This is a genomic window from Pseudomonas sp. HMSC067G02 (assembly GCF_001813485.1).
GTDB classification, from domain to species: Bacteria; Pseudomonadota; Gammaproteobacteria; order Pseudomonadales; family Pseudomonadaceae; genus Pseudomonas; species Pseudomonas aeruginosa.
On the sequence record NZ_KV812717.1, the window covers coordinates 1 to 90340 of the forward strand.

The 90340-nt window shown below is 65.1% G+C and carries 78 protein-coding genes; 42 read left to right on the top strand and 36 right to left on the bottom strand.

Going from position 1 to position 90340, the window contains the following annotated elements:
• From HMPREF2914_RS32460 to HMPREF2914_RS32470, 3 genes are all read right to left on the bottom strand, one after another.
• Positions 1 to 95, bottom strand: a 95-nt coding sequence (locus HMPREF2914_RS32460) for an IS3 family transposase (RefSeq protein WP_070656343.1), incomplete at its 3' end; no start/stop codon positions are given.
• 49 nt (positions 96 to 144) lie between these two features.
• A complete protein-coding gene (locus tag HMPREF2914_RS32465; RefSeq protein ID WP_124128750.1) occupies positions 145 to 444 on the bottom strand; it encodes a hypothetical protein in 300 nt (99 codons plus the stop codon).
• Positions 429 to 971 (bottom strand): hypothetical protein, encoded by a 543-nt coding sequence (locus HMPREF2914_RS32470; RefSeq protein ID WP_124128749.1) that lies wholly within the window; start codon positions 969 to 971, stop codon positions 429 to 431. The genes HMPREF2914_RS32465 and HMPREF2914_RS32470 overlap by 16 nt, the downstream gene beginning before the upstream one ends.
• Before the next feature lie 494 nt (positions 972 to 1465).
• Here HMPREF2914_RS32470 and HMPREF2914_RS24575 point away from each other — a divergent pair, with 494 nt between their 5' ends.
• Positions 1466 to 1996 carry an antirestriction protein ArdA gene (locus HMPREF2914_RS24575; protein WP_023091555.1) on the top strand — a complete coding sequence of 177 codons (531 nt, stop codon included), beginning with the start codon at positions 1466 to 1468 and terminating at the stop codon, positions 1994 to 1996.
• Between the two features lie 31 nt (positions 1997 to 2027).
• Here the strand turns inward: HMPREF2914_RS24575 and HMPREF2914_RS32475 are convergent, their stop codons facing one another.
• On the bottom strand, positions 2028 to 3230 hold the full coding sequence (locus HMPREF2914_RS32475; protein ID WP_023091556.1) for a hypothetical protein: 1203 nt from the start codon (positions 3228 to 3230) through the stop codon (positions 2028 to 2030).
• A gap of 209 nt (positions 3231 to 3439) precedes the next feature.
• Between HMPREF2914_RS32475 and HMPREF2914_RS32480 the strand changes: the two genes are divergently transcribed.
• The 4 genes from HMPREF2914_RS32480 to HMPREF2914_RS32485 all read left to right on the top strand — a co-directional run bounded on the left by HMPREF2914_RS32480 (position 3440) and on the right by HMPREF2914_RS32485 (position 4868).
• A complete protein-coding gene (locus HMPREF2914_RS32480; RefSeq protein WP_124128748.1) occupies positions 3440 to 3763 on the top strand; it encodes a hypothetical protein in 324 nt (107 codons plus the stop codon).
• Between the two features lie 73 nt (positions 3764 to 3836).
• Positions 3837 to 4316 carry a hypothetical protein gene (locus HMPREF2914_RS24580; RefSeq protein WP_023091557.1) on the top strand — a complete coding sequence of 160 codons (480 nt, stop codon included), beginning with the start codon at positions 3837 to 3839 and terminating at the stop codon, positions 4314 to 4316.
• Positions 4317 to 4332: 16 nt separating this feature from the next.
• Entirely contained in the window at positions 4333 to 4590 is a 258-nt protein-coding gene (locus HMPREF2914_RS24585) for a hypothetical protein (RefSeq protein WP_023981129.1), read from the top strand.
• Between the two features lie 29 nt (positions 4591 to 4619).
• Positions 4620 to 4868: a hypothetical protein gene (locus tag HMPREF2914_RS32485; protein ID WP_023091558.1), complete on the top strand. Its 249-nt coding sequence runs from the start codon at positions 4620 to 4622 to the stop codon at positions 4866 to 4868.
• A gap of 25 nt (positions 4869 to 4893) precedes the next feature.
• Here HMPREF2914_RS32485 and HMPREF2914_RS24590 read toward each other — a convergent pair whose 3' ends face one another.
• The gene (locus tag HMPREF2914_RS24590; RefSeq protein WP_023091559.1) at positions 4894 to 5211 is read right to left on the bottom strand and encodes a helix-turn-helix domain-containing protein; all 318 of its coding nucleotides are present in this window, start codon (positions 5209 to 5211) and stop codon (positions 4894 to 4896) included.
• The gene (locus HMPREF2914_RS24595; protein WP_031278580.1) at positions 5208 to 5561 is read right to left on the bottom strand and encodes a type II toxin-antitoxin system RelE/ParE family toxin; all 354 of its coding nucleotides are present in this window, start codon (positions 5559 to 5561) and stop codon (positions 5208 to 5210) included. The genes HMPREF2914_RS24590 and HMPREF2914_RS24595 overlap by 4 nt, the downstream gene beginning before the upstream one ends.
• A 246-nt stretch (positions 5562 to 5807) precedes the next feature.
• Here HMPREF2914_RS24595 and HMPREF2914_RS31965 point away from each other — a divergent pair, with 246 nt between their 5' ends.
• From HMPREF2914_RS31965 to HMPREF2914_RS24600, 4 genes are all read left to right on the top strand, one after another.
• The gene (locus HMPREF2914_RS31965) at positions 5808 to 6689 is read left to right on the top strand and encodes a hypothetical protein (RefSeq protein ID WP_023091561.1); all 882 of its coding nucleotides are present in this window, start codon (positions 5808 to 5810) and stop codon (positions 6687 to 6689) included.
• A gap of 66 nt (positions 6690 to 6755) precedes the next feature.
• Complete coding sequence (locus HMPREF2914_RS32490) at positions 6756 to 7268, top strand: hypothetical protein (protein ID WP_124128747.1); 513 nt, start codon at positions 6756 to 6758, stop codon at positions 7266 to 7268.
• A 225-nt stretch (positions 7269 to 7493) separates the two neighbouring features.
• Positions 7494 to 7703 carry a hypothetical protein gene (locus tag HMPREF2914_RS32495; RefSeq protein WP_023091562.1) on the top strand — a complete coding sequence of 70 codons (210 nt, stop codon included), beginning with the start codon at positions 7494 to 7496 and terminating at the stop codon, positions 7701 to 7703.
• Positions 7704 to 8137: 434 nt separating this feature from the next.
• Positions 8138 to 8839, top strand: coding sequence for an abortive infection family protein (locus HMPREF2914_RS24600; protein WP_023091563.1), 702 nt, complete (start codon positions 8138 to 8140; stop codon positions 8837 to 8839).
• Between the two features lie 19 nt (positions 8840 to 8858).
• On the opposite strand, the gene HMPREF2914_RS32500 is transcribed toward HMPREF2914_RS24600, so the two are convergent.
• The 6 genes from HMPREF2914_RS32500 to HMPREF2914_RS24620 form a co-directional block, all read right to left on the bottom strand.
• Positions 8859 to 9425: a hypothetical protein gene (locus tag HMPREF2914_RS32500; RefSeq protein ID WP_124128746.1), complete on the bottom strand. Its 567-nt coding sequence runs from the start codon at positions 9423 to 9425 to the stop codon at positions 8859 to 8861.
• Positions 9426 to 9527: 102 nt separating this feature from the next.
• Positions 9528 to 10841, bottom strand: a complete 1314-nt coding sequence (locus HMPREF2914_RS24605; protein WP_023091564.1) for a relaxase/mobilization nuclease domain-containing protein — start codon at positions 10839 to 10841, stop codon at positions 9528 to 9530.
• A complete protein-coding gene (locus HMPREF2914_RS24610; protein ID WP_023091565.1) occupies positions 10838 to 11290 on the bottom strand; it encodes a hypothetical protein in 453 nt (150 codons plus the stop codon). Before HMPREF2914_RS24610 ends, HMPREF2914_RS24605 begins: the two co-directional genes overlap by 4 nt.
• Positions 11291 to 11311: 21 nt before the next feature.
• Positions 11312 to 11626 carry a hypothetical protein gene (locus HMPREF2914_RS32695; RefSeq protein WP_153514923.1) on the bottom strand — a complete coding sequence of 105 codons (315 nt, stop codon included), beginning with the start codon at positions 11624 to 11626 and terminating at the stop codon, positions 11312 to 11314.
• 51 nt (positions 11627 to 11677) lie between these two features.
• Positions 11678 to 12715 (bottom strand): AraC family transcriptional regulator, encoded by a 1038-nt coding sequence (locus HMPREF2914_RS24615; RefSeq protein ID WP_003091367.1) that lies wholly within the window; start codon positions 12713 to 12715, stop codon positions 11678 to 11680.
• On the bottom strand, positions 12712 to 13830 hold the full coding sequence (locus HMPREF2914_RS24620) for a carbon-nitrogen hydrolase family protein (protein ID WP_003138526.1): 1119 nt from the start codon (positions 13828 to 13830) through the stop codon (positions 12712 to 12714). Before HMPREF2914_RS24620 ends, HMPREF2914_RS24615 begins: the two co-directional genes overlap by 4 nt.
• Before the next feature lie 214 nt (positions 13831 to 14044).
• Between HMPREF2914_RS24620 and HMPREF2914_RS24625 the strand changes: the two genes are divergently transcribed.
• From HMPREF2914_RS24625 to HMPREF2914_RS24635, 3 genes are all read left to right on the top strand, one after another.
• On the top strand, positions 14045 to 16084 hold the full coding sequence (locus HMPREF2914_RS24625) for an NADPH-dependent 2,4-dienoyl-CoA reductase (RefSeq protein WP_003091351.1): 2040 nt from the start codon (positions 14045 to 14047) through the stop codon (positions 16082 to 16084).
• A 336-nt stretch (positions 16085 to 16420) separates the two neighbouring features.
• Positions 16421 to 17860, top strand: coding sequence for a hypothetical protein (locus HMPREF2914_RS24630; RefSeq protein ID WP_003138529.1), 1440 nt, complete (start codon positions 16421 to 16423; stop codon positions 17858 to 17860).
• A gap of 37 nt (positions 17861 to 17897) precedes the next feature.
• Positions 17898 to 18797 carry a 1-aminocyclopropane-1-carboxylate deaminase/D-cysteine desulfhydrase gene (locus HMPREF2914_RS24635; RefSeq protein WP_023091566.1) on the top strand — a complete coding sequence of 300 codons (900 nt, stop codon included), beginning with the start codon at positions 17898 to 17900 and terminating at the stop codon, positions 18795 to 18797.
• Here HMPREF2914_RS24635 and HMPREF2914_RS24640 read toward each other — a convergent pair whose 3' ends face one another.
• A complete protein-coding gene (locus HMPREF2914_RS24640) occupies positions 18798 to 19763 on the bottom strand; it encodes a DUF1853 family protein (RefSeq protein ID WP_003091344.1) in 966 nt (321 codons plus the stop codon).
• A gap of 124 nt (positions 19764 to 19887) precedes the next feature.
• Between HMPREF2914_RS24640 and HMPREF2914_RS24645 the strand changes: the two genes are divergently transcribed.
• From HMPREF2914_RS24645 to HMPREF2914_RS24690, 10 genes are all read left to right on the top strand, one after another.
• Positions 19888 to 20775, top strand: coding sequence for an NAD(+) kinase (locus tag HMPREF2914_RS24645; protein WP_003091343.1), 888 nt, complete (start codon positions 19888 to 19890; stop codon positions 20773 to 20775).
• The gene (locus tag HMPREF2914_RS24650; RefSeq protein WP_003091336.1) at positions 20775 to 21755 is read left to right on the top strand and encodes a metallophosphoesterase; all 981 of its coding nucleotides are present in this window, start codon (positions 20775 to 20777) and stop codon (positions 21753 to 21755) included. Before HMPREF2914_RS24645 ends, HMPREF2914_RS24650 begins: the two co-directional genes overlap by 1 nt.
• Positions 21752 to 22612 (top strand): rhomboid family intramembrane serine protease, encoded by an 861-nt coding sequence (locus tag HMPREF2914_RS24655; protein ID WP_003104987.1) that lies wholly within the window; start codon positions 21752 to 21754, stop codon positions 22610 to 22612. The genes HMPREF2914_RS24650 and HMPREF2914_RS24655 overlap by 4 nt, the downstream gene beginning before the upstream one ends.
• Before the next feature lie 83 nt (positions 22613 to 22695).
• Complete coding sequence (locus tag HMPREF2914_RS24660; protein ID WP_003104989.1) at positions 22696 to 22959, top strand: YeaC family protein; 264 nt, start codon at positions 22696 to 22698, stop codon at positions 22957 to 22959.
• Positions 22959 to 23792: a DUF2797 domain-containing protein gene (locus tag HMPREF2914_RS24665; protein WP_003091329.1), complete on the top strand. Its 834-nt coding sequence runs from the start codon at positions 22959 to 22961 to the stop codon at positions 23790 to 23792. Before HMPREF2914_RS24660 ends, HMPREF2914_RS24665 begins: the two co-directional genes overlap by 1 nt.
• 18 nt (positions 23793 to 23810) lie before the next feature.
• Entirely contained in the window at positions 23811 to 26468 is a 2658-nt protein-coding gene (gene pepN / locus HMPREF2914_RS24670) for an aminopeptidase N (protein ID WP_022580539.1), read from the top strand.
• A gap of 446 nt (positions 26469 to 26914) precedes the next feature.
• Positions 26915 to 28879, top strand: coding sequence for a DUF1302 domain-containing protein (locus tag HMPREF2914_RS24675; RefSeq protein ID WP_003110074.1), 1965 nt, complete (start codon positions 26915 to 26917; stop codon positions 28877 to 28879).
• A 58-nt stretch (positions 28880 to 28937) separates the two neighbouring features.
• Entirely contained in the window at positions 28938 to 30305 is a 1368-nt protein-coding gene (locus HMPREF2914_RS24680) for a DUF1329 domain-containing protein (RefSeq protein WP_003091320.1), read from the top strand.
• A gap of 179 nt (positions 30306 to 30484) precedes the next feature.
• Positions 30485 to 31582 carry a WD40/YVTN/BNR-like repeat-containing protein gene (locus HMPREF2914_RS24685; RefSeq protein ID WP_023091567.1) on the top strand — a complete coding sequence of 366 codons (1098 nt, stop codon included), beginning with the start codon at positions 30485 to 30487 and terminating at the stop codon, positions 31580 to 31582.
• Positions 31583 to 31593: 11 nt separating this feature from the next.
• A complete protein-coding gene (locus HMPREF2914_RS24690; RefSeq protein WP_023091568.1) occupies positions 31594 to 33975 on the top strand; it encodes an efflux RND transporter permease subunit in 2382 nt (793 codons plus the stop codon).
• Between the two features lie 71 nt (positions 33976 to 34046).
• Here HMPREF2914_RS24690 and cprS read toward each other — a convergent pair whose 3' ends face one another.
• Positions 34047 to 35342: a cationic peptide sensor histidine kinase CprS gene (cprS, locus tag HMPREF2914_RS24695; RefSeq protein ID WP_003110077.1), complete on the bottom strand. Its 1296-nt coding sequence runs from the start codon at positions 35340 to 35342 to the stop codon at positions 34047 to 34049.
• Positions 35339 to 36010 carry a cationic peptide response regulator transcription factor CprR gene (gene cprR, locus HMPREF2914_RS24700; protein WP_003091311.1) on the bottom strand — a complete coding sequence of 224 codons (672 nt, stop codon included), beginning with the start codon at positions 36008 to 36010 and terminating at the stop codon, positions 35339 to 35341. The genes cprS and cprR overlap by 4 nt, the downstream gene beginning before the upstream one ends.
• 377 nt (positions 36011 to 36387) lie before the next feature.
• On the opposite strand from cprR, the gene HMPREF2914_RS24705 reads away from it, so the two are divergent.
• Complete coding sequence (locus HMPREF2914_RS24705) at positions 36388 to 39258, top strand: S8 family serine peptidase (protein ID WP_223820177.1); 2871 nt, start codon at positions 36388 to 36390, stop codon at positions 39256 to 39258.
• Positions 39259 to 39264: 6 nt separating this feature from the next.
• On the opposite strand, the gene HMPREF2914_RS24710 is transcribed toward HMPREF2914_RS24705, so the two are convergent.
• The 7 genes from HMPREF2914_RS24710 to HMPREF2914_RS24740 are packed head-to-tail and all read right to left on the bottom strand — an operon-like array spanning position 39265 to position 47218.
• Entirely contained in the window at positions 39265 to 40344 is a 1080-nt protein-coding gene (locus HMPREF2914_RS24710) for an alpha/beta hydrolase fold domain-containing protein (protein ID WP_023091570.1), read from the bottom strand.
• A 53-nt stretch (positions 40345 to 40397) separates the two neighbouring features.
• Entirely contained in the window at positions 40398 to 42029 is a 1632-nt protein-coding gene (locus tag HMPREF2914_RS24715) for a BatD family protein (RefSeq protein ID WP_003113945.1), read from the bottom strand.
• Positions 42026 to 43786, bottom strand: a complete 1761-nt coding sequence (locus HMPREF2914_RS24720; RefSeq protein ID WP_003138538.1) for a VWA domain-containing protein — start codon at positions 43784 to 43786, stop codon at positions 42026 to 42028. Before HMPREF2914_RS24720 ends, HMPREF2914_RS24715 begins: the two co-directional genes overlap by 4 nt.
• Entirely contained in the window at positions 43783 to 44805 is a 1023-nt protein-coding gene (locus HMPREF2914_RS24725) for a vWA domain-containing protein (RefSeq protein WP_003091297.1), read from the bottom strand. The genes HMPREF2914_RS24720 and HMPREF2914_RS24725 overlap by 4 nt, the downstream gene beginning before the upstream one ends.
• The gene (locus HMPREF2914_RS24730) at positions 44798 to 45292 is read right to left on the bottom strand and encodes a DUF4381 domain-containing protein (RefSeq protein ID WP_023091571.1); all 495 of its coding nucleotides are present in this window, start codon (positions 45290 to 45292) and stop codon (positions 44798 to 44800) included. The genes HMPREF2914_RS24725 and HMPREF2914_RS24730 overlap by 8 nt, the downstream gene beginning before the upstream one ends.
• A complete protein-coding gene (locus HMPREF2914_RS24735) occupies positions 45289 to 46227 on the bottom strand; it encodes a DUF58 domain-containing protein (RefSeq protein ID WP_003091295.1) in 939 nt (312 codons plus the stop codon). Before HMPREF2914_RS24735 ends, HMPREF2914_RS24730 begins: the two co-directional genes overlap by 4 nt.
• 10 nt (positions 46228 to 46237) lie before the next feature.
• Positions 46238 to 47218: an AAA family ATPase gene (locus tag HMPREF2914_RS24740; protein WP_003091294.1), complete on the bottom strand. Its 981-nt coding sequence runs from the start codon at positions 47216 to 47218 to the stop codon at positions 46238 to 46240.
• A 339-nt stretch (positions 47219 to 47557) separates the two neighbouring features.
• On the opposite strand from HMPREF2914_RS24740, the gene HMPREF2914_RS24745 reads away from it, so the two are divergent.
• From HMPREF2914_RS24745 to pelG, 9 genes are all read left to right on the top strand, one after another.
• Complete coding sequence (locus HMPREF2914_RS24745) at positions 47558 to 48328, top strand: hypothetical protein (RefSeq protein WP_003116459.1); 771 nt, start codon at positions 47558 to 47560, stop codon at positions 48326 to 48328.
• Positions 48329 to 48600: 272 nt separating this feature from the next.
• A complete protein-coding gene (gdhB, locus tag HMPREF2914_RS24750) occupies positions 48601 to 53463 on the top strand; it encodes an NAD-glutamate dehydrogenase GdhB (RefSeq protein ID WP_003109600.1) in 4863 nt (1620 codons plus the stop codon).
• Between the two features lie 561 nt (positions 53464 to 54024).
• Positions 54025 to 56871, top strand: coding sequence for a bifunctional glycoside hydrolase/polysaccharide deacetylase family protein (locus HMPREF2914_RS24755; protein WP_023091572.1), 2847 nt, complete (start codon positions 54025 to 54027; stop codon positions 56869 to 56871).
• Positions 56849 to 60430 carry a tetratricopeptide repeat protein gene (locus HMPREF2914_RS24760; protein ID WP_023091573.1) on the top strand — a complete coding sequence of 1194 codons (3582 nt, stop codon included), beginning with the start codon at positions 56849 to 56851 and terminating at the stop codon, positions 60428 to 60430. Before HMPREF2914_RS24755 ends, HMPREF2914_RS24760 begins: the two co-directional genes overlap by 23 nt.
• A 39-nt stretch (positions 60431 to 60469) precedes the next feature.
• Positions 60470 to 60988, top strand: a complete 519-nt coding sequence (locus HMPREF2914_RS24765; RefSeq protein WP_003091288.1) for a pellicle/biofilm biosynthesis outer membrane protein PelC — start codon at positions 60470 to 60472, stop codon at positions 60986 to 60988.
• A 5-nt stretch (positions 60989 to 60993) separates the two neighbouring features.
• Positions 60994 to 62361 carry a pellicle/biofilm biosynthesis GGDEF protein PelD gene (locus tag HMPREF2914_RS24770; protein ID WP_023091574.1) on the top strand — a complete coding sequence of 456 codons (1368 nt, stop codon included), beginning with the start codon at positions 60994 to 60996 and terminating at the stop codon, positions 62359 to 62361.
• Positions 62339 to 63328, top strand: coding sequence for a tetratricopeptide repeat protein (locus tag HMPREF2914_RS24775; protein WP_003143628.1), 990 nt, complete (start codon positions 62339 to 62341; stop codon positions 63326 to 63328). Before HMPREF2914_RS24770 ends, HMPREF2914_RS24775 begins: the two co-directional genes overlap by 23 nt.
• Positions 63325 to 64848, top strand: a complete 1524-nt coding sequence (gene pelF / locus HMPREF2914_RS24780) for a GT4 family glycosyltransferase PelF (protein ID WP_003103472.1) — start codon at positions 63325 to 63327, stop codon at positions 64846 to 64848. The genes HMPREF2914_RS24775 and pelF overlap by 4 nt, the downstream gene beginning before the upstream one ends.
• 1 nt (position 64849) lies before the next feature.
• On the top strand, positions 64850 to 66220 hold the full coding sequence (gene pelG / locus HMPREF2914_RS24785) for an exopolysaccharide Pel transporter PelG (RefSeq protein ID WP_003091283.1): 1371 nt from the start codon (positions 64850 to 64852) through the stop codon (positions 66218 to 66220).
• Positions 66221 to 66260: 40 nt separating this feature from the next.
• On the opposite strand, the gene HMPREF2914_RS24790 is transcribed toward pelG, so the two are convergent.
• Positions 66261 to 66491, bottom strand: coding sequence for a hypothetical protein (locus tag HMPREF2914_RS24790; protein ID WP_003091282.1), 231 nt, complete (start codon positions 66489 to 66491; stop codon positions 66261 to 66263).
• Positions 66492 to 66616: 125 nt separating this feature from the next.
• Between HMPREF2914_RS24790 and HMPREF2914_RS24795 the strand changes: the two genes are divergently transcribed.
• Entirely contained in the window at positions 66617 to 67093 is a 477-nt protein-coding gene (locus tag HMPREF2914_RS24795; protein ID WP_009313801.1) for a helix-turn-helix domain-containing protein, read from the top strand.
• Positions 67094 to 67130: 37 nt separating this feature from the next.
• Complete coding sequence (locus tag HMPREF2914_RS24800; RefSeq protein ID WP_003130642.1) at positions 67131 to 67607, top strand: helix-turn-helix domain-containing protein; 477 nt, start codon at positions 67131 to 67133, stop codon at positions 67605 to 67607.
• A gap of 116 nt (positions 67608 to 67723) precedes the next feature.
• Here the strand turns inward: HMPREF2914_RS24800 and HMPREF2914_RS24805 are convergent, their stop codons facing one another.
• The 3 genes from HMPREF2914_RS24805 to HMPREF2914_RS24815 all read right to left on the bottom strand — a co-directional run bounded on the left by HMPREF2914_RS24805 (position 67724) and on the right by HMPREF2914_RS24815 (position 71750).
• Positions 67724 to 69628: a M14 family metallopeptidase gene (locus HMPREF2914_RS24805; protein ID WP_023091575.1), complete on the bottom strand. Its 1905-nt coding sequence runs from the start codon at positions 69626 to 69628 to the stop codon at positions 67724 to 67726.
• Between the two features lie 167 nt (positions 69629 to 69795).
• Positions 69796 to 70797 (bottom strand): alpha/beta fold hydrolase, encoded by a 1002-nt coding sequence (locus tag HMPREF2914_RS24810; RefSeq protein ID WP_023091576.1) that lies wholly within the window; start codon positions 70795 to 70797, stop codon positions 69796 to 69798.
• A gap of 71 nt (positions 70798 to 70868) precedes the next feature.
• A complete protein-coding gene (locus HMPREF2914_RS24815; RefSeq protein WP_003109612.1) occupies positions 70869 to 71750 on the bottom strand; it encodes a DUF6685 family protein in 882 nt (293 codons plus the stop codon).
• A 152-nt stretch (positions 71751 to 71902) separates the two neighbouring features.
• Here HMPREF2914_RS24815 and HMPREF2914_RS24820 point away from each other — a divergent pair, with 152 nt between their 5' ends.
• Positions 71903 to 72124 carry a DUF2835 domain-containing protein gene (locus tag HMPREF2914_RS24820; RefSeq protein ID WP_003103227.1) on the top strand — a complete coding sequence of 74 codons (222 nt, stop codon included), beginning with the start codon at positions 71903 to 71905 and terminating at the stop codon, positions 72122 to 72124.
• 56 nt (positions 72125 to 72180) lie between these two features.
• On the top strand, positions 72181 to 73209 hold the full coding sequence (locus HMPREF2914_RS24825; RefSeq protein WP_023091577.1) for a quinone-dependent dihydroorotate dehydrogenase: 1029 nt from the start codon (positions 72181 to 72183) through the stop codon (positions 73207 to 73209).
• An 87-nt stretch (positions 73210 to 73296) separates the two neighbouring features.
• On the opposite strand, the gene rmf is transcribed toward HMPREF2914_RS24825, so the two are convergent.
• Positions 73297 to 73509: a ribosome modulation factor gene (rmf, locus tag HMPREF2914_RS24830; protein WP_003103238.1), complete on the bottom strand. Its 213-nt coding sequence runs from the start codon at positions 73507 to 73509 to the stop codon at positions 73297 to 73299.
• A gap of 460 nt (positions 73510 to 73969) precedes the next feature.
• Here rmf and rlmKL point away from each other — a divergent pair, with 460 nt between their 5' ends.
• Positions 73970 to 76147 carry a bifunctional 23S rRNA (guanine(2069)-N(7))-methyltransferase RlmK/23S rRNA (guanine(2445)-N(2))-methyltransferase RlmL gene (rlmKL, locus tag HMPREF2914_RS24835; protein ID WP_003116467.1) on the top strand — a complete coding sequence of 726 codons (2178 nt, stop codon included), beginning with the start codon at positions 73970 to 73972 and terminating at the stop codon, positions 76145 to 76147.
• A 69-nt stretch (positions 76148 to 76216) separates the two neighbouring features.
• Here rlmKL and dacB read toward each other — a convergent pair whose 3' ends face one another.
• Entirely contained in the window at positions 76217 to 77647 is a 1431-nt protein-coding gene (gene dacB, locus HMPREF2914_RS24840; protein WP_003091272.1) for a D-alanyl-D-alanine carboxypeptidase/D-alanyl-D-alanine endopeptidase, read from the bottom strand.
• A gap of 310 nt (positions 77648 to 77957) precedes the next feature.
• On the opposite strand from dacB, the gene HMPREF2914_RS24845 reads away from it, so the two are divergent.
• The 3 genes from HMPREF2914_RS24845 to HMPREF2914_RS24855 all read left to right on the top strand — a co-directional run bounded on the left by HMPREF2914_RS24845 (position 77958) and on the right by HMPREF2914_RS24855 (position 81591).
• Positions 77958 to 78302, top strand: a complete 345-nt coding sequence (locus HMPREF2914_RS24845) for a YggL 50S ribosome-binding family protein (RefSeq protein WP_023091578.1) — start codon at positions 77958 to 77960, stop codon at positions 78300 to 78302.
• Between the two features lie 426 nt (positions 78303 to 78728).
• A complete protein-coding gene (locus tag HMPREF2914_RS24850) occupies positions 78729 to 79352 on the top strand; it encodes a response regulator transcription factor (protein ID WP_003091268.1) in 624 nt (207 codons plus the stop codon).
• A 13-nt stretch (positions 79353 to 79365) separates the two neighbouring features.
• Entirely contained in the window at positions 79366 to 81591 is a 2226-nt protein-coding gene (locus HMPREF2914_RS24855; protein ID WP_023091579.1) for an ATP-binding protein, read from the top strand.
• Between the two features lie 10 nt (positions 81592 to 81601).
• Here HMPREF2914_RS24855 and HMPREF2914_RS24860 read toward each other — a convergent pair whose 3' ends face one another.
• The 4 genes from HMPREF2914_RS24860 to HMPREF2914_RS24875 all read right to left on the bottom strand — a co-directional run bounded on the left by HMPREF2914_RS24860 (position 81602) and on the right by HMPREF2914_RS24875 (position 84100).
• A complete protein-coding gene (locus tag HMPREF2914_RS24860) occupies positions 81602 to 82933 on the bottom strand; it encodes a deoxyguanosinetriphosphate triphosphohydrolase (RefSeq protein WP_003091265.1) in 1332 nt (443 codons plus the stop codon).
• Between the two features lie 116 nt (positions 82934 to 83049).
• Entirely contained in the window at positions 83050 to 83373 is a 324-nt protein-coding gene (locus HMPREF2914_RS24865) for a hypothetical protein (protein WP_003130654.1), read from the bottom strand.
• Between the two features lie 13 nt (positions 83374 to 83386).
• Positions 83387 to 83767 carry a phage holin family protein gene (locus HMPREF2914_RS24870; protein ID WP_003091263.1) on the bottom strand — a complete coding sequence of 127 codons (381 nt, stop codon included), beginning with the start codon at positions 83765 to 83767 and terminating at the stop codon, positions 83387 to 83389.
• 3 nt (positions 83768 to 83770) lie between these two features.
• A complete protein-coding gene (locus HMPREF2914_RS24875; protein ID WP_003091262.1) occupies positions 83771 to 84100 on the bottom strand; it encodes an ElaB/YgaM/YqjD family protein in 330 nt (109 codons plus the stop codon).
• Positions 84101 to 84569: 469 nt separating this feature from the next.
• Between HMPREF2914_RS24875 and HMPREF2914_RS24880 the strand changes: the two genes are divergently transcribed.
• Positions 84570 to 85778 (top strand): ammonium transporter, encoded by a 1209-nt coding sequence (locus tag HMPREF2914_RS24880; protein WP_023091580.1) that lies wholly within the window; start codon positions 84570 to 84572, stop codon positions 85776 to 85778.
• A 184-nt stretch (positions 85779 to 85962) separates the two neighbouring features.
• Here HMPREF2914_RS24880 and opdQ read toward each other — a convergent pair whose 3' ends face one another.
• The 4 genes from opdQ to HMPREF2914_RS24900 all read right to left on the bottom strand — a co-directional run bounded on the left by opdQ (position 85963) and on the right by HMPREF2914_RS24900 (position 89808).
• Entirely contained in the window at positions 85963 to 87228 is a 1266-nt protein-coding gene (gene opdQ / locus HMPREF2914_RS24885) for a porin OpdQ (RefSeq protein WP_023091581.1), read from the bottom strand.
• A gap of 168 nt (positions 87229 to 87396) precedes the next feature.
• The gene (locus HMPREF2914_RS24890; RefSeq protein WP_003109616.1) at positions 87397 to 88263 is read right to left on the bottom strand and encodes an MBL fold metallo-hydrolase; all 867 of its coding nucleotides are present in this window, start codon (positions 88261 to 88263) and stop codon (positions 87397 to 87399) included.
• Positions 88263 to 89195, bottom strand: coding sequence for a pyridoxamine 5'-phosphate oxidase family protein (locus HMPREF2914_RS24895; protein ID WP_016263268.1), 933 nt, complete (start codon positions 89193 to 89195; stop codon positions 88263 to 88265). The genes HMPREF2914_RS24890 and HMPREF2914_RS24895 overlap by 1 nt, the downstream gene beginning before the upstream one ends.
• Before the next feature lie 16 nt (positions 89196 to 89211).
• Positions 89212 to 89808, bottom strand: a complete 597-nt coding sequence (locus tag HMPREF2914_RS24900) for a glutathione S-transferase family protein (protein WP_023091582.1) — start codon at positions 89806 to 89808, stop codon at positions 89212 to 89214.
• Between the two features lie 165 nt (positions 89809 to 89973).
• Here HMPREF2914_RS24900 and HMPREF2914_RS24905 point away from each other — a divergent pair.
• Positions 89974 to 90340, top strand: a 367-nt coding sequence (locus tag HMPREF2914_RS24905; protein ID WP_070702867.1) for a TetR/AcrR family transcriptional regulator, incomplete at its 3' end; no start/stop codon positions are given.

Genomic DNA, 90340 nt, shown 5'->3' on the forward strand with positions numbered 1-90340 from the left:
CGGCAGGCGTCGATATGGCTGTAGCCTTGGTCCAGCACCAAGGCGGCAGCCTCTCGTTTAAACTCGGCGGAAAACGTACGTCGTTGCTTGCTCATCAGACACCTCTCTCACGGCGAGGATTTTCGCCTAAATCGGTGTCCGGGATCAGTAGACCACTACACTTTGTAATCCGGCACGAATCCCGCCAATAACCTTTTGAAGGGTGATTCGCCCTTGCTTTCCGTCTTTGCTTATTTCGCGACCATTGAAATAAACATCCTCTTGGGCACGGACGGTGAACGTTAACTCCGGCTGACACCAATTAGGCGTATTTGGAATCTCCGCTGAGATTTCTCCTCCCTTTGTACGAACAAAGACCCGCCCTTCACCCTGCCCCAGAGTTACCGTTGGAATGATGGTTAATATGATTCCAAGAATCGCAGGGCAGATCATGAGATAACCCATGTCTCCCCCTGCCTGCATGCGTTGATGGTGTCCTCATAGCGTTGGTTATCATTCGTGATAATAGTCTGCTTGACCTCCCGGCAATCATCCTTGGATGCCGTGGCAGGCGGGTTCTTTTCTTGTTGTTCTGAGGGTGTTGTCTTAGGAGCAGGAGATTTAACTACTGACGTTATTTGGTCTTTAGCCGGAGCCGCCACAACCTCTGTTTTGATGGTCGCGCCACTTTCAGTTTTGACGACTTGCGATTCCCCAGTATTCAGCGTGGTGTGCGTAGCGGTTTGGAGCTGATCTTTTTCTCTTTCTGTCAGGTACTTTGTGAGCGTATCCGCTATAAGATACCCACCTGCTGCACATAGCGCCGTCACCGTCGCTATTTTTTTACCTTTATAGATTTGATTACAAATTGCTCCTCCAATAGCCGTTCCCGCTATGGCAGGAACGTAATCTTGGGTTTTACATCCCGAAATAGCAAAAACAATCAACCCGAGCAGAATTGTTTTTCTGTATACAGAATACTCATACTGCATCTCTGACCTCCATGTGAGAGTGTAATCAGGAAAGGCTTCGGAAATAGAAAATAATTATTCCCGACTGCCTCCGCGTTAACGTTATTCTGATAAGACAAACCAATCCGCTGAAACCAGCAGATGAGAAGGGATAGTTTTGATCCGATACATGAATTGGCGAATTGCCATTATCTCGATTCTAGCCTCTCGACAGACGGTCGCCTGACGCGGCGAATCCGCCTGCTTCGCAGTCGGCACGGGCTCTATGCGCTTCCGCGCACCGGGCCAGTCGCTACGGCCTGCCCCGGCCATTCGGTAACGATCCCTTTCGGGGAAGAGCAGAGGGGTTCTTGGCCCCTCAAAATCAAGAAAAATAGACGGTATCCACCCGGACGCTTCGCTGGGCGGAGCCTCCGCGATTTTTCTTGATTTTTTCACGCCGGCCTTAGCCGCCCTAGTCGGCAGGGGTTCAGCGCACGCAATGCGCAAAACCCCAAAGCCGAAAGGAAAAGACCATGAGCCACGAAATCCGAATCTACGTTGCCGACCTTGCCGCCTATAACGCGGGCTATCTGCATGGCGTCTGGATTGACGCCACACAGGACATCGATGACATCCAAGACCAGATCACCGCCATGCTGGCGGAATCTCCAGTTGATGACGCAGAGGAATACGCCATCCACGACTATGAAGGCTTCGATGGCTACCATCTCAGCGAATACGCGGGCATTCATTCCGCCCACGACATCGCCTGTTTCATCGCGGACTATCCAGACTTCGGCGGGGCTCTACTCGCCAATCTCCACGACCTTGACGAGGCCCGCTGCATGGCCGAAGAGCACTATGTGGGCTGCCATGCCTCACTGGCCGACTACGCCCAGGAACTCACCGAACAAACGACCACCATGCCCCAGCACCTGGCCTATTACATCGACTATCAATCCATGGCCCGTGACATGGAGCTGGGCGGCGACGTGTTCACCCTCGAAACCGCCCCCGGCACGGTGCATGTCTTCCTTCGATCCGTACATGATTGTCGGATATAGTCAGAGCACACCGAATATGTTTTGTTTTTACTCACATAATTTCTTTGGCTACGCTATATATTCCAGTGCCTCTACCGATTTCTTTTGCTTCTTCCTTGAGATCATTTATTTCATTTCTTGCTTCTTCTTTTTTATCCGCGCTAGCATTGCTCTGTAAGATCGCTTGCGCCTGCTCAGTCTTGCGCTTTATGTCCTTCATTAGATAGTCCTTTGCCTCAGCTTGAGTGTCCATTACCTTAAGGCACCAGTCTGAGAATTTTTTCTGTCCTTCATTAGGGGTCGGCAGCAAAAGAGCAGACATACACAATTGCTTTTCATCGTCCGCAAGAACGATGTTGTTTACAATGCCTTCTACAGTCTTTGCTATTTCTTGAAGATGGGCCTCTGACCTTTGAGTTACCATGCCAGTTGTTTCTATTCTTACCCTTGTTTCTCCATCAGCAAGAACACCCTTTGTTTCAGCTATAGCCTTATCTATCACATCTCGATCACTTTTTAAGTCTGCAATTTTTTCGGCAAGGTCAGAAACTAGCTGATCCATTTCTGATGTATTAGCCTTAGCATCTGCTTTCTTAGCATCACTGACTTTCTTTTCTAGGGCCTTTTTCTCTGTTTCGAGCGCGGAAACTCTATCGTTGACTTTCTCTCTTTCAGTTCGTTGCTCAGAAAGTGACTTTGTAGCCTCAGCCCTTCCAGTTGTAGTCAAAGCTATTGGAGGCGATTTTATTGTTCCGGTGAGCTGCTCAATAGCCAACAAAGCTACTGTGTTTTTTTGGAACCGCCTCATGAGGAGATCATATTGAGGTGCACTTATAGCCCCAGACATGTAGCTCTCACACAACCGATATCCGAAATCCCGCAGTAATTGGATGCTTTGAGTGCGAACCCCCGTAAATGCCGCACCATCTTGCATAGCTAGTGCTAACTCCCCACTGGCCTTACCTGGATATCCACCTTTTGCCGCCAATTCGTAAGCAAATGAGGCCATTGCATCTGGACTAGGCTCTGCACACACAAAAACCCCATTATTTTTGTATTCTTTCTCGACTAATTTTCCCTCGGCATTGTATCTCTCTATTGTATTTTCGTCTGGTGCTACCAATATTGCCCTTTGTCGAATATCGACCATGGCACCCTCTCCACCAGCAACATCGAATGTTCGATAGATGCTGTTTAAATTAGCGCATCCACTAACAAGTATGGTTGAAATTAAAGAGACGAAAGCTCCCCTCATGGCACATAGCTCCTTTGCGTGTCTGTGATGGCATTTTGGTATAGCTCATGAGGCCGCAGCCCGCGACTAGGCCAAGAAAAATAATTTCTGTCTTAACCCTTAGGTGCAGGAACTCGGCAGGGTAGGTAGCCGCATCGCCTATCTCAGGGGCTACACATACGATGATCACTGTGTTTTCATACATCCTCAAACCAGTCCGGGAGCCTTACATGGCCGATGAAAAGCAGTTGATCGTGATCGCAACAGAAGCTGTGAACGTTTTTTCCAAGCTATTTGATGGGGCTGTCGTATCGTGCGGTAGTAATACCGCTTCTGTGAGAGCAAGCGGGACTGCCGCAGATTCAGTCGTTATAGACTGCCATCAGACAAACAAACGTATAGCGCTGCTCACCATGGATCAGTATCCCGATGAGTTTGCTATCGCCGTTTGTGACAAGAATAATCCTGATGACGTGAAATCTACCCGCTTGCCAATATCCGAATTGCTTACCAAAACAGTGATTGAACACATGGAAGCCAATTTTGCCAAATAGAAATACTGTCTGATTAGTTTTTCCACTTGCTCGCAGCGCTCTGCGCCACGAGCAAGTGGAAAAAGGAGGGAGAATGCCCAAGCCTAAATGGCGTTCATACGAAGAACTGGCCCAGCACATCATTAAGGAATTGGCCGCAGAATTTGGCCTTGATGATGTTGAGGGCAAACAAACCCTTCCCGGGGCGTCCGGAACAAACTGGGAAATTGACGCCAAAGGGATCAGAAGCGGGGACTCTGGCGTTATCCTGATCGAGTGCAGGTGCTATCCCAAAAGCCGCATCAAGCAAGAGCAGATGGCCGCAATCGCGTACCGGATCGGCGATATTGGTGCCGCAGGCGGAATCACGGTCAGTCCGCTTGAACCGCAGGAGGGAGCCAGAATCCTCGCGGAACATGAGAACATCACACACACGGTTCTTGACCCCGAGAGCACACCAGAAAACTACTTCGTCAAATTCCTGAACAAGGCTTTTGCAAAAGTCACCGAGACTATCGCCATCGGCGACTTTTACGAACTGGAAATCTGGAAAGACGGTAAACGTATCGATTGAGAGAATAGGTATTTCAATGAAGATCAAAGAACTTCAGCAGACGTTGGAGTGCTGGACATTCCGGCCCACCTGGTACACGTCGCACGCGATAGACACAGAGGCCATGGATGAAGCCATATCAAATATCCAGGCACTGGATTTCACCCCAAGCCGGGATGAACTGGCCGAAGCCATATACGAAAACGTAAAAAACATTCCGGCCATTCTGGATACGCCCACCGATCTCCGGAAAGCTGCTCGGGACTTCGCTGCAAAAATTTACTTACAGTTATAGCGATCATTTCAAGGCCAGGGAGAAACATTATGGCAACCAAAATGTATGCAGAGGAACATCTCTACCCTGTCGGCAAGGATGGTAAAGCTGACAAGTCACAAAACCCAACGACATTCGAGGTTTATGTCAGTAACTACCACGGTGACGATCAAATTTATCTGAAATTGGTCGATGACAGTGGTGAAGAAAAATATTTCCACTTGACCAAGGCACAAGCCAGCGAGCTATCGGAAGGACTGGATGGTGCAAATCATTATATCGGCTATGACAATAGTTGATGATTAACTGTCTCTGCCGCTCTAGTCATGGGCGCATACTCGGCGGTGTCTCTGGTTTCACACGAACACGGACATCCACACGCGCCCCTAGGGCGTTGAGAACGCCCATGAGCCGATCAATGCTGAATCGGTCGAGTTTGGCTTTGCGGATACGGGAAAAATCGGCGGCGTTGAACCCGGTCTGTTCCTGGGCCTGCCGGACGCTCAGACCTTGCTTGTCCAGTACCTTGATGATCTCTGCGCCCAGAATGGCTTTAAGCTGCCGCGCATCGGAATCGGCATAGCCCATATCCCGGTACACGTTGCCACTACCGCGCACAATCTCAATCGGTTCCTTGCTCATCGCAACATCTCCTTCAGTTGCTTCAAGCGCTTCCTGGCAAGATCAACCTCATGTTTCGGGGTCTTGATCCCGGAGGTCGATTTCTTCTGGAACGCATGAAGCACCCATATATCTTCGCCAATCTGCACCGCGTAAATAACGCGGTAGGCATTGCCGCGATAGGGCAGGGCGAGTTCAAAAACACCACTACCAAAGCCGACCATCGGCTTGGCAATGTCCGCCTTGCCGCCTTCGGCGGCCATGGTCAACGCATCCAGCAAGATTTCCCGACTCGCGTCCGGAAACCCCATAAACGCCTTCCGCGCCGCACTCACCCAGGATATGGGGCGTGTAACCCTAATAACACTCATCCTTAAGCCTTACTTAGTGTTGGCATATTTACCAACGCAGGTCAATAATTATCTCGTCCTCCGGTTCAGGGCAGATGCCATAACAAATCTGGCCTCAGTAAATCCATAAGTTTTCATCGGGAACACAGTGGTATGACCGGAAACAGCGTAAAGGCTTATCGCAGATGTGGAAAAACTTTACTCGCCAAACTAAAATCCTGCCCGAACACATAAGAGCGGCGCATTCATTTAACACAGAGAGAAATTATGATTCTCAGTCCTAAGTCACTAGAAAAGTTAAGGTTTCTGATAAATGAAGAGACTGAGTACCGATCAGGTCCCCAGCTTGTGCGATTCTTTAATGCGCTCGGGTTCAGTGACGCCTATGGGCAAGGCTTTCCTTCTCGCTGGATGTACACTGATGAGAGGCTTGCACTAATCAACGGTTCGCCTGAAATTGATAAGTGCATTAAAAGCGTTTTGAACCCGGAAAATTTTATTGATAAACTTTCTGAGCTTGACCAGCACATTGATTCATTTAATAAATTTCTAGTCTTTGATAAATGGAAGGTTGTCCGCCAGGGTGCAGATATAACCTTCAAGAAACTTGGTAAGGTAGAAGTTGAGGAACCGGTCAGCCAGAAGGGCGTAGAGACAGAGGATCAATTTCTTAAGCGAGAATTCTCCGACATATCAATCGTGAAAATCGGCTTGGATGGTTATATCTCGGAGGTGCTTGGTCAGCGGATTAAAGAGATAGAAAAGTGTTTTTCCGCAGGAGCTTATCTGTCTGTCATTCTCATTGCAGGAAGCACCTTGGAGGGCATTTTGCTCGGACTGGCAACTCAGTATCCGAGGCATTTCAACTCTGCAAACTCTTCGCCCAAGGATGGAGCCGGAAAGGTGCGGCAGTTTCATGATTGGACTCTCAGCGCGTTTATTGACGTAGCATACGAGCTGAAACTGGTTCAGCATGATATTCAACGATTTAGCCATACATTGCGTGATTTTCGGAATTACATACATCCATTTCAGCAGATGAGTTCAGGGTTTAACCCTCGTGAACATACTGCAAAAATCTGTTTGCAGGTTTTGAAGGCGGCAATTCATGAAATAAGTGAGAACATTTCGAACCTCAAGGCATCGTGAAATGCGGTTATAGGCGCACAGCCTTTTCATTTATGGTGGATCAATTTTCCTTAGGTGAGCGTATAGATGAGAAAGCTGAAATCCGAGCGACACCACTGGTGGCCAAGATGCGTTTCCAAGCACTGGGCGGATGCCGAGGGCTTTACACATTGGATTACGCCGGACGGTACATACAAGCGTGTGCCGCCCGCAAAGCTCGGAATGATCGGAAATGGGCACCATATCAAGCTCAGTCAGAATTCGGCAGATAGCTCGCCTTGGGATATGAGTTTTGAGCGCGAATTTGACGTGGCGGACGGTAATTTTCCAGCGCTCATAGAATGGCTGAATGCGCTTACAAGGCAGGAATTGTTTGACCGTGATTTACGAGATCGTTTTGTGTCCCAGCCATGCACTGACGATCAACTGAAGATTTTTACAGAGTGCGTGGTCTCCCTGGCTGTTCGTAGCCCTAAAAATAGAGAGGCGGCTGTTTCTGTAGCGGAGCAACTCAGGGGAGAACTCCCGACACCAGAAAGAAATGCGCTTATTGGTCTGAATTTGCGGCAGTCACAGCGAATGATCGCGGATAGTATCTGAGGACACGCCAAATTTGCCGTTCTCTTTTCATCCGGTAAAGAGTTCATATATGGCGACGGCTTTTTTAATAACGTCACGGGTGTCGGGAACCCTCCACATAGCCCCAAGATGATTGTTCCAATCATCCCCAAATGGCCGTGATAATCAGCAGGCCCACCTCTTTTATGGTGGAACCTCGGCTTTCTACTATCGTTTTATCGGATGATGAGATTGAGGCCTGTAACCATGCTGTTCATGGTTTACTCAAAAGGGGCGCTGTTCTACAGATCGGAGCGCCCCAACCTCATTGAGGCGTTCACCAGCGGTACGCATCTGGTCTACGAACATCCAGATAATCCAATGGACAACCTCATCAGAAGCATTCCGGGCATTCCCCCAAGAGACCGTTCATTGGACTTCCTGCTAGAACGCAAATGGGGAAAAACCTCCCAGTGAACCTCTGTTGTACTACAGCGTTTTCCAGCCTTAACCCGTAACCGCAAGATGTGTGTTGTAGTACAACACCCTATCTTGCCAAAGGGGGCGTACCGCCCCCTGTTGGATACCCCCTGCATACGGGCGCATTCAGGCATGAATGCCATCTGCGCCCGTGTAACGTCTGGCCGTTGCATCACCAGTCAGGGCGCTTTCAGGCTCCCCGACACCCCATGACCAAGGTGGAGATGTCCGCTCTCCCCTTGGAACCCCATCGACCAACCCTGCGCGGATTGGATGCGCGCCAACCTCATCGCGGTTGGATTGCGACCGGGGAGACTGCGCTCTCCCCGGAGCCCCATCGCTTTACAAGCCAAGTGCTATAGTGGGATTGCCTCTCACGGCATTTATGATGTTTAAATTATTGAATTATGATCCGTCATTGAGAGTTGGATATGGATAAGTTGTTGCATGCGATTTTGCGAGAAATTAAGACTGGCGTTACATCATTTGATTCCAGCAGCGCTGGCGGTGATATTAAAAAATTCCAAGACATAGCCAAAGCAGTGGTTTACGCCCATGACCAAGGGTATGTTTCTAGGGTTATTCCTCACATGGAGTCTATGAGCGGGCAGCTACGTTATGACTGCATATTAGTGAGCGGCGGACTGACATATCTGGGCGAGCAAACCCTCATTGAGCTCTCTGGCCAGCCGACACCAATTGATGAGGCGTTCTCTGACATTCTTAACCGCATTCCAAGCTACAACATCCGGGAGAAATGGGATAAAGCCCTTCATCGCCGTATAACAGACCCCAGCGGCGCAATTACCGCCGCCAGAAGCCTGCTTGAGGCCACGTTGAAATGGATCATTGAACAACGGGGTGGCAAGCCAACCGAAAACAACAAAGAATTGTTTAATCGGGCAATTGATGCGCTTGGGATTGAGATAAAGGGAAAGCCGATTGAGAAAACCACTAATGGTCTCAACACAATCATCTGGGGCATAGGTGAGATGAGGAATAACCATGGCGATGCGCACGGAGCGGCATCAAACAGTACGCCGCCGACTGTCAGTGAAGCGGGATTTTGCGTCAACCTGGCCGGAGCGGCGGCTTTATTTCTGTTGGAGGAGTTTGAGAACGGGGAGGCTTAGCCTCCCCGGAAACGATTTATCATTTTTCGTGAAACCACTGCCTGAAAGCATGCGAAAAGTAAATTTTTGTTGCATCTATGGTGGACTTCGTAGAGCAACTACCGTGGTTGGTCTTGACCTCGAACTTATACTCATTTCGGTCGATAAATCCAGGAAATAGAACGTATATGTCACGATGAGAGTCGACGTAAAGGCTACGGTATTCGTCTGCAAGATATTTTTGCTCTTTACAGTTGGGATCGCTCACTGGCCACCATGTGGCCTCCCGAACTTTTCGCCATTCGGTAATTCCAAAGGCTCGGAGCAAGAAGAATCTTGATTCACATTTCCTGTATAGCGTCAGTGACCGAATTACCGTAGCAACCGAGCCCGGACTGAACAAAACCAGTTTGAGAAGCACGTTCTCATCCAATTGTTCACTTGCTACATAGTCCAAGACAACAATACTACTCCTGTATGTTTCTCTGGATAGGAAATAAGCCCTGAGCTGGGTCTTCCTGTTTTTCAGATGGATTAACAATAGCGCCAGAGATATTACGAGGCTTGCCGAGCTCATCACCACATTCAAAACTTGATTATCGCCCATACACTATCCTGACATGGTTTCGGCTCTTGAGATTACAGGCCTGTTTGACTGGCTGTCACCACGCCAAAGTCAAAAGCCACCCCAAATGAGGTGGCTTTTGTTCTATCGGCCCAATTCCATTCCCCGGTCTGGACGCTCTCGGCCATTATCGTTTACCGGGCTATGCCCGCGCCCGAAATGCCTCTTCAAGTCCAGGGAGTGAGAGGCGGGACGTTCAAGGTAATCCGCAATGTCCCGGTGAAGCTCGGCAACCTGCTGGGTGTGCTCCTGCTTCATCTGGCGGATTTCCGCGTGCAGTAGCCGCCGATCCTCAATTTGCTTGAAGATCAGGCGTTCCCGCTCGGCCCGATCCCGTTGCCAGTTGAGCAGGGCTTCTTGCTCATTCTGGCGGCGGATACGGGCGTGCTTGCCCGTCATCCAATCCCACATGCCCCGAATCCCGGTGGAGAAACGCCGGGCGCGTTGCTGAGCCTCGTGCTCCCGGCGAGCCTTGTGCGCTTTCTCCAGCTCCGCCCGTTGTTCGCGCTGGCGCTGGACAGTCTCTTTGCGGCGTTGCTGGAGCGTGCTGGCTTGCCGTTTGTGAAAGGCTTCAAGCATCTGGATATGCTCGCGGAGCATGACCGTCATCCGCTCTGCATGGGCCTGTTTGGCCTGATCTACCGACATCAGGTCGGCGGCATCCCCAAGGCGGGCTTTCACCTCCTTGGCCCGGACACCGACATACTTGGCGATGGCGTAAACCTCACCGCGAAAGTCCACGGCCACATGCCCGCGGCGGTCACCACGGGCCAGCGTATAACCGCGCTCTTTCAGAGCCTTGGTGAACGTCTGGCGAGAATCGGCAATAGCCCAGCATTCCTGAAACATCCGTTTCAGAGCTTTGGGGTCATGACCGCCACGCTTGGCCTGTTGCCATTCGTTCAGGGTGAAGTTCGACGGGTCGCGCTCCCGGCTGTCCATGAACCCCCGTGGCATCTGCCAGCCGTTTTCAAGATAAAGCTGTTTGGATAAATCCCGGAGCTTCAGCTTGTAGTGCGGGAGGTTGATGGCCTTCATCTGTTCGGTGTCGATACGTGACCAGACAACATGCGCATGGCGGCGGCCTTCCTTTTCGTGGAAGACTACCGCGCGGGGCTGGCCGTCCAGCCCCAGCTTTTGTTCCACGGCCTCGATAGCCATCTCAAAGATGTGCGTGGGAACATTTTCCTGTAGCGGTGGGTTCATGCTCAGCGAGAACAGGAATTGCCGGGCACGGGTGCCACGGCTGACCGCGTAGGCTTCCTGAAAGGCTGATTCCAGGTCATCGGCTATGAATCCCCGGATGTCATGCGCATGGACATGCTCATTCTCTGCGGTATTGAGCAGGTGGCGGGCGAGCTGTTTGGCTCCCCCGCGTTGGCTTCCTTTGAGGATCATGGCGCATCCTCCCCGCGCAGGCCGAGGGCACTCATAAGATCGTTACGGATTGCCCGGACGGTCTCGCAGGCCCCCAGCAATTCCGCCTCGATTTCCTTGGCGACAGGCAATGCCCCGGTATGCGTAGCCTTGGCCAGTTGATTCAGGTTGCTGGAGAGCTGGGAACGGCCCAACTCCCCCAGTACCTTGGCCAAAGCCTGCTGATCCTTCACGGGCCTGTTTTTCCGCCGCCGAGGAGGCGGGGATGAGCCGTTAAACAACCGCTCCCGGATATAGGCCCCGAGGGGCATACATCTGGCTTCCTCTTCCAATTGCGCCCGTTCCTCCCAGCTCAGGCGCAGGGAGAACGGAGGCGGTGTTTTACGCTTGCTCAGGGCCGGATCAGGCCCGACCGCATCCTTGAAAAACCCGGAAATCGTAGGGGCCGACACATCATCAAAATGATTCATGGCGGCACCTATGGAGCAGGGCTATTGCGCTTCAAAAGCGCGTTCCATTCTTCCAAGGTATCGAAAAGGCGGTTCGACGTTTCTTCGTCGAGGTTCGCCATACATCTTCACCACGCCGAGGCGGGGTGAGCCACGAAGAAAGCGGCCAATGGCCGCTTTTTTCGTTTCCGTCGTCCCCTGCGTCTTCCGTTTTCTCCTTGTTTGCCGGATTTCCTGCTCCGTCGGTCCGCGCGCGGTAATCCCGCTGTCATCTTCCTCGTCTACAGCTGAAAGACACAGACGAACGAAAGGTGATCCGCGATGGACGACTACCAGGAAGAACTGCTGGAGCAGCATGCCGCCGAATGCGACCTGCCGGAGCCGGCGGACGACGCCACCGAGATGTGATCAGGCGCTCTGTCGCTGGGCGCGGCGGAATTCGCCGGGCGTCTGTCCGCTCCAGCGCTTGAAGGCGCGCTGGAAGGCTTCCGCCGAGGCGAAGCCGAGCAGGTAGGCGATTTCGCCGAAAGCCAGGTCGGTCTCGCGGATGTAGACCATCGCCAGGTCGCGGCGGGTGTCGTTGAGGATGCTGCGGAACTGGGTGCCTTCCTCGGCCAGCTTGCGCCGCAGGGTCCAGGTCGGCAACTTGAGGCGCGCGGCGACTTCCTCGAGGTCCGGCTCGCGGCCATTGAGCATCGGCCCCAGCAGGCGGCTGACGCGCTCGCGCCAACTGCGGGTGCGGGTCAACTGCTCCAGTTCGCGGTTGCAGAGTTCCAGCATCTGGCTCCAGGTGCTCGGACAGTGCTCGGCATTCGCCAGGGCCAGGCTGGCCTGGCTCAGGCGCAACTGGTTGGTCGGCGCGCCGAATTCCACCGGGCAGCCGAAGAATGCCTCGTAGCGCTCGGCCCAAGGCGGCGCTGGATATTCGATCTCCACCCGCTCCGCTTTCAACGGCTGCCTTGCCAGGGCGCCGAGATGGCTGATCCAGCCTGCCAGCACCGAATCGACGACGAAGCGGTTATAGGCGTTGTAAGGACTGATCGAATAGAAGCGCAGCCAGGCGCCGCCGGCGTCTTCCACCAGGCTCGACTGGCCCCGGTAGTTCTGCGCGTAAAGCGGTTCCAGGTGGATCATTGCCCGCGCGGCGGCGCGCAGGTTGGGCGCCTGGGCGACGCTGACGCCGGCCAGGCCCATCTGTCCGAGACGGCTCAGGCGGCCCATCTGCAGGCCGAGGGCGGGGTCGCCGCTGAGCTGTATGGCGGCATGGCCGAGGCGCATGTAGCGAGGGATCGACAGGCGCGCCCCGGGTTCGGCCAGGCGCCGCTGGTCGAGGCCGTACTGCTCGAGCAGTGGTGCGGGCTCGACGCCGGCGGCGAGCAGGGCGTCGGCCAGCGCCTGGACGAAGCCGACCGAGAGGTCGCCGAGGCGAACCCGGGGCGCGCTCATAGCCAGAGATTGACCAGTTGCGCACCGCCGCCGGGATTGGCCTGGCGCATGCCCTGCGACGAACCGAGCAGGCTTTGGCCGTCTTCGGTGACGTTCCACAGGCGGCTATGGGCGAAGGCCACGGCGGCGCCGCGCGCACCGCTGGCCAGCAGGCGCTCGCCGACCGCCAGGCGCTGCCAGGCCTCGGCGTTGCTCAGGCTGTTCGGCGCCAGGCGCACGTCGCCGGGAACCAGCTCGGCATCGAAGCCGGGCCAGGGTTGCTGCCAGCGACCGCTCTGGTTCAGGGCGGCGGGGATCGCCAGCAGTTCGACGCGCTGTTCGACCAGGGTGGCGTAGGTGTCCGGGTACCAGCTGTCGGTGCCGATCAGCACGCCCAGGCGTCCTGCCGGCGTATCCAGCACCTGCAGGCGCTCGCCGCGACCGTTGTTGAGGTAGCTCAGTTCGTGGCGGGTCGGGAACACCTTGCGTTGCGGCTGGCCGAGCGGCCGGCCATCGGGACCGAAGGTCAGGCTGACGTTGTACAACTGGCCGGTGCCGGGACGCAGCTCGCCGTCCTCGACCTCGGGGTCGGGCAGGACGATGGAGCCGGCGACCACCGTCACCTTGAAATCATGGGCGAGCCCGCCGAACAGGGTTTGGTAGTCGTGGGCCATGTCCACCGCCTTCATCCGGAACAGGGTGTCGGTGAGACGCTGTTCGCCGCGCGCGGTGATCCAGCCGCGCGCCACCTTCAGCGGGTTGCTCGCGGCCATCCAGTCCATCGCCGTGGGCCAGTCGGCGGCGGCATAGACCTCGGGCTTCTCGCCGCTGGCCACCAGCCAGGTGCCGACATGCTCGGGGAACACCACCACCGTGCGCTCGTTGAGCAGGCCCTGGCGGCGGGCATTTTCCAGGTAGGCGTGGAATTTCAGCTGCAACCGTTCGGCGCTCTGGTAGTCCGGCGTGAACAGTTCCGGCTGGACCGCCAGCAGGTTGCCGCGCTCGCCGGGCTGGCCCTGGACCACGCTGACCTGGCTGCGCAGGTCGGACAGGTAGTGGCCTACCGGGCGGCGTTCGGCCCAGCCGGCGTAGGCGGCGAAGAGGGTGATGAGGATCAGGAAGATCAGCTTGCGCATGCGGGTCTCCAAGGCAGCCCACAGGGTAGGGGAGTGGCGTCGGCTTGCCAAGCATCCCTGTGCATTCCGATCAGTAACTTGTCATTTAGGATCATTGAGCGCTCCGGTGGCGCTCCTTAGAGTCGTCGCCATACCGACCGCTGCCCGTGCCGCGCATTGCGCCCGAGGCCGCGGCATATCCGTGAACGCGTTTCGCCCGATGTGGAGACCCCCGATGACCGCCGCCGTTCCCTATCCGCACCTGCTCGCCCCGCTGGACCTCGGCTTCACCACCCTGCGCAACCGCACCCTGATGGGGTCCATGCACACTGGCCTGGAAGAGAAGCCGCAGGGCTTCGAGCGCATGGCGGCGTATTTCGCCGAACGCGCCCGTGGCGGCGTCGGCCTGATGGTCACCGGCGGCATCGGCCCGAACGAAGAGGGCGGCGTGTATTCCGGCGCGGCCAAGCTGAGCACGCCGGAAGAGGCGGAGAAGCACAGGATCGTGACCCAGGCGGTGCACGAGGCGGGCGGCAAGATCTGCATGCAGATCCTGCATGCCGGCCGCTACGCCTACAGCCCGAAGCAGGTGGCGCCGAGCGCGATCCAGGCGCCGATCAATCCGTTCAAGCCCAAGGAACTCGACGAGGAAGGCATCGAGAAGCAGATCGCCGACTTCGTCAACTGCGCCAGCCTGGCCCAGGTCGCCGGCTACGATGGCGTCGAGATCATGGGGTCGGAAGGCTACTTCATCAACCAGTTCCTCGTGCAGCACACCAACCAGCGCACCGACCGCTGGGGCGGCAGCTACGAGAACCGCATGCGCCTGCCGGTGGAGATCGTCCGCCGGGTGCGCGAGGCGGTGGGGCCGAACTTCATCATCATCTATCGCCTGTCCATGCTCGACCTGGTCGAGGGCGGCAGCAGTTGGGACGAGATCGTGCTGCTGGCCAAGGCCGTCGAGAAGGCCGGCGCGACCCTGATCAACACCGGTATCGGCTGGCACGAGGCGCGCATCCCGACCATCGCCACCAAGGTACCGCGCGCGGCCTTCACCAAGGTCACCGCCAAGTTGCGCGGCGAGGTCGGCATCCCGCTGATCACCACCAACCGCATCAACACCCCCGAGGTGGCGGAGAAGGTCCTGGCCGAGGGCGATGCCGACATGGTCTCCATGGCCCGGCCGTTCCTCGCCGACCCGGATTTCGTCAACAAGGCCGCCGCCGGCCACGCCGAACGGATCAACACCTGCATCGGCTGCAACCAGGCCTGCCTCGACCACACCTTCGGCGGCAAGCTGACCAGTTGCCTGGTCAACCCGCGCGCCTGCCACGAAACAGAGCTGAACTACATTCCCACCGCCAGGCCGAAGAAGATCGCCGTGGTCGGCGCCGGCCCGGCCGGCCTGGCCGCCGCCACCGTGGCCGCCGAGCGTGGGCACCGGGTCAGCCTGTTCGACGCCGCCGGCGAGATCGGCGGGCAGTTCAACGTGGCCAAGCGGGTTCCCGGCAAGGAAGAGTTCCACGAGACCCTGCGCTACTTCCGCAACAAGCTGGAGAGCACCGGCGTCGAGCTGCACCTGAACCGCCGGGTCGGCGTGGACGATCTGGTCGCGGGCGGCTACGACGAGATCGTCCTCGCCACCGGCATCGTCCCGCGCACGCCGGCGATCCCCGGCATCGAGCATCCGAAGGTGATCAGCTACCTGGATGCGATCCTCGAGCGCAAGCCGGTGGGCGGCAAGGTGGCGGTGATCGGCGCCGGCGGCATCGGCTTCGACGTCTCCGAATTCATCACCCATGCCGGTCCGTCCACCAGCCTGGAGCGCGAAGCGTTCTGGAAGCAGTGGGGGATCGATACCCGCCTGGAGGCCCGCGGCGGCATCGCCGGGGTCAAGGCCGAGGTGCATCCGGCAGCGCGCCAGGTGTTCCTCCTGCAACGCAAGAAGAGCAAGGTCGGCGACGGCCTCGGCAAGACCACCGGCTGGATCCATCGCGCCGGCCTGAAGAACAAGCAGGTGCAGATGGTGAATGCCGTGGAGTATCTCGGGATCGACGACGCCGGCCTGCATATCCGCGTTGCCGAGGGCGAGCCGCAGGTGCTGCCGGTGGATACCGTGATCGTCTGCGCCGGCCAGGACCCACTGCGCGAGTTGCAGGACGGCCTGCTGGCGGCCGGCCGGAGCGTGCACCTGATCGGCGGCGCCGATGTCGCCGCCGAGCTGGATGCCAAGCGCGCCATCAACCAGGGTTCGCGCCTGGCTGCCGAACTCTGAGAACCTGTCCGCGATCTGTTGCGTAGCGGAGAAACTGCGTTGAAAACGGCTTTTCTCCAGCTCGCACAGGTTCTGCGTATCGTCCCTGTCCGCGCTCGTCGGCGCGGCGGGGCGCTGCGCACCGGTTTGGTGAACGGTGGCGCTCTGCCACGGTGATCTCCGTCCGCTCAAAACCCGACCGCTTCACAATTTCCCCTACCGCTCGGCGGGCCGTCCGGCATCGCCCGGGTGTCTGCCAACCCAGTCACATTGCCCGCGACATTTTTTCCCCTAGACTTGCCCGAACAACGAGATAGCGCCTGTTTTTCAGGTGACATGCCAGATGGGTACTGCCGGATGCGGGCCGCCTCGCCAGGCGTTCGAGGGTTAGCGATGAGCATGCAGAAAAAGCCACAGATGGCGGAGGCCGTGCTGTTCTTCAACGACAGCGGCGTCTGCAAGGAAATGCTGTATCCCGAATTCGAGGCGCTGCTCGATGGCCTGGTGCGCATGCCGGAATACGCCGACCGGCAGATGCACCTGGCCTATGTGTTGATCAATCCGCGCCTGCAGGCGCGGGCGGCGGTGTTCTTCTATCTCGATTTCGACGAGCAGGGCGGCGCCGACACCGGCTGGAACCTGCCTCTGCGCAACCTCGCCGAGCGCGCCGGACGCGGCCCCGACATGGGCGGCGGGCCGATCCGCCTGGCCTGTCGCAGCCAGTGCCCGGTGTCCTGGCACCAGATGCACCTGTGGGACCCGGAGAGCAGCGCCGGACGCAACCATTTCGTACTCATCCGCGACGCGCTCAGGCGCAACCAGCTCGGCCTGCTGGTGGACGAGGAGCCTGCCGCGGTGGAGCCGCAGCGGCTGCAGATGGCCGCCGAAGAACAATGGTACGCCGCCGGTCCCGCCGCCCCGAAGGCAGCGCCCGCGGAGCCTCCGCGCAAGCAGGAGGACGAGCAGGCGGCGCGCCTGGCGCAACTGGTCAAGCAGCAGCGGCAACAGCTCGCCGCCCTGGCCCGGCAGCACGAGCAGCGCCTGGCCGGGCTCGCCCGGCAGCACGAAGAGGAACTGGCCAGGCGCGAACAGGACGCCCGCGGGCAACTGGACATCCTGCGCAGCGAAGTGCTCAGCCTGCAACAGGCCCTGGAACGGCAGGCGCGGGAGAACGCCGAGTTGCAGCAGCGTCTGCTGGAGCAGGGCGAGCAGTTCCAGCGCAACCGCGAGGAACTGACCCGGCAACTGCGTTTCATCGAGAACCAGGGGCGCAACGAGACCGACCTGCTGCGCTCGGAGTTCGCCGACGAACTGGAGGCTCGGGTGGCGGTGGCGGTGGCCGGCTACAAGGAGCAGGTCTCGATCCGCGACGTCGAACTGGCCTACCGCAACGAGCTGGACCAGCAACTGGAGCAGGAACTGGCCGAGCTGCGCGCCGAGCGCGACCGTCTGGCCGCCCAGGGGCCGGAGCAACTGCTGGAGCGTCTATCCGGCCAGGGCGTGGTATTCGTCGCCTACCATCCCGGCGCCGGGCACCTGACCATCCCCTTGCAGGACATCCCGCGTTACCAGGACAATCCGCTGGCCTACGCGGCGGCCAAGTGCTTCGTCTCCGAGAGCCAGTACCGCCAGTGGCTGGACCACTTCCAGCAGCCGCGCTGCGAGGCGCTGCTGCCCGGCGGCGAACGCTGCAACCTGCCGCTCGACCGGGTCGACAACCCGGCGCGCTTCGTCGCCGGCGACACCAACTGCTGCGCCCGGCACAAGACCACGGGGCGCCTGCGCACCGTGAGCTGACTCCTTGCCGTTTCCCCACTGGTCACCGCATACACCCTTGCAGCGTCTCGAACTCGACTGGCTGCAACGGGCCGGGGTCGAACTGGCGCTGCTGCGCCTGGACCAGGCCGATCCGTTGATCTCCGGCAACAAGGGGTTCAAGCTCGCGCCACACCTGGCGCTGGCCCGCGAGCAGGGGCTGGACGGCCTGATCAGCCTCGGCGGCGCCCACTCCAACCACCTGCACGCGCTGGCCGGCGCCGGCGCGCGTTTCGATTTCCGTTGCGTCGGCCTGTTGCGCGGACACGAAGTCGATACGCCGACGGTGCGCGACCTGCGCAGTCTCGGCATGGAACTGCACTGGCTCGGCTACGGTGGCTATCGCCAGCGGCATGCCGCCGGCTTCTGGCTTCCCTGGCGGGAACGTTACCCAGGTTTGCTGCCGGTCGCCGAGGGCGGTGGCGGGCTGCTGGGCGCGCGCGGTTGCATCGGACTGGTGGAGCGCATAGCGACCCAGTTGCCGACGCTCGGCTGGGACGATTACGACGCGATCTGGGTGGCCGCCGGTACCGGTACGACACTGGCCGGCCTGGTGCTCGGCGAGGCCGGGCGGCATCCCGTGGTGGGCGCGCTGGCGGTGCCGGAGGACCATGGCGTCGCCGCCCAGGTCGCGGCGACCCTTGCCGAGGCGGGCTGGGCCGATGCCGGCTATCGCCTGCTGGAAGCCAGCCGTGGTGGTTTCGCCCGCCTCGATGGGCGATTGGCGCGGTTCATCGTCGAGTTCGAGACGGCCAGCGGCGTCGCCCTCGAACCGCTGTACACCGGCAAGCTGCTGCTCGCCCTGCGCGAGGCCGTGGAGAGCGGCGCGGTGGCTCGCGGCAGCCGTTTGGTGGCGCTGCACAGCGGAGGCCTGCAGGGCCGCCGGGCATTGCAGGAGCGTTTGCTGGCGTTGCTCTGATCAGGCATCCGCGGCCTGGCGCGCGCTACCCCACAGGCTGAGCCCCGGGGGCCAGTCGTCGCTGGCCAGGAACAGGCGCTCGGCCTCTACCCAGTAGCCGTCGCGCGGCACCACCCTTACCAGCATTTGCGGACGTGCCTCGTCGGCGAAGGCGATGTTCCAGCAGGCGCCGTCGCGCGGTGGGTCGAGCGGGTCCTGCCGCCGCATGGCCGGCGCCAGCCAGTGCTCGCGCGACAGATGCAGCCAATGCTGCCCGGCCTGCGGTCCGGCCAGGCTGGCCAGGTACGCCGGCCAGTCGCGCTGGCGGAGCCAGCGGCCACGCAGATGCCGTGGCTCGATGTCGGCGGGCAGGCTGCCCGGCCCGGGCCAGGGATGGAACAGGTAGCCGCTCAGCCACAATGCGGAAACGGCCGATTCGGCGCCATGGGCGGCCAGCACCTGGCGACCCTCGCGGGTCGCCGCCAGCGGCAACTGGTGTCGGCAGAGGTGTTCCAGCTTGCGTGACAGGCGGTCCTGGCCGCCGGGCCCGAGCCAGTCGCCGGGGCCGGACTGGGGCCCCAGGTAGAGTTTGATCGCCAGTTCCAGGTGGTGGATGCCGTCGTCGTCCCGCAGCAGCAGGTCGAGTTCGCCAAGGGTATGCCCGCCGTCGCGCACCGGCAGGTTGGCGGCGATCAGGCGCACGTCCGGGGCTTGTTCCAGGGCGAATTGCCAGAGATGTTCGTAGTACAGGCCGAGACGCTGCCGTGGCCACTGCGCGAGCCAGGCGGCGAGGTGCTGCGGCTGTCGCTCCTGTTCGCGCAACCAGGCGGCCAGGCGCTCCGGCTCCTGGCGCCAGCGGCTGGCGGCGAGCGGATGGCGCTGCGGCTCCGGGGTCCGGCGCAGCAACGGCGGGGCGAGCAGGGTCCAGGCCAGGTCGCGGACGGCCGGGTGGCGCAATTCGTCGAGCAGTTCGGTCAGCAGCGTCATACCCAGAGGTTAGCCGGGTTGCGCCACTCGCGGCGATTTCCCGTACATGCGCGGGTTTGCCGCTGTCCGCGGCTTTCGCCCATAATCCGCTCTATCCCGCCCGCCAGCTTTTCGCAGGAACCGCATGGAACCCTTTCGCAATATCGGCATCATCGGCCGCCTCGGCAGCACCCAGGTGCTGGATACCATCCGCCGGCTGAAGAAATTCCTGATCGATCGCCACCTGCATGTGATCCTCGAGGACACCATCGCCGAAGTCCTGCCCGGACACGGCCTGCAGACCTGCTCGCGGAAGATCATGGGCGAAATCTGCGACCTGGTGGTGGTGGTCGGCGGCGATGGCAGCATGCTCGGCGCGGCCCGCGCGCTGGCCCGGCACAAGGTGCCGGTGCTGGGGATCAACCGCGGTAGCCTGGGCTTCCTCACCGACATCCGCCCGGATGAACTGGAGGCCAAGGTCGGCGAGGTGCTGGACGGCCAGTACATCGTCGAGAGCCGCTTCCTCCTCGATGCCCAGGTGCGTCGCGGTATCGACTCGATGGGGCAGGGCGATGCGCTCAACGACGTGGTCCTGCACCCGGGCAAGTCGACCCGGATGATCGAGTTCGAGCTGTATATCGACGGCCAGTTCGTCTGCAGCCAGAAGGCCGACGGCCTGATCGTCGCCACGCCCACCGGTTCCACCGCCTACGCGCTGTCCGCCGGCGGTCCGATCATGCATCCGAAGCTGGATGCCATCGTCATCGTGCCGATGTACCCGCACATGCTTTCCAGCCGCCCGATCGTGGTGGACGGCAACAGCGAGCTGAAGATCGTCGTGTCGCCGAACATGCAGATCTACCCGCAGGTCTCCTGCGACGGGCAGAACCATTTCACCTGCGCCCCCGGCGATACCGTGACGATCAGCAAGAAGCCGCAGAAGCTGCGCCTGATCCACCCCATCGACCACAACTACTACGAGATCTGCCGGACCAAGCTCGGCTGGGGCAGCCGCCTGGGCGGAGGCGACTGATGCAACTCGACCCCGGACGTGGCTACGACCTGATCGGCGATGTCCACGGCTGCGCGCATACCCTGGACCGCCTCCTCGACCTGCTCGGCTACCGCCTGCAGGGCGGCGTCTGGCGCCATCCGCGGCGCCAGGCGTTGTTCCTCGGCGACATCGTCGACCGCGGCCCGCGCATCCGCGAGGCCCTGCACAGGGTGCACGCGATGGTCGACGCCGGCGAGGCGCTGTGCATCATGGGCAACCACGAATTCAACGCGCTCGGCTGGAGCACCCCGGCGGCGCCCGGCAGCGGCCGCCAGTACGTCCGCGAGCATACGCCGCGGCATGCCCGGCTGATCAAGGAGACCCTCGAGCAGTTCGAGGGCCACGACGCCGACTGGCGCGACTTCCTCGGCTGGTTCCAGCAACTGCCGCTGTTCCTCGATGCCGGGCGCTTCCGCATGGTCCATGCCTGCTGGGACGGCGAACTGATCGCGACCCTGCGCCGGCAGTTCCCCGACGGGCGGATCAGCGAAGCCTTCCTGCAGGAGTCGGCGGAGCCCGGCAGCTTCGCCGACCTGGCCTGCAACCGCCTGCTGCGCGGTACCGACATGCGCCTGCCGCACGGTGCCACGCTGACCAGCAGCGATGGCTATACGCGCGCCTTCTTCCGCACCAAGTTCTGGGTCGAGGACGAGGCGCCGCGCACCTACGGCGATATCGTCTTCCAGCCCGACGCGTTGCCCGAAGCGATCGCCCGCGAGCCGCTCAGCGAGGAGCAGAAGTCCAGCCTGCTGACCTACGGCGCCGACGAACCGCTGTTGTTCGTCGGCCACTACTGGCGACGCGGCACGCCGGCGCCGATCCGGCCGAACCTGGCCTGCCTGGACTACAGCGCGGTGATGTACGGCAAGCTGGCGGCCTACCGCCTGGATGAGGAAACCCGCCTGGACCGGCACAAGTTCGTCTGGGTCGAAGTGAAGCGGCCGGAGGCTGACGAGTGAGCGCGGTGCAGGTCCTGAAGTTTCCCCTGTCGGTCGACCTGGCCGGCTTCGTCGGCCTGCTGCGGCGTCTGAACGTGCCGCACCGGGTCAGCGAGGAATCCGGCCAGCAGGTCCTCTGGGTGCCCGACGAGCGGCTCGCCGAGCAGGTCCGCGAGTTGTACCGGCGTTATCCCGAAGGCGATCCGCAGGCGACCCTGGAGGCCGCGCCGCGACCGGCGGGGCAGGGTTTCGTCCGGCAACTGCGGATGAGCCCGATGACCGCCGCGGTGTTGCTGCTGACCTTCGTCGTCGCCGCCGTCACCTACCTTGGCGACAACTTCGCGACGATGCGCTGGCTGACCTTCCAGGACTTCCGTATCCAGGGCCAGTACGCGCTGTTCACGCCGTTGGCCGAGAGCCTGGCGGCGGGTCAATGGTGGCGGCTGTTCACGCCGATGCTGATCCACTTCGGCTGGCTGCACCTGGCGATGAACGCCATGTGGTTCTGGGAGCTGGGCCGGCGCATCGAATTCCGCCAGGGCCGTCCGATGCTGCTCGGCCTGACCCTGTTGTTCGGCCTGGTGTCCAACGTGGTGCAGTACGCGGTGAGCGGCGCCAGCCTGTTCGGCGGGTTGTCCGGGGTGCTCTATGGCCTGCTCGGGCACTGCTGGATCTTCCAGTACCTGGCGCCGAACCAGGCCTATCGCCTGCCCAGGGGCGTCGTGGCGATGATGCTGATCTGGCTGCTGGTGTGCCTGTCCGGGGTGATCGACCTGCTCGGCTTCGGCTCCATCGCCAACGGCGCGCACGTTGGCGGGCTGCTGGTCGGTTGCCTCAGCGGTTTGCTGGGCGGCCTGCTGGCGCGGCGTCGCCGTTGAGCGAGGGGCTGCGGCAGCTTCGATGTGCGCCGCCGGCCCCGGCCCGGTAGAATGGCCGGTACGCCTTTTCACCGGAGCCGGCCATGTCGTCCTTCAATCAAGCGATCGAGAACATCACTCCTGAGATCTACCAGAACCTCAAGCTGGCCATCGAGATCGGCAAGTGGCCGGACGGCCGCAAGCTGACCCAGGAGCAGAAGGAACTCTGCCTGCAGGCGGTGATCGCCTGGGAGCTGCAGAACCTCCCCGAGGAGGAGCGCACCGGCTACATGGGCCCGCAGCACTGCTCCTCGCATTCCGACGAGCCGATCCCGAACATCCTGTTCAAGTCGGACTCCGTGCACTGATGGAAGAAATCGCCCGCGGCGCGCTGAGCAAGATGACGGCGCGCCTGGAAAGCAATGCTCCCGTGCAATACGCCTTCCGCCTCGACGACCGCGAAGTCGCGGTGAACCCGCTGATCGGCCGGCCGCTGCGCCTGGAGTACCTCGGCAGCATCTTCTGCACCCATTGCGGCCGCAAGACGAAGAAGAGTTTCAGCCAGGGCTATTGCTATCCCTGCTTCACCCGGCTGGCGCAGTGCGACAGTTGCATCGTCAGCCCGGAGAAGTGCCACTACGAGCAGGGCACCTGCCGCGAACCGGAGTGGGGCGAGCGGTTCTGCATGACCGACCACGTGGTGTACCTGGCCAACTCCTCCGGGGTGAAGGTCGGCATCACCCGCGCCAGCCAGATTCCCACCCGCTGGATCGACCAGGGCGCGCGCCAGGCGCTGCCGATCCTGCGCGTGGCCACCCGCCAGCAGTCCGGCCTGGTGGAAGACCTGCTGCGCAGCCAGGTCGCCGACCGCACCAATTGGCGGGCCATGCTCAAGGGCGAGGCCGAGCCGGTCGATCTGGCGGCAGTCCGCGAGCAGTTGTTCGACCAGTGCGCCGACGGCCTGCGCGAATTGCAGCAACGTTTCGGCCTGCAGGCGATCCAACCGGTTATCGACCTCGATCCGCTCGAGATCGCCTACCCGGTCGAGGCCTACCCGAGCAAGGTCGCCAGCCTCGACCTGGAAAAAACGCCTATCGTCGAAGGCACGCTTCGCGGTATCAAGGGCCAGTACCTGATCCTCGACACCGGGGTGATCAACATTCGCAAATACACGGCCTACCAGATCGCCGTGCATCACTGAGCAGAAGGGCCACAAGCCATGCGCACCGAGCAACCGAAAGTCATCCACCTCAAGGACTATCAGGCGCCGGACTACCTGATCGACGAGACCCACCTGAAGTTCGAACTGTTCGAAGACCACAGCCTGGTACACGCCGAGCTGAAGCTGCGGCGCAACCCCGAGCGCGGCGCCGGCCTGCCGCCGCTGTTGCTGCATGGCCAGCAACTGGAGCTGCTGGCGCTCGAACTGGACGGCCAGGCGCTCGGCGCGGACGACTACCAGCTGGACGACGAGCAGCTCGGGGTGCAACCGCGGCAGGCCGAGTTCGTCCTCAGGAGCACGGTGCGTATCCATCCGGAGAGCAACACCGCGCTGGAAGGCCTGTACAAGTCCGGCAAGATGTTCTGCACCCAGTGCGAGGCCGAGGGTTTCCGCAAGATCACCTATTACCTCGACCGTCCCGACGTGATGAGTCGCTTCACCACCACCGTCAGTGCCGAACAGCAGCGCTACCCGGTGCTGCTCTCCAACGGCAACCCGGTGGCCAGCGGTTCCGAAGGCAACGGCCGGCACTGGGCGACCTGGGAAGACCCGTTCAAGAAGCCGGCCTACCTGTTCGCCCTGGTCGCCGGCGACCTCTGGTGCGTCGAGGACAGCTTCCGCACCATGAGCCAGCGCGACGTGGCGCTGCGCATCTACGTCGAGCCGGAGAACATCGACAAGGTCCAGCACGCCATGGACAGCCTGAAGAAGTCGATGCGCTGGGACGAGGAGGTCTACGGCCGCGAGTACGACCTGGACATCTTCATGATCGTCGCGGTCAACGACTTCAACATGGGCGCGATGGAGAACAAGGGCCTCAACATCTTCAACTCCAGTTGCGTCCTGGCCCGCGCCGAAACCGCCACCGATGCCGCCCACCAGCGGGTCGAGGGCGTGGTGGCGCATGAGTATTTCCACAACTGGTCGGGCAACCGGGTGACCTGCCGCGACTGGTTCCAGCTGTCGCTCAAGGAAGGCTTCACCGTATTCCGCGACTCGGAATTCTCCGCCGACATGAACTCGCGCACGGTCAAGCGCGTCGAGGACGTCGCCTTCCTGCGCACCAACCAGTTCGCCGAGGACGCCGGGCCGATGGCGCATCCGGTGCGCCCCGACTCGTTCATCGAGATTTCCAACTTCTACACCCTGACCGTCTACGAGAAGGGCTCGGAAGTGGTGCGGATGATCCACACCCTGCTCGGCGCCGAAGGCTTCCGCAAGGGCTCGGACCTGTACTTCCAGCGCCACGACGGCCAGGCGGTGACCTGCGACGATTTCGTCAAGGCCATGGAAGACGCCAATGGCGTCGACCTGACCCAGTTCAAGCGCTGGTACAGCCAGTCCGGCACTCCGCGCCTGGCGGTGGAAGGCGAGTACGACGCCGCCGCCCGCCGCTACACCCTGACGGTGCGCCAGAGCTGCCCGCCGACTCCCGGCCAGCCGAGCAAGGAACCCTTCGTCATCCCGCTGGAGCTGGGCCTGCTCGACGGCCAGGGCCACGAACTTCCGCTGCGCCTGGAAGGCGAGGCCGCGGCCCAGGGCGGCAACCGTGTGCTGGCGGTGACCGAGGCCGAGCAGCGCTTCGTCTTCGTCGAGGTGCCGGAGCAGCCGCTGCCATCGCTGCTGCGCGGCTTCTCCGCGCCGGTGAAACTGAGCTTCCCCTACAGCCGCGACCAGTTGCTGTTCCTCATGCAGCACGACAGCGACGGCTTCAACCGCTGGGAGGCCGGCCAACAGCTTTCGGTGCAGGTCCTGCAGGAGCTGATCGGCCAGCACCAGCGCGGCGCGCAACTGGTACTCGACCCGCGCCTGATCGAGGCCTACCGCACCCTCCTGGCGGACGAGGCGCTGGACCAGGCGATGGTCGCCGAGATGCTCTCGCTGCCCAGCGAGGCCTATCTCACCGAGATCAGCGAAGTCGCCGATGTCGACGCGATCCATGCCGCCCGCGAATTCGCCCGCCAGCGTATCGGCGAAGCGCTGTTCGAGCCGCTGTGGCAGCGTTACCAGGCCAACCGCAAGATTTCCCGCGACACCGCCTACCTCGCCGAGGCCTCGCACATCGCCCGGCGCAGCCTGCAGAATATCGCGCTGTCCTACCTGTCGCTGTCGGGCCGGGAGGAAATCCTCGCCGCCTGCCTGGAGCAGTACGAAGGCTGCGACAACATGACCGAGCGCCTGACCGCCCTGGCGGTGCTGGTCAACTCCGGCTTCGAGGCGGAGAAGGGCAAGGCCCTGGCCATGTTCGCCGACTACTTCAAGGACGACCCGCTGGTGATGGACCAGTGGTTCAGCGTGCAGGCCGGCTCGCCGCTGCCGGGCGGGCTGGAGCGGGTCCAGGCGCTGATGCAGCACCCGGCCTTCACCCTGAAGAACCCGAACAAGGTGCGCGCGCTGATCGGCGCGTTCGCCAACCAGAACCTGGTCAACTTCCATCGTCCTGACGGCGCCGGCTATCGCTTCCTCGCCGACCAGGTGATCGTGCTCAACGCACTCAACCCGCAGATCGCCTCGCGCCTGCTGGTGCCGCTGACCCGCTGGCGCAAGTACGACGAGGCGCGGCAAGCGCTGATGCGCGGCGAGCTGGAACGCATCCTGGCCTCCGGCGAGCTGTCCAGCGACGTCTACGAAGTGGTGAGCAAGAGCCTGGCCTGATCCGCCAGCTTCTCCCGGAAGAGGGTGTTACTGGCCACTGGCTGGTAACGCCCTTTGTTACTTCTGGGAATCGCTTCACTGTTTTCCATTGATGGAGCCCGCTTAATCGTGTTTCGCGAACCACCCTGCGCAGGCTCTGCGAAGGGACTTTTCGCGCCATTGGCGGAATTCGCCTGGCGCGTTTTGTCGGACACTTCCTGTTTTCTGGTCAGTGAATGAACAGTCATCTGGCAGGAAGTCCTGTTTTTGTCGCAATCCATTGAATTCCCTGGAGGATTCCGCTGAATTGGCATCCCGGTTGCACTGCCTCGTCGCGCGGTTCCCTTTCGTCGACGCGAGGCCGGTGACGCCGCGACCACCCATAACAAGGCCGCAGAGAAACGGCCGAACGGCGAACCGCCCGCAGTGGCGGCGCCCAACGCATGACCACATGGAGTGAGTTCCCGATGTACATCCCCAACCGCCAGCCCCGGCTGCGCTCCGCGCCGGCCCGGGCCGGCTTCGCCTTCGCCGGGCTGCTGCCGCTGCTGGGCGGCCAGGCCCAGGCCGTCGAATTCAGCTTCCTCGACAACGAGGTGTCCGGTTCGCTCGATACCACCCTGTCCTACGGCACCCTGTGGCGGGTGCAGGGGCAGGACAAGAGCAACAACGACATCAACACCAACGACGGCAACCGCAACTTCGATACCGGCCTGGTTTCCGAGGTCTACAAGATCACCTCGGACCTGGAGGCGACCTGGCGCAACTATGGCGTGTTCATCCGCGGCACGGCGTTCTATGACACCCAGATCATGGACAAGCGCAACGACTACTACAGCCACAACGATCCATCGCAGCCGAGCCAGAGCTATCCCCACGACGACCGTTTCACCAGCCAGACCCGCGACATCGCCGGGCACAAGGCGGAAATCCTCGACGCCTACGTCTACGGCAGCTGGGACATCGGCAACATGCCGCTGAGCGCGCGCTTCGGCCGCCAGGTGTTCAACTGGGGCGAGGGCATCTTCTACCGTGGCGGGGTCAACACCACCAACCCAGTGGACGCCGCCAAGTACCGCCTGCCCGGTTCCGAGCTCAAGGAAGTGCTGATGCCGGTGGAGGCGCTGAGCTTCAACATCGGCCTGACCGACAACCTGTCGATGGAAACCTTCTACCAGTGGAACTGGAAGGAAACCCGCCTCGACCCGGTCGGTACCTTCTTCTCCGAGACCGACCTGTTCGCCGACGGCGGCAACACCGGCTACAGCGACTTCACCGGCACCGCGCTGGACACCCCGGTGCCCGGCTTCGGCAACGTCATCGGCCTGTACCAGGCGCTGGGCAACAATCCGCTGCTCAGCGGCGCGCTGAAGAACACCGGCCTCTATGCCAACGGCGTGACCCCGGCCTACGGCAACGTGATGAAGGTGTCGTCCATCGGCAAGGACATCAACGCGCGCAACGACGGCCAGTTCGGCGTGGCCTTCCGCTACATCGCCGAGGAACTGAACAGCACCGAGTTCGGCTTCTACTTCGTCAACTACCACTCCAAGGAGCCGACCCTGTACGCCGACATCGGCGACTATGCCGGGGCCGACCTGGCGGCGCTGGCCAACACCCTGCGGCCGATCGCCGGCAACCTCGCCGAAGCCCTGGCCAACGGCCTGGTGACCGCCGACGTGATGGGCAACATCAATGCCCGCCGCGAGTTCGCCGAAGACATCCGCATGTACGGCTTCAGCTTCAACACCACGGTGGGCGACGCCTCGGTGTTCGGCGAGCTGGCCTATCGGCCGAACCTGCCGATCGGCATCGCCGCCACCAACGACCTGATCGGCGACCTCGCCCACGGTGCGGCGGAAGCCGCCAACGGCGGGCAGATCAACGTCGGCGGGCAGATGGTCGGCCTCGGCGGGCAGATCCACAACTACGAGCGGGTCGAGGCGTTCAACACCTCCCTCGGGACCATCTACAACTTCGGCCCGTCGCTGAGCTTCGACTCGTTGACCGGCGTCGCCGAGCTGGCCTCGGAACACCTGCGTGGCAGCAGCCTGAAGTACACCGCCTACGACGGCAGCACCCGCTACTATGCCGGGCGCGGCAACAGCTCGTACGTTTCCGGCGGCGACCGTGGCGACCAGGTGAACCGCAACGCCTACGGCTACACCCTGCTGCTCAGCGGCACCTGGAACGACGTGTTCGCCGGGGTCAACGTGTCGCCCTACGTGGTCTACAAGGACGACTTCGAAGGCAACTCCTACCAGACCGGCAACTTCATCGAAGGTCGCAAGGCCTACACCCTGGGGGTCAAGGCCACCTACCTGAACAGCCTGGAAGGCGAACTGCAGTACACCGAGTTCTACGGCGGCGGGCAGAACAACAACATCCGCGACCGCGACAACATCGGCCTGACCGTCAAGTATTCCTTCTGACCGAACCGATAACGACACGGGCGCCGCGAGCGCCCGGCACCTCACACGGAGAACCCTCATGTTGAACAAGCACCTGCTGATCGGCGCTTCCCTGGCGCTGGCACTGGGCAGCGGCGGCGCGCTGGCCGGCGTTTCCGCCGGCGAGGCGGCGCAACTGAAGTCGAGCCTCACCCCGCTGGGCGCGGAGAAGGCCGGCAACGCCGCCGGCAGCATTCCCGCCTGGACCGGCGGCATCACCCAGGCGCCGGCCGGCTACAAGCCGGGCCAGCACCACCCGGACCCGTTCGCCGCGGACAAGCCGCTGTTCACCATCGACAAGGCCAACCTGGAGCAGTACAGGGAACACCTGACCCCGGGCCAACTGGCGCTGTTCAAGACCTACCCGGACAGCTTCCGGATGCCGGTCTACCCCAGTCGCCGTTCCGGCTCGGCGCCGCAGTGGCTGTACGACAACACCTTCGCCAATGCCACCAGCGCCAGGCTGCTGGACGGCGGCAACGGGTTCGCCGACGCCTATGGCGGGGTGCCGTTCCCGATTCCGAAGAGCGGCGTGGAGGCGCTGTGGAACCATGTCGCCCGCTACCGCGGTACCTATGTCGTGCGCCGCGCCTCGGAAGTCGCGGTACAGCGCAACGGTAGCTACTCGCTGGTGACCTCGCAGCAGGAAGCGCTGTTCAAGTACTACCTCAAGGGCGGCAGCTTCGCCGACCTGAACAACCTGATGTTCTACTACCTGTCGTTCACCAAGAGCCCGGCGCGCCTGGCCGGTGGCGCGGTGCTGGTGCACGAGACCCTCGACCAGGTCAAGGAGCCGCGCCAGGCCTGGGGCTACAACGCCGGCCAGCGCCGTGTGCGGCGTGCGCCGAACCTTGCCTACGACACGCCGATCGCCGCCGCCGACGGCCTGCGCACCGCCGACGACACCGACATGTTCAACGGCGCGCCGGACCGCTATGACTGGAAGCTGCTGGGCAAGAAGGAAATCTACATTCCCTACAACAACTACAAGGTCAGCAGCCCCGAGGTGAAGTACGAGGAACTGCTCAAGCCGGGCCACCTCGATCCGCAATACACCCGCTACGAACTGCACCGCGTGTGGGTGGTGGAAGGCACCCTGAAGCCGGGCGCGCGGCATATCTACTCCAAGCGCACCCTGTACCTCGACGAGGACAGCTGGAGCGCGGCGGTGGTCGACCAGTACGACGGTCGCGGCGAACTGTGGCGGGTGTCCATGGCCTACCTGAAGAACTTCTACGACCTGCCGTACACCTGGAGCGCGCTGGACGTGTTCCACGACCTGCAGGCGCGTCGCTACCACGTGCAGAACCTGGACAACGAAGAGCCGGGTACCATCGACTTCACCCAGGCGATACCGGACGACTCCTACTTCAAGCCCTCGGCCCTGCGCCGCCGCGGCACCCGCTGATCGCTCCGCTCGCCGGCGCCGACCGCTTCCCTCCGGGGAGGAGGGCGGCGCCGATCCCCCGTTACAGACGGCTTACACGCTTAACAAAAGATAACGTGGCTTCAATTGTCTCCGTCGCCAAACGCTGGCTATATAACGCTCACCACGAACCACTAATAACAACAACGGGGACGGTATCCATGCGTGAGCCCATGACGTGGCGCACTTCGCCCGGCCAATCCGCGGACGCTTCGCGGCATCCGGCCATTCCTTCCAGATCGCCCCTGGCCAGCAGGGCCCTGTCGTTTCTCGGGGCGCTTTCTCTTCTGACCTTCGCCGCCACCCCGGTTCTGGCCGAGTCGACGCCAACCGCCGCGCCGCCGCAATTCGCCGTGGAATCGCCGAAGGCCGCCAGCAGCCTGCTGCTCAGCGTCGCCCATGCCGGCAAGCGGCTGGTCGCGGTCGGCGACCGTGGGCATATCCTGCTCTCCGACGACGACGGCAAGACCTGGACCCAGGCCAAGGTGCCGACCCGCCAGTTGCTCACCTCGGTGTTCTTCGTCAACGAGCGCAAGGGCTGGGCGGTCGGGCACGATGCGCAGATCCTCGTCAGCGACGACGCCGGCAGCACCTGGACCAGGCAGTTCGAGGACCTCAGCCGCGAAGCGCCGTTGCTGGACATCTGGTTCGCCGACGAACAGCACGGCCTGGCCGTCGGTGCCTATGGCGCGCTGCTGGAGACCCGCGACGGCGGCCAGCACTGGGAAGACGTCAGCGAGCGCCTGGACAACGAGGACCAGTTCCACCTCAACGCCATCGCCGCGGTCAAGGACAACGGCCTGCTGGTGGTCGGCGAAGCCGGCAGCCTGTTCCGCTCGAAGGACTGGGGCGCCACTTGGGAAAAACTCGAAGGCCCCTACGAGGGCTCGCTGTTCGGCGCCATCGGTACCGCCGATGCGGGCGGCGTGCTGGTCTACGGCCTGCGCGGCCACCTGTTCCGCTCCGCCGATTTCGGTGACAGCTGGGAAGAGATACCGCTGAAGGCGGCGTCCGGCGACCTGGAATTCGGTCTCTCCGACGGCGCGCTGCTGGCGGACGGGCGGATCGTCGTGGTCGGTCACGGCGGCAGCGTTCTCGAAAGCACCGACGGCGGGCGCAGCTTCAGCGTGTTCAACCGTCCCGACCGGCTATCCCTGGCCGGCGTCAGCGCCACCGGCGACGGCCACCTGATCCTGGTCGGCCAGGGCGGCGTGCACCTCGCTGCGGCGGACGGTGCCGCGCTCGAACAACCACAATAAGGCGGGGTCGCATGAGTGCCATGAACCAGCATCAGCAAAACAAGGCGAGCCTGCTCGAACGCCTGATCTTCAACAACCGGCCGGCGGTGATCTTCCTCTGCCTGCTGGTCAGCGTCTTCCTGTTCTACCAGGCCACCCAGGTGCGGCCGTCCACCAGCTTCGAGAAGATGATCCCGCTGGAGCACCCGTTCATCCAGAAAATGCTCGAGCACCGCAACGACCTGGCCAACCTCGGCAACACCGTGCGCATCTCGGTGGAGGCGGTGAACGGCGACATCTTCACCAAGGAGTACATGGAGACGCTCCGGCAGATCCATGACGAGGTGTTCTACATCCCCGGCGTCGATCGTTCCGGCCTGAAGTCGCTGTGGAGCCCCAGCGTGCGCTGGACCGAAGTGACCGAGGAAGGCTTCGCCGGCGGCGAGGTGATCCCGCAGACCTACGACGGTTCGCCGCGGGCGCTGGAGGAACTGCGCAACAACGTGCTCAAGTCCGGGCAGATCGGCCGCCTGGTAGCGAACAACTTCAAGTCGAGCATCGTCGACGTGCCGCTGCTGGAGATGTACCCGAATCCGAAGAACCAGAGCGAACTGATCAAGCTCGACTACCGCCAGTTCTCCCATGAGCTGGAAGAGAAGATCCGCGACAAGTACCAGTTGCAGAACCCCAACGTGAAGGTGCACATCGTCGGCTTCGCGAAGAAGGTCGGCGACCTGATCGACGGGCTGGTGATGGTGGTCGGCTTCTTCGGTATCTGCCTGCTGATCACCCTGGTCCTGCTGTACTGGTTCACCAAGTGCATCCGCAGCACCATCGCCGTGCTGATCACCACCCTGGTGGCGGTGCTCTGGCAGCTCGGCCTGCTCAACCTGGTCGGTTTCGGCCTCGATCCCTATTCGATGCTGGTGCCGTTCCTGATCTTCGCCATCGGTATTTCCCACGGCGTGCAGAAGATCAATGGCATCGCCTTGCAGTCCAGCGGCGCCGACAATGCGCTGATGGCGGCGCGGCTGACCTTCCGCCAACTGTTCCTGCCCGGGATGATCGCGATCCTCGCCGACGCCGTCGGCTTCATCACCCTGCTGGTGATCGACATCGGGGTGATCCGCGAGCTGGCCATCGGCGCCTCGATCGGCGTGGCGGTGATCGTCTTCACCAACCTGATCCTGCTGCCCGTGGCGATCTCCTACATCGGCATCAGCAAGAAGGCGGTACAGCGCAGCAAGGACGACGCGGTGCGCGAGCACCCGTTCTGGCGCCTGCTGTCGAACTTCGCCAGCCCGAAGGTGGCCCCGGTGTCCATCGCCATCGCCTTGCTGATGCTCGGCGGCGGCCTCTGGTATGGCAAGCACCTGAAGATCGGCGACCTCGACCAGGGCGCGCCGGAACTGCGTCCCGACTCGCGCTACAACCTCGACAACGACTTCATCATCCGCAACTACTCGACCAGTTCGGACGTGCTGGTGGTGATGGTCAAGACCACCCCGGAAGGCTGCTCCACCCACCAGGCCCTGGCGGCCATGGACGAGCTGGCCTGGAAGCTGGAGAACACCGAGGGCGTGCAGTCGGCGATCTCGATGGTCACCGTGTCCAAGCAGGTGATCAAGGGGATGAACGAAGGCAACCTGAAATGGGAGACCCTGTCGCGCAACCAGGACGTGCTGAACAACTCCATCGCCCGTGCCGACGGTCTCTACAACACCGACTGCTCGCTGGCGCCGCTGCTGGTCTTCCTCAACGACCACAAGGCCGAGACCCTCGACCGCGCGGTGGCGGCGGTGCAGGCCTTCGCCGCGGAGAACGACAAGGACGACCTGCAGTTCCAACTGGCCGCCGGCAACGCCGGGATCGAGGCCGCCACCAACGAGGTGATCAAGCAGTCCGAACTGATCATCCTGGTGCTGGTGTACATCTGCGTGGCGGCCATGTGCATGATCACCTTCCGTTCCTTCGCCGCGACCCTCTGCATCGTCCTGCCGCTGATCCTCACCTCGGTGCTGGGCAACGCGCTGATGGCGGCGCTGGGCATCGGCGTGAAGGTCGCGACCCTGCCGGTGATCGCCCTCGGCGTCGGCATCGGGGTGGACTACGGGATCTACATCTACACCCGCCTGGAGTCTTTCCTGCGCATGGGCCTGCCGTTGCAGGAGGCCTACTACGAGACCCTCCGCTCCACCGGCAAGGCGGTGCTGTTCACCGGCCTGTGCCTGGCGATCGGCGTGGCCACCTGGATCTTCTCGGCGATCAAGTTCCAGGCCGACATGGGCCTGATGCTGACCTTCATGCTGCTCTGGAACATGTTCGGCGCCCTCTGGCTGCTGCCGGCCCTGGCGCGTTTCCTGATCAACCCGGCCAAGCTGCAGGCCAGGAAGGCCTCGCTGTTCGCTCACTGAGTCGCACCGAGCCTCGCCAAGACCGCGGCCCCGGCCGCGGTTTTTTTCGCGCGGAGGAAGGCCGCCGCGCTTCAGTCCGGTGTGGCGGGGAACAGCAGCTCGCAGCGGAAGCGCTGCTCGTCGCTGCTGTAATGCAGGCGCCAGCCGCTCTTCTGGCACAGGCGCTGGACCAGGTCGAGGCCCAGGCCATAACCGAACGCCATCGACTCCTCCGTGCCCTGGGCCGCGCCGATGGGGTTGCTGATCAGCAGGCTGCGGTCGCGCACGACGATTTCCACCACGCCCTCGTCGCTGTACTGCAGGGCGTTGCGCAGCAGGTTGCCGATGATGATCCGTGCGCGGGTCTGCGGCAGGCTGTGTGGCTCCACGTCGAGGTGGAAGGTCAGGCCGCGGCGCTGGCTCAGCGCCTGCTGTTCCTCGAGCAGTTCCTCCAGCAGGCGGCCGACCTCGATGTGTCCGTCGTCGCGCAGTTCGCCGCTCTCGCGGCTGAGCCAGAGCAGGGTCTCGGTCATCTGCTGCATGCCCAGCGCCGAGCGGCGGATGCGTTGCAAGGCATGCGGGGAGGGCGCGCGGCCGGGTTGGTCGAGCAGCTCCAGGTTCATGCCGATCACCGCCAGCGGGGTGCGCAGCTCATGGCTGGCGTAGCGCAGGAAGCGCTCCTCGCGCTGGCTGAAGTCCTTGATCCGGGTCACGCTGTTCCACAGGGTATCCGCCAGCACGTTGAGTTCGCGGTAGTTGAAGCGCGGCCGCTGGCTGTCCGGGGCGAGGTCGTCGAGGGTCATCGACCAGCGCGTCAGCTTGCGCAGCGGGGCGACGATGAACCAGACCAGCAGGCCGACGGCGGCCAGCGAAGGCAGGGTGACCGACAGGGTGACGATCCAGGTCTGCCTGACGCGGGCGTCGATGATGGCGTCGGACAGCGGCGTGTCGATGCTGCCGGCGGCGTCGTTGTCGTAGAGGTAGAGCGTCTTGCCGTCGGCCAGTGGCTGGCGGACCACCACGTAGGCATCGTCGCTGGGCGCGTCGTCATCCTCCTCTTCGTCATCGTCGTCCCAGTTGCCGAGCAGTTGCATGGCGCCGATGCTCTTGTAGGGCGGGGTGTCGAGCATCTCCCTGAGTTTCGGCGGCAGCCCCGCGGTGCCGACGCTGCCCTTGAAGTAGTAGCTGTCCGGCGCCGGCGTAGCCGGGTCTTCCTGGTAGCGCTGGGCGAAGTACAGCCCTTCCTCTTCCATCATCATGCTGAGCAGGTAGAGGGCGCCGGTCTCACCGTAGTCGCCGAGCATGCGCGTGTAGACCAGCAGCACCCCGGCGAGGATCAGGCTGACGCCGCCACCGACGATGGGGATCAGGCTCAGGCCGCGTTTCATTTGCGCTCCAGTTGGAAGCCGACGCTGTGCAGGGTATGGATCAGAGGGGTGGCGAACCCCTTGTCGACGGTGCTGCGCAGGTGGTGCATGTGCACGTTGAGGGTGTTGCTTTCCGGCGGCTCGTCGCCCCAGACGCTGCGCCCCAGCTGCTCGCGGGTGACCAGCGCGGGGCTGGCGCGCATCAGGCACTCGAGGATCTTCCAGGCGGTGGGGGACAGCGCTAGGGGCGTGCCGCCGCGGCTGGCCTGGCGGCTGTCGAGGTCCATCACCAGGTCGTCGACCTGCAGGCGCTGGGCCTGGCCGCTGCGGCGCCGGCTGAGGGCTTGCAGGCGGACCAGCAGCTCCGGCAGTTCGAAGGGCTTGAGCAGATAGTCGTCGGCGCCGGCGTCGAAGCCGTCGAGCTTGTCCTGCAAGGTATCCAGGGCGGTGAGCATGAGTACCGGGGTCTGCAGGCCGGCTTCGCGCAGCTGGCGACAGACCTGCCGGCCGTTGATGCGCGGCAGCATGATGTCCAGCAGGATCACGTCGTAGCGGTTGGCGCGCGCCAGGTTGAGGCCGGCCTGGCCGTCGCGGGCGTGATCGCAGACCACCCCGGCGGCCTCGAGGTAGTCGATGACGGTGCCGGCGAGATCGAAGTTGTCTTCGACGACGAGTACGTGGATATGCATGGCCTGGGTCGCGTGACGAATGGGCTGGTCGACTGGCGGTGGATGGCCGTCGCGCCATGGGCGGTTCGGGAGAGGCGGGCGGTCGGCGGTTTTCGCGAGTCGGGCAGCGATGTTCGTCGATCGGGGCGCGGGCTGTCCAGTTGCCCACCCGGTTTGCGCCTCCGCTGTGACCTCGTGCCGCTCCCGTCGGCGTGTCCGCGTTAAGCCTTTTTTAACCCCCCGGGAGCTAGCGTGCGCCTGCTCGGAACGCTAGCCGCCAGGCTATTGCCGGGTGCCATCCGCGAAGAGTGCGGGTGCCTTTCGTTTTTGGGGGATTTTTTGCCATGTCGCGGACGACGCGTTGGAAGGATGTTCGAAAGTGCGGGATACGCACACTGGTGCCGCTGGGCGTTTCGCTATCGCTGTCGCCCTGTGCGTTGGCCGAAGCCCGGTCCAGCGGCTGGGAGCAGGACTTCATCGGCGTGCCGGTCGCGCGCGCGTTGGGCCTGACCGGCAAAGGCGTGGATGTCGGGGTGATCGATGGCGGTTTCCTTCCGCAGCATCCGGCGTTCGCCGGCCAGGCGATCACTCCGCTGGCCAACCGAGTGGCCATCGACGGCGAGGAAGCGATCGCCGATCCCTCCCGGCCGCTCTTCGATCGCGATGAGCAAAGCGGAGAAATCCAGGTCGCCAGCCATGGCGCGAATGTCAGCGGAATCATCGCGGCCAGGCCGGAGGTCATTGCCGATTTCACCTATCGTGGTGGCGTGGCGCCGAAGGTCGGGCTTTTCCAGACGCAAATCAGGCCCAGCGACGAAGCCGATGACGAGGATGCCGACATAGAGGAGGAACAAGACGAAGCGGCGAGCCAGGCCAGCCTGCTGCAACCGGGCAGCGAGGAACTCGTCCATGGCGCCCTGAGCACCCTCTACCGGGGCGCGCCGACGGTACGGATCATCAACAACAGCTACAACGACGATCCTATCGGCAATGACGCCGCCGCGGTGGATGCCGCTTATGCGGCGATCGATCCCGCAGCGCCGCATCCCTACCTGAATGCCCTGGCCGACGGCGTGCGCGACGGGCGCCTGCTGGTGTTCGCAGCCGGCAACGAAAGCCGCGCGCAGCCCGGCTTGCTCGCCACCTTGCCGCGCTTCATGCCCGGACTGGAAAGCGGTTTCCTCAGCGTGGTCGCGCTGGGTCCGGACCGCGACCTCACCGACTACTCCAACCAGTGCGGGGTGACGAAAGACTGGTGCCTGGCGGCGCCCGGCGACATGTACGTGGCCGCGGCGAACGGTGCCTCGGCCGAACGCTTGACCTACACCTATGCCGACCAGAGCGGTACCTCCTACGCCACGCCGCTAGTCAGCGCCAGCGCGGCATTGCTGGCCGAGCGTTTTCCCTACATGGACATGGCGCAGGTGCGGATGACCATGTTGAGCACCGCCGTCGATCTTGGCGAGCCTGGGGTCGACGCGCGTTTCGGCTGGGGGTTGCTGGACCTGGCCCGGGCGGTACGTGGACCAGGCCAGCTGTTCGGCGATCAGCGGGTGACGCTGGACGCGGCGCGCGGCGGCTGGAATGCCAGGGATGCCTGGAACAACGACATCCGCGCCGGTGGCATGCTTGGCAAGGCCGGCAGCGGCGCGCTGCGGCTGTCGGGCGATAACCGTTTCGCCGGGGTCGCGGTCGAGGCCGGCGAACTGGCGCTCGCCGGGCGCAACCGGTTCTCTGCCGCCAGCGAGGTTCGCGGCGGGCGCCTGGTGGTGGACGGCACGCTCGAAGGACCGGGGTTGAGGGTAGCCCGGGCCGGCGAGCTGGGCGGCGGCGGCACCATTGCCGCGCCGACCCGGATCGACGGCGTGCTCGCCGCCGACCGCCTCGCGGGCGCGCCGAGTTTCACCCGCTCGCTCGAACTGTCGCCGTCGAGCACGACCCGGGTGGCGCTGGGCGGGCAACCGCCGATCCGCCTCGACGGCGCGGCTGCTTTCGCCCGGTTGGGCGGGCGGCTGCAACTGACGGCGGCCGATGCGGCGGGGGCGGGGCAGAAGTTCCTGACGGTCGCGCGGGGCGCCACCTACCAGGGCGGTTTCGATGCCTTGCAACAGGCGCCGGGCCTGGCCGCGCGGGGCCTGCGCCACGACTTGCGCTTCGCTGCGGATGGCATCGCCCTGGCCCTGGCTCCGCTCGACCTGCCGGGGCAGGTCAACCTACAAGGCAACGCCGGGCGTTCCGCGGCGGCGTTGAACGCGCTCCGTGACCGGCCCATCGCCCTGCGCCCCGGCGCCTACAACGATTGGCTGCAGGCCAGCCTGGCGCGCGGCGATCTCGCTGGCCTGCCACGCAGCGCCGGCGGCCAGGTGTATGCCGACAGCCTGGCCTACCTGAGTCGGCAGCCGTCGCAAGTGGATCGCGCGATGTTTGGCGAGCTTTCCTGGGCGCAGCCCGGGCAGGCGCCGCGGTTGTGGTTCCAGGGGCTCGCTTCCGGCTTGCGCAACGAGGGGCGCTCAGGCGTCAGCGGCAGTCGCGAGCGTAGCGACGGCATTGCCCTGAGCCTGGTCCAGGCGCTCGACGAACGAACCCAGGGCGGCGCGACGCTGGCGCAGACCAAGGGACGGATCAACAGCGCCGGCGGCAAGGTCGAGCTGGACATCACCCAGCTCGCCGTGGGCTTGCTACACGCCTTCGACAGCCTGGAACAGGGCGGTTACGTCAGTGCCATGCTCGGCGCCGGCTACCTCGACGCCGCCAGCAAGCGGCGCCTGCCGGGCTTTGCCACGGCCAAGGGCGACAGCGAGGGCTGGCTCTACCACGCCAGCGTCAAGAGCGGCTACCGCTGGCGCAAGGACGATTGGCGGGTCGAGCCGCGGGTCGGCCTGCTGGCGACCCGCACGGAATGGAAAGGTTTCCGCGAAAAGCACAGCGAGCTGGCGCTGGACGTCGACCGCGCGGCCAGGGATGCGACCTTCGCCACCCTGGAACTGAGCGTCGCGCGCAGCCTGCGGGTGGCCGACTGGTCGCTGGAGCCGGAGCTGAACCTGGGCTACGAGCGTGCCCTGGGAGTGCCGGCGAGCCACACCGAGGCTAGCCTGCAGGGCGTCGACCTGAAGCAGGTTTCGGCCCATCGGGGGCGCGACCTGTTCAGTGCGGGGATGGCGCTGCACGCCCGCCGCGGTCCGTTGCAGGGCAGCCTGGAGTTGCAGGGGACGAAAGGCGAGCGGGTCGGCGGCAGCGCCGTCAACCTGCGCCTGAGCTACGACTTCTAGCGCTGGCTACTTGAGCACCTTGATTGGCTTCACCGGGGTGCCGTCGCTCCACTGGCCCATGCCGGTCTGCTCCGGCGTAGCGCCCAGGGCGTACTGGCGGTTGCGGTTGTAGAACGCCGCGTCGGTGAGGCCATCGAACAGCTTCCAGGTGCCGTACCAGTCGAGGGCGTCGATCACCAGCGGGTCGTGGCCGGTATAGCGGCCTTCGGCCTGCTGGACTTCGAGGCGCTTCTCGACGCGGTCGAGCAACCAGTCGCTGTCTTCTTCCTTCGGATACTGCGGGCCGAATACCGGCGCGGTGGGCGCCGCGTGGTTGGCCAGCAGCGGCGGAGCGCCGTGGCGATCGCTGCGCAGCAGCAGGAGGTTCTTGTCGCTGGGCGGAATGTGCCGGCTCTGGCGGTAGATGCGCTTGGCGTCGGTGCAGGCCACGTGGCTGTCCTCGTCGCCGCAGACCGCCAGCAGCAGGGTACCTTTGGCCAGCCCCGACAGGCGTTCCTGGGCCACGCCGTCCCAGCGCTTGCCCTGGCTCTTGCCGGGCTCGACCACCATCAGCGCCTTCGCCGCCGGCAGCTTCAGGCGTTCGCTGGCGGCCGCCAGGTTGGCGGCGAGCAGTCCGCCGGCGGAGTGGCCGAGGTAGGCGACCTGGTTCAGCCGCGGGCGCACCCCCAGCTCGCCGGCCTGCAGGCGCCTGAGGGCGTCGCTGAGGGCGCCGGCGGCATTGTCGAGGAAGTCTGCGTTGGGCGTCTTCAGGTCCGGCTGGTAGCGCGGGTAGACCACCACCATGCCGCGGCGGACGATATGGTCGATCCAGGCGCGGTAGAGGTCCGGCTGCATCACGCTCCAGCCGTGCAGGAAGATCACCAGCGGAGCGTTGCCGGGGACCGGTTGCTCGGGGGTGAACACCCAGTATTCGCGAGCGCCTTCGCCGAAGTGCCACTGATGCACGCTGGCATGGCGATAGGCCGCGCCGCCCGGCCCTTCGGCCGGCTGCGTCGGCGGCGTGGGCGCGGTCGGCGGTTCGGCGGCCGTCGCGGCGTGGCCCAGGAGCAGGCCGCACAGGACGAGGTACAGGGTACGGAAGCGCATGCGGGCCCTCTTGCGGAATCGGAATGTCGTGCCAGTCCTAACCATAGCGCCGTTCAGCGCGGATAGAGCGGTGGCAGGCCGCCATTGTCGACCGCTCCCGCCGGCGCTTGTTCCGTGGTGGGCAGGGCGCGGATCGCCCGCCACAGGTCCTCGCCCTGCCAGGAATGGCCGCTCTCGCTGTACAGCGCGCCGTTGAGGCCATCCAGGGCGTCGGACAGCGGTACGAAGCGGGCCGCCATGTCGGCCAGGGTATCGGGTTGCTGACGGGCCCAGGCGTCCAGGGCCTGGCGGGTCGCCTGGGGATCGTTGGCCAGGCAGGCGCGGCGCAGCTCGTCGAGCAGGCTGCGGCTGCTCGGGCCGTTGGCTGCGGCGCGGATCACCGCCGGTAGCTGGCGGGCGCGCCACCAGAGGCCGAAGCCGAGCAGGGTGGTCAGGGCCAGCACGGCGGTAGCCAGTTGCCAGGGCCAGAGCGTCGGCTCCAGGCGTTCGCCGAGCGGCAGCGCCGCCGCCGGCGGCTCCGCCTCGGCCTGCGGCGCGGCGGCCACTTCCAGGGTGCGCGGTGGCAGGCTGGTGCGCTCCAGGCGGTCTTCGCGGGTGTTCCACCAGACCACTTCGAGCGCCGGCAACTCGATGCGCCCGGCCTGCTCGGGCACCAGCGCCTCGCGTTCCTCGCGACTGCCGATGAGGCCCTGGTCGGTGCTCTGGTCGGCCAACTGCGGTTGGTCCGGGTAGCGCCGCAGGCCTTGCACGTCGGGCAGCGGCAACGGCGGAAGCTGGGTGCCGGAAAGCCCCTCGACCTTCAGCAGCACATTGCGCGTCAGCGATTCGCCGACCTGCGCCTGCTCCGGCTGCGGGCTCCAGCTTTCGCTGATGCTCAGCGCGCGGGCCGGCATCCAGGGCGCGTCGGCCGGATAGTCGGCAGGCTTGGGCCGGACCTGCAGCGGGATGCTCGGCGAAGTCACCCGCATCTGCCGGCCGGGGCGCGGGCCGAAGGGGTTGTAGTCGTCGCTGCCACGGTCGACCAGGGTCGCGCTGAAGGCTTGCGCAGGAATCTCCAGGGTGCCGCTCTTCTGCGGGAAGATCGCGTAGCGCACCTCGATCACGCCGTGGCGGATGCCGTTGATCTCCTTCTCGTAGGTACGCGCCTCGCCGAGCTGTTCGACCTTCGCGTCGTTCATCGCCAGCGGGGTCAGGCTGCTGTCGTCGTATAGCGACACCGAGTGGTAGATGCGCAGGGTGAGGATCGCCTGGGCCTGCACGTAGACCGTCTCCTGGTCGACGCTGGCATCGATGAAGACCGGCGCCAGCTTGCTGCTCTTGGCGCGGTCGCGCGCCTCCAGTACGTGCAGCCTGATCGGCTGGGTGCTGCTGGCGCCGAGGCTGATCGGCGGGATCGCCACGTAGCCGCTCTGCTTCGGCAGGAGGGTGACGATCCAGCGGGTGGTGGCCTGGGCCCGGCCGTTCTGCGTGGCGAGACGGTTGACCTGGCGCGTGCCGAGGACCTCGAAGAGGGCGTCCAGCGGGCTCAGGTCGGGCTTGCCGAAGAGGGTCGGGTCGTCCGATTCCAGCGTCAGTTCGACGCTTTCCCCTTCGGTCAGGCGGGCGCGGTCGACGCTGGCGCTGAAGCTGGCGTGGGCGGAGACGCAGAGGAGCGCGAGAAGCAGGCTGCAGAACAGGCGGATCATGGCGTGGCTTCCTGGCGTTGCTGCTGTTGGTACCAGAACTTGCGCCGCAGCAACTCGGCGGGATCGTCGGGAATCTGTCGCAGCCATTGCTCGAGGGCCTGGCGACGTTCGTCGTCGAGTCCGTCGTCGGCTTCCTCGTCGCCCGTCCGCTCGTCCTCGGCGTCGGGCTGCGGCTGCGCTTGGCCGGGTGCTCCGGCGGTCTTCTCGCCTTCGTCTTCCGGCAGGCTGGTCGAGGGCGCCGCGGCCTGGGCCTTCTGCGCATCGACGGTCGCCGCGTCGCGCGGCGGCCGCTGGCTGCTTCCGGATGGCGGGCTCTGCTGGCTCGCTTCCTGGCGCTGTTCCTTGTTCTCGCCGGCCTGCTGCTGCGCCGCCTGTTCCTGGCGCTGGCGCAGCAGTTCCTCGACCAGGGCCTTGTTGCGTTGCGCGGCGACCAGTTGCGGCTGGCGCTCCAGGGCTTGTTCGTAGGCGTCGACGGCGGCTTCCAGTTCGCCCTGGCGGGCCAGGGCGTTGCCACGGTTGTAGTGATCGTCGGCCTGGTCGCCCTGGGCGAAGGCCTGGGCCGCGGCTGCGTAGTCGCGGGCCTGGTAGAGCGACAGGCCTTTCCAGCGGAAGTCCTCGAAGCGCTTCGCCGCCTCGTCCGCCTGGCCCCGTTGCAACAGGCGCTGGCCTTGCTGGTCCGGACGCAGCCAGAGGTCTTCGAACTGGAAGGCCATGGCCGGTTGCGGCAGGCTCAGCATCAACAGCGGCAGGCAGAACAGCCAGCCGCGCCGTCCGGCACAGGCGGCCAGCAGGAGCAGCGGCAGGAGCAGCCAGTAACCCTGGTCGGCCCAGCGCTGCAGGCGCAGCAGGGCGTTCTCGCGGTCTTCCTCCAGCGTGCCGCCGCGGGCCAGCAGGCCGAGGCTGTCGAGGTCGCGGTCGTTCGGCCGCAGGCGCTGGTAGCCGGCGCCGATCTCCGCGGCGAAGCGGCGCAGCCCGCTTTCGTCGAGCCTGGGCAGGAGGATGCCGCCCTGATCGTCCTTGAGGAAGCTGCCATCCTCCTGCTGCACCGGAGCGCCCTTCGGCGTGCCGACGCCGAGCACGGCGAGGCGCGCCGCCCGGTGCTCGAGGGCGCTGCGGATGCCCTGGCGCTCGGGTTCGCTCAGCCCGCTGGTCAGCAGCAGCAGGCGGCCGCGGCCCTGGGCGCCCTGTTCCAGCAGGTCGAGGGCCTGGCGCACGGCGAGGTCGGCGCGCTGGCCGGGCTCGGGCATGATCGAAGGTTTCAGGGCGTCGAGCAGGTTGCGCGCGGTGAGCTGGTCGTCCGACAGCGGCACCAGGGTATGCGCGCTGCCGGCGTAGACGACGATCGCGGTCTGCGCGTCGTTGCGCGTGCGAAGCAGGTCGAGCAGCTTGCGCCGGGCCTGCTCCAGGCGGGTCGGCGACAGGTCGCCGGCAAGCATCCCGGGAGTCAGCTGGAGGATCGCCACCAGCGGGTCGCTACGCTTCATCGAGGGCTGTTCCAGTTGCTGCCAACTGGGCCCGAGCAAGGCCAGCAGGGCCAGCAGCCAGGCGATGCCGAGGCAGATCCAGGGCATGCGGTTCTGCCGCCCGGCGCCGCCGACCAGCAGCCAGGGCTGGAAGGCCGTCGGCAGCAGCAATTGCCAGCGTCCGGCACGACGCTGGCGATGCAGCAGCTTCCACAGCAACCAGCCAAGCAGCGGCGCCAGCAGCAGCCAGTAGGGGCGCAGCCAGTGTGGCCAGGCGTCCAGCAGCAGGTTCATGGTTGCCTCCCGGAACGGCGGCGCGGCCAGGTCCGGTTTTCCCGTGGCCAGAGTTCCAGCGCCACCAGCAGCACGCTCAGGCCGAGGGCGGCGGCCAGCGGCCAACTGTACAGCGCCAGGGCCGGGCGCGCCCGGGTAGTCTGCTGGGCGACCGGTTCGAGGCGGTCGAGGGTCGCGGAAATGCTTTCCAGCTCGGCGCTGGATCGCGCGCGGAAGTATTCGCCGCCAGTGATCTCGGCGATACCGCGCAGGGTCGGCTCGTCGAGATCGAGCCCCGGGTTGAAGCCGAACAGGCCGGGCACGCCGCCCTGCTGCGGGTCGGCGCCGACGCCGATGGTGTAGATCTTCACCTGTTGCTCGGCGGCCAGTTGCGCGGCGATCTGCGGGGCTATCTGTCCGCCGGTGTTGGCGCCGTCGGTGATCAGCACCAGCACCCGGCTTTCCGCGGGCCGCTGGCGCAGGCGCTTGACCGCCAGGCCGATGGCGTCGCCGATCGCGGTGTTCTTGCCGGCGATGCCGATCTGCGCCTCGTCCAGCCAGACCCGCACGGTGTGCCGGTCGAAGGTCAGCGGCGCCTGCAGGTAGGCCTGGCTGCCGAACAGGATCAGGCCGACGCGGTCGCCACGACGGTCTTCGATGAAGTCGCCGAAGAGTTTCTTGATCAGTTCCAGGCGGCTGATCTCGTCGTCCTGCCAGCGCATGTCGCGGTAGTCCATGGAGCCGGAGACATCCACCGCGAGCAGCAGGTCACGGCCGCTGGCGGGTAGCGGCAGGGGTTCGCCGACCCACTGCGGGCGGGCCGCGGCGAGCAGCAGGAGGAACCAGAGCAGGGCGAAGCGCACCTGCTGCCGCCAGGCCGGCAGGCGTGCGCGGGCACGGCGTCCGGCGAGGCTTTCGAGTTCGTCGAGGAAGCTCACCTTGAGCGCCGCCTCGCCGCTGTCGGCGGCCGGCAGCACCAGGCGCAGCAGCCAGGGCAACGGGGCGAGGGCGAAGACCCAGGGCCAGGCGAACTCAAACATGCTTGCGAATCCAGGTGGCGACGGCGGCGTCGAGGCCGTCCACGGCCTTGTCGTCGAGGGTGCAGTCGGCACGGTAGCCGCCTTCCACCAGGATCATCCAGCGGGTCAGGCCGGCGGCCGGGCAACGGTTGTCGAGGAACGCCAGCCAGGCGCGGCCGCTGAGGGCGTGGCTGCCGCTATCTGGCCAGCGCGCCCTGCAGACCCGCTTGAGCAGGCCGTTGATGGCCTGCAGCCAGGGCCCGGCGGAAGCCCTGCCGTAGGGCTTGGCAAGCGCGGCCAGTTCGGCCAGGGCCGCTTCGCGCAGCGGATCCAGCGGCGCTTCGCCGCGGGTGGCGATGGTGCGCCGCGGCAGGTGCCGGCGCAGTCGCCAGAGCCCCCAGCCGAGCAACGGCAGCAGGGCGGCCAGCAGCCACCAGCCGGGCGCCGGCGGCCACCAGCCGACGAGCGGGGGGGCGATCAGCGGTTCCAACCGGTCGAGCGGATTCATGCGCGATACCCCGGCTGGTGTTGTTCCAGCAGGTCCCGCAACTGCTCCACCAGGTCTTCCTGGGTCGACAGCGGCAGCAGCGGCACGCCCAGTCGCTGGGCCAGCCGCTGCCAGCGCGCGCGGCGCGCCTCGGCCAGCTCGCGATAGGCCTGGCGCAGCTCGTCGGCGTGGGTGTCCAGCTCGAGGTCGGCGGCGCCTTCGCGGAAGCGCAGCAGTCCGGCGGCGGGAAGGGCATGGTCGAGCGGGTCGGACAGCGGCAGCAGTACCAGGTCGGTATGGCGTGCGATCAGGCTGAGTTGCTGCTCGGCGACGTCATTGAGTGTCCGCTCGTCGCACAGCACCAGGATCAGGCTGCCCGGGCGCAGCACTTCGCGGGCGCGGCGCAGGGCCAGGCCGAACAGTTCGCCAGGCCGCTCGGCCGGCGTCTCGCGCAGCTCGCGATTGGCCCGCAATAGCTGGTTGAACAGTTGCAGCAGGCTGTGCTTGCTGCGTCGCGGCTTGATTTCGTGGCAGTCGCGGTCGCTGAATACCAGGCCGCCGATACGGTCGTTGTGGGCCAGCGCCGACCAGCCGATGAAGGCCGCCGCGCGTGCCGCCAGCACCGCCTTGAAGCACAGGCCGGAGCCGAAGAACAGGCGCTGGCTCTGTTCGACCAGGACGAACACCGGTCGCTCGCGTTCCTCGTGGAACAGCTTGGTGTGCGGCTCGCGGGTGCGCGCGGTGACGCGCCAGTCGATGGTCCGTACGTCGTCGCCGGGCTGGTAGATGCGCACCTGGTCGAAGTCCACGCCGCGTCCGCGCAGGCGCGAGTGATGCAGGCCGACCAGCGGGCTGCGGCGGTTCTGCGAGGAGAACAGGCGTGCTTCGTGGAGCCGGTGGCGCATTTCCAGAAGCTCGTCGAGGCCCAGTTCGACGCCAGGGGCGGCGCTCAGCATGGCGGCGGCCTCAGGCCACGGCGACCACGTCGAGGATGCGCTGCACGACCCGGTCCTGGTCGATGCCGGCGGCTTCCGCCTCGAAGGTCAGGATCAGGCGATGGCGTAGCACGTCGAACAGCACCGCCTGGATGTCCTCGGGGCTGACGAAGTCGCGTCCGCCCAGCCAGGCGTGGGCGCGCGCGCAGCGGTCGAGGGCGATGGAGCCGCGCGGGCTGGCGCCGTAGGAGATCCATTCGGCGAGTTCCGCGTCGTGCTTGGCCGGGGTGCGGGTGGCCATGATCAGTTGCACCAGGTATTCCTCCACCGCGTCGGCCATGTACAGGCCGAGGATTTCCTGGCGCGCGGCGAAGATGGTTTCCTGGGTCACCCGGCGCTCCGGCCGGGCCTCGCCGTTCAGTGCCTCGCCACGCGCCTGCTGGAGGATGCGGCGTTCCACCGAGGCCTCCGGGTAGCCGATCTTGACGTGCATGAGGAAACGGTCGAGCTGGGCTTCCGGCAACGGATAGGTGCCTTCCTGCTCGATCGGGTTCTGTGTCGCCATCACCAGGAACAGCTGTGGCAGGTCGTAGGTGCTGCGGCCGACCGAAACCTGGCGCTCGGCCATGGCTTCGAGCAGCGCCGACTGCACCTTGGCTGGGGCGCGGTTGATCTCGTCGGCCAGCACCAGGTGATGGAAGATCGGGCCTTGCTGGAACACGAAGGTGCCGGTCTCCGGACGGTAGATCTCGGTGCCGGTGATGTCGGCGGGGAGCAGGTCGGGAGTGAACTGGATACGGTGGAACTCGGCTTCGAGGCCTTCGGCGAGGTCCTTGATGGCCTTGGTCTTGGCCAGTCCCGGCGCGCCTTCCACCAGCAGGTGGCCGTCGGCTAGCAGCGCGATCAGCAGGCGGTCGACGAGTTTTTCCTGGCCGAGGATCTGGCTCGACAGGTAGCCCTTCAGTCCCTGCAGGGCGCTCTTGTGCTGCGTGCTTTCTGGCTCGTTGCTCATTGTCTGGACTACCGGTTCCAAGGCCTGCTGGGGTGTCGCTCGGTGGCGCACGGCGAGGCCGGCGCGCGCGGGCGGGGAGAAGGCTCCGCTCTGCGGCGGATGACGCCCCCCGATCCCGCACATGTTAGCGCACGGCGACTGCCTAGCGTACTCTCCGACGCTCGTGCCGCGCCTATTCGTGAACCCGCGCGGGTATGCCGGTGAAAAGCCTCCGCCTCTCGCCGTGACCTGCCTCGCGAAGCGCGGCGGATCGACGCGCCCGGGGAACTTCGCCGGCGCAGGCGGGTCGGTTTCCGCGATGCGAACAGCGAATGGACAGAGCGTTTGTCAGGAGCGACATTGCCGGGGCTTGCCCGGCGCAAGGGGGAGGGCCGCGCCCGGCGTGGGTGGCGGCGCTGGGTCGGTGGGCTGCTGTTGCTGCTCGGCGCGCTCGCCAGCGGATGTTCGAACGCGCCGCGCAACGCCGCCGGCGAGGACACCAGCCAGGGTTCGATGCGCGCCGGCGAATTCCTCCAGACCGATGCCGATCGCATGGCCACCCTGGCCATGCGCGACAACCTGCAAAGCCTCTACCAGTTGCTCTGGAAGCTGTACAAGCGCAATCCCGCCGAATGGAAGAAGACCGGCCTGCCGAGCCAGGCCGACGCCGAGCTGGCGATCCGCCGGGCCATCGAGCAGAACCGCGAACTCAGCGACCTGGGCGGCCGCCGCGACATCGCCGCGCTGTCCTACTCCCTCGATCCGGCGTTCAGGGGCGACCGCGTCGGCGCCTTCATCTATTCCCTGGCCAGCATGCTGATCACCGCCCATGGCGGGCGTACCGAGTTCTACGTCTACCAGGGGATCGACGCGCAGTACGTCTACAACGCCGCGCGCAACGTCGAGGTCGCCACCTGGATGCTGGCTACCCGCAAGGACGACAAGGGCGCCCCGTTGCTGCTTTCCAACGCCCTCACCGACGACGCCAGCAACCTCAGCTACGCCCGCGAGTTCGCCAAGATCGTCGCGCGCCTGGACCTGCTCGCCGAGGTGCTCGGCGAACGCTACCGGCGGATCAGCGTGAACTACGCCCAGGGACTGCTGTTCATGCATTTCCTGCCGGTGCAGTGAGCCGATGCTCCCGGGGTGAACGAATATGTCGCAGCACGGTAAGTGTTTTGCCTTGCCGGCTCGTTAAGCTCTGTCGGATATGACCGGCGGGTCGCTCGCCGAAAAGGGCGGTTCCCGGTCAGCCTTTGCTGTGCGCCTGCCTGCCTGGATTAATGCTCAGCTTCTGCTGAACTTCATGGACGCAGCGAGGGTCGGTCCGAAGGTGCGTTGCTCGCGACCTTTCCCGCGAACCGCTCGCCTCCATGAAATAACAAGCCAAGCGGAGTACAACCATGGCGTTCTTCACCGCGGCCAGCAAAGCCGATTTCCAGCATCAACTGCAGACGGCACTGGCGCAGCACCTCGGCGACAAGGCGTTACCACAAGTCACGCTGTTCGCCGAACAGTTCTTCAGCCTGATCTCCCTCGATGAACTGACCCAGCGTCGGCTTTCCGACCTGGTCGGTTGCACCCTTTCCGCCTGGCGCCTGCTGGAGCGCTTCGACCGCGACCAGCCCGAAGTCCGCGTATACAACCCCGACTACGAGAAGCACGGCTGGCAATCCACCCACACCGCGGTGGAAGTGCTGCACCCGGACCTGCCGTTCCTGGTCGACTCGGTGCGCATGGAACTGAACCGTCGCGGCTACAGCATCCATACCCTGCAGACCAACGTCCTCAGCGTGCGCCGCTCGGCCAAGGGCGAGCTGAAGGAAATCCTGCCCAAGGGTAGCCAGGGCAAGGACGTCAGCCAGGAATCGCTGATGTACCTGGAGATCGACCGTTGCGCCCACGCCGGCGAACTGCGGGCGCTGGAGAAGGCCATCCTGGAAGTGCTCGGTGAAGTACGCGTGACCGTCGCCGACTTCGAACCGATGAAGGCCAAGGCCCGCGAACTGCTGACCTGGCTTGGCAAGGCCAAGCTGAAGGTGCCGGCGGAGGAACTGAAGGAAGTGCGCAGCTATCTCGAATGGCTGCTGGACAACCACTTCACCTTCCTCGGCTACGAGGAATTCAGCGTCGCCGACGAGGCCGACGGCGGGCGCATGGTCTACGACGAGAAATCCTTCCTCGGCCTGACCCGTCTGCTGCGTGCCGGCCTGAGCAAGGATGACCTGCACATCGAGGACTATGCCGTCGCCTACCTGCGCGAACCGGTCCTGCTGTCCTTCGCCAAGGCTGCCCATCCGAGCCGCGTGCACCGCCCGGCCTACCCGGACTACGTGTCGATCCGCGAGCTGGACGGCAAGGGCCGGGTGATCCGCGAGTGCCGCTTCATGGGCCTGTTCACCTCCTCGGTGTACAACGAGAGCGTCAACGACATTCCCTTCATCCGCGGCAAGGTCGCCGAAGTGATGCGGCGCTCCGGTTTCGACACCAAGGCCCACCTCGGCAAGGAACTGGCCCAGGTGCTGGAAGTACTGCCGCGCGACGACCTGTTCCAGACCCCGGTGGACGAGCTGTTCAGCACCGCCCTGGCGATCGTCCGCATCCAGGAGCGCAACAAGATCCGCGTGTTCCTGCGCAAGGACCCCTACGGTCGCTTCTGCTACTGCCTGGCCTACGTGCCGCGCGACGTGTATTCCACCGAGACGCGCCTGAAGATCCAGCAGGTCCTGATGGAGCGCCTGCAAGCCAGCGACTGCGAGTTCTGGACTTTCTTCTCCGAGTCGGTGCTGGCCCGCGTGCAGTTCATCCTCCGCGTCGACCCGAAGTCGCGCATCGACATCGACCCGGCGCGCCTGGAGGAAGAAGTGATCCAGGCCTGCCGTTCCTGGCAGGACGACTACAGCAGCCTGGTGGTGGAAAACCTCGGCGAGGCCAAGGGCACCAACGTCCTGGCCGACTTCCCGAAAGGCTTCCCGGCCGGCTACCGCGAGCGCTTCGCCCCGCACTTCGCGGTGGTCGACCTGCAGCACCTGCTCAGCCTCTCCGAGCAGCGCCCGCTGGTGATGAGCTTCTACCAGCCGCTGGCGCAGGGCGAGCAGCAACTGCACTGCAAGCTGTACCACGCCGACACCCCGCTGGCCCTGTCCGACGTCCTGCCGATCCTGGAGAACCTCGGCCTGCGCGTGCTCGGCGAATTCCCCTACCGCCTGCGCCACCAGAACGGCCGCGAATACTGGATCCACGACTTCGCCTTCACCTACGCCGAAGGGCTGGACGTGGACATCCAGCAGCTCAACGAGATCCTCCAGGACGCCTTCGTCCACATCGTCAGCGGCGACGCCGAGAACGACGCCTTCAACCGCCTGGTGCTGACCGCCAACCTGCCGTGGCGCGACGTCGCCCTGCTGCGTGCCTACGCGCGTTACCTGAAGCAGATCCGCCTGGGCTTCGACCTCGGCTACATCGCCAGCGCGCTGAATGCCCACACCGACATCGCCCGCGAGCTGGTGCGGCTGTTCAAGACCCGCTTCTACCTGGCGCGCAAACTCACCGCGGAAGACCTGGAAGACAAGCAACAGAAGCTGGAGCAGGCGATCCTCGGCGCCCTCGACGAAGTCCAGGTGCTCAACGAGGACCGCATCCTGCGGCGCTACCTCGACCTGATCAAGGCAACCCTGCGGACCAACTTCTACCAGCCCGACGGCAACGGCCAGAACAAGAGCTACTTCAGCTTCAAGTTCAACCCGAAGGCCATCCCGGAGCTGCCCAGGCCGGTGCCCAAGTACGAGATCTTCGTCTATTCGCCGCGCGTCGAGGGCGTGCACCTGCGCGGCGGCAAGGTGGCCCGCGGCGGCTTGCGCTGGTCGGACCGCGAGGAAGACTTCCGCACCGAGGTGCTCGGCCTGGTCAAGGCCCAGCAGGTGAAGAACGCGGTGATCGTGCCGGTCGGCGCCAAGGGCGGCTTCGTCCCGCGCCGCCTGCCGCTTGGCGGTAGCCGCGACGAGATCCAGGCCGAGGCGATCGCCTGCTACCGGATCTTCATTTCCGGCCTGCTCGACATCACCGACAACCTCAAGGAAGGCGAAGTGGTGCCGCCGGCCAACGTGGTCCGCCACGACGAGGACGATCCCTACCTGGTGGTCGCCGCGGACAAGGGCACGGCGACCTTCTCCGACATCGCCAACGGCATCGCCGCCGAGTACGGTTTCTGGCTCGGCGACGCCTTCGCCTCGGGCGGCTCCGCCGGCTACGACCACAAGGGCATGGGGATTACCGCCAAGGGCGCCTGGGTCAGCGTGCAACGGCACTTCCGCGAGCGCGGCATCGACGTGCAGAAGGACAACATCAGCGTCATCGGCATCGGCGACATGGCCGGCGACGTGTTCGGCAACGGCCTGCTGATGTCGGACAAGCTGCAACTGGTGGCCGCCTTCAACCACATGCATATCTTCATCGACCCGAACCCGGACGCCGCCAGCAGCTTCGTCGAGCGCCAGCGCCTGTTCAACCTGCCGCGTTCGAGCTGGGCCGACTACGACGCCAAGCTGATCTCCGCCGGCGGCGGGATCTTCCTGCGCAGCGCCAAGAGCATCGCCATCACCCCGGAAATGCAGGCGCGCTTCGACATCCAGGCCGACAGGCTGGCGCCCACCGAGCTGATCCACGCGCTGCTCAAGGCGCCGGTCGACCTGCTCTGGAACGGCGGTATCGGCACCTACGTGAAGTCGAGCAAGGAAACCCACGCCGATGTCGGCGACAAGGCCAACGACGGTCTGCGCGTCGACGGCCGCGAGCTGCGCGCGAAGGTGGTGGGCGAGGGCGGCAACCTGGGCATGACCCAACTGGCGCGGGTCGAGTTCGGCCTGCACGGCGGCGCCAACAATACCGACTTCATCGACAACGCCGGCGGCGTGGACTGCTCCGACCATGAGGTCAACATCAAGATCCTGCTCAACGAAGTGGTGCAGGCCGGCGACATGACCGAGAAGCAGCGCAACGCGCTGCTGGTGAAGATGACCGACGCGGTCGGCGCCCTGGTGCTGGGCAACAACTACAAGCAGACCCAGGCGCTGTCCCTGGCGCAACGCCGCGCCCGCGAGCGGATCGCCGAGTACAAGCGGCTGATGGGCGACCTCGAGGCACGTGGCAAGCTCGATCGCGCCCTGGAGTTCCTGCCTTCCGACGAGGAGCTGGCGGAACGCATCAGTGCCGGCCAGGGGCTGACCCGCGCCGAGCTGTCGGTGCTGATCTCCTACAGCAAGATCGACCTCAAGGAATCGCTGCTGAAATCGCTGGTGCCGGACGACGACTACCTGACCCGCGACATGGAGACCGCCTTCCCGGCATTGCTGGCGGAGAAGTTCGGCGACGCCATGCGCCGCCATCGCCTGAAGCGCGAGATCGTCAGCACGCAGATCGCCAACGACCTGGTCAACCACATGGGCATCACCTTCGTGCAGCGCCTGAAGGAGTCCACCGGCATGAGCGCGGCCAACGTCGCCGGGGCCTACGTGATCGTTCGCGACGTGTTCCACCTGCCGCACTGGTTCCGCCAGATCGAGAACCTCGACTACCAGGTGCCCGCTGATATCCAGCTGACCCTGATGGACGAACTGATGCGTCTCGGTCGCCGCGCCACCCGCTGGTTCCTCCGCAGCCGCCGCAACGAGCTGGACGCGGCGCGCGACGTGGCCCACTTCGGCCCGCGCATCGCCGCCCTCGGCCTGAAGCTCAACGAGCTGCTCGAAGGGCCGACCCGCGAGCTGTGGCAGGCGCGCTACCAGACCTACGTCGACGCCGGCGTACCGGAACTGCTGGCACGCATGGTGGCCGGCACCAGCCACCTGTATACGCTGCTGCCGATCATCGAGGCGTCCGACGTGACCGGCCAGGACACCGCGGAAGTGGCCAAGGCCTATTTCGCCGTGGGCAGTGCGCTGGACCTGACCTGGTACCTGCAGCAGATCACCAACCTGCCGGTGGAGAACAACTGGCAGGCGCTGGCCCGCGAGGCGTTCCGCGACGACCTCGACTGGCAGCAGCGGGCGATCACCGTCTCGGTGTTGCAGATGCAGGACGGACCGAAGGAGGTCGAGGCGCGCGTCGGCCTGTGGCTGGAACAACACCTGCCGCTGGTCGAGCGCTGGCGGGCGATGCTGGTCGAACTGCGTGCCGCGTCGGGTACCGACTACGCCATGTACGCCGTGGCCAACCGCGAGCTGATGGACCTGGCGCAGAGCAGCCAGCACGGTGTCTGCATCCCCTGATGCGACCGGACTGACGGCAAGCAAGAGCCCCGCCTGAGTGCGGGGCTCTTTCATTCTGGCGCGGCGAAAACCTGCGGTGTTTGCGGTGGCTGAGGCGCTGCGCGGCGACAAATGTCCGGCGCCCGGCGTTAGCCCGGAAAGGACAACCTGACTCACAGATTTAATAAATATTTAGTTATTAGAAACTCTATTAATAGGTTCATATGGATCTATGACTTCTCCGCTTCGTATGCCTTGGCCGGGATCCTGTCGATCGCATAAACCCCCGGCAGCCCGTACTTCCTTCCCCGCCCGGTGAGTTTTCCGATGACGTCGCGGCGGTCACGCGGGAGGCAAGAGCAGGCAAAAGGACACCATGGCGTCCTGTATGTGCCTAAAAATTGACAGTTTCCGCTTAAAAAATTAGCAATTAGCATATTTAGTCATTAGATTGACGTTAATCGCCTGCGGCTGCTTTGGCCGTGCCCGCACTGTCAGGGATTCGACGTTGCCATCGGAAACCGCATCCATGCTCCCGACCTGCCGCTTCGGTCGGTATCGACCCTGCCGCGTAGGCTGGGCATGCGGTTCAGCAAGAAAGGAATCGCCGTGCTGCGTCTGCCGTCCCGCCGTAACATCCTTCGACCCATCGAACGCCCGCTCGCCTGGCTTGCCGGCCTGGCGCTGGCGCTTTGTGCCGGCGCTGCCGCAGGGGCTGCCGGCGGGCCGTCCAGCGTGGCGTTCTGGTACGCCGAGCGGCCGCCGCTGGCCGAGCTTTCCCAGTTCGACTGGGTGGTGCTTGAGGCGGCGCACCTCAAGCCGGCCGATGTCGGGTATCTGAAAGAGCAGGGCAGCACGCCCTTCGCCTATCTGTCGGTCGGCGAGTTCGACGGCGACGCCGCCGCCATCGCCGATAGCGGCCTGGCCCGGGGCAAGAGCGCGGTCCGCAACCAAGCCTGGAACAGCCAGGTAATGGACCTCGCCGCGCCGAGCTGGCGGGCGCACCTGCTCAAGCGCGCCGCGGAGCTGCGCAAACAGGGCTACGCCGGCCTGTTCCTCGATACCCTGGACAGCTTCCAGCTACAGGCCGAGGAGCGCCGCGAGGGCCAGCGCCGGGCGCTGGCCAGTTTCCTCGCCCAGCTGCATCGCCAGGAGCCGGGCCTCAAGCTGTTTTTCAATCGCGGTTTCGAAGTGCTGCCGGAGTTGCCCGGCGTCGCGTCGGCGGTGGCCGTGGAGTCGATCCATGCCGGTTGGGACGCCGCTGCCGGGCAATACCGCGAGGTGCCCCAGGACGATCGCGATTGGCTGAAGGGTCACCTGGATGCCCTGCGCGCCCAGGGCATGCCCATCGTCGCCATCGACTACCTGCCGCCGGAGCGGCGCGACGAGGCGCGCGCGCTCGCTGCGCGCCTGCGTAGCGAAGGCTACGTGCCGTTCGTCAGCACCCCGGCGCTGGACTACCTGGGGGTGAGCGACGTCGAGGTGCAACCGCGGCGCATCGCGCTGCTCTACGATCCGCGCGAGGGCGACCTGACCCTGAGCCCCGGCCACGTCTACCTCGGCGGCCTGCTCGAATACCTCGGTTATCGGGTCGACTACCTGCCCACCGACCAGCCGCTGCCCGAACGTCCGCTGAGCGGTCTCTACGCCGGGGTAGTCACCTGGATGACCAGTGGACCGCCGCTGGCCAGCGACGCCTTCGACAACTGGATCGCTGCGCGTCTCGACGAAAAGGTGCCGGTGGCGTTCCTCGCCGGCCTGCCCACCGAGAACGACGGCCTGTTGCAGCGCCTGGGTATTCGCCGGCTGTCGCAGAAGCTCAAGGTCAAGCCGAGCACCGAGACCCACGACCAGGCGCTGTTGGGCGCCTTCGAGGCGCCGCTGGTGATCCGGATCCGCGACCTGCCGGCGCTCACCGTACTCGACCCGGCGCGGGTGGCCCCGGCGCTCAAGCTCAAGGGCGACGGCAAGGAGTACGTGCCGGTGGCGACCGCCGACTGGGGCGGCTTCGCCCTGGCGCCCTATGTGCTGGAGGAGGGTAGCGAGCACCGGCGCTGGATCCTCGATCCGTTCGCTTTCCTGCGCAAGGCCTTGCGCCTTGCGCCGCTGCCGAGTCCCGACGCGACCACCGAGAATGGCCGGCGCATCGCCACCGTGCACATCGATGGCGACGGCTTCGTCTCCCGTGCCGAGGTGCCCGGCAGTCCCTATGCCGGCCAGCAGGTGCTGGAGGACTTCATCAAGCCCTATCCGTTCCTCACCTCGGTCTCGGTGATCGAAGGCGAGGTCGGGCCGAAGGGCATGTACCCGCACCTGGCCAGGGAGCTGGAGCCGATCGCCCGGCGCATTTTCGCCGACGACAAGGTCGAGGTCGCCAGCCATACCTTCAGCCATCCGTTCTTCTGGCAGCCGCAACTGGCCGAGCAGGGCGAGAACTTCGAGGCCCAGTATGGCTACAAGATGGCCATCCCGGGCTACGACAAGGTCGACTTCGTACGCGAGGTGATCGGGGCCCGCGACTACATCGAGCAGCGCCTGACCACCCCGCGGAAGCCGGTGAAGATGATCTTCTGGTCCGGCGACGCGCTGCCCGACGCCGCCACCATCAAGCTCGCCTACGACGCCGGGCTGATGAACGTCAACGGCGGCAATACCGCGCTGACCCGGGCCTTTCCCTCGCTGACCGGACTCTACCCGCTGATCCGGCCCACCCGCGGCGGCGTGCAGTACTACGCGCCGATCATCAACGAGAACGTCTACACCAATCTCTGGCAGGGGCCGTACTACGGCTTCCGCGGCGTCATCGATACCTTCGCCCTGACTGACAGCCCGCGCCGCCTGCGCGGCCTGCACCTCTACTACCACTTCTATTCGGGGACCAAGCAGGCCTCGATCCGCACCATGCACCAGATCTACGCGGCGATGCAGGCGGAGCATCCGTTGTCGCTGTGGATGAGCGACTACATCCCGCGCCTGGAAGGCCTGCATCGCGCCAGCCTGGCCAAGCGTGCCGATGGCAGCTGGCAACTGCGTGGCTTCGCCGCCCTGCGCACCCTGCGCCTGGACCCGGCGCTGGGTTGGCCGGACCTCGCTCGCTCCACGGGAGTCGCGGGCGTGCGCGACCTGCCCCAGGGGCGCTATGTACACCTGAGTGCGGCGAATGCGCACCTGGTCCTGCGCGACAGCCGCGATCCGCGGCCGGCGCTGGAGGAGGCCAACCTGCCGCTGAAGCACTGGCGCTACCGCGACGATGGCCGCGTCGAGTTCGCCTTCGCCGGGCACCTGCCGTTGCGCCTGGTGGTGCGCGCGGCGGGCGATTGCCGGCTTAGCGCGGCCGGCAAGGCCTTCCCGGGAAAGGCCGGCAACGGCCTGTGGACGTTCGAGTTGCCGATGGAGCAGGTGCGCGATGGCCAACTCGCCTGCCGCTGACAAGCATCCCAAGGCGCGCCTGCTGAATCCCTGGGCCCTGCTGCCGGTCGCTCTCGGGGTGGCGCTGGTGCTGTGGCTGACCTTCAACAGCGAAGAAGTATTCATGCCCAGCGGCGATGGCGAGCCCGACGCGGTCTCGGTGAACTACGCCGAACTGCTGTTGCAGGCGCACCCGGAGAACGACGCGCTGCGCCTGACCCTGATCGACCTGCTGGTCAAGCTCGGCGACTTCGAGCAGGCGCGTCATCACCTCGCCCTTCTGCGCGGCAAGGACCGCCTGGCAACGCCGTTCTACGAGGTGGAACTGGACATCCTCGGCGCCCTGGCCAGGCCCGAGGGCATGGATGAGGAGCAGACGCGCCGATTGCTGGAGCGCCTGCGCAAGATCGAGCATGTTTCGTTGAACGACGCCATGCTCGAACGACTTGCCCGTCATGCCCTGGCCCTGGACGCGCCGGACCTGGCGGCGCGGACCTTTGCCGAACTGGCCGGCCGCGACCCGCAGGGCCGGCAGCGCTGGCTGGACGAGGCGGCGCGCTGGTACCTGGCTTCCGGCGAGCCGCTGCCGGCGGCGGACATCCAGCGGCAACTGGCCGAAGCGCAAACCGAGCCGGCGAAGCGCCTGGCCTATCTGCGCCAGGCCTTCGCCAGCCTGCTCGCTGGCGAGCGCGGCGAACAGGCGGCGTTGTTGCTGGACGAGCGGCTGGACGCCTTGCCGGAGGATGAATCGACCCTGGCCTGGCTCGCCGAGGGCGTACGCGCCGCCGAAGGCAGCCAGCGCTACGACCTGGCCGAACGCTTCATCCGGCGCTGGCGCGAATTGCGCCCCGAGGACCATGAGGCGCTGGCCGCCGACCTGCGCCTGAACATGGCCGCCGGGCGGATCGAGCGGGCCTGGGAGGTCGGCCAGGAGCTGCTGGCCCTGCGCCCGCAGGACAGGACGCTGCTGGCCGATCTCGCGCGCCTTGGCGAATGGACCGGCAACGGCCCGCAGGCCCTGGGCCTGTGGAAGCAACTGCTGGCCGGCGCCGATGACCCGGCCCTGCGCGAGCATGCCTGGCGCCTGTCGCTGCAGATGTTCGATTTCGACAGCGCCATCGAGCTGCTGGCGCCCATCGGCGCGCAGCGACAGATGACCGACGAGGAACTCGATGCGCTGGTCTACAGCCATGAAACCCGCGGCACGCCGGAAGAGGGCGAGGCATGGCTGCGCGGCTACGTGCAGGGTTATCCGAAACAGCGCCTGGCCTGGCAGCGCTTGCAGCAGATCCTCGAACACACCCAGCAGTTGCAGGAAGAGACCGGGGTCTGGGCGCGGATGGCCCGGCATTTCCCGCTGAGCGTCAAGGAACGCATGCAGTGGGCGGAAACCCACTGGAACCTGTTCGATCCGCGCCAGGCCTGGAAGGTCCTCGCCGGCGTGGATACCCGCGCGATCCGCGAGCCGGAGTTCTGGCGCCTGCGCGCGGCGCTGGCCTGGGCCCTGGAGCAGGACGACGATGCCCGCGCCGCCTACGAGCGCATGCTGGCCCTGGACATCCGCCTGAACAGCAGCGACGAGGACCAGTTGATCGCCCTGTACCGGGACAGCAATCCGAAGCAGGCCTTGCAGGTGCTTATCGGCAGTTGGCAGCGCAGCCGCGATCCGCGGCGCCTGGCCAGCGCCCTGCAACTGGCGGAGAACCTCCACGACTGGCCGGCCCTGAAGAGCCTGCTGGCCGAGGCCGAAGGCCTGCCGGAAGCGCAGGGCAGCCCCTATTACTGGGTGGCCAGGGCGCGGCTGGCGGAACAGGAAGGCCATGGCGACGTCGCCGAGCGTCTGTACCGGGAAGCCCTGGTGCGTTTCCCCGGCGAGAACCTGGTGCGCGAACGCCTGCTCTGGTTCTACATCGACCGTGGCCGTCGCGACAGCCTGGCGCCCCTGTTGGCGCAGTGGCATGGCCTGGCGCTGCGGGACAGCACGCTGTGGCTGCCGTTCGCCAGCGCCAGCCTGCTGCTCGAGCGTAACGACCAGGCGCTGGCCTGGTTCCGCCTGTACCTCAAGTCCAATCCCAACGACTGGCTGGTGCAGGCCGCCTACGCCGACGCACTGGATGCCAGCGGCTACCAGGACAAGGCCCTGCGCCTGCGCCGACTACTGCTCCGGCGGCTCGACCGCGAGGCGGTCAGGGCCACCCCGGACAGCTTCGCCGCCTACCTACGCCTGCTCGCCGTGGCCCAGGGGCCGCTGCTCGCCCAGGGCGAGGCGCGGCGGGCCTGGAATGGCGAGCCGGCGATGCTGCAGCTGTGGTTCGAGCAGTTCCTCGACCAGCTCGCCGCCACCAACCAGGAGCCGCTGAAGGATGACTGGCTGGCCTGGGCGCGCGGCCGGGGCCTGAAGATCGGGCGCAACGAAGAGATCCAGGCCGCCCTGCGCAGCCAGAATCGCGCCGCCCTGCAACGCCTGCTGGAGCGCGGCGAGCTGGATCCGGCGCAGCGGGTCGAGGCGCTGGTGCGTCTCGGCCATGGCGGCGAAGCGCTGGGCGAGGCCCTGGGCGCACTGGGCGACGGCCACTCGCGCGACAACCGCGAGCAGCTGCGGCGGCAGGCGGCGGAAATCCTCGAACGCACGCCCCAGGGCCTGCAACTGGGTTGGAACAAGCGCGACTTCGGCGGTCTCGACTTCAAGGGACCGACGCTGCGCGCGGCGCGCCACCTCGGCGACGACTGGTACGCCGACCTGGCGCTGGGCAGCGGTCGCTATCGCGGCGACGCACTGGATAGTTCGCTCCTCGGTAGCGAACGCAACGCCAGGCTGACGTTGCGGCGCGAACTGGCCGATGGCTTCGCCGCGGCGACGCTCGATGGCAGCTGGCGCGACGACGAGGACCGCCACGGTCTGGGGTTGCTGCGCAATTGGCGGCTGAGCTCGCGCGACGAACTGGAAGCGGGCCTCGATTGGCACCGCGAGACCGACGAGACCGGCCTGATGCGAGCCCTCGGCATGCGCGACAGCCTACGGCTCGGCGGCCGCCACACCCTCAGCGGGCGCGACCAGTTGAGCTGGTCGCTGGCGCACAACCGCTTCTCCACCCGCCAGGGCGACGACCTCGGCAACGGCGAGGCGCTGTCCCTGGAATGGGCCCACACACTGTTCTTCGACGGCCCGGCCTGGCAACTGCGCGGCGGCATCGACTACCAGCGCAATCGCCTGGAGAACCGCGTGCCGGACGACCTGCTGGCGGCCCATGGCGGTGCGCTGGTGCTCGATGGCGCGCGCAGCCAGGACCTGCTGCAGGACCGCTATGGCCAGGTCTACCTCGGCAGCACCTGGCGCCGTGGCTTCCCTGGCGCGCTGAACCGCAGCCGTCCGCAATACACCTGGATCGTCGACACCCTGGCCGGCTGGCAGTGGACAGAGAAGGAGTTCAACTACGGCATCGATCTCGGCATCGGCATGGAGCTGCTGGGCGACGACGAACTGGCGTTCACCTTCGGCTACCAGTCGGCTCCCCAGGGGGGCGGCGGCGATGCCGGCGGCACGCTCGGGGTGACCTACAGCACGCGCTTCGGCCGCTGAACGCGGCCCGGATACGGAATTCAACAGGAGGAACACAACATGCAATCCATCCGCTGCCTGGCTCTCGCGGCCGTCGCCCTGTTCATGGCGGGCTGCTCCAGCTTCACCAGCGAAAGCGCTACGCCGCTGGCGCGCGGCGCGCAGTGGGGCCTGGTGCCGCTGCTCAATTACTCCCAGGCGCCGCAGGCCGGCGAGCGTGCCGAGCAGATCCTGCTCAGCGTGCTGGCCGAGGAGGGCGTGCGGCCGCGCCTGTACCCGGCTCAGCCGCAAGGCGACCTGCAACTGGTCGACGACCGCGAGCGCCAGCAGCGCGCGCTGGACTGGGCACGCCAGCAGAAGCTGGCCTACGTGGTCACCGGCAGCGTCGAGGAGTGGCAGTACAAGAACGGCCTCGACGGCGAGCCGGCGGTGGGCGTCAGCCTGCAGGTGCTGGAGCCGGCCTCCGGGCGGGTGCTCTGGAGCACCAGCGGGGCGCGCGCCGGCTGGTCCCGGGAAAGCCTGGCGGGCGCCGCGCAGAAAGTCCTGCGCGAGCTGGTCGGCGACCTGCGGCTCGAGTGACGGCGATGTCCGCGCACAAGGATTTCACCCTCGCACCGCGCGCCAGCGGCAGTGTCTCCTGGGTCGAGACGCTGGTCATCAGCGCGCTCGCGCTGGGCCTGGGCTGGTGGTTCAGCCCGGACGACCCGCTGCAGGTCAACGCCACCTTTCCCTGGGTGATCGTCGCGCCCCTGTTGCTGGGCATGCGCTACGGCTTCGTCCGCGGGTTGGCCAGCGCGGCGCTGCTGGTGGCGGCGCTGTTCGCGTTTCGCGTCCAGGGCGTCGAGGCCTATGCCCAGGTACCGGCGGCCTTCATCGTCGGCGTGCTGCTCTGCGCCATGTTGGTGGGCGAGTTCCGCGACATCTGGGAACGCCGCCTGGAGCGCCTGGAGCTGGCGAACGAGTACCGCCAGTTGCGCCTCGACGAATTCACCCGCGCCCATCACATCCTGCGCATCTCCCATGATCGCCTGGAACAGCGGGTCGCCGGCAACGACCAGAGCCTGCGCAGTTCGCTGCTCGGTCTGCGACAACTGCTGCGCGAGCTGCCGAGCGAGGAGGCACCGCTCGATGCGCTGGCGGAAACCGTGCTGGCGCTGCTGGCCCAGTACGGTTCGCTGCGCATCGCCGGACTCTACCGGGTGCGCCACGACCGCACCCCGGAGCCGCAACCCTTGGCGACGCTCGGCGAGATGCCGGCGCTGGACGCCGACGATCTGCTGGTGCGCACCTGCCTGGAGCGCGGCGAACTGGTCAGCGTGCGCCAGGAACTGCTGGAGCGCGGCGAGCAGCGTGCGCACAGCGCGCTGCAGGTGTGCGTGCCGCTGGTCGACACCGATGGGCGGATCCTCGCCCTGCTGGCGGTGGAGCAGATGCCGTTCTTCGTCTTCAACGAACGTACCTTCAGCCTGCTGGCGATCCTCGCCGGGCACATCGCCGACTTGCTGCAGAGCGACCGTCGCGCACTGCAACTGGCCGACATCGACGCCCAGCGCTTCTCCCAGTACCTCAAGCGCTCCCTGCTGGACGCCCGCGACCATGGGTTGCCGGCCTGCCTGTATGCCTTCGAGTTGACCGATGCGCGCTACGGCGAAGAGGTCCAGCGTCTGCTGGAAGGCAGCCAGCGTGGCCTCGACGTGCAGTTGCGACTGCGCAACGACGAGGGCCGGCGGGTCCTGCTGGTGTTGTTGCCGCTGACTTCCGCCGAAGGCTCCCAGGGGTATCTGCAGCGCCTGAGGATTCTCTTCGCCGAACGCTTCGGCCAGGCCCGCGAGCTGGAGTCGCTGGGCGTGCGCATCCGCCAGTACGAACTGGACGCCGGCAACGATCGGCAGGCGCTGGGACATTTCCTTTTCAACGAGTGCGGCCTGAATGATCAGCAAGTGGCTGTTTAGCGGCGCCTTCCTGTTCGAGCTGAGCAGTTGGGCGAGCGTCTTCGCCGACCTGCCGTTCGGCCAGGCGCTGGCGCTCTACCTGTTCGCCCACGGCCTGGGCAGCGCGCTGCTGTGCGTCGGCGTATGGCTGCTGCTGCCGCGGCGCTACAAGTTCCCGCTGCCGTGGAGCCCGCTGTTCCTCTTCAGCCTGGCCTTCTTCGTGCCGCTGATCGGAGCGGTCGGCGTCGCTGCGGCGGTATTCCCGGCGCTGTACCTGCCGCGCCAGCGTGGCGAGCAGGCCTGGCAGGCGATGGGCGTCCCCGAGCTGCCGTTCCGGCCGAAGGAAAAGCGCCTCGACATGATGTTCAGCGACGGCGGCCTGCAGGACGTCCTGCGCCATGCGCCGGACCCGAACCAGCGGCTCACGGCGATCTTCGCCACCCGGCGGATGCCCGGCAAGGAAGCGATCCCGATCCTCAAGCTGGCCCTGCGCGACCCTGCCGACGACGTCCGCCTGCTGGCCTACTCGATGCTCGACCAGAAGGAAAGCCGGATCAACCAGCGCATCGAGGCCGCCCTAGGCCGCCTCGCCGGCGCCACGCCGGCGCGACGCGGCGCGTTGCACGGGACCCTGGCGCGCTGGTACTGGGAACTGGCCTACCTGGGGTTGGCCCAGGGCAGCGTGCTGGAGCACATCCTCGAGCAGGCGCGCGAGCATACCGACCAGGCGCTGCGCGGCACACCCTCGGCCGACCTGCATCTGCTGGCCGGGCGCATCGCCCTCGAACAAGGCCGCCTGGAGGATGCCGGACGCGCGCTCCAGGCCGCCGAGGAGGCGGGAATCGATAGTGCCCAGCTGGCGCCGTTCCGCGCCGAGGTGGCGTTCTTCCAGCGGCGCTACCGGGACATCCCCCGGCTTCTCGCCGGAATGCCCGACGACATGCTGCAACGGCCGCCCTTCGCGGCCCTGGCGAGATACTGGACATGACCGAACACACCGCTCCGACGGCGCCCGTCGCCGATGTCTGCCTGCTGCTGGAGGGCACCTGGCCCTATGTCCGCGGCGGCGTCTCCAGCTGGGTCAACCAGTTGATCCTCGGTCTCCCCGACCTGACCTTCTCGGTGTTCTTCATCGGCGGCCAGAAGGATGCCTACGGCAAGCGCCACTACCCGATCCCGGACAATGTGCTGCACATCGAGGAACACTTCCTGGAAACCGCCTGGAGTTCGCCGAACCCGCAGACGCGACAGGGCAGTAGCGAGACCGAAAAGGCGTTGCGCGATCTGCACCGTTTCTTCCACTACCCGGAGACGCCGGACGTGGAGGAGGGCGATGCGCTGCTCGACCTGCTCGCCGAGGGCCGCATCGGCCGCGAGGACTTTCTCCACAGCAAGGCCAGTTGGGAGGCGATCACCGCAGGCTACGAGCGCTATTGCACCGATCCGTCCTTCGTCAATTACTTCTGGACCCTGCGCTCGATGCAGGCGCCGGTGTTCATGCTCGCCGAGGCGGCCCGGCGGATGCCGCGGGCGCGCATGCTGCACTCGATCTCCACCGGCTACGCCGGCCTGCTGGGCTGCATCCTGCAACGTCGCTGGGGCTGCCGCTACCTGCTCAGCGAGCACGGCATCTACACCAAGGAGCGCAAGATCGACCTGGCCCAGGCCAACTGGATCGCGGAGAACCCCGACGAGCAGCTGAGTACCGGACTGGATGCCGAGGTCAGCTACATCCGTCGCTTGTGGATCCGCTTCTTCGAGCGTGTCGGCCTGCTCACCTATCGCGCCGCCAATCCGATCGTCGCCCTCTACGAAGGCAACCGCCAGCGCCAGGTACTCGATGGCGCCGAGCCACGGCGCACCCGGGTGATCCCCAACGGCATCGACCTCGATGCCTGGGCCGGCGCCCTCGAACGGCGGCCGCCGGGGATTCCGCCGGTGGTCGGGCTGGTCGGCCGGGTAGTGCCGATCAAGGACGTGAAGACCTTCATCCGCGCCATGCGCGGGGTGGTCAGCGCGATGCCGGAGGCGGAGGGCTGGATCGTCGGTCCGGAGGAGGAAGATCCGGACTATGCCAGCGAATGCCGCAGCCTGGTGGCCAGCCTCGGCCTGCAGGACAAGGTGAAGTTCCTCGGTTTCCGTCGGATCGGCGAGGTCCTGCCGCAACTCGGCCTGATGGTCCTCACCTCGATCAGCGAAGCGCAGCCGCTGGTGATCCTCGAAGCCTGGGCTGCCGGCGCCCCGGTGGTGAGCAGCGACGTCGGCTCCTGCCGCGAACTGATCGAAGGCGCCGACGCCGAAGATCGCGCCCTGGGTCGCGCCGGGGAGGTGGTGGCGATCGCCGACCCGCAGGCCACTTCGCGGGCGATCCTCGCCCTGCTGCGCAATCCGCAGCGCTGGCAGGCGGCCCAGGCGGTCGGCCTGCAACGGGTCGAACGCTACTACACCGAGGCGCTGATGCTCGGACGTTACCGCGGGCTGTACCGCGAAGCCACGGAGATTGCATGACATGGCCGGCATCGGCTTCGAACTGCGGAAGATCCTTTCCCGCGATTCCTATACGGCGACCCTGCGCGCCTACCTCTACGCCGGGCTGATCAGCTCCGGTCCCTGGGTGCTGTCGATCGTCAGCGTGATGCTGATCGGCGTGCTGAGCCTCGGCGTGGTGGTGCCGGACGTGCTGGTCCGGCAGTTCCTGATCACGGTGACCTACCTGATGGCGCTGTCGCTGATCTTCACCGGGGGACTGCAACTGTTCTTCACCCGCTTCATTTCCGATCGCCTGTTCGAGCGCAAGCACGAGGCGATCCTGCCCAACCTGGTGGGCGTGCTGTTGCTGGTGACGTTGGCGGCGGGCCTGCTCTCGGCGATATTGCTGGCGACCCTGTTCGATGAGCCGTTCGCCTACCGCCTGCTGGTGATGGCCAACTTCGTGGTGCTCTGCAACCTGTGGCTGGTGATCATCTTCCTGTCGGGAATGAAGGCCTACAAACGCATCCTGCTGGTGATGTTCATCGGCTACGCGCTGATGGTCGCCTGTGCCTACCTGCTGCGTTTCATGCAGATGGACGGCCTGCTGCTGGCATTGCTGATCGGCCACGCCAGCCTGCTGTTCGTCTTCCTCTACGACATCCTCCGCGAGTACCCGGCCAGGCGCATGGTGGCCTTCGACTTCCTCGACCGCCGGCAGGTCTTCGTCAGCCTGCTGCTGACCGGCCTCTGCTACAACCTGGGGATCTGGATCGACAAGTTCATCTTCTGGTTCAACCCCTCCACCTCGGACCTGGTGATCGGCCCGCTGCGCGCCTCGATCCTCTACGACCTGCCGATCTTCCTCGCCTACCTGTCGATCATTCCCGGCATGGCGGTGTTCCTGGTGCGCATCGAGACCGACTTCGCCGAGTGGTACGAGCGGGTTTACGAGGCGATCCGCGGCGGCGAGACCCTGCAGCACATCGGCCTGCTCAAGGAGCAGATGATCCTCGCCATCCGCCAGGGCCTGCTGGAAATCTGCAAGGTGCAGGGGCTGGCGGTGGTCCTGCTGTTCCTGCTGGCGCCGCAACTGCTCGGCTGGCTGGGAATTTCCCGCTACTACCTGCCGCTGTTCTACATCGACCTGATCGGGGTGAGCATCCAGGTAGTGTTCATGGCCTTGCTCAACGTCTTCTTCTACCTGGACAAGCGCCGCATCGTCCTCGAACTCTGCGTGCTGTTCGTGATCGTCAACGGCGCCCTGACCTTCGTCAGCCTGCTGCTCGGGCCGAGCTTCTTCGGCTACGGCTTCACCCTGTCGCTGCTGGTCTGCGTGCTGGTCGGGCTGTACCGCCTGACCACCGCGCTGGACGACCTGGAGTACGAGACCTTCATGCTCAATCGCTGAGGGGTTTCGCCGGCGGCAGGGTCTTTCAGAAAGGGCCGATTCACCCGGTTGAATCGGCCCCTTTTTTTGCTTCCTCGATGCGTTTTTGCAGCTTCTGCATATCCACCAGGCGTTGCGTACCGAAGGTTCGCATCGGCAGGTCGCCGCTCTCTATCCAGGCATAGAGCAGGTCCGGCCGGTCGCTGAGGCCGGTCAGGAAGGCGAAACGCATCAGGGTTATATAGCGGGGGCACTCGGCGAAACCCTCTTGGGGGAGTTCTTCCACTTTCATCAGGCGTCCTGCACCATGGTCCGATGTTGGAGGGGAACCCTCGGTCTAGAGGGCTTGGATTCATATTGATCTACTAACAGTTAGTGAATCAATATGCATAGGGAACCATCAGACGCGGACTACACATGGTAAAGAATCGACGTTTGTTCACTGCTGGCAAGCGCTTGCGCGCCCTGCGCGAGCTGATGGGCTTGAGCCGTCCGCAGTTCGCCGAGTTGGTGGGGATGACGGCCAAGCGCCTGGAGAACATCGAGAACGAACTGCAGCGCATGCACGACGAGGACTTCGAGAAGGTCTGCGGAACCTTCCCGGAGTTCAGCGACTGGATCGCCTATGAAGGCAGCATCGAGCCGCAGTCGATCGCCTGGAAGGTCGCCGACTCGGCACAGGCGGCCGCGGTCTACCTGGTGGAGCGCAACCCGGTGCTGCTGGAGCGGCACGGCATCGACATGCAGGCCTGGCGCGAACGCCACCGTGAGATACGCGAGGCGCTGCTGGCGGCGGAACAGGCGCCGGAGGCGGAGCCGGCGCCCCTGGAAGAGCCGCCGGAACCCAGGCGCCAGCGGAAGAGGAAAACGCCCGCGAGCGGCAAGGGCGACTGAGGCGCATCGCGCCAGAAACGAAGGGAAGTATCTGTACATGGTCTATGTAGTGAGGAAGCGCTGCCTGTTTCGCGCCGGCGAGCGCCTGTTCGGGTTGCGCGGGCTGACGGGGTTGAACCGACCGCAGTTTTCCGAGGTGGTCGGCATGGATCCCAAACGCCTTGAGAACATCGAGAGTGGCCGGCAGCGCATGCACGACGAGGATTTCGAGAAGGTCTGCGGGACCTTTCCGGAGTTCAGCGACTGGATCGCCTATGAAGGCAGCATCGAACCGCAGTCGATCGCCTGGAAGATCGCCGAGGCCGCCCAGGAAGCGGCGGTCTATCTGGTGGAGCGCAACCCCGAGCTGCTCGAACTCCACGGTCTCGACGTGCCGGCCTGGCGCGAGAAGCATCGGGAAATCCTCAAGAAGCTGCGCAAGCGGGAACTGTCGCCGCCACCTGAAAAACCACTGAAACCCAGGCGCAAGCGCAAGCCGAGAAGCAACCTGCCCACACCCACCGACGGTACCTGAGACCGGCTCCCTCTCCCCAGCCCTCTCCCGCAAGCGGGAGAGGGAACGGGGCTCCCGAAGCCCAGCGGTAGGGCGGATAACGCGCAGCGTTGTCCGCCGTCAGCCCCAGGTGGGCTTCAGAACACCACTCCTACCGGATAGACGAAGGCGTTCACGTCGTAGAACGGCGTGCGCTGGTAGAACCATTGCAGGCGCGCCTGCGGATCGGCGGCGAAGGCCTTGTCCTCGCGCAGGCGTTTGTCGAAGGCGGCCTTCAGCGCTGGGTCTTCCGCCAGCATCTTGCGCGCCATCGGCTCCATCACGTATTCCTCCGGCTCCTCGGCGGCCACCAGGGTGGAATTGAAGAAGCCCCAGGACCAGAAGGAATCCGGACTCTGCGGTTGCAGCAGGTCGATGGCCAGGACGCCCAGCGGCTGGGCGGTGTCGATCGACAGCGAGCCGGCCGGGAAGGTCTGCAAGCGCTGGAACGGCTTCGGCGTGCCGCTGACCAGCAGGCGACCTTCGTAGCCCGGAATCCGGTTGCCTTGCACGCGATCCGGTTCGAAGCCATCGGCGAGCTTGATGTCGTCCATGCGGTACAGGGTCACGGCGATTTCGGTCGGACGCTCCAGGGTGGTGTAGCGGATGCCGTGGGCCTTGATCCGGGCGATCACTTCGTGCCACTGCACCGGGACGATGAAACGCTGGGGACGCGGCACCACCAGGTCGGGTACGCCGTTGTCGGTCACCGGCAGTTTCAGCGTCTTCGGCCGGTTGCTCCAGACGATGGTGCGGGCCCCGGTGACCGGCGATTGCTCGTAGCGGTAGTCGCCGACCACGAATGGCGTCTCGGCGGTCTCGCCCGGCTTCCAGGTGAGGATCACCTCCTTCTGCCGCAGCAGGCGCTCGCGGTCGCTGGCGATGGCCTGGCGCAGGCTGGCGGCCTGCTCGCCGATCACCTTGAACATCGCCTTGAGCATCACGTAGTTGCCCAGCACCTGGGTCTTGTACGGATGCAGGGCGTGTTGCTCGATGAGGATCGACGGCACGTTGCGGATGTCGCCGTACTGGTTGGAGAAGCGCGCCAGGTCGGTGCGGTAGGGGTAGTAGCCCTGGGTCGGATCCTGGTTGTCGTTCAGGCTGATGCATTCATGGACCATGTGCCCGAGGCTTTCCAGCGCCTGGTACACCGGCTTGCGCATGACCTGGTCCATCCAGGCGCTGCTCGCCGGTGACCAGCCATTGCCGTTGTGGCAGTAGGAGCTGTCGTAGGGATACATGGCGCCGTCGGTGGAGTGGGTGTCGGCGAAGAAGCTCAGTTCGTAGTGGTTGAACACCCAGGCGACGTTGCGGATCTCCGCGCTGTCGAGCTTGGTGAAGTCGCGGTTGAGATTGAGATTGCGGCCGTTCACCCGCCAGCCGGTCTCCTGCGGGCCGTTCTGGTTGATCCGCCCGTAGGCGCTGCGGCGCAGGTCGCCGTCGACGTTGACCACCGGGATGAACAGCAGGTTGATCTTCTCCAGCAGCCCGGCGAGCGGGCGGTCGGCAGCGCTCATGTCGCGCAGCAGCATGAACATGGCGTCCTTGCCGTTGGCCTCGCCGGGATGGATCTCGGCTTCCACCAGCAAGGTCGGCTTGGCGGAGCGCTTCAGGCCGGCGGCGGACTTGTCGGCCTCGGTGGAGGCGGTCACCAGCAGCATCGGGTGACCCTCGGCGCTGCGCTCGGGCAACTCGCGCAGGGCGATGCGGCCGGAGGAGGCGGCTACCAGTTTCTCCAGGTAGGCGCGGGTCTCGCGGTAGTCGCTGGTGCGCTGGAAGTCGCTGCTCTCGGCCTGGGTGATCAAGGGGTCGCCGGGCTTGGCGAGGTAGCGCAGGCTGCCCAGCTTCTGCTCGAACATCGGTGGCAGGATGCGTTGGCGGGCCGCGGCCGGGTAGGCGCTGTCATCGATGTAGGCGGGCGCGTGGGGCAGCTCCGCGTGAGCGGGCAGGGCGCTCGCCAGCAGGACGCCGGCGAGTAGCGAACGGGGTTGGCAAGGGAACACGATGAACCTCCATGTGGATGGGAACGGCCGCGGCGTGGGTGGGCTTGCGCGACGCGAGCCACGCGTCGTCGCGCAGCCAGTGCAGTGAAACGCCGGCGGCAGGCATCGGTGTTGACGCCGGGCAAGGCGCGGCGAAGCCGATGGCGAGAGCGCCGCCGGTGGATGGTTCAGGGCTGGGTTTGCAGACCCTTCAGCAGTGCCTGGTGGAAGCGTTCCGGAGCCTGTATCTGCGGGGTATGGCCAAGGTCGGGGAATTCCACCAGGGTCGCCTGGGGAATCCGTCGGGCGGCGTCCTTGCCCAGTTGCGCGTAGTTGCCCAGCCTGGCTTTCAGTTCCGCCGGCGCGGCGTCCTTGCCGATGGCGGTGTTGTCTTTCTCGCCGATCAGCAGCAGGGTCGGCATCTGCAACCGGCCCAGTTCGTAGACTACCGGCTGGGTGAAGATCATGTCGTAGGTCAGCGCCGAGTTCCAGGCCACCGACTCGCGCCCCTTGCCGCGATACATGCCGGCCTGCATCTGTACCCAGCGATCGAACTCGGGGCGCCATTCGCCGGCGTAGTAGGTGGCTTGCTGGTATTGGCGAATGCCTTCGGCGCTGGTCTGCAAGTCGCGCCTGTACCAGTCGTCGACGCTGCGCCAGGGCACGCCCAGGGCCTTCCAGTCCTCCAGGCCGATGGGGTTGACCAGCACCAGTCGTTCGACCTGCCGCGGGTAGAGCAGGGCGTAGCGGGTAGCGAGCATGCCGCCCATGGAGTGGCCGATCACGCTGGCCCGGGAGACGCCGAGCCGTTCCAGCAGGGCGTGGGTGTTGGCTGCCAGTTGCTGGAAGCTGTACTGGTAATGGGCCGGCTTGCTCGACTTGCAGAAGCCGACCTGGTCGACGGCGATCACCCGGTAGCCGGCGTCGGCGAGCACGTCGATGGTGCGCTCCCAGGTCCCGGCGCAGAAATTCTTGCCGTGCATGAGCAGGATGGTGCGGCCGTTGGCTTTCTTCGGCGCGACGTCGAGGTAGGCCATGCTCAGCGGCTGGCCCTGGGAGGTGAAGTCCAGATAATGCACCGGATAGGCGTAGTCGAAGCCTTCCAGGCGTTCGCCGTAGACCGGCGCCTGGCTGGCCAGCGCCGGCCCGCAGGCGAGGGCGAGACAGAGACTGAGGCGGGGTAGGGACATGCGATCGCTCCTGTGTGGGTCTGCTGGAGGATGCACGTCAGGGCGCGAGCTGGCCAGTCCTGGCCGGTTGCCTACAGTTGCTTCAGATACTTCACCACGTCTGCCGCGCCAGCCGCCCGCAGACCTTCGCCGAGGGCATCGGCGCGTTCGTCGTTGCGGGGCAGCAACAGGCACTCCGGGGTTTCCGGGGTGAACAGGGCGAGTCGCGCATAGGGCAGGCCGGTATCCAGCAGCAGGCTCATGAAGGTCGGCTCGGACCAGGCCTGGGTCGGAATCCGCAGCATGTGGTAGCGCTGTTCCAGTTCGTCCAGCGCGCCGGGCTCCAGTTCGTAGCGTTCCAGGTGTGCCGGCAGCTTCAGTTCCAGTTCGCGGCGGCGGGCGTAGACGATCGCCGCGGCGAAGGCGCAGGCCTGACGTTCGCCCGCCCAGAACAGGCGCTCGCCGTGCCAGGCGGCCTGGCGCAGGCGGATGCTGTCGCCGTTGGTGAAACGCGGCAGGGCCAGGCTCAGGGCCTTGACGAAATCCTTGTAGCTGATGATCCGTACGCCCCGGCAGACCTCGGCCGTGGCCAGGTCTTCCAGGCGTGGGCAAGGTGTCTGGACGAGGATCTCGCGGCTGCATACGCCTTCGATGGTCTTCAGGTCGACCGACTCCAGGGTGGAGTGACTGACCCGCACCAGGCGCTTGAGGACCGCGTGGGCTTCCGCCTTGTCTTCCTGGACCGGGCCGGACAGCGCGCCGCGCGGCAGATCGACCAGGGTGTGCAGGGGCGGTCCGGCCTGCCACCAGACGCTCGGCTCCGGCCGTCGCAATGGCTGGAACGGCAGCTCGAGGGCGGCCGCCCGTTCGCGCAGCTCCCGGCCATCGCTTCGCGCGGCACCCAGGCGCAGGCGGTTGGCGAGTGCGGAAAGGCGACCGGTGAAGGTGCTGTTGCTACGCGAGTTGGAACTCATGATCGACGGAGGGCTCCTCGGGCTCGGCGACCGACGCGGAAAGGGGCGGGAGGGGACGGCGACGGTCCGTCCATTGAAGCACAGGTTCGGGCGTGACATTCAACCGCGTGGTTTGTGGCAAGCTGTCGTGGTTCATTCAAGCGGGGGGCTCCATGCCCAGTCTCATCATGGATATCGCCCTGTCCGGCGAACGCCTGCAGGCCATCTACGGCGGCAGGGCCAATCGGGTCCTGCTGCGCAGCCGCGACGGTCGCCGGGTGAACCTGCCGGCCCATCACCTGCGTCCGTTCATCGGCCACGATGGCGTGCATGGCACGTTCCGCCTCGATTTCAGCGAGGATGGTCGCCTGCTGGCGCTGCAACGCCTCGCCTGAGCGGGCGCTCGGCGGCTATAATCGGCACCCTTCATTCTGCCGACCGATACCCGACCATGTACACCCTGGCCCGCCAGCTGCTGTTCAAACTGTCCCCGGAAACCTCCCACGAACTGTCCATCGACCTGATCGGGGCCGGCGGTCGCCTGGGCCTGAACCGCCTGCTGACGCCCGAGCCGGCCAGCCTGCCGGTCTCTGTGCTGGGCCTGGAGTTTCCCAATCCGGTGGGGCTGGCCGCGGGCCTGGACAAGAACGGCGACGCCATCGACGGGTTCGGCCAGCTCGGTTTCGGCTTCATCGAGATCGGCACCGTCACTCCGCGACCGCAGCCGGGCAATCCCAAGCCGCGCCTGTTCCGCCTGCCGCAAGCCAACGCGATCATCAATCGCATGGGCTTCAACAACCACGGCGTCGACCACCTGCTGGCACGGGTGCGCGCGGCGAAGTATCGCGGCGTACTGGGGATCAACATCGGCAAGAACTTCGATACCCCGGTGGAGCGCGCGGTCGACGACTACCTGATCTGCCTGGACAAGGTCTACGCCGACGCCAGTTACGTCACCGTCAACGTCAGCTCGCCGAACACGCCCGGCCTGCGCAGCCTGCAGTTCGGCGATTCGCTCAAGCAACTGCTGGAGGCACTGCGCCAGCGCCAGGAAGCGCTGGCGCTGCGGCATGGCCGGCGGGTACCGCTGGCGATCAAGATCGCCCCGGACATGACCGACGAAGAGACCGCGCTGGTCGCCGCGGCGCTGGTCGAGGCGGGGATGGACGCGGTGATCGCGACCAATACCACTCTCGGCCGCGAAGGTGTGGAAGGCATGCCGCATGGCGACGAGGCGGGTGGCCTGTCCGGCGCGCCGGTGCGGGAGAAGAGCACGCACACGGTGAAGGTGCTGGCCGGCGAGCTGGGCGGACGGCTGCCGATCATCGCCGCCGGCGGTATCACCGAGGGCGCGCACGCGGCGGAGAAGATCGCCGCCGGGGCGAGCCTGGTGCAGATCTATTCGGGTTTCATCTACAAGGGACCGGCGTTGATCCGCGAAGCGGTGGACGCCATCGCCGCATTGCCGCGGCGGAATTGAAAAGGGCCCCTTGCGGAGCCCTTGGGCTTGCGCCCGCCGCCCGGATGGGGCGTGCCTTGGGGAAATCGGTGCTATCCGTGTTGTCGCTTACACGTGCTGGAGTTGATTGAGACGTTGTAAGCCGGCCGTGCCAGTGAGGCCGTCCCAGTTGTCGCCACGGCCCTCGCGCCAGCCGTTGAGCCAGGACTGCCGCGTCGTAGGATGGGTGAACGGACAAAGATCACGAGATTTACCGGTTATGCCGTTCTGATAACCACGCAAGAAGGCTCTTTCCAACGGATCACGCTTAAGTCTTCTCATAGGGTGTTGCCCTCACTTGTTGACTGTTATGTCCCGTTGGCCCCCAGGGGAGGCCTGGCGAAGCTTTCGCCGAAAGGGGTCGTTGCCGGCGTGACGACCCTCGCCCGACACCGTTGCGGTGGCGGATTAACTGGAGTTCTAACCAAAGCGTTCAGGCGTGTGAATGACCGATTTGTCATAAAGACTTAACGCTTTCGTCGATAGGGCCATATATTGCAGGCTCATGACGCCTGGTTTCCGGCGCTAACGCCGCAGGGTCGCGGGGTTGCGCCTTATAACGATTTGCACCCCCACCAATTGAGATTTCCTCGCATTCCGACGAAGGGTCGCCCAGACTGCGACTCGGGGTCGCAGCGAGCAACGCCGGGAGCGTTCCGGCAATCGAACCACGGCACCTGGTGCCAAAGAAGTGCCCATGAGGGTGCTTCCACTGACAAGGGCTACGGCCCGGGAAGGCGATATGGCTGATGTTTACGAATTGTTTCTGACCTGCCCGAAAGGCCTGGAAAGCCTGCTCCTCGAAGAGGCGCAGGGGCTCGGCCTGGACGAGGCGCGCGCCCAGGTGTCGGCGGTGCGCGGGCAGGGCAGCCTGGAGGTGGCCTATCGCCTCTGCCTGTGGTCGCGCCTGGCCAACCGGGTCTTGCTGGTGCTGGCGCGATTCCCGGTGGAGAACGCCGAGTCCATGTACATGGCGGTCCACGCGGTGAACTGGGAAGACCACCTGGACGCCGGCGGCACGCTGGCGGTGGAGTTCAGCGGCAAGGGCTCGGGCATCGACAACACCCATTTCGGGGCGCTGAAGGTCAAGGATGCGATCGTCGACAACCTGCGCGAGCGCTCCGGCCGACGCCCGTCGGTGGACAAGGTCAATCCGGACGTGCGCGTCCACCTGCACCTCGACCGCGGCCAGGCGACCCTTTCCCTGGACCTCTCCGGGCATAGCCTGCACCAGCGCGGCTATCGTCTGCAGCAGGGCGCCGCGCCGCTGAAGGAGAACCTGGCGGCGGCGGTGTTGATCCGTGCCGGCTGGCCGAAGATCGCCGCCGAGGGCGGTGCCCTGGCCGACCCGATGTGCGGCGTCGGCACCTTCCTGGTCGAGGCGGCGCTGATGGCTGCCGATATCGCGCCGAACCTCAGGCGCGAGCGCTGGGGCTTCAGCAATTGGCTGGGGCACGTGCCGGCGCTGTGGCGCAAGCTCCACGAGGAAGCCCAGCAGCGCGCGGCGGCCGGCCTGGCCAGGCCGCCGTTGTGGATTCGCGGCTACGAGGCCGATCCGCGCCTGATCCAGCCGGCGCGCAACAATATCGAGCGTGCCGGAGTGGCCGACTGGGTGAAGATCTACCAGGGCGAACTGGCGACTTTCGAGCCGCGCCCGGACAAGGGCCAGACCGGCCTGGTGATCTGCAACCCGCCCTATGGCGAGCGCCTCGGCGACGAAGCCAGCCTGCTGTATCTCTACCAGAACCTCGGCGAGCGCCTGCGCCAGAGCTGCATCGGCTGGAGCGCCGGGGTGTTCACCGGGGCGCCGGAACTGGGCAAGCGCATGGGTATCCGCAGCCATAAGCAATACGCGTTCTGGAACGGCGCGCTGGCCTGCAAGCTGCTGATGATCCAGGTCGAGCCGCGCCAGTTCGTCACCGGCGAGCGTGGCGAACGCAACGACGAAGGCCTGGCGCGGGCGCCGAGCGAGCCGGCACGGCTGAGCGAGGGCGGGCAGATGTTCGCCAATCGCCTGCAGAAGAACCTCCGGCAACTGGGCAAATGGGCGCGCCGCGACAAGATCGAGTGCTATCGCCTGTATGACGCCGACATGCCGGAGTATGCCCTGGCGGTGGATATCTACGGCGATTGGGTTCACGTCCAGGAGTACGCCGCGCCCAAGTCGATCGATCCGGCAAAAGCCCAGGCGCGCCTGTTCGACGCCCTGGCGGCGATTCCGCAGACCCTGGGCGTTGCCCAGGAGCGGGTGGTGGTCAAGCGCCGCGAGCGCCAGGCCGGCAAGAAGCAGTACGAACGGCAGAGCAGCGAGGGCAAGTTCCTCGAGGTGGGCGAGGGCGATGTGCGCCTGCTGGTGAACCTGACCGATTACCTGGATACCGGGCTGTTCCTCGATCACCGGCCGATGCGCCTGCGCATCCAGAAGGAGGCGGCCGGCAAGCGCTTCCTCAACCTGTTCTGCTATACCGCCACGGCCACCGTACATGCGGCCAGGGGCGGCGCGCGCAGCACCACCAGCGTCGACCTGTCGAAGACCTACCTGGACTGGGCGCGGCGCAACCTGTCGCTCAACGGCTTTTCCGACAAGCAGCGCCTGGTGCACGGCGACGTGATGGAGTGGTTGCGGGAAGACGATGGCCAGTACGAACTGATCTTCATCGACCCGCCGACCTTCTCCAACTCCAAGCGCATGGAAGGCGTATTCGACGTGCAGCGCGACCACGTCGAACTGCTCGACCTGGCCATGGCGCGGCTGGCGCCGGGCGGGGTGCTGTATTTCTCCAACAACTTCCGCAAGTTCGAACTGGACGAGAGCGTGCAGGCCCGCTATGCGGTCGAAGAGATCACTGGCGAAACCCTCGATCCGGATTTCGCGCGTAATCCGAAGATCCATCGGGCCTGGAGAATCACCGTTCGCTGAGGCGAGCGGCATTCATGCAAAAGGCCGCCGGCGGGCAACCGCTGGCGGCCTTTTTTTTCGTACTGCGCCTTATTTCCGCGCGTGCAGGCTCAGCAGTACCTGGTCGAGGATCGCCGAAGCGCCCCACGGCCGCGGGCTGTTGAGGATCGCCACCACCACCCAGTTGTGGCCGCTGGCGTCGCGGCTGAAGCCGGCGAGGGCGCGCACGGTGTTGAGGGTGCCGGTCTTCACGTGCGCCTCGCCGACCAGTGCGGTGCGCCGCAGGCGTTTGCGCATGGTGCCGTCGAGGCCGGCCAGCGGCAGCGAGGAGATGTACTCCGCTGCATAGGGGCTGTGCCAGGCGGCTTGCAGCATCGCCGCCATCTCACGGGCGCTGACCCGTTCCTGGCGCGACAGTCCCGAGCCGTTCTCCATCACCAGGCGCGGTGCGGTGATGCCCTTGCGCGCCAGCCACTGCCGCACCACCCGCTGCGCGGCCTGGGCGTCGTCGCCGTCGGCGCTGTTGCGGAACTGCGCGCCGATGGAGAGGAACAACTGCCGGGCCATGGTGTTGTTACTGTATTTGTTGATGTCGCGGATGATCTCGACCAGGTCTGGCGAGAAGGCCTTGGCGATCAGCGTGGCGTTGCGCGGTACGCTGCCCTGGCGGTCCTTGCCGAGGATGCTGCCGCCCAGTTCCTGCCAGATGCCGCGCACCGCGCCGGCGGTGTAGCCCGGGTGGTCGAGCAGCGACATGTAGGTCTGCGCGCTACAGCCCTGGGGAATCTGTCCGGTGGCCAGCAGGGTGGTGCCGTCGAACTGGGTCACCGGGCTGAAGCGCAGCTTCGGCCAGGCCGGGCAGGTGGCCGGCGCGGTCATCTTCACCTGGTTGTCGATGCGTACGTTGGCCAGCGGCGGGTCCATCTGCACGTTGACCTTGTTGCCGTCGGTGCGCACCACCATGCGCACGCTCTTCAGGTTGACCAGCAGCGAGTCCGGACCGACCAGGAACGGCTTGGTGTCGTCGCCGCCGTCGTCGTTGAATACCGGCAACTGCGGGATGTTGAAGTAGCTGCGGTCGAGTACCAGGTCACCGGTGACCTTGGTCACGCCATTGGCGCGCAGGTCGCGCATCAGCAGCCAGAGCTTCTCCATGTTCAGTTTCGGATCGCCGCCGCCCTTGAGGTAGAGGTTGCCGTTGAGCACTCCGTTCTTGAGCTGGCCGTCGGTGTAGAACTCGGTCTTCCACTGGTAGGTCGGGCCGAGCATTTCCAGGGCGGCATAGGTGGTGAACAGCTTCATGGTCGAGGCCGGGTTCACCGATACGTCGGCGTTGTAGTAGGTGGGGTTGCCCGGGCCGTCGAGCGGAATCAGCACCAGCGACAGATCGTTGCCGGTCAGCTTGTTGGTCTGCAGGGCTTTCTGCACGTTGGCCGGCAGGGTGGCGTTGACCTGGGCGAGGGTGGGAAGGGCGAAAGGCAGGAGCGTGGCGAAGGCAAGAGTACGCAGCGACTTGAACATTAATGAAGAACCCTTGAAGACGGAGGGTAGAAAATGAAATGAAGATGAAAAACGAAGCGAACCTGAAAAAAGAGACGGGCATCACGCGAAGAGGCCGTCTTGCTCATTATGCCGCAAGGCGGATAACGATGCGCTGGAGTTTCGCGGAGTTCGCCGTCATATCGCCGAATGGTCGGAACTGGTAGAGTGCGCCGGCAATCCGGCCGCGCCGCGCGGAGCTTGCCGGGGTTCGCCCGCGGCTCCAGCGGCGTCGGCTACTGTCTGTAATGCGAGGCTCCGCCAATGGAGCGTCAATCCAGGAGATGCCGCCATGGCTACTAATCGTTCCCGCCGCCTGCGCAAGAAATTGTGCGTCGATGAATTCCAGGAGCTGGGTTTCGAATTGAACTTCCACTACAAGGAAGGCGTGGATGCCGATGCGGTGAACGCTTTCATGTTGCGCTTCATCGATCAGGCGATCGAAGCCAACGAACTGACCTATGGCGGCTGCGACGAATTCGGTTTCGTCTGCCTGGCGCGCCGTGGCTCGGTCAATGAAGAGCAGCGGGCCCTGATCGAGGCCTGGTTGAAGCAGCAACCGGAACTGGCCAGCGTCGAGGTCGGCGCGTTGGTCGACGCCTGGTACCCGGAACAGCCTGTCCTGTCGAAGCTCTAAGCGATAGCGCCGCCATCCCGCCCGAGGATGGCGGTCGCGTCTTCCCTCCCTTTCAATCCTGCTCCGGCGCTATCTGGCCCGGCGCCCGTCGTGCTTCCCTTTGCCCTGCCGAAGGCATGTCGGCGGCTTGTGGCCGTACATGCGGATAGCATTACTCCGAAGCCCCTGACGAACTATTCAACTCGCTCTGGCAGATAACGAGCCGGGAGAGCGCGTATATATGCGGGTGTTTTTCATGCAGATAACCAGGCCAATTGCTTGGCAATATACGAGGTTTTGAATTCGCCGTAAGAAATAAATTAAGTTTCCGTGAGAATATTCCTTAAAGTATATGAGTTGCCATCGAATATCTCGACAATATGGCTCCCGTCTATATCTTGCTCAGGAGAATTTTTTCTGAATTTTTATTGGCAAGGAAATCAGACAATGAGCCGTATCCTGATAGTCGACGATCATCCCGTGATTCGCATGGCCATGAAGATGTTGCTGGAAGCCGAAGGGCACCAGATCGTCGGCGATACCGATAATGGCGTGGATGCCATCAGCCTCGGGCGGGAGCTGAAGCCGGACCTGGTCATCCTCGATATCGGCATTCCCAGGCTGGACGGCCTCGAGGTCATCAGCCGCCTGATGGTGCTGGCGTTGCCCCTGAAGATCCTCGTCCTGACCGGCCAGAGCGCCTCGCTCTTCGCCCTGCGCAGCATGCAGGCGGGCGCCGCCGGGTTCGTCTGCAAGCAGGGCGGACTGGCCGAACTGGTGACGGCGGTGAATGCGGTCGCCTCGGGATACAGTTACTTTCCCAGCTCGGCCATGCGTCCTGTGCAACAGGGCGCCTATTCCGACGATGTGGAATTGCTCGGACGCCTGTCCGATCGCGAAGTATCGGTATTGCAATACCTCAGCCAGGGTTATTCGAACAAGCAGATATCCGAGCAGATGTTTATCAGCAACAAGACCGTCAGCACTTACAAGGCGCGCTTGTTGTTGAAGTTGAACGCCGGCTCGCTGGTGGATCTCATCGAGTTCGCCAAACGCAATACGCTTATCTAAGGGCCGGAACCGAATGAAGTTCCAGAAACGCAGTGCGTGCATGCTCGGCCTGCTTCTCATATTCGCCTGCATGGCGGGATATGCCGTTCCGGCGAGGGCGACGGCTGGCGAATATGCTTCCATGCTCCGGATTCCCGCTCCGGATCGTCCGGGGGACGCCGATGTGGTCGACGAAGCGCCGCTACACCAGGCTGCCGACGGGCTGCGCTCGCCATCCCCTTCCAGCCTGGTGCTCGGCCTGCTGGTGGCCTGCCTGGTCTGCGTCGGATGCCTGGGCTGGAATACCGTCCTGCAGCTCAGGCTCAGGCGCTGGCAACGTACCGAAGCCGACCTGAGCGGCCGCCTGGCATTGAAGCAGGCGCTGGTCGACGGGATTCCCTACCCGGTGAGCATCCGCACGCTCGACGGTCGCCTGCTGGCCTGCAACCGCAATTACCTGGAAAGCCTGCGGATGACCCGTGAGCAGGCCCGCGGCACCCTGTTGACCGATTCCGACTGGGTCGAGGGCAGCAAGGCACGGCTCATGCACCAGCAGTGCCTGGCGGTGGCTCGGGGAGGAACGGCGAGCTTCACCGACATGGCGGTGCGCATCGGCGGGCAATTGCTGGAGATCCACCATTGGGTCACGCCCTACAGGGATCGCCAGGGCCGGGTGCTCGGCCTGATGAACGGCTGGATCGACATCACCGAACGGGAGCGCCTGGCCCGCCAGTTGCGCGAGGCGATGCGCCAGGCGGACGAGGCGAATCGGGCGAAGAGCGTCTTCCTGGCGACCATGAGCCACGAGATCCGTACGCCGATGAATGCGGTCATCGGCATCCTCGAACTGGTCCTGCAGCGCCTGGCGCCGGAGCAGCGCGAACGCGCCTCGCTGGAGGTCGCCTACGAGGCTGCGGGGTCGCTGCAACTGCTCATCGGCGACATCCTCGACGTCGCCAAGATCGAGTCCGGCCACCTGACCCTCACGCCCGAGCGGGTTCGCCTGCGCCATGTCGTGGAGTCGGTGCGCCGCATGTTCGAAGGCCTGGCCCGGCAGAAAGGCCTGAGGCTCGTTGTGGAGCTGGACGATGCCCCGGGACGGGACGTGCTGATCGATCCCCTGCGCTTCAAGCAGGTGCTCTCCAACCTGGTGAGCAATGCGATCAAGTTCACCGAGCGGGGACAGGTGACGATCCGTCTCCAGGAAAGGAGCCTGGACGAGGGGAGGGCGATCGTCCGGGTGGACGTGGAGGATTCCGGTATCGGTATCGCTCCGGCGGACCAGGCGCGCCTGTTCCAGCCTTTCATCCAGGTGGCCAAGGGACGCACGGTGCAGGGCGGGACCGGCCTTGGGCTGGCGATCTGTCGGAAGTTGGTGGACCTCATGGGCGGCGATGTCGAGATGCACAGCGAGCCGGGCAAAGGCACCCGGGTGTCGCTCGACCTGCTCTTGCGCCAGTGCGGGCCGAAAATGCCTGAATCCAGCCAGGACCCGCTGGCAGCATCCATGGAGCCGTCTCGCCGCCTGCATATCCTCATCGCCGACGACTATCCGCCCAACCGGGTACTGCTGCGCCAGCAACTGGAATTTCTCGGCCACCGGGTGGCGGAAGCGGAGGATGGCCAGGTGGCGCTGGAACTCTGGGCCGACGAGCGCTTCGAGGTGCTGATCAGCGACTGCAACATGCCGCGCCTGAACGGCTATCAGTTGGCACGCAGGATACGCATCCAGGAACGGTGCGAGCGGCGCGCGCCGATCCTGATCCTCGGCTATACCGCCGACGCCGAGCCGGACGAGGTACAGCGCTGTCGCGACGCGGGCATGGATGATTGCCTGTTCAAGCCGCTCGGCCTGGAGACCCTGCGCAACTACCTCGCGACCTCTTTCGGCCGCGACGCCGCGCAGCCCCGGGGGCTCTATGACGCGGACGCTCTCAGCAGCCTCGGCGGCGGCCGCCCGGAACGGCTGCGCGAACTGCTGGAGACCCTGCTAGGCAGCAACCGTCAGGACCTCCAGCGCCTTGCCATCCTCCTGCGCGAGGGCGACAGGGCCAGGCTCGCCGAGCATGCCCACCGCATCAAGGGCGCCGCGCGGATGATCGGGGCGCGTACCCTGCTGGAGGCCTGCGAGGCCCTGGAGGACGCCTGCCGGCGAGGTAGCGACGGGGAGTGCCTGCAGGCGCCTGGCGAAAGACTCCGGCTGGCCCTGGAGGCGTTGCAGGAGGAACTCCAGGAGCAGTTGGCGGCCGCTGCGGTATGAGCCCTTCCGTTCAGGAGGGGCTCGAGCGTCCGGTCATTTCCCGGGCCATTTCCGTGGCGTAGCTGTCGGTCATGCCGGCAATGAAATCGATCACCTGGAGAAAGGCGCGGTACAGCGGCCACTGCGGGTCGGGCGCGTTGCGTCCGAGCAGGTCGAGGATGCGCCGGTTCTTGAACGACGGCGTATGCCCGCCGTATTGCTCCAGCGCGGCGCCACAGAAGGCGTTGAGGAGGATCTCCAGAGTGGTGTAGGCGCCGATCTCGTGGAGGGTCTTGCGCTTGTCCTGGAAGATCTTTTCCCGCGCGATGGCCTTGGCCCGCTGCACGCAGAGCTTGGCCGGGCCGTGCATGTGTTCCACCAGGTCGCCGGCAAGCTGCCCGGCGAGCAGGGCCTGCTGCTGGTCGACGAAGGCACGGGCGGCGGCATTGGTCAGGTGCTCGATGGCCTTGCCGCGGAGGATCGCCAGCTTGCGCCGGCGGGAGTCCCTGGGGCCGAGTTGGCGATAGGTGTCGGGCAGGTCGTCGCCGACCAGGCCGAGCAACAGCGCCTCGACCTCGCTGTATTCGAGCAGCTCCATTTCCAGGCCGTCTTCGAGGTCGATCAGGCCGTAGCAGATGTCGTCCGCCGCTTCCATCAGGTAGACCAGCGGATGGCGAGCCCAGCGCTCGTCGTCGAGTTGCGGCATGCCGAGCTTATGGGTGATCTGCTCGAGCAGCGGCAGTTCGCTCTGGTAGCAGCCGAACTTGTGCTTCTTGTAGCCCAGCGCTTCGGCGTGGCGCGAGGTCCAGGGGTACTTCAGGTAGGTACCCAGGGTGGCGTAGGTCAACCGCGTGCCGCCGTCGAACTGGTGGTATTCCAGTTGGGTGAGGACCCGGAAGCCCTGGGCGTTGCCTTCGAAGTGGAGAAAGTCGGAACGCTCGGCGTCGCTCATCTCGTCCAGCCAGCCACGTCCGGCGGCTTGCTGGAACCAGTTGCGGATCGCGTCTTCGCCGGAGTGCCCGAACGGTGGGTTGCCGATGTCGTGGGCCAGGCAGGCCGACTGGACGATGACCCCGAGGTCGCTGGGGTCGCACCACTCGGGTAGTTCCTCGCGGAGGATCTCGCCGACCCGCATGCCCAGCGAGCGGCCGACGCAGGCGACTTCCAGGGAGTGGGTCAGGCGGGTGTGGATGTGATCGTTGCTGGAGACCGGATGGACCTGGGTCTTGCGTCCGAGGCGGCGAAACGCGCCGGAGAAGATGATCCGGTCATGGTCCTTGTGGAAGGCGCTGCGGCCCAGTTCATCGTTGCTGTGTACCGGCTTTCCGAGCCGTTCGCGGGTGAGCAGGGTCTGCCAGTCCATCGGGAATTCCAGGGATGCGCTGAGGCGATGCGGACACGCTAACGGTTTGCCTCGGCAAGCTCAATCGTCGCGTTGGGGAAACGGAGGGCGCCGACCGTTGCCGGTCGGCGCATCCTTCAACGGCCTTTCCGCGTGCGCAGGCCGAGCAACAGCGGGGCCAGGGCGACGCCCAGGCGCAGCAGACGCTGCCAGCGTCCGCCCTTGCCAAGCAGTACGCCCAGCAGTGCGGCTCCGCCGGCGCCCCAGAGCGCCGCATTGCCACCGCCGAACAGTTGCTGGCTGAGGTTGTGGCCCAGCCCCTGGGCCTGGCGGAAGGGTTGCACCAGCAGTTGGCTTTCGCGGCGCAATTGCTGGCGCTGCATTTCCAGGCGCAGGCGGATCACCGCCTTGCGCAATTCGCGACGCGACAGGCCGGTCGCGTTCACCGGTAGTTGGCTCATGCGCGTTTCCTTGTCATGGCAGCAGTCGCTCGCGGTCGTTGGCCAGTTCTTCCAGGGTGGCGCTGAACGGCGAGCTTTCGTCGTTGATCGACTGGTACAGGCGCCAGCCGCAGAACAGCGAGCCGATCACGTAGAACAGGCACAACCCGAGCGCCGCTGCGAGCCGGTTGGTGTCCCAGAACACGATCAGCACCAGCAGCGACAGGCCGACCAGCAGGAGCAGGGCGAATACCAGGGCCAGCCCGGCGAACAGCAGCAGGCGCAGGGTGTTGGCCTTCTGTTCCTGCAGCTCGATGCCGAACAGCTCGACGTGACCGTGCAACAGGCCGAGGAAGGCGGCGCCGAAGCGCCGCAGGGAGGGGCGGCCGTCCGCCGGGTCCTTTCCTTCGCTCATGGCTCAGCGCCGGCTGACCAACAGGCCAAGCAGGAAGCCGACGCCGGCGGCGATGCCGATGCTCTGCCAGGGGTGTTCGCCGACGTACACCTCGGTGGCGTCTACCGCGGCCTGGCTGCGTTCGCGGACGTTGTCCTTCAGCGAGTCCTTGGTGTCGCGCAAGGTATCGCGAGCGCGCTTGAGGCTGTCGTGGATCTTGCCGCGGATTTCTTCCGCCTGGTCGCCCGCCACGTCGGCGGTGCTTTGCAGGAGTTTCTCGGTATCGGCGACCAGTGCCTGGAATTCAGCCAACAGTTCATCCTTTGCAGCGTTTGCAGTGGTCTTGCGGGGCATGACGAGCTCCTCTGGTCATGGGGTGTGTTTTTTTCGAGCCGAGCGCGGGGCGGAAGGTTCAACCGATGGGTAATTTCCGCGCGTTGCCGGTCGCTCCCGGCGCTCCTTTCATTAAAGACTGCCACAGCGTGCCTGTCGGCGCGGCTGCGGCGAGATGACGCCCATCCGGCTGCCTCGCAACGGGGCGCGAACTGGTATGGCGCTTGCAATTCCCTGGTGCGCACGTCGGCCGGAATGCCCCTTGCGAGGGCGCCAGGCGCTCCCGGAGGGTACTTCGGGATGAACGTCCAACCCAATGAAAATCAAGGAAAGTCCGGGAGCTTTCCGTGCTGCCTCAGGCACCTTGCGAAACGTCCGCCGAAGAAAAGCGGCGGTTCGCACGACGACTACTGCTTCGTCATGGTGCGTTGAAGGGTGGGCGTGGGCGTTTCTGGTGCTTTCTCTCTACGCGCGAAGGCTGCCTCAATCCATGGATAACCTGAATAGTGCGGTGCAAGTCCTGATCCACGGCTCCAATACCCTGTTCATCCTGCTCGGAGCGGTGATGGTGCTGGCGATGCACGCCGGCTTCGCCTTCCTCGAGGTGGGCACCGTGCGCCTGAAGAACCAGGTCAACGCCTTGTCGAAGATCCTGTCCGACTTCGCCATCTCGGCGCTGGCCTATTTCTTCGTCGGCTACTGGATCGCCTACGGCGTGACCTTCTTCCACCCGGCAGCGGCGCTGACCGTGGACAGTGGCTATGCGCTGGTGAAGTTCTTCTTCCTGCTGACCTTCGCCGCGGCAATCCCGGCGATCATCTCCGGCGGCATCGCCGAGCGTGCCCGGTTCGGCCCGCAGTTGTGCGCCACGGCGCTGATCGTGGCCTTCGTGTACCCGTTCTTCGAAGGCTTGGTGTGGAACGGCAATTTCGGCTTGCAGGAATGGCTGAAGTTGGAGTTCGGCGCACCTTTCCACGATTTCGCCGGCTCCGTGGTGGTGCATGCGCTGGGCGGCTGGCTGGCATTGGCGGCGGTGCTATTGCTGGGCAGCCGCAACGGCCGCTATCGCGACGGCAAGCTGGTGGCGATGGCGCCGTCGAGCATCCCGTTCCTGGCACTGGGGTCGTGGATCCTGATCATCGGCTGGTTCGGCTTCAACGTGATGAGCGCCCAGACCCTCGCTGGGGTCAGCGGGCTGGTGGCGGTCAACTCCTTGCTGGCGATGGTTGGCGGCACCATGGCGTCGCTGCTGATCGGCCGCAACGACCCGGGTTTCCTGCACAACGGTCCGCTGGCCGGGTTGGTGGCGGTGTGCGCCGGTTCCGACCTGATGCATCCGATCAGCGCGCTGGCTACCGGCCTGGTGGCGGGGGCCCTGTTCGTCTGGGCGTTCACCGCGACCCAGGTGCGCTGGAAGATCGACGACGTCCTCGGTGTCTGGCCGTTGCACGGTCTTTGCGGGGTCTGGGGCGGGATTGCCTGCGGCATCTTTGGCCAGCAGGCATTGGGTGGGCTCGGCGGGGTGAGCCTGGCCAGCCAGGCGCTCGGCAGCCTGCTGGGGGTGACGGTGGCTTTCGCCGGCGGCCTGTTGGTCTATGGGCTGATGAAGGCGCTGCTGGGCATCCGCTTGAGCCAGGAGGAGGAGTACTACGGCGCGGACCTGTCGATCCACAAGATCGGCGCGATCAGCCACGAATGAGGGGGCGGACTTCCTTGGTCCGGCGGGGTATCGGCGGATAACGCCCCAGGCGCTATCCGTCCTGCACGTTGCGAGCGAGGCATCCCGCCATGAAAGAGGCCACCCAAGGGTGGCCTCTTCGTTCTGCCGCGGGGCTCTGGGGAGGGGCGGATGGCCGTAGCGCGGCTATCCGCGGGGCCTGCCGTTACCAGAGCGGCAGCGTGTAGCTGACGATCAGGCGATTTTCGTCGTAGTCGTTGGTGTAGTTGGTGCGCATGGTCGCGTTGCGCCACTTCACCCCGAGGTTCTTCAACGGGCCGCTCTGGAACACGTAGGCGATGTCCATGTCGCGTTCCCATTCCTTGCCTTCGCCCGAGGTGGTCAGCAGGTCGATGTTGTCGCCCTTGACGTAGCGGGTCATGAAGGTCAGGCCGGGAATGCCGACGCCGGCGAAGTTGTAGTCGTAGCGCGCCTGCCAGGATTTCTCGTCCTTGTTGGCGAAGTCGCCGATCTGGATGAAGTTCACCAGGTAGGGGTCGGCGCCGTTGATGTAGGCGAAGCCGGTGTCGCCGCTCATCTTCTGGTAGCCGACGCCGAAGGCGTGGTAGCCGAGGCTGTAGGTGAACATGGCGTTGAGCGCCTTGTTGTCGACGTTGCTGGAGCCGTCGTCGGTGGAGCGCGCCCAGCGGATGTCGGATTTCAGCGACTGCTTGTCGGCGATCGGCAGGGTGTGCACCAGGCCGAGGTAATGCTGCTTGTAGAAGTTGTCGAGCTTGCCGTAGTGGTAGCTGGTGCTGAGGTTGTCGGTCCACTTGTAGCTGCCGCCGGCGAAGTCGAACTTGTCCGAAGTCAGCCCGGAACGGACCACGATGTTGCGCTTGCCGCCACCGGTGATGGTCATGTCCTCGTTGTCCGAGGAGTCGCGCTGGTTGACCTTCTTCAGGCGCCCGGCGTCGAGGCTCAGGCCGTCGATCTCCATGGAGTTCAGCGCGCCGCCCTGGAAGGTCTGTGGCAGCAGACGGCTGTCGTTGGGCATGATCACCGGCAGCTTGGGGGTCAGGGTGCCGATCTTCAGGGTGCTCTTCGACGCCCGCAGCTTGGCGGTGATCCCTGCCTCGCCATAGTCGTCCTGGGCGCGGCCGGTCTCGCGGTCGCGCTTGAGCAGGCCGGTGCCGCTGCGGTCGGGGCTGGAGTCGAGCTTCACCCCGAGCAGGCCGATGGCGTCGACGCCGAAACCGATGGTGCCCTCGGTGTAGCCGGACTCGTAGCGCAGGAGGAAGCCCTGGGCCCATTCCTCGGCCTTGGACTGGCTGGCGCCTTCCTGGCGGAAATCACGGTTGAAGTAGAAGTTGCGGAGTTCGATGCTGGCCTTGCTGTCCTTGATGAACTCGGCATGGGCCAGGGTTGGGACGGTAATGCTGGAACCCAGCGCGGCAAAAGCCACGGCACGGGCGATCGGGGTCATGCTCATTGTTATTGTCTCCTCGAGCGCTTGGGGCAGGCCGATGGCGGCGGCGTGACGCCACGTCGGCCTGTGACAGCCCGGTTACTTAAGCACTACAGGAAGACGGCCACTGTTAGACATTAGTCGAGGGTGGCCGCGAATTGGCACGAACCCTGTCTAGGACGGGCTTTCCCGCTATTCCAGCCAGTGCGGGAAGTAGCCCAGGGCGGCCTGGACCCGCGCATCGTGCGCCGGAATCACGCTCAGGCGCGGGTCGCTGCGGAGCAGCAGGCGGATCTTCGCCAGTTGCGCGAGGGTGCGCGCGGGATCGCGATCGACCAGGGCGCGGCCGGCGAAGAATTTCTGCCGCGGGCCTTCGACGCCTTCGAGTCGCCAACTGGTGTCGCCGCTGAAGAACAGCCGGCGCCCGCTGTCGAGGGTGACGAACAGACCGACCGAGCCGGGCGTATGGCCGGGCAGGGGGACCAGCACCAGGCGGCCGTCGCCAAACAGGTCGAGGCTTTCGTCGAAGCCCATGAACGGCTGCGGATCGAAGCTGTAAGGTCGCCAGCGCACGCCATGGCGGAATTGGCTGGGGAAGGCGGCCGGCGGGGTGGCGATGCGGCTGAAGGCGATCTCCTCGTAGGGTGCCCAGACCGGTACTTCGGGGAAGTCGACCAGGCCCGAGGCGTGATCCCAGTGTGCGTGGGACAGCAGGATGCGATCGACGCGGATACCGGCTGCGTCCAGTTGGTCGCGCGCCGGGACGACTTTCTGGTAAGCGAACAGCGGCGCCGCCCACCAGGGCATGTCGGCGCGGAACTGGGCGTCGATGTCGCGCCCCAGGCCAGTGTCGAAGAGCAGGGTGGCGGCATGGTGCTCGATCAGCACCGCGGTATGGCTGAGCGGCACCCGGCGCACCCAGGAGCCGCCGTCGACGGTGAGCGCATCGAGGGTTTCCACTCCCGAGGTGCGCAACAGGGCGACTCGCATTTCCGCCGCCTGCACCGGCAGGACGAGGAGGGCGATCAACAACGAGGCAAGGCGATACAGGAAAGGCATCAAGATTCACCGGCAGGAAGAAAAGGGGATGGCTGGGGCTCGCCGAATGCCAGCGGCAGGCGGCCGCGCCGCCAGCGCCAGCCTGCGGGGCGCAACGCCAGCAGGCGCTCGGCGCCGGCGGGCCAGGGGATGGATGGCTGCGAACCCGGCCAGAACAGCTCGGCCTCGGCGTGCAGGTGCAGCAGGTCGCCGTTGTCGAAATCGATGAACAGGAGGCCGCAGCGAGGCTCCTGGAGCAGGTTGCCGAGGGTATTGAACAGGCGGTTGCCGGCGTAGTCGGGCAACCACAGGCGGCCATCCGCGCCGAGCCGGAGAAAGCCCGGCGGCCCGCCCCGATGGGAGACGTCGACGCCGCCCCTGAGTGGGTCGGCATGCTGGCTGGCGATGAACAGCGTATCGCTGCGCGAGACCAGCGACAGCCAGCGCGGATCGAGTCCTTCGCCCTGCAACGCGGGACTTGCGACCCTGGAGACGGGCTGATGGCTGCGCGCCTGGATGTACTTGGGACAGTTGCCGAAGGACTGCTCGACGCCGACCGTGAAACCCTTTCCGTCCCGCGCCAGGACCCGTCCATTCATGCGGTTGCGGCGGCGGGTCGGCCATTCCAGGCCGAGGATGCCGAGGCGGGTGCCGGCCTCGAGATTGGCCGCCAGCGGATCGTCCGCTTGCGGCAGGCTGTCGATGCGCAGGCGGGTCGGTTCCGGCGAACGGGCGAAGCCGGGGGGGCCCCAGAGCACCGAGGCGCTGGGGTAGCCGTCGGCGTCGAGGCTGCCCACCAGCAACAGCGGTAGCAGGGCGAAGAACTCCCGATGCTGGTCCGGCATGAAGGTGCGGATCGCGCGGCTGCCGAAGCCGGCGACCTGCTCGCGAACGCCGGCGCGTTCCTGGATCGCCAGTTCGCCGGCGTGGAAGGGGCTCTGTTCCTGGCTCATGCTGCCTCCTGTCGAGCTACAGGCCGGGCATCGGGATGTAGCCGGGCAGCGCGCGGATGCGGGCGATCCAGGCGTTCAGCGCCGGGTAGTGGTCCAGCGCCAGGCCGCCCTCGGGGGCCAGGGCCAGGTAGGGGTAGAGGGCCACGTCGGCGATGCTCGGCTGTTCGCCCTGGGCCAGCCAGCGATGCTCGGCCAGGTGCCGCTCGACCAGGCGCAGCACTTCCAGGCCTCGCTGGTGGGTCTGCTCGCGATCCAGCGGCAGGTCGAAGCGGGCGATCAGCCGGGCGCTGGCCGGACCGTTCTGCACCTCGTTGGCCGAATAGCTGAGCCAGTAGGCGATTCGGCCCTGGCTGACGGGGTCGAGCGGATACCACACGGGATCGGCATGGTGTCGCGCCAGATAGACGAGGATGGCATGGGAGTCGCCCAGTTGCAGCTCGCCGTCTTCCAGCACCGGGATCTGCCCGCGGGGATTCATGCGGAGGAAGGCTTGGGTCTTGTGCTCGCGGTTGAGGAAATCGACCGGCCGCAGCGTCGCCTCGCGGCCGATGAGGGAGAGGAACAGGCGGACCTTGTAGGCGTTGCCGGAGAGATCCAGGTCATGGAGTTTCATCTGAGGGTTCCAGGCGGGTATTGGTGTCTGGATATTAGACAGACAGGTCTGTATATTTCAAGGCACGCGTTCGCCTTTTTCCGTCGGTATTCGTCCGGGGAGCGACGCAGAGCGGTTCAAGGGGGCGGCAGGGTCGCGCATAATGGGCCGCTCAGGAGGCTTTCCATGACATCCCGCAAACGCGAGCAACTGCTCAGCACCGCCGTCGACCTGTTCTATCGCGAGGGTTACCACGCCACCGGCATCGACCGCATCCTGGCCGAATCCGGCGTGGCGAAGATGACGCTGTACAAACACTTTCGCTCGAAGGACGAACTGATCATGGCCGCCCTGGAGGTGCGTCGGCAGCGCACCGCCGAACGCATGCTCGAAGCCGAGGCACGGTTGCAGCCGCGCGCGGCGATCCTGGCGGTGTTCGATGGTCTGCAGGAGTTCCTCCAGGACGAGGCGTTCCGTGGCTGTGCCTTCATCCATGCCGCCGCCGAGTTCCATGAGCGCTCGCATCCGATCCATCGCCAGGCGGCCGAGCAAA

Excerpts from the sequence above, each read along its gene's own strand:
- HMPREF2914_RS32465 (WP_124128750.1), bottom strand. The coding sequence starts at position 444 with ATGGGTTATCTCATGATCTGCCCTGCGATTCTTGGAATCATATTAACC.
- HMPREF2914_RS32470 (WP_124128749.1), bottom strand. The coding sequence starts at position 971 with ATGCAGTATGAGTATTCTGTATACAGAAAAACAATTCTGCTCGGGTTG.
- HMPREF2914_RS24575 (WP_023091555.1), top strand. The coding sequence starts at position 1,466 with ATGAGCCACGAAATCCGAATCTACGTTGCCGACCTTGCCGCCTATAAC.
- HMPREF2914_RS32475 (WP_023091556.1), bottom strand. The coding sequence starts at position 3,230 with ATGAGGGGAGCTTTCGTCTCTTTAATTTCAACCATACTTGTTAGTGGA.
- HMPREF2914_RS32480 (WP_124128748.1), top strand. The coding sequence starts at position 3,440 with ATGGCCGATGAAAAGCAGTTGATCGTGATCGCAACAGAAGCTGTGAAC.
- HMPREF2914_RS24580 (WP_023091557.1), top strand. The coding sequence starts at position 3,837 with ATGCCCAAGCCTAAATGGCGTTCATACGAAGAACTGGCCCAGCACATC.
- HMPREF2914_RS24585 (WP_023981129.1), top strand. The coding sequence starts at position 4,333 with ATGAAGATCAAAGAACTTCAGCAGACGTTGGAGTGCTGGACATTCCGG.
- HMPREF2914_RS32485 (WP_023091558.1), top strand. The coding sequence starts at position 4,620 with ATGGCAACCAAAATGTATGCAGAGGAACATCTCTACCCTGTCGGCAAG.
- HMPREF2914_RS24590 (WP_023091559.1), bottom strand. The coding sequence starts at position 5,211 with ATGAGCAAGGAACCGATTGAGATTGTGCGCGGTAGTGGCAACGTGTAC.
- HMPREF2914_RS24595 (WP_031278580.1), bottom strand. The coding sequence starts at position 5,561 with ATGAGTGTTATTAGGGTTACACGCCCCATATCCTGGGTGAGTGCGGCG.
- HMPREF2914_RS31965 (WP_023091561.1), top strand. The coding sequence starts at position 5,808 with ATGATTCTCAGTCCTAAGTCACTAGAAAAGTTAAGGTTTCTGATAAAT.
- HMPREF2914_RS32490 (WP_124128747.1), top strand. The coding sequence starts at position 6,756 with ATGAGAAAGCTGAAATCCGAGCGACACCACTGGTGGCCAAGATGCGTT.
- HMPREF2914_RS32495 (WP_023091562.1), top strand. The coding sequence starts at position 7,494 with ATGCTGTTCATGGTTTACTCAAAAGGGGCGCTGTTCTACAGATCGGAG.
- HMPREF2914_RS24600 (WP_023091563.1), top strand. The coding sequence starts at position 8,138 with ATGGATAAGTTGTTGCATGCGATTTTGCGAGAAATTAAGACTGGCGTT.
- HMPREF2914_RS32500 (WP_124128746.1), bottom strand. The coding sequence starts at position 9,425 with ATGGGCGATAATCAAGTTTTGAATGTGGTGATGAGCTCGGCAAGCCTC.
- HMPREF2914_RS24605 (WP_023091564.1), bottom strand. The coding sequence starts at position 10,841 with ATGATCCTCAAAGGAAGCCAACGCGGGGGAGCCAAACAGCTCGCCCGC.
- HMPREF2914_RS24610 (WP_023091565.1), bottom strand. The coding sequence starts at position 11,290 with ATGAATCATTTTGATGATGTGTCGGCCCCTACGATTTCCGGGTTTTTC.
- HMPREF2914_RS32695 (WP_153514923.1), bottom strand. The coding sequence starts at position 11,626 with ATGCTGCTCCAGCAGTTCTTCCTGGTAGTCGTCCATCGCGGATCACCT.
- HMPREF2914_RS24615 (WP_003091367.1), bottom strand. The coding sequence starts at position 12,715 with ATGAGCGCGCCCCGGGTTCGCCTCGGCGACCTCTCGGTCGGCTTCGTC.
- HMPREF2914_RS24620 (WP_003138526.1), bottom strand. The coding sequence starts at position 13,830 with ATGCGCAAGCTGATCTTCCTGATCCTCATCACCCTCTTCGCCGCCTAC.
- HMPREF2914_RS24625 (WP_003091351.1), top strand. The coding sequence starts at position 14,045 with ATGACCGCCGCCGTTCCCTATCCGCACCTGCTCGCCCCGCTGGACCTC.
- HMPREF2914_RS24630 (WP_003138529.1), top strand. The coding sequence starts at position 16,421 with ATGCGGGCCGCCTCGCCAGGCGTTCGAGGGTTAGCGATGAGCATGCAG.
- HMPREF2914_RS24640 (WP_003091344.1), bottom strand. The coding sequence starts at position 19,763 with ATGACGCTGCTGACCGAACTGCTCGACGAATTGCGCCACCCGGCCGTC.
- HMPREF2914_RS24645 (WP_003091343.1), top strand. The coding sequence starts at position 19,888 with ATGGAACCCTTTCGCAATATCGGCATCATCGGCCGCCTCGGCAGCACC.
- HMPREF2914_RS24650 (WP_003091336.1), top strand. The coding sequence starts at position 20,775 with ATGCAACTCGACCCCGGACGTGGCTACGACCTGATCGGCGATGTCCAC.
- HMPREF2914_RS24660 (WP_003104989.1), top strand. The coding sequence starts at position 22,696 with ATGTCGTCCTTCAATCAAGCGATCGAGAACATCACTCCTGAGATCTAC.
- HMPREF2914_RS24665 (WP_003091329.1), top strand. The coding sequence starts at position 22,959 with ATGGAAGAAATCGCCCGCGGCGCGCTGAGCAAGATGACGGCGCGCCTG.
- pepN (WP_022580539.1), top strand. The coding sequence starts at position 23,811 with ATGCGCACCGAGCAACCGAAAGTCATCCACCTCAAGGACTATCAGGCG.
- HMPREF2914_RS24675 (WP_003110074.1), top strand. The coding sequence starts at position 26,915 with ATGTACATCCCCAACCGCCAGCCCCGGCTGCGCTCCGCGCCGGCCCGG.
- HMPREF2914_RS24680 (WP_003091320.1), top strand. The coding sequence starts at position 28,938 with ATGTTGAACAAGCACCTGCTGATCGGCGCTTCCCTGGCGCTGGCACTG.
- HMPREF2914_RS24685 (WP_023091567.1), top strand. The coding sequence starts at position 30,485 with ATGCGTGAGCCCATGACGTGGCGCACTTCGCCCGGCCAATCCGCGGAC.
- HMPREF2914_RS24690 (WP_023091568.1), top strand. The coding sequence starts at position 31,594 with ATGAGTGCCATGAACCAGCATCAGCAAAACAAGGCGAGCCTGCTCGAA.
- cprS (WP_003110077.1), bottom strand. The coding sequence starts at position 35,342 with ATGAAACGCGGCCTGAGCCTGATCCCCATCGTCGGTGGCGGCGTCAGC.
- cprR (WP_003091311.1), bottom strand. The coding sequence starts at position 36,010 with ATGCATATCCACGTACTCGTCGTCGAAGACAACTTCGATCTCGCCGGC.
- HMPREF2914_RS24710 (WP_023091570.1), bottom strand. The coding sequence starts at position 40,344 with ATGCGCTTCCGTACCCTGTACCTCGTCCTGTGCGGCCTGCTCCTGGGC.
- HMPREF2914_RS24715 (WP_003113945.1), bottom strand. The coding sequence starts at position 42,029 with ATGATCCGCCTGTTCTGCAGCCTGCTTCTCGCGCTCCTCTGCGTCTCC.
- HMPREF2914_RS24720 (WP_003138538.1), bottom strand. The coding sequence starts at position 43,786 with ATGAACCTGCTGCTGGACGCCTGGCCACACTGGCTGCGCCCCTACTGG.
- HMPREF2914_RS24725 (WP_003091297.1), bottom strand. The coding sequence starts at position 44,805 with ATGTTTGAGTTCGCCTGGCCCTGGGTCTTCGCCCTCGCCCCGTTGCCC.
- HMPREF2914_RS24730 (WP_023091571.1), bottom strand. The coding sequence starts at position 45,292 with ATGAATCCGCTCGACCGGTTGGAACCGCTGATCGCCCCCCCGCTCGTC.
- HMPREF2914_RS24735 (WP_003091295.1), bottom strand. The coding sequence starts at position 46,227 with ATGCTGAGCGCCGCCCCTGGCGTCGAACTGGGCCTCGACGAGCTTCTG.
- HMPREF2914_RS24740 (WP_003091294.1), bottom strand. The coding sequence starts at position 47,218 with ATGAGCAACGAGCCAGAAAGCACGCAGCACAAGAGCGCCCTGCAGGGA.
- gdhB (WP_003109600.1), top strand. The coding sequence starts at position 48,601 with ATGGCGTTCTTCACCGCGGCCAGCAAAGCCGATTTCCAGCATCAACTG.
- HMPREF2914_RS24755 (WP_023091572.1), top strand. The coding sequence starts at position 54,025 with ATGCGGTTCAGCAAGAAAGGAATCGCCGTGCTGCGTCTGCCGTCCCGC.
- HMPREF2914_RS24760 (WP_023091573.1), top strand. The coding sequence starts at position 56,849 with ATGGCCAACTCGCCTGCCGCTGACAAGCATCCCAAGGCGCGCCTGCTG.
- HMPREF2914_RS24765 (WP_003091288.1), top strand. The coding sequence starts at position 60,470 with ATGCAATCCATCCGCTGCCTGGCTCTCGCGGCCGTCGCCCTGTTCATG.
- HMPREF2914_RS24770 (WP_023091574.1), top strand. The coding sequence starts at position 60,994 with ATGTCCGCGCACAAGGATTTCACCCTCGCACCGCGCGCCAGCGGCAGT.
- HMPREF2914_RS24775 (WP_003143628.1), top strand. The coding sequence starts at position 62,339 with ATGATCAGCAAGTGGCTGTTTAGCGGCGCCTTCCTGTTCGAGCTGAGC.
- pelF (WP_003103472.1), top strand. The coding sequence starts at position 63,325 with ATGACCGAACACACCGCTCCGACGGCGCCCGTCGCCGATGTCTGCCTG.
- pelG (WP_003091283.1), top strand. The coding sequence starts at position 64,850 with ATGGCCGGCATCGGCTTCGAACTGCGGAAGATCCTTTCCCGCGATTCC.
- HMPREF2914_RS24790 (WP_003091282.1), bottom strand. The coding sequence starts at position 66,491 with ATGAAAGTGGAAGAACTCCCCCAAGAGGGTTTCGCCGAGTGCCCCCGC.
- HMPREF2914_RS24795 (WP_009313801.1), top strand. The coding sequence starts at position 66,617 with ATGGTAAAGAATCGACGTTTGTTCACTGCTGGCAAGCGCTTGCGCGCC.
- HMPREF2914_RS24800 (WP_003130642.1), top strand. The coding sequence starts at position 67,131 with ATGGTCTATGTAGTGAGGAAGCGCTGCCTGTTTCGCGCCGGCGAGCGC.
- HMPREF2914_RS24810 (WP_023091576.1), bottom strand. The coding sequence starts at position 70,797 with ATGTCCCTACCCCGCCTCAGTCTCTGTCTCGCCCTCGCCTGCGGGCCG.
- HMPREF2914_RS24815 (WP_003109612.1), bottom strand. The coding sequence starts at position 71,750 with ATGAGTTCCAACTCGCGTAGCAACAGCACCTTCACCGGTCGCCTTTCC.
- HMPREF2914_RS24820 (WP_003103227.1), top strand. The coding sequence starts at position 71,903 with ATGCCCAGTCTCATCATGGATATCGCCCTGTCCGGCGAACGCCTGCAG.
- HMPREF2914_RS24825 (WP_023091577.1), top strand. The coding sequence starts at position 72,181 with ATGTACACCCTGGCCCGCCAGCTGCTGTTCAAACTGTCCCCGGAAACC.
- rmf (WP_003103238.1), bottom strand. The coding sequence starts at position 73,509 with ATGAGAAGACTTAAGCGTGATCCGTTGGAAAGAGCCTTCTTGCGTGGT.
- rlmKL (WP_003116467.1), top strand. The coding sequence starts at position 73,970 with ATGGCTGATGTTTACGAATTGTTTCTGACCTGCCCGAAAGGCCTGGAA.
- dacB (WP_003091272.1), bottom strand. The coding sequence starts at position 77,647 with ATGTTCAAGTCGCTGCGTACTCTTGCCTTCGCCACGCTCCTGCCTTTC.
- HMPREF2914_RS24845 (WP_023091578.1), top strand. The coding sequence starts at position 77,958 with ATGGCTACTAATCGTTCCCGCCGCCTGCGCAAGAAATTGTGCGTCGAT.
- HMPREF2914_RS24850 (WP_003091268.1), top strand. The coding sequence starts at position 78,729 with ATGAGCCGTATCCTGATAGTCGACGATCATCCCGTGATTCGCATGGCC.
- HMPREF2914_RS24855 (WP_023091579.1), top strand. The coding sequence starts at position 79,366 with ATGAAGTTCCAGAAACGCAGTGCGTGCATGCTCGGCCTGCTTCTCATA.
- HMPREF2914_RS24860 (WP_003091265.1), bottom strand. The coding sequence starts at position 82,933 with ATGGACTGGCAGACCCTGCTCACCCGCGAACGGCTCGGAAAGCCGGTA.
- HMPREF2914_RS24865 (WP_003130654.1), bottom strand. The coding sequence starts at position 83,373 with ATGAGCCAACTACCGGTGAACGCGACCGGCCTGTCGCGTCGCGAATTG.
- HMPREF2914_RS24870 (WP_003091263.1), bottom strand. The coding sequence starts at position 83,767 with ATGAGCGAAGGAAAGGACCCGGCGGACGGCCGCCCCTCCCTGCGGCGC.
- HMPREF2914_RS24875 (WP_003091262.1), bottom strand. The coding sequence starts at position 84,100 with ATGCCCCGCAAGACCACTGCAAACGCTGCAAAGGATGAACTGTTGGCT.
- HMPREF2914_RS24880 (WP_023091580.1), top strand. The coding sequence starts at position 84,570 with ATGGATAACCTGAATAGTGCGGTGCAAGTCCTGATCCACGGCTCCAAT.
- opdQ (WP_023091581.1), bottom strand. The coding sequence starts at position 87,228 with ATGAGCATGACCCCGATCGCCCGTGCCGTGGCTTTTGCCGCGCTGGGT.
- HMPREF2914_RS24890 (WP_003109616.1), bottom strand. The coding sequence starts at position 88,263 with ATGCCTTTCCTGTATCGCCTTGCCTCGTTGTTGATCGCCCTCCTCGTC.
- HMPREF2914_RS24895 (WP_016263268.1), bottom strand. The coding sequence starts at position 89,195 with ATGAGCCAGGAACAGAGCCCCTTCCACGCCGGCGAACTGGCGATCCAG.
- HMPREF2914_RS24900 (WP_023091582.1), bottom strand. The coding sequence starts at position 89,808 with ATGAAACTCCATGACCTGGATCTCTCCGGCAACGCCTACAAGGTCCGC.